Genomic DNA, 113,378 nt, shown 5'->3' on the forward strand with positions numbered 1-113,378 from the left:
ACTCAGCATTGGGCTGGAAAAGCCCTGTCGCATTCGAAAGGAAAGTGGCTTAAACGAGCACTTGGGGCGGCACAAAAACGGGACAGGTCCAAACGCTGTCGCTCCTTAATTGGGTCTTTGCCACTCCGGGCGACCTTACGCCATCGTTCGGCACTGTTACGGACTTCTTTCAGGCCCACTTCCGTAAATGAACCGAGACCCATTTCGCGTCGTCTGCCGTGGATTTGGACCCGCAGAAACCATTGCCCGCCGCCATCAGCGCGTTTGTGCAGCCAAAGCCCGCCACCGTCGTTGTATTTTCCGGGAGGCGCTGTCTTTACCTTGACTGCCGTGAGTTTGTTTAGTGCAGGCATCGATCCACCTTCATGTCCACCCTGTATTCAGGGACACAGTGAAACACTTGGAGCTAAAGGGAAACAGTAAAGTACCCGCAAAGCACTGTCCTTGCGCAATTTTTTCCACGCCGGTGGATATAGGGGGACAAGCAGAAATACAGGGCAACGGTACTTCAAGGCATCTCGACCGCACCAAATCTTTTCGCATCCTGTGAAGCACGGATCAGCTTATGCGAAGCAGGCTTTGCCGTTCTGGTCTGTTCTCTTGCATTGCAAATCCGAGGCCCGTAACTAAGCCAGGTGTCGGGAAGCGCGCCATACCTCTGCAATGATGCGATTTTTCCCTTCGTCCTGAGTTTGCGAGCCAAGGTTGCGGGTAGGTGCGATGAGACTTGTCATATCAACGATGAAAGACGAGGGGCCGTTCATCCTTGAATGGATCGCCTATTACCTTTCGATCGGGTTCACGCATTTCATAGTCAATTCGAATGACTGTTCTGATGGCACCGATGCGATCCTGAAAAGATGCGAGGAACTGGGTTTTCTGGTGCATATCGATAACCCCGGTCCCTGGAAGCATGGGCCGCAGGCGTCGGCCTATGCGAACGCTATGGAACATCCCTGGTACGCTGAGGCCGAGTGGATTCTGGTTTGTGATGTCGACGAATTTCTCGATATCCGTGTTGGGGACGGCACGCTGGACGATATGTTTCGCACCTTTCCACATGCAGACGGATTTGCCGCGATATGGCAGATGTTCGGACACAATGGGATTGTCGAGTTTGAAGACAAGTTTGTGATCGAACAATTCACATCTGCAGCAGAGTTGGGGGTGGTCACACCGCAGAATGTGCGTGCCTTCAAATCGCTTGTCAGAAACAACGGGTCTTATCGGGCAATCAACACACACCGTCCGCGTGGCCCAATCGCCGGCAAGGCCGAAAGCTTTGCATGGATTGATGGTGACGGAGATCCCTTGCCACCTGCAATGCGGCGAAACGGTTGGTCTCATTCCACGACTGGCGCGGCCTTTGGGCAGCAGTTTTTCAGGATGAACCACTATGCCGTTCGGTCCATTGAGAGTTATCTGATGAAGCGGCTGCGGGGGGATGTAAACACAACCGCGTTTCATCCCAAGATGGAGGCGACGGGACAAGCCTATTGGCACATGCATTGCTTCAACAAAGTTGAAGAATTTTCGATCCTTTCCAAATTGGACCGCCTTGTAAAATCGTATGATGAACTACGTGCGGATGGTGTTCTGGGAGTCTTGCACGAAAAAGCTGTTGCTTATCACAAGCGCCGTATCTCGGAGATACGTGAAACAGAGGCCGCGCAGGGATTCATAACTCGGTACAAGAATTTTGCCGGGGGGCGATATATCAAGGCGCTGGATCTGGGCGTGATGGAAGAAGGCGATCTTTCCTTTGATGCCGAGACCTACAAAGACCCCGAAGTTTCTTTCGCGCAAGTTGCGAAATGGACGCGCTTGGGCAAGATGTCCAAACCTGAAAACTCAAAACCCAATAACTACCCTTGGTTTACCCGGCTGGATTCTCTGGGAACGGCCATGGAGTACGAAGAAGCGGCGGCGCAGCATGCATTAATCACTAATGCAAAACAGGTGGACTTGCCGTTCGATCCGAAGGACCCATCTTTCCTGCCGCCAGTGTCTCCGGAGGTTGAACGAACGAAAGAGCAGCGACAGCGGTTCTTGCGGTCAATCAGCGGCAAGAAGAACTGGGTTTTGATCGGGCATGTCGAAACCGAAATTGTAGAAGAAATACTCGCATTGGATGCAGTTGCTCAATTGACGATCATCGGGCCATGGGGGCTGTCGTGGGATACATTCGCCTGCAAGGATACGACGCAAGACAGTAATCTACAGGCCCTGGATCGCACGTTCTATGCATTGCTGGAGTACTTCCGCGAACCGATCATTGCGGGGCGTCTGAGGGTCTACCGGGCGCTGCCGCCTTTGATGCTGAAGCTGTTTCAGGATCAAAGTGTGGGCGTCGTGATCATACGCGGCGTTCGCGCCGAGCGTGTCATGTTGCAATTGCTGAACCGGATCGACAGGGTTCTGGCTCCGGGCGGAAGTATCGCTTTTACATCCTACAGGCGGGGCAAAGGGTCTTATTCCGGAATGTCTTCGGCTATTAACCGTTTTCTTGCGAGTAAAGCGAGTGACTATCGGATTACAAGCCTCGAGCCTCCGTGGCTTGGTATCGACAAGTTGCCACCACTTTCCAAAAACGACACATAGCTTCTGGTTCTTGAAGCAACGACATGTTAGCCATTGCCCAATAAACAAAACGGGTTTCGTGTGAATTCAATACCCGTCTGCAAGTGAGGTCGAGATGTCAAACGAACCCAGAGTGATCGGTGCTGTTCCCGGCAGCCAGAATAAACCGAACGCAGACAAGGCAACCAAGCGCAAGAATACAAAAGACGCGATACGTCGTACGTTCCTGACGCGCCTTCCCAAGGGCGGGGTGGCTGTTGAGATCGGTGTCTGGCAGGGCGAGTTTTCTCCGACAATCCTCAAATTGCTTGAACCCAGTCAGTTGTTTCTGATCGATCCCTGGAAACATATTGGCGAGGAATCGCATACAACGGCGTTTGTCGGTCGGACCGAAGACGAAAAGATGGAAGCCATCTTCCAGAAGGTCGTCGCGTCCTTCGAAAAAGAGATCGAGGAAGGCAAGGTTGGCATCATTCGCGATTTCTCGGTGCCGGCATTAAAGCTCTTTGACGATGAGAGCATTTCATTTGCCTATGTCGATGGGGATCATTCTTACGAAGGAGTAACTGCGGACCTGGAGGCGTTGTTTCCCAAGATCAAAGCGGGTGGGATCATGGCGTTTGATGATTACCACCGTCGCGGTTGGTGGGGCGACGGGGTGATCCGGGCCGTCAACGAGTTTCTGGGCAAACACCCCCGTGAATTGCGTATCCGGGCAATTGCTGGTGCGCAGATCGCTATAGAAAAAATCACTCCGCAAGACGACAGCAAGAAACAGGGCGACTAAGCGTCTGGGGTGAATGGCAGTGACGAACAAGCCTGAAAAAATCCTCATCTCTGCAATGAAAAATGAGGGCCCATATATTCTGGAATGGGTGGCTCATCATAAAGTTTTGGGTTTCGACCAGATCATTGTTTACACCAACGATTGCACGGACGGTACGAACAGAATTCTGCGCCGTCTTGAGGCCCTGGGTCATGTTGAGTTTCACAGAAACCGCGTGGGAACAGGCGGGATTCACAGATCAGCTCTGAGGCAGGCCCGCCGTTTGCCCGTTGTGAAAGAAGCCAAGTGGGTCTATGTCTGCGATGCGGATGAGTTTCTGAATATTCATGTCGGAAACCATAAGGTGGACGACCTGATCGAGGCCACACCGGGTGTGGATGTCATTTCCATTCCATGGAAGATATTCTCGAACAGCGGTCGCCATGTGTTGCGCGACGCGCCAGTGACGCAGCAGTTTTTCGATGGTGAGTTGGAGTATGAGCAGGGCGGGGCGGGGCGCCGGTTCGTCAAATCGCTTTTCCGGCAGGGTGAAGTCTATCTCCGCTATGGTATGCACAACCCGCATCCCAAGTCCGAGTTTGAGGCAGGTGTATTCCGGTCCGTTCCCGGGGGGCACGCGAAAGAGCCCGCACCTTTTGGGAACCATGTTGCACCGCCTTTTGGATTTGAGATTGCACAGATCAATCACTATGCGGTCCGCTCCACACAAGCCTATCTGGCCAAGCGCAGCCGTGGGCGGGCCAACCACTCCTCCCAGACGCTGGGAACGGAATACTGGGACCGCTGGAACCGGGGTGGCGCGACGGATGAGACGATCCTCAGGTACAAGGGCGAAGTTGACGCACTGATGGCGGAGTTTCAGTCCGATGGGCGGCTAGCTCGGCTTCACCGAAAAGCATTCCTGTGGCACAAGGCGTTGATCGAAGACCTTCTCAAACAGCCAGAATACAACGCGCTTTACCAGACGCTTGTTAATAAGCCGGCTGTTGAATTTGTTGCTAAAGACCGCGGATTGCACGCGCGTCTTTCGGCAGACAAGCAACCGTCTTCCAGCGTAAAACAGCCTGAATCCTGAAAAACCCGCCTTCGGAGAAACTGCATATGGCCGCGGAAAATACTCTTCCCACAATCGGAATGCTCTGGTTGGAAGGTCCTCTCAGTTTTCTGGAGCAGATGTGCCTTTTGTCTTTTGTCGCGAACGGACACAGGGTCGTGCTGTTCCACTATGACGAAGTCGAGAATGTACCCGAAGGTATCGAACTGGTTTCGGCGAACGAAGTTCACGAACCGCAGCGGTTCATTATGAACAACCAGTTCAAAACACCGGTTCCGCAATCTGATATTTTCAGGCTGCAGCTGATGCAAAAAACCGATTTTCTCTGGTGCGATACGGATGTGATTTCTTTGAAACCGATCCCGAAAGCGGATCATATTTTCGGCTTCTTCAATCGCAATACGATCTGCAATGCGATCATGCGGTTGCCGTCCGACAGCCCCGCGCTGAAAGCGTATACGGAATACAGTCTTGATCCATTCCCGATCCGTCCTTGGGTAGAAGGTGAGGAACGCGAGAATCTGGAGCGCCAGAAAAAGGCCGGTGAGTTGCCTCATGCCTCGGATCAGGCACACAGTGTTTACGGACCCGGTGTCATGACGTGGTTTCTGCGACATCATGGCGAGATAGAACACGCCAGCCCACCCCCGGTGTTTTACCCGTTGCCGTTTCGGCAAACGGGGCAGGCGAACGACATTCCAGCGCGGGAGTTTCGAAAAAAGTACCTTACGGATCAGACGCAGGCCGTCCATCTTTGGGGCCGTCGGATGCGTTGGTGGATTGCCAAGGGTGTAAAACGTCATTCATTTCTGGATCGAAGGCTGCGCGGTTTGGGGATCAGTCCTGCCAATGCACCTTTGCCACGCAGAGGGCGGGGCGCGCCGCAGAAAATTGAGTTTCCCGACTCGCTTCCGGATTTGCGGATCAGCAAAGAGGAAATCAGTGAGGCCACCAACGGCGTGATGTCCGTAGCTCAGGTCGCAAATTCTGAGCAGTTCTTCAAATTGGCCCAGGTTGAATTGGATAAGATAAAAGACAAAGGGCTTTATGGGGTGAATGACAAACCCCAATCGGGTCATCAGCGAGGTTGGGATCACTATGCCAATGACGCATTGCGGTTGAATGCCATGTCTATGTCATTGTCGAGGTTTGCCAACAATCAGCGCTATTTGCCTGACTTGAGCAACCCCAAGACCGTGACTGAGAAGATGCTGGTCATGAAGCTGTTTGCCGAGATGCCCGAAGTGTCGGCGGCGGATAAGTTGACGGCGGAAAGTTATATCCCAGAACCAGCCAGGAACCTTGTTACACCGGTGAAGCGCTATTGGGTTTCATCGTCGCCTGAGTTGCCGGAAGACCTCGACCTAGAGCCCGGCAGCTATTGGCTCAAATGCAATAACGGGCAGGGGCAAAACCACAGGATCACCTGGCCCATGAACACAGAAGACCGCAACCTGGCCCAGGAGAAGCTTACCAATTGGAGCAATAAACCCATTCCCCACGGCTTCTGGGCGGCAGAATGGTGGTATTCCACGATCGAAACGCGCTATTTCCTTGAAGAGGATCTGGCGGCAGAAGGTCAGGACATCATCGACTGGAAATTCTGGGTTGTCGCCGGAAAGGTCCAGATTGTTCAGGTCGACCGGGACCGCTCTCGGGGGCATGTGCAGATGATCCACGACCGGGATTTCAACTTCATCCCGAAAGAGCTGTATTTCCAGACAAGCGATGACACCGAGCCCAAGCCAGAGGTGTTTGACGATATGGTCGCAATTGCCGAAGCCGTCGGACAACGTGTCGAGTTTGCGCGGGTGGACCTTTATGTAATTGGCGACAAGATTTATCTGGGCGAAATCACGCTCTGCCCGTTTGGCGGAAAACGCAAGATGCGTACGCCCGAACTGGATGTGCAGATGGGTGAGGCCTGGGTCGGCACCCGTCTGTTCCCGAACTGATCCGGTTACTCGACGGCGATTTCCTGACGCAGCTTTCCTGTTGTCTTGTCATAGATCAGGACGCGGTTGTCGTCGGTCACGACCGCATACCAGTTGGATCCAATGGTCAGGGCCTGCGCTCGGGCACCATCGGGTAAGTCGATCTGATCCGGCAGGGTGGGGGTGCGGTCTGATAGGCGGATGACAATCAGGGCGAATGTCACTAGAACCCCGCCAATCATCACCGCGGTCAGCAGCATGACCATCCGCCGCAGTAATCGTAGCTGCGGGGTTTCCTGCGGTTCTTGGGGTTCGGAAGGGACAGTCATGGGCACCCGCCAGATTGAGTTTCAGATCGCGGCCGATCCGCCGCCTCGCCTTGATAAGGCGCTTTCGCGGGATGTGCCAGACGGTGAAAACCTGTCGCGCACGCGGTTGGCGCGCCTGATCGAGGATGGCGCGGTTCGGATCGACGGGACCCGGACTCAGGACCCAAAGGCCAAAGTGTCCGAAGGGGCGCAGGTCGCCATAACTGTAGCCGAGGCGGAAGACAGCCATATCGGTGCTGAAGACATCCCGCTTGAGGTTGTTTTCGAAGACGCAGACGTGATCGTCGTCAACAAGCCAGCAGGCATGGTGGTGCACCCCGCGCCGGGCTCGCCCGGGGGTACGCTGGTCAACGCCTTGCTGCACCATTGCGGTGACGCTTTGTCAGGTGTTGGGGGGGTGAAACGCCCCGGTATCGTTCACCGGATCGATAAGGAAACCAGCGGTCTTCTGGTGGTCGCCAAAACGGACGCCGCGCATCACGGGCTGGCCGAGCAATTCGCAGCACATAGCGTCGAGCGCTATTACCGTGCTGTGTGTTACGGGGTTCCGGATGCAAGTGATCCTCGTCTGCGCGGCGTCAAAGGTGTCAGCTTTGAGCCGGGAAACATCATGCGTGTGACGACCCAGCTTGCGCGGCACAAGACCGACCGTCAAAGGCAGGCGGTGTTGTTTCATGGCGGGCGCCACGCTGTGACACGCGCGCGGGTTGTTGAAACATTTGGTGCGCCTGCTGGTCTGGCTTTGATCGAATGCTGGCTCGAGACCGGGCGAACGCACCAGATCCGCGTTCATATGGCCCATGCCGGGCATGGGCTTGTCGGGGATCCGGTCTATGGTGGAAAGCGGAAACTGGCGACCAAGGCGTTTGCGCCTGCCGCCGCCGAATGCGTGTCCGGCTTTCCCCGGCAGGCGCTTCACGCCGCCGTATTGGGGTTCGAGCACCCGGTGACCGGCGAAAACCTGCGGTTTGAAGCCGAACTGCCGCAAGACATGGAGAACCTGATTGCCGCGCTTCGTGCACCGCTGACATAATAAGCAAAGTCCTGTGAGTAAGAGTTTCTTATCTTTCCTTCATGAAAGATTAATTTCAGACTGTTAGCAGCACCTCTTGAACAGGATGGGTTCTTTACCCATATCCTATGTTAAAGACTTAAACATTTGTCGGAGGGACATCATAATGGCAAATTACGCAAATCTCCCCGCGCCGACGCCCGAGGGCGGCCTGAACCGCTATATGCAGGAGATTCGCAAGTTTCCCCTGCTTGAGCCAGAAGAAGAATACATGCTGGCCAAGCGCTGGGTTGAAGAGCAGGACACAGAAGCCGCGCATAAGATGGTGACATCGCACCTGCGGCTGGCGGCCAAGATTGCCATGGGATATCGCGGCTACGGTCTGCCGCAAGCCGAAGTGATTTCCGAAGCCAATGTGGGCCTGATGCAGGCGGTCAAACGTTTTGACCCTGAAAAGGGTTTCCGTCTGGCCACCTATGCCATGTGGTGGATTCGCGCCTCGATTCAGGAATATATTCTGCGGTCATGGTCGCTGGTGAAACTGGGCACAACTTCGGCGCAGAAAAAACTGTTCTTCAACCTGCGCAAAGCCAAGGCGCGCATCGGTGCACTGGAAGAGGGCGACTTGCGCCCCGAAAACGTCGCGCAAATTGCCAATGATCTAGGCGTGACCGAAGAGGAAGTCATCAGCATGAACCGCCGCATGTCCGGCGGGGACGCGTCTCTGAACGCCACGGTCGGGTCTGAAGGTGAAGGCACGATGCAATGGCAGGACTGGCTTGAGGATGAAGACGCCGACCAGGCCGGAGATTATGAGGCGCGCGATGAGCTGGAAGCGCGTCGCGAGTTGCTTGCTGCGGCGCTGGACGTGTTGAACGACCGTGAAAAGGACATCCTGACCCAGCGCCGGTTGCTGGATCAACCGGTTACGCTGGAGGACCTCAGCGCCCAATACAATGTCAGCCGCGAGCGGATCCGTCAGATCGAAGTTCGCGCGTTCGAGAAGCTGCAAAAGAAAATGCGGGATCTGGCACGTGAAAAAGGGATGCTGGGTGTCAGCTGACCACAATGCCAGCCTGCAATAGCTGCGGGCTGGTATTTCATCTGTGCGAAGAAACCGCCTCTTCGCGCACATGCCCGGCGCGTCCTGACAGATCATTTCCTGCTGAACGCGTATGACCGCTATCCGGACTGTGAAGCCAAAAGAATGGCCGCAGGGCCAAAGCTATGGTACTGCAAGGACGCGTTTCATTTCGATGAAGGTGTGACAGGTCGATCCTGCGGATCTCGCAGGGTCACGAACCCTTTGGGGTTCAAACATCTATGGAGAGCGTTATGCAAAAACCGGTTCAGTTTGGCGTGTTAGGTGCCGCGAAATTCGCGCGTGAATACATGGCACCGGCGATACATGCCGCCAACGGGGCGCGACTGGCTGCACTGGCGACGTCAGATGCGGCAAAGGCTGAACCTTTTTCGTCTTTCTGTCCCGATCTGAACGTGTTCAAAAGCTATGATGCGCTGTTGGCGGACCCTGGTATTGATGCGGTCTACATACCACTGCCCAACCATCTTCATGTGGAATGGAGCCTGAAAGCGTTGGATGCCGGCAAGCATGTGCTGTGCGAAAAGCCGATGACTATGAAGGCGGACGAGTTTGACGCATTGATCCAAAAGCGCGACGAAAGCGGCTTGCTTGCCGCCGAGGCGTATATGATCGTGCATCACCCCCAGTGGCAACTGGCACGTAAACTGATTGCGGATGGTGCAATCGGCAATCTGGTGCACGTAACCGGAGCGTTCAGTTTCGACAATCGGGCAGATACCCAGAATATTCGAAACCGCGCTGAAACGGGCGGCGGCGGATTGCGAGACATCGGTGTTTACGTAATTGGCGGAGCCCGGTTTGCAACGGGGCAGGAACCGGTGGCGATACAGTCAGCCATCCGTTGGCAGGATGATATCGACATCTTCACCGAAATTCGCGCGCAGTTCCCCGGTTTTACCTACTCAAGCTACGTGTCCATTCGGATGCATCCCCATCAGGAAATGGTGTTTCACGGGGAAAATGGCCTGATCCGCCTGACTACACCGTTTAATGCGCGTGTGTTTGGTGAAGCCCGGGTCGAGTTGCATCGTCCGGGGCTTGAGGTGCTGGTCACCCGGTTCCCCGGCGCAGACCATTACAAGCTTCAGGTCGAGGCCTTCTGCCGCTCGGTCAGGGAAGGGGCAGAATATCCCTGTCCGCTGGAATTCTCTCGGGGGACGCAAGAGGTGATTGACCGCGTGTTCGAGGGCGCAGTTTCGCTGTAACTTGCCCTTTGCGCGCAGGCTCGGCTATCCTTTTGCTTACGTTTAGCAGGAGATGACCCATGGCCGGAGGCTGGGCGCGCGACGGCGCAGTGAGCGAACAGATCGAAGCGTCGATTTCGGATGAACTGGCGCGGATGCAGGCGCAAAAGCGGCCTGTTGGTGAAAGCCTGACCCATTGCGCCGAATGCGAAGAGCCGATCCCTGAAAAACGCCGCGTTGCTTTGCCGGGCGTGAAGCTGTGCCTTGAGTGCCAGCAGGAACGCGATGGTGCGTTCAAGGCACGTGGCGGCGTCAATCGGCGGGGGTCGAAGGACAGCCAGTTGAAGTGATCTCAGGTGCGGCTGCTTTGAGCCTATTTTGTCGGATGCTGCGTCGTGCATGAATGTCTGGCTCCAATGCAAGCAGGATGCGTTGCTCTCCGCAAAAAAGTTGCGAACGGTAGTCTCGGGCTTTGTTTACCAATTGTGAATAGAACATTTCCGGCACGTTTTCGGAGATTCCATGCAACACAGTTTCAGCCACTTCTTAAGGCACGGCGGTGACGGCAAGTACGAGATCGCGCAGCGACACGGTCATCTGATTGGCCGCCGCGTAGGATTATCGCTCAAGTCGACATTTCCTAACTACACAGCTCTACGGGCCGATTTCAGCGAACGCCTCGACCAGGTGATCTCCGAAAACACTCGGATGCTTCTGAACGCGCTGACCCCGCCTGACACAGTGCCAATTGTCTCCGAAGCTGAATTGCGGGATGTGTCAGATGCAAAGTCAGAAGCGCTCGACGCCTGGGACGCGCGTCTTGAGAGAATATTCGGCGAATACCAAAACCATCCGCAACGGTTGCGGCCACTGCGCACAGACATGGAAGAACGTCTCGTTCGGGCTTTTGCGGGAGTAATAAATCGGCTTCGGCAGGAAAGCTTGGGGATTCAGCAATACATCTGGCGCTCGCGAGATGATGCCAAGGTGCGCGACAGCCATGCGGCCTATGACGACCGCGTTTTCCGCTGGAACAATCCACCGGAGGGCGGGCATCCCGGCGAGGCACACAATTGCAGGTGCTATGCCGAGCCAGTGCTGCCGGGCGTTCAGAGCAATGTGGTACTCGCTGACTTTGCACCCACGGCAAATGGTGTCCCCGCTCTCGATCTGACGGAGGCGATGCGTGGCTTGCGCGCTCTGACGGGCGTCGGCGCGGCGCTTCTTGCGTCTGATGCGCTGCAAAACTGGACGCAAGCCATGCGTGATAGGCGCGTGGACGATGCTGGCGCGCGACTGGGGGTCGATGTAACAACTGTCGAAGGTCGCCTGGCGGCGACAGCCTATGCCCTCGTGCAGGAAGGGATTAGCACCGGCGAGTATCCGGTCCTGCCCAAGACCCCCGAATTCGCACGAATAGGGGCCGAAGCGGCAGCGCTTTATGAGTTGCTAAATCCCGGCACCATTCTTGATACAGGCGTTGGCGGTGATCCCGCGAAACAGCGCGCTTTGCAGGATTTCATCGCAGCCGCCGGGGCAGCGTTCGCGCGCGGTGAACTGCGGCTTCAGGATGGGGAACTGGCGCAAGGCTGGGTCGAAGTCTTTCCTGAGCTTGCGGAGGATGAACGCCGCTTGGGGCAACTGCCGGGTTTCACTCCGGAACGGGTCGAGCAATGGCTTGAAACCTATCCGATTGAAGAGCTTGGCCTGCCGAACCACACCGGATCGCCAATTCCTGATGATCCGACCGACAACATTGTCTCAACGCCGATCCCGGAAGAGGCGGGGCCGAATATTGTCGAAGCCCGACCTGGGGCCACAACGACACCTAGCGGCAACAGAATTCTGCCCCACGGTGGCAAAGGGGGCGGGCGAGAATATATTGGCCTCAAAGGCCACGATGTTGAGCAAATTGACGAGATCATCGCCAATCCTCGTCCAGATCTGAGCGGTATCGTTGAAGGGCGCGGCAGATACAAAGGGCAGGATATGACCCTGTTGACAGGCCAGGATGGCCATTGGGTGCTTCTTGACCCCGATGGTAACGTCTTCGCTGTAAGCAATCGTAATCTGCCGCTTGGGCACAAAGAGAACCAACCGGACGACATCATCCGTCCTCTGGAGGAGCAATGAATACACGGTTTGAAGACCTGATAGAGCAGGCACAAACAGGGGCAGGCACTGAATGGATTTCCGAAGCCGAGCTTCTGGACTTCAACGAATATCTTGCCACACGCGGCTTTGGCATTTCAAGAATGGAGGTCGCACAGGCAGCCGGTGGGACCGTCAAGCGAAATTTCGGCTACGGCATCTTGCCTGCCCCAATCGGCGACGACCCCGAACACTGGCTCAATCATTTCGATCCCCAACGTTCCGCCGCATATGTTCGCGAAACTGTTCAGTTTGCCAAAGAAGACGGCGCCCTGTTCGACTACAAGGTTTGGGCCGAGCAGCCTTAAATCACCGAGAAGCTTGGTCAAAAAAACATACGTTTCTGCCCTGCCAACCCTGAGCCGCCATTGGTGCGATCGCAGAGAAACGAGGCTTTGTCCGCTTAGCGGGCATTCAGGAGCCCCTTGGGCGTGACATTGCCAGGCATGGCAGGTTATTTCAGCAAGGCAGATGCCGCCACCCTCTGTCGAGGGCGTCTCAGCCCTCCATCGCCTCCAGCTCGTCAATGAAGCCAGAGATCATCGACAGGCCTTTATCCCAGAACTTGGGATCGCTGGCGTCCAGGCCGAACGGGGCCAGCAATTCCTTGTGGTGCATTGAACCACCAGCGCGCAGCATGTCGAAATACTTGTCCTCAAACCCATCCGCGCCGCTTTCGTAAACGGAATAGAGCGCGTTCACCAACCCGTCGCCGAAGGCGTAGGCATAGACGTAGAAGGGCGAGTGGACGAAGTGCGGGATGTAAGCCCAGAAAGTCTCGTACCCGTCCATGAATTCAAATGCGGGGCCAAGGCTTTCGGCCTGAACGCTCATCCACAGGGCGTTGATGTCATCCGGGGTCAGCTCGCCCTCGCGCCGGGCGGTGTGCAGCTTGCATTCAAAGTCGTAGAAGGCAATCTGGCGGACCACCGTGTTGATCATATCTTCGACCTTGCCGGCCAGCAGTACCTTGCGCTGTTCCGGGGTTTCGGCCTGGTCCAGCATCTTGCGGAATGTCAGCATCTCACCAAAGACTGAGGCGGTTTCCGCCAGTGTCAGCGGGGTGGATGACAGCATCTCGCCCTGACCGGCGGCCAGCACCTGATGGACGCCGTGACCCAGTTCATGGGCAAGCGTCATCACATCGCGCGGTTTGCCCAGATAGTTGAGCATCACATAGGGGTGGACATCGGTGACCGTCGGATGGGCGAAGGCCCCCGGCGCTTTGCCCGGTTTCACCGCCGCGTCGATCCATCCTTTTGAGAAGAAAGGCGCCGCGATTTCACCCATCCGGGGGTCAAAGGCATTATACGCGTTCATCACCGTCTTTTGGGCCTCTTCCCAATTCACGATACGCGTGTCTTCCATGGGCAGGGGCGCGTTGCGGTCCCAGACCTGCATGACGTCCAGTCCAAGCCACTTGCGCTTCAGCTCATAATAGCGATGGCTCAGCTTGGGGTAGGCGGCCACGACCGCCTCGCGCAGGGCCTCGACCACCTCGGGCTCGACATCATTCGACAGGTGACGCCCGGTCTGAGCGGTCGGCATCTTGCGCCAGCGGTCGACGATTTCTTTCTCTTTGGCCTGCGTGTTGTGAACGCGGGCAAAGGTTTTGATATTGTCCTGAAAGACCGAAGCCAGTTCACGCGCCGCGGCCTCACGTTTCGCGCGGTCCTGTTCCGTCAGCAGATTCAGGGTGCCTTCGATGTTCAGTTCTTCACCGTCGACATGGAAGGCCAGTCCGGCAATCGTTTCGTCGAACAGACGTTCCCACGCGTCGCCGACAACCCCCAGATCATGAAGGAACTTTTCCAGTTCATCAGACAGCTGATAGGGCTTCATTGCGCGGATGCGACGGAACACAGGTTCGTAGCGGGCGAGATCCGTGTTCGCCGCAAAATGCGCTTTCAGAACAACGTCTTCGATCCGGTTGATCTCGAGCGTGAAGAACACAAGCGGAGTGGTGAAGATCGTGATCTTTTCCTGCATGTCCGACAGGAATTTGGCGCGCTCTGCATCTGTGGTCAGTTGATAATAGCGCAGACCGGCAAAGGACATGATACGCCCGGCGATGGCGTTAATCTTTTCGTTGCGATGCACACAGGTCAGCAGGTCTGCGGCCTCCAGACCGGCCAGCTTGCCTTCGTAATCAGCAGCAAACGCGGCACATTCACCTTCCAGCCAATCCAGATCGCGCGCTAATTCGGGTGCGTCTTCCGAGGTATAGAGATCGCTCAGATCCCATTCCGGAAGATTGCCCAGATTGCCGGAACCACCGGTTGCGTTCGCGTCACGGACAGGGAAGGGAAGGTTGCGCATGGGTCACCTTTAGTAGACTGCTTTTGCAAACATCTAGGGCTGGCGCGCCCGGATCACAAGCGGCCAATCCCAAAGGTGAAAAGGTTTACGAGGAAACCAGCTTGGAAGCGCCATTGGCCTGGTTGGCCAGAAAATGCGCCGCGATCTGGTCCAGAACAGGCCCTCGAACCTCGGGTGCTTCCATCAGCACCTCGTGTTCACCATCCGGAATTTCGATCAGCGTTCCGTTGGGCCAATTGGCCATGCGCGCACGAATTGCCTTGCGGTCCACAATTTGCTCATGGCTGCCCAAAAATGTCAGGCACGGAGTTTTCGGGGCGGGCTGTTCCATCAACCATGCACATTCGTCCAGCGACTCGCGCAGCCACAGGTTTGAAGGGGCACCCAGCGCGAGTTCAGGATGTGCGTTCAACTGATCCTGCATCATCCGGTACATGTCCGGGTCACGGGTCAGCATATTTCCCTCGAAAGGTTGCGACAGAACATAGCTTTTGAGCGTTGTGGTGGGGGGTGTGCGCTCGCCCAGGCCAAGTGCTGTGCCCCAATAGGCTGTCACGCGGCTTAGGGGTTTCATGACCGGAGTGAAGAAAATTCCCCACATAGGGCCCGTGAAGGCACATGCGGCAAAGCAGCCATTCTCGATGACGGCACGCAACCCGATTGCACCGCCCATCGAATGCCCAACCACGTACCACGGTTTCGGCAGGTCCAGCGCGCCTGCAAGTTTCAGGGTGACCTGAACGTCCTGCTGGTAATCGGTGAACTGATCGACATGTCCGACCCGAGCATCGTCCAGCAACCGATCTGCAAGACCCTGACCGCGCCAGTCGACAGCCAGCATGGCGAACCCACGCTCTACGAATTCGCTGGCAGTATTGCCGTATTTTTCAATGTATTCGGTGCGTCCCGGAAACATCATGACAGTGCCATGTGCCTTTCCGTCCGGAAGCCAGTGAGCAACGCGGATGCGTTTTTGATCCGACGTCGTCAACCAGTGGGCCTTTCCACCGGCGGGGCCGCCGGCCACGTCTTCAAACAAAGGGGCCGGCGAGAACTCCATCAGGCCAGTACCGATGCCAGCTTCATGGCAACACCCATGTCGCCATCAATGCTCAGCTTGCCGGACATGAACGCACCTGTCGGGTTCAATTCACCGCTGAGGATCTGTTCGAACGTGTCGGCATCCGCGCTGAGGGTGACATCAGCATCGTCGTCGCTGACCCGCGCACCGTTAGAATCCAGGACAATGGCACCCAGATCGGCGATATCAAACTTGGCCGAGGCATCAAACGCGCCGCCTTCCAGTTTTTCATTCAAAGCGGCGGCTGCCTTTTCAAGAGTCTCGCTCATGTTTTTCCTCATATTGTTAGTGCGCCGTGAATGGACATCCCCGGTCGCAACGCTACACTGACTATTGTTATGAGCATTGCAATCTACAATCTCAAAGGTATCGTCGCGGCACTTTTTGTCCTAGTCACGATTTCCTCCACTTGCCTCGCGCAACAGGCGGATTTGCGCGATGAGGGCGAATTGCTGCAAAAACTTGCCCAATCGACGCCCGAGCAGGCCATTGCTCTGGATCGGCAGTTGCAAGCTCTGTGGGCCCGGTCCGGTTCAGCATCGGCCGATCTGCTACTGGAACGTGGCCGCGAAGCGTTGGATGACGGTGACGTAGGTGCGGCACTGGAACATCTGACCGCCCTGACGGACCATGCGCCCGATTTTGCTGAAGGCTGGCACCTGCGCGCTTCGGCCTTTTTCGGGATCGAACGGTTTGGCATGGCCGCTGCCGATCTGGAACATGCCCTGACCCTGAACCCCAACAATTACGAGGCAATCTATGGTCTGGGCCTGATCTTTGAGATTATCGGACAACCCGACAAAGCCTACGACGCCTATTCACGGGCATTGGCTATACATCCCCACCACGAAGAAGTAACCAATGCGGTGAATCGACTGAAGCCGCAGATCGACGGCGCAGCGCTGTAAGGTCCGGGCAGGGGGCAAAGGTGAGCGGGTCATCCCGAATAGTGGCCGTATTGGGCCCTACGAACACAGGTAAAACCCATTACGCAATCGAACGGATGCTGGGATACCGCACAGGTGTCATCGGTCTGCCGCTGCGTCTGCTTGCGCGTGAGGTCTATGACAAGATCGTCGCCATCCGCGGGCCATCGGTTGTTGCTTTGGTTACCGGCGAAGAGAGGATCGTGCCGCCCCGGACTCAGTATTGGGTCTGCACGGTCGAGGCGATGCCCGAAGGTATGGGTGCGGATTTCGTGGCGATTGATGAAATCCAGCTGTGTGCCGATCCCGAGCGCGGCCATGTCTTTACAGATCGCCTGCTTCGGTCGCGCGGAACAAACGAGACGCTTTTTCTTGGTTCTGACACGATGCGCGGCCCGATTGCGGCGCTGGTGCCCGAGGCGCAGTTTGTCCGACGCGAGCGGATGTCGCAGCTGGTCTATTCCGGTTCGAAGAAACTCAGCCGGATGCCGGCCCGCAGCGCTATTGTCGGGTTTTCGGTTGAGAATGTGTATGCCATCGCGGAGCTTCTGCGCCGTCTGAAAGGTGGCGCGGCGGTGGTCATGGGTGCCCTCAGCCCGCGGACGCGGAATGCTCAGGTGGAGCTTTATCAGAATGGCGAGGTCGATTACCTGGTCGCCACAGATGCCATCGGTATGGGCTTGAACCTGGATGTAAACCACGTTGCATTTTCATCCCTGACCAAATTCGACGGGCGGCGGATGCGCCCGCTGGCCCCGAATGAGCTGGCCCAGATCGCAGGCCGGGCCGGGCGCGGGATGTCGGACGGCACCTTTGGCGTGACCGGAGAGGCACCGCCGCTGGACGAAGGTGTCGCGCAAGCAATCATGGACAGCCGGTTTACGCCGATGAAAAAGCTGAACTGGCGGAATGCCGCTCTCCGGTTCGGTTCGATTGATGCGCTGATCAGCTCGCTTGAGGTCAGCCCGAGTGACGAACACCTGATCAAAGCCCGCCCTGCTGATGACCTGAATGTGTTGAAATCGCTGTCACAACAGGCCGAGATTGCCGCCCGCGCAAGTGACGGTCCATCCATCCGATTGCTGTGGGATGTGTGCAGAATCCCTGATTTTCGCGGCATCAGCCATGCAGAGCACGCCAGCCTGCTGGAAGTGATCTATGGCCACCTGCACGAACGCGGCAGTATTCCCGATGATTTCATGGCCCGGCAGATACGGCGGATTGACCAAACCCATGGGGATATCGATGCGTTATCCAAAAGGTTGGCATATATTCGCACCTGGACATATGTTGCGCAACGAAACGGTTGGGTGCGTGACGAATCACATTGGCGTGACGAAACGCGCACTGTAGAAGACAGGCTGTCTGACGCACTACATGAGCGACTGACTCAAAGATTTGTGGACCGGCGTACATCGGTTTTGTTGCGGCGGCTCAAGCAGAAGGAGGCCCTTTTGGCCGAAGTAAATGACAAGGGTGAAGTGACCGTCGAAGGCGAATTCGTCGGTCGTCTGGAAGGGTTCCGGTTCAGCCCGGACAAAAGCGCGCAAGGAACCGAGGCGAAAGCGCTCAAATCGGCATCCCTGCAAGCACTCGCGCCGCAATTCCATCTGCGTGCCGATCGCTTCTACAATGCGCCCGATACCGAAATTGATTTCACCGATCAGGGTGGCCTGATGTGGGGCGAATATGCCGTTGGCAAATTGGTTGCCGGGGCCGAACCTCTCAAGCCCGTGGTCGAGGTTTTTGTGGATGAGGCCGCCGGTCCGGATGTTGAACAGAAGGTGCGGCGCCGGTTGCAGCACTTCATCGACCGCAAGATCGCTGCGCTGTTCGAGCCATTGCTAAATCTGTCGCGCGATGAGGAACTCAACGGGCTGGCCAAAGGATTTGCCTTCCGCATGGTCGAGGCGCTGGGTGTTCTTCCGCGCGCCGGTGTCGCGCAAGAGGTCAAGGATCTGGATCAGGACGCCCGCGGCGCCTTGCGCAAGCACGGTATCCGGTTTGGCCAGTTCACCATCTTCATGCCGCTCTTGCTGAAGCCCGCACCGACGCGTCTGCGCCTGGTGTTGTGGGCGCTGTATGGCGGTTTGCAGGAATTCCCCGAAGCACCGCCTCCGGGGTTGGTAACAGTGCCGGTCGCCAAGGATGCACCGCAGGGTTACGATACCATGTGCGGCTACCGCGATGCGGGCGACCGATCGATCCGTATCGATATGCTGGAACGTCTGGCGGACATGCTTCGTTCGGAAGATAGCCGTGGCGGGTTCGAAGCCAAGCCGGATATGCTGTCGATCACTGGCATGACGCTTGAACAGTTTGCAGACCTGATGCAGGGGCTCGGCTACAAAGCCGAGCGCGGCGAGCGTGACAAGGTCAAACCGGCCCCGGTAGAGCAGCCTGAGACAGAGGCGGCTGAACAAGCCGTTATCGATGAGACGCCAGCACCTGACACGGCCTCAGAAGAGGTCGCCGCGCCAGCCGAGGCCACCGAAAGCACTGAGGCGGCAGCAGAGGTCGTCGCAGAAGGTCAGGTTGCGGAACCTGCGTCGGATGAACCCGAGGTTGAAGTGTTCTACACCTTCACCTGGGGTCGTCAGCGCCAGCCGAACCGTGGCCCGCGCCGCGAGCCGGGGCAGGGCAAGGGGAAACCACGGGGCAAACCGCAGGACGGCCGTGGCAAACCGCACGGCAAGAAGGGCGGCAAGCCGCAGGGTGCCAAGACCTTCTCGTCACGGCCACCGAAAAAGGAAAAGGCCATTGATCCCGACAACCCGTTCGCCGCAGCGCTTATGGGTCTGAAGGACGGCAATTGACGCAAGATGGCCGAGGCCAAACTGCGAATTGACAAATGGTTGTGGCAGGCGCGGTTCTTCAAGACCCGCAGCCTTGCCGCCAAACAGGTCAGTGGTGGCCATGTCCGGCTGAATGGAAACAGGGTGCTGAAACCGGCGCAGGCCGTGGTCCCCGGTGACGTTCTGACCTTCTCGCAGGGCCGCATTGTCCGCGTTATACGTGTGGAAAAACTGGGGGAACGCCGCGGTCCGGCGCCCGAGGCGCAAACGCTGTACTTTGATATGACCGAAAAGCAGGAAGCGCCTCCTGTAAATCCGGGTTTCGAGGGAAAAGGTCGACCAACCAAGAAAGATCGACGCGCTATTGATCTTTCTCGCCCGGAAGATCACTGATCCTGTCTTGAAGAGCGGGCCAGACTGAATTAGCTAGTCGCTCAAACCGCAAACAGGAATCCGACCATGACCTATGTAGTCACCGAAAACTGTATCGCCTGCAAATACACCGACTGTGTCGAAGTGTGTCCGGTGGACTGTTTCTACGAAGGTGAAAATACGCTGGTCATCCATCCTGACGAATGCATTGACTGCGGAGTGTGCGAGCCCGAGTGCCCCGCCGACGCGATCCGCCCCGATACCGAGCCGGGTATGGAGGAGTGGGTCGAGTTCAATCGCAAGTATTCCGAACAATGGCCGGTGATCGTCACCAAGAAAGACCCGCTGCCAGATGCGGAGGAGCGTGACGGTGAAGAGGGCAAGATGGAGAAGTATTTCTCGGAAGCGCCCGGCGAAGGCGGCTGAGTGATTCGTTCCAAGCAGCCTGTTTTTGACATAAAGGTCGCAGTACAACCTGTTGAATCAAGGTTGAATACAAAAGATTCCCGTAAGGTAAACTTTCGGGCGTCGTAAATTTGTGATATACTATTTCCACATGATGACCGAGATTGGGATGCGCTCCGTAAGTATGCTCACTTTGGAGTTTTGAATTTGTGACAATATCGCCGCCTGACGGGGCTGAGACAGTCCCCGCATGTGGTGCTTTTGTTGTCCGTGTCCCGTCCGCTAGCAAGGAAAAAACTGAATGACAAAGTCGAAAAAGCTCGAGTTCCGCCCGAACGACTATGTTGTCTACCCCGCCCATGGCGTGGGCCAGATTATCTCGATCGAGGAACAGGATGTCGCGGGATTCTCGCTTGAGCTGTTCGTCATCTCATTTGAGAAAGACAAGATGACGCTGCGCGTGCCGACCAACAAGGTGACCGAATCCGGTCTGCGGTCGCTCAGCTCGCCCGATGTGATCAGTCAGGCGATGAAAACGCTGAAAGGCAAGGCCAAGGTGAAACGCGCCATGTGGTCCCGCCGTGCGCAGGAATATGAACAGAAGATCAACTCGGGTGACCTGATCTCGATCGCCGAAGTGGTCCGTGACCTGCACCGCACCGATGATCAGCGCGAGCAGAGCTATTCCGAGCGTCAGCTATATGAAGCTGCCTTGGAACGTCTGACCCGTGAGGTCGCGGCTGTTTCAGGCGCTGGCGAGGTGTCAGCTGCCAAGCAGGTTGACGAGGTTCTGACCTCACGCGCAGCCTGATCGAAGGTACTTTGACAAAACGGGCCGTTCCAAATTTGGGGCGGCCTTTTTCGTGGCTTGGTGATTTGTTCAAGTGGCGCTAATTTCACTGTGTATGCAGCAGATTACCGGACGCACATGAAGCAGACTGTGAAATACCTGTACATCGGACACGACCCTGTTTCGGTCTGGTTTAGGTATGCGCTGATCCTGTTCGATGTTGCGACAATCATTTTCTTTGTCGGGACGGCGCACATCCCGCATGGGCCGGGCTTAACCGTTGCAAGCCAACTGGTCGGTGTGCTGATTTTTCTGGATTTCTCTGCGCGGCTCTGGATCTCAAAAGACCGCTGGAGATTTTTGCGCCAGATTTACACAGTGGCGGATATCGTGGTCATCCTCTCGCTGGTGCTTGATCCGTTTTTGACAGGCAACCTCGCTTTCCTGCGGATTTTACGTGCCCTGCGTCTGATCCATTCATATCACCTGCTCTGGGATCTGCGGCGCGACAGCCGTTTTTTCCGCACGCACGAGGACGCAGTTATTGCGGCGATCAACCTGCTGGTCTTTGTTTTTGCCACCTCGACGGCCGTTTTGGTATTTTTTATCCCCGAAGACGCGCAAACGCCTTACATAGACGCGCTGTATTTTACCATGGCGACGCTCACCACGACCGGGTTTGGCGACATCACTTTGGTCACACCGGGCGGCAAAATGTTTTCCGTCTTCATTATGGTCGTTGGCGTAGCCTTGTTCGTCCGGCTGGCGCAGGCGATTTTCGCGCCACAGAAGGTCCGCCACAAATGCCCCAGCTGCGGGCTGTACCGGCACGACCCCGACGCCGTGCATTGCAAACATTGCGGCGATACGTTGCGAATTGAAACCGGGGGCGCGTCTTAGATCTGGGCGCTGATGGCAAGCAGAAATGTGATTTCCGCCAATTGTTGTGATGCGCCCAGAATGTCTCCGGTTTGACCGCCGATCTTGGTCTTCGCGACGAGCCCCAAAACAGCGACGATCAAAGCCGCGCAGACTATCGCGTTAAGCGCCAGACTTCCGCACAAGCTGTAAGCGACCAGAATCGCGATGCCCACAGCGATACAGGCTGATCCTGCGCCGGGGGTGCCAACTGAATGGCTCAGGCCCGACTTTCTGGCGTTTGGAAGAAGAACCATTAGAGCTGGCATCAGGGCGCGGGAAAATACGCAAGCTGCAACAACCATCCAGATCGGACCAACAGCCAGCATGGTGGAAATCGCGGATATTCGTAAAATCTGCGAGATCATCAAGGCAAGCACGCCGTACGTTCCAATCTGGCTGTCCTTCATGATCTCCAGCCGACGTTCAGCGGTGAAACCGCCCCAAAGCCCGTCGAACGTGTCGGCCAGACCATCCTCGTGCATAGCGCCCGTCAACAGGATCAGTACCGCGACCAGCAACGAGGCTGCGACAAACGGGGGCAGTTGAAACCCCATCGCCAGCCAACCGGTCAGGCATGCCAGCCCGCCAACGACCAGCCCAACCAGTGGAAATGCCCATACCGATTGTGCCTGCCGGGCAAACACGGCTTTGGGCAAACGGGGCAGGGGCAGGCGGGTCAACAGCACCAGGGCCAGCGGAACATCCCACAGGGAAAACGGTTTGGTGTCGTTTTTTTGCACGCCCGTGCCTTTCGGGGTCTTGTTGGTTTCGATCCTTCGGTTAAACACGCAGGACCACTCTGATGCAATGAGGCTTTCATGCTGCCTGAACTGAATGATTTGAACACGTTCCGTGCTGTCCTGGCGGGGGCTCCGGGCCCGGATGCCGCTGCGGTGCAGGGCGCGGCCGAACGAAATGGACAATTGACCAAACCCCCTGGTGCGCTTGGTCGGCTTGAGGATCTTGCGGTCTGGTATGCAGGATGGCGAGGGGACGCCCGTCCACAAATCAGCGCGCCTCAGGTCATTGTGTTTGCCGGAAATCACGGTGTTACCGCGCAGGGTGTTTCGGCCTTTCCGCCGGAAGTAACCGTGCAGATGGTGATGAATTTCGAACATGGCGGGGCGGCGATAAATCAGTTGGCAAGGGCGGCAGGCGCGAAGATGGATGTTCACGCGCTGGATCTGGACAAGCCGACCGCGGATTTCACCCAAGCCCCAGCCATGACAGAGGATGAATTGCTGGCCGCGTTGCGCACTGGCTGGCTGGCCGTTGATCCGCAATCCGATCTTTTGGTGGTCGGCGAAATGGGGATTGGCAACACCACCCCGGCTGCGGCTATTGCCTGCGCGCTGTTTGGTGGCGACGCGTCCGATTGGACAGGGCGCGGAACCGGTGTGGATGACGCCGGTCTGGTCAACAAAACCCGTGTCGTGGCCGAGGGCGTCGCGAAACACACGTCGAATGATGGTCTGGACATCCTGCGCTGTCTTGGCGGGCGCGAGATTGCTGCGATGGCGGGTGCAATTGCTGCCGCGCGGGTGTTGCGCATCCCGGTGATCCTGGACGGGTTCATCTGTTCGGCCGCCGCAGCCTGCTTATGGAAGCTGTCCGATGGCGCGCTGGATCATGCCGTGGCAGGCCACCAAAGCGCCGAAGCGGCCCATGGTGCCGTGCTGGCAAAATTGGGTAAAGAGCCGTTGCTGAGCCTTGGCCTGCGGTTGGGCGAAGGGTCCGGCGGGGCCTTGGCGATCAACATTCTGAAAAGTGCCGTCGCCTGTCATTCCGGCATGGCTACCTTTGCCGAAGCTGGGGTTTCTGACGGCTGAACTCGCACCTGACCCGGGCAAAGGCTTGGGTCAGGCCGATTTCTTGGCGTGCTCTTCAGCCAGTTCCAGCAGCGCGGTTTCCAGATCCTTTTCCAGCGCCTGCGAACGCTCGATGTATTTCCTGTTTTCGGCGATTGGCATTCCGGGGACCCAAAGCTCGGCCAGATCGCGCACTGCCTTCCTGTCATGGTTGTAAAACGTCTGCTCGGCCTGGGCTGCTTCGTATTCACTCAGTCCGATATTCTCCAGAACATAGCGACCTGCGCGCAGCGAACTGTCGAACATTTCCCGCACGATGTCATTGGCACCCGCCTGATACAACTCGTACACATGGGTCCGGTCGCGGGCGCGTGCGATGATGTGAAGGTCAGGACGCTGCCGTCTGGCATAGCTGACAAGCCGCGTGACTTGCTTGTGATCGTCCATAACGGCGACAAGAACGGATGCTTTGTCCAATCCCGCCGCGCGCAGCAGTTCCGGCCGAGTGGGATCGCCCAGAAAGCCTTTGACGCCAAATCGGCGCATCAGCTGAATGGTTTCAATATTGTGGTCCAGAACGACTGTCTTGAAACCGCTGGCCCGCACCAGCCGGTTGACGATCTGACCAAAGCGACCAATGCCGGCGATGATGACCGGGCCCTTTTCGTCAATCACGTCAGGTTCAGGGCTGGCCGCGGAATCGCCAATCTTCCGCGACAACGCATCGTAGACGATGAAAAGAAGAGGCGTGATTAACATCGTCAGAGCAACGATCATTAGCAGTTTCTGCGACAGGTCGGGCGGAATGACATTCTGTTTCGTCGAAAATGCCAGCAGGACAAAACCGAACTCACCAGCCTGCGCCAACCCAAGGGTGAACAACCAGTGATCACGCCCCCGCAGTTTGAAAGCCTTGCCCACCAGATAAAGGATGATCCCCTTGGCAAGTATCACAAGCAGCGCCAGTCCAATCAGGTCCAGCGGGTCGTTGAAGAAATATCCAAAGTCTATTCCGGCCCCGACCGTGATGAAAAACAGCCCCAGAAACAACCCTTTGAACGGTTCAAGGTCACTTTCCATTTCATGTCTAAATTCAGAACTGGCCAAAACAACACCTGCCAGGAACGCGCCCAAGGCAGGTGACAGGCCGACCAGTGTCATCAGAAACGAAATGCCCACGACGATCATCAGCGCCAGTGCGGTGTACATCTCGCGCAGACGGGTTGCGTGGATGAAGCGAAACAACGGTCTTGTCAGGTAGACACCGGCCAGAATGACAAACACCACCGCGCCGATTGTGACAAGGGTAACGGCCCAGCCCGGCAGCCCTTCGACCAGCGACAAACTGTGATCGCCTGCGCCATGTGATCCTCCAGCCCCCCGGTCAATCGATCCATCTGCTTGGAAACGCGGCATGGCGGGCAGCGCCAGCAGTGGCAACAAAGCCAGAATTGGGATCACCGCGATGTCCTGCGTCAACAGAACCGAAAATGTCGCGCGGCCGCCGTTTGTCTGCATCAGGCCTTTTTCTGACAGGGTTTGAAGAACGATCGCAGTCGAGGAAAGCGAAAGGGTCAACCCCACCGCTAGGGCAACCGACCATGGATGGTTGGCGTACATAGCCACGGCAGCAATCGCGACTGTCGACAGCAACACCTGCAAACCGCCCAGACCCAATAGCTTGTCGCGCATATCCCATAAGGCGCGTGGCTCCAATTCCAGACCAATGAGAAACAGCATCATCACCACGCCAAATTCGGCCACATGCTGAAGATTTTCGGTTTCCGCTCCGACTAACCCCAGTACGGGTCCGATTATGATCCCGGCTGCAAGATAGCCCAGCACAGATCCCAACCCCAGTCTGGCAGACAGGGGAACGGCAATGACTGCCGCTGCCAGATAGATCGAAGCCTGGTATAGAAAGTCGTCCATGTGTGTCCTCGGAACCTTTTCAGGTGGGAAGGGGGGCGTCGCGTTTAAGTTGATCCATTACAATCTGGCTCTGTACTCGTGCAACGGCAGGATGCGGCAGGATCACCTGATGTAGCAAGCTGTTGAGGGCGGACAGGTCGTCACAGTAGATGTGCAGCAGATAGTCTGCCTCACCCGTCATCGTCCATGCGCTGGTAATCTCGGAGCGGGTGTCGACCATGCGGGCAAAGCTTGCGGATTGCTCGGGGCCATGGGTGCCCAGATGCACCTGAACGAACCCCTGCACCTGCAGGCCCAGTTTCAGCGGGTCCAGCCGGGCAGCGTACCCGGTGATGTACCCTTCGACTTCAAGCCGCTGTCGGCGGCGTCCCGCTTGGCTGGGCGACAGGTTCAGCATTTCACCCAGTTGATGGGCCGTCAGATGCGCGTCTTTTTGCAGCGCGGAAAGCAGTCGCTTGTCGGTTGCATCCAGCATGTGCGGAAAAATCCTGGTTTTATTAACTTATATGCGCGTTTTGCGCGTCATCTTGCAGTTTATACGAAAACAATGCGCAGAAACAGCGTCAGAAAAGTCGTATTTTTGAATCAGCAAAGAAATTCCTGTTTTCGTAGGAGACGCGCCATGGGTCCTTTCCCGCACAATGCCCCGAAATCCGTGATCAGCGAAGAAAACCCTGCCGGTACAGATGGGTTTGAATTCGTCGAATTCGCCCATCCAGAACCGCAGGAGTTGCGTGACCTGTTCGCAAAGATGGGGTTTGATCTGGTGGCCCGCCACAAGGAAGATCCTGCCGTCGAGCTATGGCAGCAAGGGGATGTGACGTATATCCTGAATGCTGACCCGGACAGTTTTGCGGCTAAGTTCGTGGCCGAACATGGGCCCTGTGCGCCGTCGATGGGCTGGCGGGTCGTGGACGCGCAAAAAGCGTACGAACATGCCGTGTCAAAAGGTGCGGAACCTTACGACCACGCTGACAAAACCATGAATGTGCCTGCGATCAAGGGTATTGGCGGGTCGCTGATCTATTTCATTGATCAGTACTACGACACATCGCCCTATAATCAGGAATTCAACTGGATCAAGGAATCCAAACCTCGGGGCGAGGGGTTCTTCTATCTCGATCACCTGACGCACAATGTCTACAAGGGCAACATGGACAAGTGGTTCAAGTTCTATGGCGACCTGTTCAACTTCTGTGAAATTCGTTTCTTTGACATTCAGGGAAAATTCACCGGCCTTTACAGCCGTGCGCTGACATCACCCTGCGGGCGCATCCGTATTCCGATCAACGAGGACCGCGGCGAGACCGGGCAGATCGTGTCTTACCTGAAGAAATACAAAGGTGAAGGCATTCAGCATATCGCGGTTGGTAGCGATGACATCTATGCCTCGACCGATGCCATTGCTGAAAACGGCCTGAAGTTCATGCCGGGTCCGAATGAAGCTTATTACGAGATGTCCAGGACCCGCGTGGTCGGTCATGAAGAGCCGCTGGACCGGATGATGAAACACGGCATCCTGATTGACGGTGAAGGTGTCGTTGACGGGGGCGAGACGCGCATCCTATTGCAGATCTTCTCGAAAACGGTGATTGGCCCGATCTTCTTCGAGTTCATTCAGCGCAAGGGTGATGATGGTTTCGGCGAAGGGAACTTCCAGGCGCTGTTTGAATCCATCGAGCGCGAACAGATCGAAAGCGGCGAGATTTCCGCGGCTTGATCCAAATGAACCAATAAGTCGGGGGCGGTTCTGCTGCCTCTGACGTGCCTGTCTACAGGTGATCGGTCACGGCTTTGAGCGCCTATGTCAGCTGCGCGGCATCGCCAGGGTCACGTTGCGACCTTTCTTTTGATAACGCAGTTCACTGTCACTGATAGCAATGACCTTGCCGCCGTCAATACTGTCCCCAACTTTCAGTTTTTTGTAGCGCCCGCTGGGAAGCCGGACCAAGGCGCGACGGTTTGCGGGTGTGCCGTAAACGCCGATCAGATTTAAGCGACGCAAGTTGATCGCGTTATCGAGCGTGGCCTGCCGGGCAACAGACGCAGTTGTGGGAATCTTGGGGGCGACAGATTTCGCCTGAAACGATCCGGATTCGTCAGAGCTCTGGTCCAGCGCGGCCGTTGATCCAAGATTGGAGTTACCAGAAGCGGGTGCCTTTGCAGTGTCCAGACCCGCCGGGCGCACCCTGGGGCGCGGGACACGGACAACGGCCAACGCGGTTGGCGTCTCGTCGACTTCCGTGCGCGCTTGCAGACTGTCTGGGCGTGCTTTTGGTCGCTTGGCCGAAAGCTCTGCCAGCGACCGCCCCCCCAACTGCCCGCGTTCGAAGCTCTCGACCAGATCTGCGGGGCGAGGTTTGGGGCGAAGACCGGCCAGTCTTTCGTCGACCTCGTCAAGTACGGGTTCATCCTCGAAACGCACTGGCGTTGCTGGCGGAACCTTTGACGGTCGGCCTTGATAAACGACAATCCCATCCGGGTTCAGCGTTCCTTCCGGTGTAGGTGCCACAAGCCCGCGATCATCCAGATTGAACCGCGCTCCTGCTATGCCATGTTGCACGTCCCGAACGAAGGGTTCGTCGGTATCGAAACTGGAAGCCGGGGGCAGGGCAACCGCATCGCTGGACAGGTCGGATTTGTCGATCGATGTCAGATACAACTCGTCCGGCTCCGGGGCTTCCGGCACGTCCAAAGCGGCCGGGGGCGTTACATTCACACCGGAGGCGGCGCTGATATCCTCGTCTGCCTCGGGGTCCTGAGCGATGGGGTCAACCAGAGTAGGGGCCACCTTGAGCGCCTCAAGGATTGCCGCGTCGGTAGGGGTGAGCTCTGGTTGTTCTACGGCTTCGGCCTCGGCCTCGGCAGGTTCTGGCGTGGGGGGCACATCCCTGTCCAGTGGAGCCTCAGGCGGCAAATTTTCAGGGGGGGTGATTGCCGCAACTTCGGGCACTATCGGTGGCAGGGCGCCGATATCCGGCTCGGAAACACCTATCTCGGTTGGAGTTGGGCTCAGTGCGACCTGATCTGTTTCTCCACCGCTGTCCAAGGCCAGCCAAACGCCGAAAACGCCGCCAAGAAGAACCGCCGCGGCAAATGCCGGGATCGCAATGCGCGGTGCCTGCGCTTTCGTATTCGCAAACTTATTGTCAGGTGTTTCGGGGGTCAGAAACACGTTTGGTGCGGCTGTGCCTGCAATGGGATGCGCTGGTTTCCCGGCGGATTTTGCCGGTTCGGGCTGGTCTGTGTTTTTTGCCGACAGCGGGGGCTCTGTTGGTCGGGTTTCCGATGCGCCCGAACGCTCTGCGAACAATGCTTCTCGGGGGAATGCGTCTGCGTCTTCTTCGGCGCAAAATAAAACCGGCACGAAACCATGGTCCGAGGCAAAGGCCCGAGCCTCGCTCAGCGTTTCTTGCGCAACAGCCGCAACATAGGTGGTGCCGCCTTCGGTTTGATAGTCGTAGCTAAGTTCGGACAAAACGTAAGGCGTTGCGTCAGCAAGTGCGCTCTCAATGCGTTCCACTGTGTCTTGGGGGGGTAAGTCATCGGTTGCAACCTGAAGGTATCGAACCTGTTCGGAAGGCAAAACAAGCTTGCAGCTCAGGTCGTTTTCCAGCGCAAAGGCGTTTTCCCGCAAAACCTGCATCTGACCGGACAGGTCCGGCGAATCCAAAGGAATCGAGCCGACAACGAACCATTCGTCATCCGAGTGATGATACAATGATATTCCGGTCGCAGAAAAAGACAGCGCAAAGGCAGGTTTCATAATCCGCAGGAACCATAATTATCAACGTCGATGCAAACACCTTGGCGTTCGCAGACCGACATTAAAGCAGGAACTTGCCGAGGGAAAGAAAAAGGCAAACTCTCCTCTTGTATGGCAATGCATCGCCGACCCATCTTTAATGCAAGCAAATCGGAGTGATAACATTGAAGACATTCGCTTTTCTGGCCGCGATGATGGCCGCAACGACCGCTGGACTTGCCCATGCGGAAGAACGTCGCATCACCGTTGACGCAACCGGAACCATCGAGGTTGCTCCCGATATGGCGACGATCACATTGGGTGTAACAAATGAAAATGCCGAGGCTTCGGCAGCGATGCAGGCCACCTCGGACGCAGTTGAGAAGGTTCTTGCGCGCCTGACCGGGATGGGGATTGAAGACCGCGATATTCAGACCCGCGATCTGTCGCTTTCCCCTGTTTGGTCCGGGCGGCACGGGCAGAATGGGGAAACACCGGAAATTTCGGGGTTCGCAGCCTCGAACCGCGTGTTTGTGCGTGTGCGTGATCTGTCCAAGCTTGGAAGCATCATGGATGCGGTCATTCAGGATGGCGCCAACGATTTTGGTGGATTGAGCTTTGGGGTGCAGGATACCAAACCAATCGAAGCCCAAGCGCGCGCGCAAGCTGTCGGCGAAGCTATGGCCAAGGCCGAGCAGCTGGCACAGGCGGCGGGTGTAACCCTTGGCGCGGTGCAAACGATTTCGGAACAAACGGGGGGCGTGCGCCCGATGCCCGAGATGCGCATGATGAGCATGGCTGACGCAGGGGGTGTTCCTGTCGCAGGTGGTGAGGTTTCGGTGTCTGTCAGCGTCTCGATGGTGTTCGAGATCTCGGAATGAGTTCAACCTGTCGCGCGGGCCGTCAGCGGTTTTCGTTGCTGGCCCGAAGCGTCGAAATTGTCGGGTGACAACCAGGCCTCGAAAGCATCACGGATGCGTGGCCATTCGGTATCTATGATTGAATACCAGGCAGTGTCGCGGTTGCGCCCTTTGTAGTGGGTTGCTTGGCGAAACACGCCTTCGAAGGTAAACCCAAGCCGCTCTGCCGCACTGCGCGACGGACCATTCAGCGCGTCGCATTTCCATTCGTAACGCCGGTAACCCAGTTCATCGAACACGCGCCGCATCATCAGATACATGACTTCGGTTGATTGCGGCTTGCGCTGAAGCAGGGGTGAAAAGTGGATATGCCCGACCTCAATCGCTCCGGCGGCGGGTGCTATCCTGAGGTATGAAGCCATGCCCAATGGTATGTCATCACCGTCCAGAACAGTATGGAACATCGGGTCCGCATCCATGCAGTTGGCGCGCGCCCAGTCTTCGAACTCAGACTCGCCAGCAAACGGGCCGTAAGGCAGGTACGTCCAGTTGCGGCCATCCGTGTCCTTTGCAAACGCCCGGAACAGTCCGGGCGCATGCCTGTTCACATCAAGGGGCACGACAGAACAATACCGGCCCACCATCGGCGTATTGGGTGGCGTCGGGCGTGGAAAGTCACCCGAAACCGGTAAACCGATAGGCTGGCCAAGGTTGTTTGTGTCGTGCTGGGTCATGGTCAGGCGGTTGCTTTGGCCAGGGCTTGATCAAGGTCGGCAATCAGATCGTTCACGTCCTCGATCCCGATGGACACGCGCACCACGCCCGGACCTGCGCCTGCGGCTTCCTGCTGTTCCGGGGTCAACTGACGGTGCGTGGTGGATGCCGAGTGAATGATCAGCGAGCGCGCGTCGCCCAGATTGGCTACGTGGCTGAAGATTTCCAGCGCATTGACCAGCTTGATACAGGCGTCATAGCCGCCCTTCACTGCAAAGGTGAACAATGCGCCTGCACCACGTGGATACTGAGCCTTCACCCGATCCTGATAGGGTGAAGAGGGCAACCCGGCATAGGTGACGTAGTCCACGCGATCATCCGCTTCCAGCCAGGCCGCGATTTTTTGCGCGTTTTCAACATGACGCTCCATCCGCAGCGATAGGGTTTCGATCCCCATCAGCGTGTAGTGGGCTGCTTGCGGGTTCATGGTCATGCCCAGATCACGCAGACCGATGGCGATGCCATGGAAGGTGAAGGCCAGCGGGCCAAAGGTCTCGTGGAACTTCAGTCCATGATAGGCCGGTTCGGGTTGGCTGAGCGAGGGGAACTTGTCATTTGCCGACCAGTCGAACTTGCCCGAATCCACGATGCAACCGCCGGTGACCGTACCGTTGCCGGTCAGGTACTTGGTGGTTGAATGCACGACCAGGGTCGCGCCGTGATCGATCGGGCGGCACAGGTAGGGCGTGGCCGAGGTGTTGTCGACGATCAGCGGAATGCCCGCTGCATCAGCCGCGTCCGCCAGCGCGCGGATATCCGTCACATAGCCGCCGGGATTGGCGATGGACTCGCAGAAAATCGCACGGGTATTCTCATCGATTGCGCCCTTCACCGCGTCCAGATCATCGGTGTCGACAAACTTGGCGGACCAGCCAAAACGTTTGATCGTCTGGCTGAACTGCGTGACCGTGCCGCCATACAGACGGGTCGAGGCGACCACGTTGCAACCCGGACCCATCAGCGGGAACAGCGCCATGATCTGGGCCGCGTGCCCGGACGAGCAGCAAACAGCACCAACGCCACCTTCAAGTGTCGCCACGCGTTCCTGAAGAACGGCCACAGTTGGATTGGTCAGGCGGGAATAGATAAAGCCTACCTCTTGCAGGTTGAACAGGGCCGCTGCGTGATCTGCATCGCGAAACACATAGGCTGTGGTTTGATAAATGGGTGTCTGGCGCGCTCCGGTCGCCGGGTCGGGGCGGGCGCCCGCGTGAATTTGCAACGTGTCGAAACCGTAGGTGGGGCCGTCAGACATCTTGAAATCTCCTGTTGGAATTTGTCTTGCGAAATCTGTAGGCCATTGCCCGCCTGCGCACAACGATCCTGTCAGCGCAGCCAGAGGCCCTTGCTTTTGATCGTGTTGCGGATGGCCTGTTCGCGTCGTGGCAGATGATCCCGGTCAAACAGGGCGCGGACTTTTGCGCCTTTCCCCTGCAGAACCATCTTTTTCAGTGGCTCATATTGCTTGAGAACCTTCTTGACCTTGTTTGGAGCGACGACGGTTTCCAAGACCTCAATCACATGGTTGCTTTCACGGGCGTACAGCAAGGGAAACAGGCGATAGTGGCAACTGACGGACCCGTCCAGCAAACCGGGGGGCAAAACATCACGACCACCGCCGAACGAGTGAATGACAAGGGGCAGGGCGGCCTGGTCCAGCCAGGGGTCAAGGCTTTGGCCCGTCAACTCCGGAATGTTTTCGTCGCGGATTGTTCTGGCGTAGTCCAGAAAACGCTCACCAAACTTCCGCGGGCATTTGTAGAAGTAATAGCCTGCATTGAAATACAGGTACCGCCGCCAGTGGTCATGGGGTTGATCGGTGTCCAGCGAGCTTTCGAAATCCAACCCGAACCGGGCGTAAAGCGCGCGCCAGATACCGTCAAAGCCGGGGCCATACAGCGTTGGTTTGGGCCATGTCCCTTCAACCTTCAGTGATGCGCTGGGGCGGTCGAAGTCAAAAGGTACAGATGTGATCTCGCCAGTGATCAGCGTGTCGGTGTCAAAGAACACAAAGGGCTCATCTTCCGGCAGAGCCATCAGCGCTTCGATCTTGTTGCCGTAGGGATAGCTTTCACCGAATACATGCGAGTCGAAGGGCAGAATTTCGGCATCCAGTTGTTTCAGGGCTTTCAGAACTTCTTCGTCCTGAATGCGTGGGTCCTGTTTCCAGCGTGGCCCCGGATTGGGCGTGGCGACAAACAGTTTGCCCTCGAATTGCGGTGAAGAATGGCGCAGTGAAGCCGCAAACAACAGGGCTTCGTATTGCAGGCGGTTGTTTTGACCGACGACCGCGATGTTGAATTTCTGTGACGTTGCCTGCATCTATGCCCGTTTCCCGACAGGTGTTTGACCGTGCACCTTGAAGTTCGGATTACAGCAAGCGGCCCAAGGCGTCAAAAGCGGATAATTTGAAATTTCATCACGCGATCCCATTTCTTTCAGGGGTCGCTTCAGAAAGGGATACACATGCGGATCAATGCGGATTTCACCAAACGGGTCGCAGTACACTTTGACGAAAGTGAATGGGTCGCTTCTCCCGCAGCAGGGGTCGAGCGCAAAATGCTGGACCGGATTGGTGATGAGGTGGCCCGCGCAACAACCATTGTCCGCTTTGCGCCCGGCAGCACCTTTTCCGCCCATACCCATGACGGCGGCGAGGAATATCTGGTGCTGGACGGTGTATTTCAGGACGAGACCGGAGATTTTCCCGTCGGCAGCTATGTGCGCAATCCACCGACGTCCTCGCACACTCCGTCTGCAGCGGAAGGCGCGACCATTCTGGTCAAGCTGCACCAGTTTGACCCGCAAGACCGTACCGAGGTGCGCCGCTCGATAAATGGCGATTCTGACGTACAACTGTTCAAAGATGATCATGAGGACGTTTTTGTGCGGACATGGGCGGCGGGGGACGTGGTCGAACTGGACGCGCGCGACGGACTGGAAGTGTTTGTCATAAGCGGCAGTTTCTCTGAATCGGGGGAGGAATTTTCGACATGGGACTGGTTGCGCTTGCCGCCCGGAACGCACTCGCGGGCCGTTGCAGGGCCTGACGGCGCCCGGGTTTGGACCAAGTCCCACCATCTTGGCGAAATGGTCTGAAAGCTTTTCGGCCCTGAAATTAACCAAAATGCCAATGAATCCGGGTTCTACGGCCCGGATTTTCAATTTTTTGACCATTTGGCAAATTTTACCAATTGATAAAAAATTTATTTGTGGCAAGCTGAGGTCATAACAAACATATCTACAGGGAGTAGAGTGATGGCACAGGGCCAGATGGCACCCGGCATCGTCGCCGGGCGGCTTTCAAGCGATCAGCTGACCTCGAATTTCACCGATCTGCATCCGCCATTGGCCCCGCATGAGGCCGCAGTTGCAGCAGACCGTTGTTATTTCTGCTATGACGCACCTTGCGTGACAGCGTGTCCGACAGACATCGATATTCCGCTATTCATCCGTCAGATTCAGGCCGGACAGCCGCAGGCAGCCGGGCGAACGATTTTTCAGCAGAACATTTTGGGTGGAATGTGCGCCCGTGTCTGTCCGACGGAAACACTGTGCGAAGAGGCCTGTGTTCGTGAGGCGGCCGAAGGTAAGCCGGTCGAGATCGGACGGCTACAGCGCTTTGCGACGGATGATCTTATGTCTGCGGGCGCGCATCCGTTTGAACGTGCGGCATTAACTGGGAAGACGGTTGCTGTCGTGGGGGCAGGGCCTGCTGGTCTGGCCTGCGCGCATCGCCTTGCCATGCTGGGCCATGACGTGGTGATCCACGAAGGCAAACCCAAACCGGGCGGTCTGAATGAATACGGGATTGCCGCCTATAAATCGACCAACAACTTTGCGCAGGCCGAGATCGACTGGCTGCTGAAAATCGGTGGTATCTCGATTGAAACCGGGTCGGTTCTGGGTGAAAGCATCTCACTGGATGGTCTGGTCGAAAACTACGACGCGGTGTTCCTGTCCATCGGACTTGCCGGGGTCAATGCCCTGCGCGCGGATGGTGTTGACAAGGACGGGGTGTGGGATGCCGTCGATTTCATCTCGGACGTCCGGCAAGCTGGTGATCTTGCACAGCTTCCTGTCGGGCGGAACGTCGTCGTTATTGGCGGAGGCATGACTGCCGTGGATGCGGCGGTAAAGTCCAAATTGTTAGGTGCCGAGAATGTCACCATTGCCTATCGCCGGGGCCGCGACGCCATGGGTGCCAGCCGGTACGAACAGGATCTGGCAGCCTCGCACGGGGTTCAGATTCTGACCAACGTGCAGCCGGTGGCAGTACACGGCAATGGAGCCGCCACCGAGATTGAGCTGGAGTATACCTCAAGCCAGAACGGCCAACTCACCGGAACCGGTGAGACGGTCCGGCTGCGGGCGGACCAGGTTCTCAAAGCCATCGGTCAGACGCTGGAAGGTGCGCCGGAAGGGCTGAAGCTGGACGGCAACAAGATCGCTGTCAGCGGTGCGGGACGCACTTCTGTGGCCGGAGTCTGGGCAGGCGGAGATTGCGCGGCGGGGGGCGAGGACCTGACCGTAACGGCTGTTGCCGAAGGCCGGGATGCAGCGATGGACATCCACGCGACGCTGGTTTCGTGATAGGATGGGGTATTCACCCCATTCCTTTCGCTGCTGAGGTATTCCTATGTCCCAGATCGAACAAGCCGTAGCGCAACATTACACCACCGGAGCACTGACCGACCGCGTCCGCGCGGCGCTTGAGGCCAGCGGTATCGATCCGGATGCGGCCACGGTCGCAGACCTGAAAGCAGGGGACGAGTTCCACACGGGTGGCGTTCTGGCGACCAACAACCTGTTTGCGCAGTTGTCGCCGACCCATGCGACCCGTGTTCTGGATGTCGGATGCGGTATCGGCGGGACCTCTCGCTATGTCGTGGATCGCTATGACTCGACAGTAACAGGCGTCGATCTGACACCGGAATTCGTTGAAACCGCCAAGGTGCTCAGCGATATGGTCGGGCATTCCTCGAAAACCAGCTTTCATGTGGGCAGCGCATTGGACATGCCGGTGCCGGATGCTGGGTTCGACCTGGCCGTCATGATGCATGTGGGCATGAACATAAAGGACAAGGCCGGGCTGTTCGCCGAAGTGTCGCGGGCGCTGGCCAAGGGCGGTACTTTTGCCCTGTTCGATGTGATGGCCGGAGACGTGGACGAGCCGCTGGCTTTCCCTCTGCCGTGGTCCACTGTTGCCGAAACCTCGTTCGTGGATGCGCCGGATGTTTACAAGTCTGCGGCAAGCGCCGCGGGTTTTGAACTGGTGAAAGAAACGGATCGCACCGAATTCGCGATACAGTTCTTCGAGGACGTCTTTGCAAAGATTGCCGAATCCGGCCCGGCACCGATGGGCATTCATCTGATGATGGGCGAGACGGCACCCGAAAAGTTCCAGAACTATGTCAAAAACCTCAAGGCCGGGCGCATACGTCCGACCGAAATGATATTCAAAAAATCCGGCTGAGCCGGGAAGGGAGAAGCCATGGCCGATCTGACGACTAACTTTCTGGGCATTTCCAGCCCCAACCCTTACTGGCTGGCCTCTGCGCCGCCGACGGACAAGGAATACAATGTTCGTCGTGCGTTTGAGGCCGGTTGGGGCGGTGTTGTGTGGAAGACACTGGGGTCCGAGGGACCGCCGGTCGTAAATGTGAACGGCCCGCGGTATGGCGCGATCTACGGTGCCGACCGCCGTTTGCTGGGACTGAACAATATCGAACTGATCACCGACCGCCCGCTTGAGGTGAACCTCGAGGAAATGGCGCGGGTCAAGTCCGACTATCCGGATCGCGCCCTGATCGCTTCGATCATGGTGCCCTGCGAAGAAGAGGCCTGGAAAGCCATTCTGCCGCGCGTGGCTGAAACCGGCGCGGACGGAATCGAACTGAACTTCGGTTGCCCGCACGGGATGAGCGAGCGCGGTATGGGGTCCGCCGTAGGGCAGGTTCCGGAATATATCGAGATGGTCACGCGGTGGTGCAAGCAATACTATGACCGTCCGGTCATCGTGAAACTGACACCGAATATCACCGATATCCGGAAACCTGCGGCGGCGGCCAGAAATGGTGGCGCGGATGCGGTGTCGCTTATCAACACGATCAATTCGATCACCAGCGTAAATCTGGACACGTTCAGCCCGGAACCCTCGATTGATGGCAAGGGCAGCCACGGAGGATATTGCGGCCCTGCCGTGAAACCGATCGCCCTGTCGATGGTGTCCGAAATCGCTCGGGCCGAGGCGACGCATGGCATGCCAATCTCGGGCATCGGGGGTGTCACCACATGGCGTGATGCGGCCGAGTTTATCTCGCTGGGATGTGGCACGGTGCAGGTCTGTACCGCTGCGATGACCTATGGGTTCAAGATCATTGATGAATTGACGGCAGGTCTGTCGGAATGGATGGATGAAAAGGGGTATACCAGCATTGATGAGGTGATCGGGCGCGCGGTGCCCAATGTCACCGATTGGCAATACCTGAACCTGAACTACATCGCCAAAGCCAAGATCGATCAGGACCAGTGCATCAAGTGCGGCCGATGCTATGCCGCCTGTGAAGATACCAGCCATCAGGCGATTTCAATGTCGGATGACCGTGTGTTCGAGGTGATGGATGACGAATGCGTCGCCTGTAACCTCTGCGTTGATGTCTGCCCGGTCGAGGGCTGTATTTCGATGGTGCCGATGGCGGCGGGTGAAATCGATCCGCGCACCGGGAAAGAGGTTCAGCCGACCTATGCGAACTGGACCACGCACCCGAACAATCCGATGGCCAAAGCAGCGGAATGATCGAGACAGGGAATATCCCTGAGGGGCCGCTGACGCGGCCCCTGCATTCATGGCGTCAGAAGCTTTCGGTACAGCGTATCGACAAAGGGTTCTGCACCCTCAAACGGGTTTTCGTCACCCAGAATAGCCCGCACCTGAACGTCGAAATCGGCATAATGCTGCGTCAGCGCCCAGATCGAAAACATCAGATGATAAGGGTGCAACCGCGCGATTTTGCCCTGATCCATCCAATTGGTGAGAATGGTGACCTTTTCGTCAACCAGTTGTTTGAGATCATTGGACAAAGCGTCGTGAATGCGGGGGGCACCTTGCACAAGCTCATTGGCAAAAAGGCGGCTTTCCCGTGGTAGCTCCTGACTCATTTGCAGTTTCCGGCGAATATAGGCCAGCATTTCCTCCATCGGATCACCGGTCTCATCCAGATCGTGCAGGGGCGCCAGCCAGGTTTCCAACAGGCCCGAAAGCAATTCGGTGTGGATCGCTTCTTTCGACGCGAAATAGTAGAGGAGATTGGGTTTGCTCAACCCCGCCTCGGCAGCAATCTGATCGACGGTTGCCCCACGAAACCCGTGTGCGGAAAACACATTCAGGGCAGCCTCGAGAATCGCGGCTCGGTTCTTCTTCTGGATACGAGTCGGTGCGCGGTCTTTCGGCATGATTTCAGTGTGTCTCTTTTTTCGTCGGATAGGCACGGATTACACTGAAATTTCAGGCTTTGCCGCGCAATTTCTTGACTGATACCGAACCCGTGATAGCGTGAGTTTGACCAGTTGGTCAAATCAAGACACCAAGAGCGAGCAAAATCGCAAGCAAACAGGGAATAAGACAATGGCAGCTCCGGCGCAGAATCTCAGGATCAATGGCGACAGGTTGTGGGACAGCCTGATGGAGATGGCCAAGATCGGTCCCGGTGTTGCGGGGGGGAATAACCGGCAAACTCTGACTGACGAGGATGCCGAAGGCCGCGCCTTGTTCCAGAAATGGTGTGAAGAGGCTGGATGCACCATGGGGCTGGACCAGATGGGCAACATGTTTGCGCATCGTGAGGGCACCGACCCGGACGCTTTGCCGGTCTATGTGGGTTCGCACCTGGATACGCAGCCGACCGGCGGAAAATATGACGGCGTTCTGGGCGTTCTGGGCGGGCTAGAGATTATCCGCACGCTCAATGATCTCGGGATCAAGACAAGACATCCCATCGTGGCGACCAACTGGACCAACGAGGAAGGGACGCGATATGCGCCCGCCATGCTGTCGTCTGGTGTCTTTGCAGGAATGCACACGCAGGATTGGGCTTATAACCGTGAAGATGCCGAGGGTAAGAAATTCGGGGATGAACTGAACCGGATCGGTTGGCGCGGCGAAGAAGAAGTCGGCGCGCGCAAGATGCATGCTTTCTTTGAGTTGCATATCGAACAAGGCCCGATCCTTGAAGCCGAAGGAAAGGATATTGGCGTCGTCACCCACGGGCAGGGTCTGAGCTGGACACAGGTCACGGTGACCGGCAAGGATGCCCATACCGGTTCAACCCCGATGCCGATGCGCAAGAATGCCGGGCTTGCGATGGCGCGCATTCTTGAGAAAGTGGACGAAATCGCCTGGTCTCATGCACCGCATGCGGTTGGTGCCGCGGGGCATATCGACGTATTCCCGAATTCTCGCAACGTAATCCCCGGAAAAGTCGTTTTCACAGTCGATTTCCGCTCGCCCGAGCTGGAGGTGATCACCGACATGGAAAATCGCCTGCGGGTGGCGGCGGAAGATATTGTCGAAGAAATGGGCCTGCAGATCGAATTCGAGAAAGTCGGCGGTTTCGATCCGGTGAAGTTCGACGACGATTGCGTGTCTGCCGTGCGCGATGCGGCTGAAAGGCTGGGCTATTCGCATACCAACATCATCTCGGGCGCGGGGCATGATGCCTGCTGGATCAACCGTGTGGCCCCGACCGCCATGGTCATGTGCCCCTGTGTCGACGGGCTGAGCCATAATGAGGCTGAAGAGATCAGCAAGGATTGGGCGGCAGCCGGGGCAGATGTCCTGCTGCATGCCGTGGTCGAGACTGCCGAAATCGTGGAATAGGGGGCGCTGCCCCCGTCGCCCAAGGGCGACTCCCCCGGGATATTTTTGGCCAGATGAAGCAAGCGGCGCAGACCGCATCAGGGAGTTCAAAATGAGTACTGTTATAAAAAACGGAACCGTTGTCACCGCGGATTTGTCATACAAGGCGGATGTATTGGTCGAAGGCGGCGTCATCACCGGGATCGGGATGGGTCTGAAAGGGGATAGCGAGCTGGACGCGACCGGCTGTTATGTGATGCCCGGTGGGATTGATCCGCATACCCATCTGGAAATGCCGTTCATGGGCACCTATTCCAGCGATGATTTCGAAAGCGGTACGCGGGCGGCCCTGGCGGGGGGCACGACTATGGTTGTTGACTTCGCACTGCCCAATCCGGGTGAAAGCCTGTTGGATGCCCTGAAGCGTTGGGACAACAAATCGACACGGGCGAATTGCGACTACTCGTTCCACATGGCGGTGACATGGTGGGGGGAACAGGTATTTGACGACCTCAAGACCGTGATCGAGACGCGCGGCATCAACACGTTCAAGCATTTCATGGCCTATAAAGGCGCGTTGATGGTGAATGACGATGAGCTTTATGCTTCGTTCAGGCGTTTGGCCGAACTGGGCGGCATCGCAATGGTGCATGCCGAGAACGGAGACGTCGTTGCCGAACTGAGTGCCAAGCTTCTGGCCGAGGGGAACTCTGGCCCGGAAGCGCACGCTTATTCCCGACCGCCGCAAGTAGAGGGTGAGGCCACAAACCGGGCCATTATGATCGCAGATATGGCGGGCGTGCCGCTGTATGTTGTTCATACATCCTGCGAAGAGTCTCATGAGGCCATTCGCCGAGCCCGAATGCAGGGCAAGAGGGTGTGGGGAGAGCCGCTGATTCAGCATCTGACCCTCGATGAAAGCGAATATTTTAATCAGGATTGGGACCACGCCGCGCGGCGGGTCATGAGCCCCCCGTTCCGCAATAAGCAGCACCAGGACAGCCTGTGGAATGGCCTGCAATCAGGATCGCTGAGTGTTGTGGCAACCGACCATTGCGCCTTTACGACCGAACAGAAACGCTTTGGAGTTGGGGATTTTACCAAGATCCCGAACGGGACCGGTGGTCTGGAAGATCGGATGCCGATGCTGTGGACGCATGGTGTGAATACCGGACGCCTGACGCCCAATGAATTTGTTGCGGTGACTTCAACAAACATCGCCAAGATACTGAATTGCTATCCGAAAAAAGGCGCGATCCTTGTTGGAGCGGATGCAGATATCGTCGTGTGGGATCCTGAAAAAACGAAAACGATCAGAGCCAGTACGCAGCAATCTTCGATTGACTATAACGTGTTTGAGGGCAAAGAGGTCAAAGGCCTGCCGCGCTTTACGCTGACCCGCGGACAGGTTGCGGTACATGATGGTGAAATCCGCACGCAGGAAGGCCATGGCGAGTTCGTTGCGCGCGAGGCAAATACGACCGTCAACAAGGCTTTGAGCGCGTGGAAAGAACTAACCGCCCCTCGGCCAGTTGAGCGGACAGGTATCCCGGCGACGGGGGTTTGATCCGTTGGGCCGCTGTCTGGGCGGCCCCGGCACCACTCTTTTCAAGGCAGTAGAATGACCACTGAAAGCACGACCCAGCACGTCATCGAAGCAAGGCAGCTTGACCTCACCTTTCAAACCAATGACGGGCCTGTTCACGCGTTGAAAGACGTGAACCTGACGATCGACAAGGGTGAATTTGTTAGTTTCATTGGCCCCTCGGGCTGTGGGAAAACCACTTTCCTGCGCTGTATTGCGGCCTTGGAGACACCGACCGGCGGGTCGCTGACTGTCAACGGAATGACAGCGGACGAAGCACGGCGGAACAGGGCCTATGGGTATGTCTTTCAGGCAGCGGGCCTTTATCCCTGGCGCACCATAGCAAAGAACATCAAGTTGCCGCTTGAGATCATGGGCTATTCCGCATCCGAGCAGGAGGAAAGGGTGAGAAAGGTCCTGGAACTGGTTGATCTTGAAGGATTTGGCGGAAAGTTTCCATGGCAGTTATCCGGTGGGATGCAGCAGCGCGCCAGCATCGCGCGGGCCTTGGCCTTTGATGCTGATATCTTGTTGATGGATGAGCCGTTCGGCGCATTGGATGAGATTGTGCGCGACCACCTGAACGAGCAGCTTTTGGCGCTTTGGGCAAGAACCAAAAAGACCATCGGATTCGTGACGCATTCGATTCCCGAAGCCGTATATCTGAGTACTAAAATTGTCGTGATGAGCCCGCGGCCGGGGCGGATTACGGATGTGATCGACAGCCCGCTGCCAAAGGAACGGCCGTTGGACATTCGTGACACTCCGGAATTCATCGAAGTGGCCCATCGTGTTCGCGACGGGTTGCGGGCGGGGCATTCTTATGACGACTGATCCGGTGGCAGAAACCATCAGACGGGCTGTGGTAAGTGACGTGCCGGCTTGTGCCCGCGTGATTTACAACTGGGCCTCGCAGACGGAATGGATGCCTGATGAATTGCCGGTGGAGGAATTGGCGACCCTGATCCATGAAGCGTTCGACAGTCGCGAGATCTGGGTCGCGGGTGATCCGGTTGATTGCTACATGTCCTTAGATCCGGCGCAGTGTAAAATCGGTGCGTTGTATTGCAGCCGGACGGGGCAGGGAATTGGCAAGCGTTTCGTTGCCAAGGCGAAGCAGGGTCGGACCCATCTTTGGCTGACAACACACAAACCCAATCAGGCCGCGCAGAGGTTTTACCGCCGTGAAGGGTTCGAGGTAACTGCCGAAGAACCACCCGTACCGCCGGATACAGTGCCCGTCTATCGAATGGAGTGGCACGCATGAAGCAGATCATAGCCGTTTTCACCGTCGTCGCCGTGATCGTTCTGTTCTGGTATGTCGCTTGCGTTCCGATGAACATCAAAGGGGTTTTGACCGAGCTTGAACGTGGCGGTGCCGAGGTTCAGCCACCCACCGCAAGTGCGCGCCGGGATCTGGGAGAGTTCGGTCTGGTTCTGAATAATTCGTTCGCGATTCCAGCAACTTGGGAGCAAGGCAAGCCCCGTTTGCCATCACCTCATCAGGTGGCGATTGAACTGTGGGATACAACTGTTCTGAAGAAAATCAACTCGAAAAGATCGCTGATCTTTCATGGGTGGGTGACACTCAGCGCTACGATGCTGGGCTTTGTCATCGGGACCGGGCTGGGTGTCCTGTTGGCCGTTGGGATCGTGCATAGCCGCGTGATGGATTTGTCGGTCATGCCATGGGCTATCGTTAGCCAGACGATCCCGATTATCGCTTTGGCTCCGATGATTATCGTGGTTCTTTACTCGGTCGGGGTTCAGGGGATCATTCCCAAGGCGATCATATCAGCGTATCTGAGCTTTTTCCCGGTTGTCGTCGGCATGGTCAAAGGATTGCGCAGCCCTGACGCGATGCAACTTGACCTGTTGCGGACTTATAATGCCAGCCAATCGCAGGGGTTCTGGAAACTGCGCCTGCCCGCGTCGATGCCATACCTGTTCACCTCGTTGAAGATCGGTATTGCGGCGTCGTTGGTCGGCGCAATCGTGGGTGAGCTGCCGACAGGCGCTGTCGCAGGATTGGGTGCTCGGTTGCTGGCAGGCAGTTACTATGGTCAAACCGTGCAGATATGGTCAGCGCTGTTTGCTGCGGCCATTCTGGCTGCCTGCCTGGTCGGTTTGTTGGGATTGATTGAACGGTCGGTTCTGAAGCGGATGGGGATGGCGCAATGATGTTGGTTGTCTTTGCTTTGCTGCTGTGGGCTTTCGGCTGGTGGTTGAACAGCCGATTGGCCAGTGGCCCGCAAGCCGACAGCCAGATGGTACGCTTTCTGGCACCGGTGATTTTTGGTCTGACCATTGTTGGAGCCTGGGAGCTGGTGGTCCGTGGGCTTGAAGTGCCGCTGGTCATTCTGCCGGCACCGTCTGCCATAGCGGTGCGATTTGCAGGTAGCCTTGACATTCTTTGGGCCGACTTTGTTCAGACGATCCTGAAAGGAGCGCTCAGCGGATATGTCATCGGCTGTGGATCGGCCTTCCTTATGGCGATTGCCGTCGATCGGTGGGATTTCCTGCGTTTGGGGTTATTGCCAGTCGGGAATTTCGTCGCGGCTTTGCCCATCGTGGGGACGGCACCCATTCTGGTCATGTGGTTCGGGTTTGATTGGCATTCCAAAGCGGCGGTGGTCGTTGTGATGGTGTTCTTTCCGATGCTGGTCAACACCGTGGCCGGACTGCGCGAGGCCACCGCGATGCAGCGTGACTTGATGGAAACCTATGCAGCAAGCTATTGGCAGAGCTTTCTGAAGCTGCGGCTGCCTGCGGCGATGCCTTTCATTTTCAACGGGTTGAAGATTTCAACAACTTTGGCTTTGATTGGCGCCATCGTGGCTGAATTCTTCGGATCGCCGACACTGGGCATGGGATTTCGGATATCCACCAGCGTCGGTCAATTGTCGTTGGATATGGTCTGGGCCGAAATCGTTGTTGCCGCTATCGCGGGTACGGCTTTTTATGGCCTGGTGGCGGGAATCGAAAAAGTGGTGACGTTCTGGCACCCCTCACAACGCGGATAAGACGAAGAAAATCAACAGACCCTGAAAATCGGGGCGCAACAAGCAACTAGGAGAAATGAAGATGAATAAGCTATTCAGCGGGGCGGTTGCCGCCTTTGGTCTGGCAGCCAGTACGGCGCTGGCGGCGGATGAAGTGACACTGCAACTGAAATGGGTCACGCAAGCACAATTCGCGGGCTACTACGTTGCCAAGGATAAGGGCTTTTACGAGGAAGAAGGGCTGGACGTTACCATTCTGCCCGGCGGGCCTGACATCGCTCCGACACAGGTGATTGCGGGCGGCGGTGCTGATGTGACCGTTGAATGGATGCCTGCCGCTCTGGCCGCACGTGAAAAAGGGTTGCCGTTGGTGAACATCGCCCAGCCGTTCAAAAGCTCGGGCATGATGCTGACCTGTTGGAAAGATGCCGGTATTTCGTCGCCTGAGGACCTGAAGAATCGCACGCTGGGTGTCTGGTTCTTTGGCAATGAATTTCCGTTCATGAGCTGGATGAGCCAGTTGGGCATCAGCACTGATGGGAAAGGCGACAACGGTGTGGAAGTTCTGAAACAGGGCTTCAACGTCGATCCGCTGCTGCAACGTCAGGCGGATTGTATCAGCACCATGACCTACAATGAATACTGGCAGGTCATCGATGCCGGTGTCAGCCCGGATGAACTGGTGACCTTCAAATACGAAGACCAGGGTGTCGCGACGCTGGAAGATGGTCTTTACGTTCTGGAAGAAAATCTCAGCGATACGGCCTTCACCGACAAGATGCAGCGGTTTGTTCGCGCCTCGATGAAAGGTTGGAAATACGCCGAGGAGAACCCCGACGAAGCGGCAGATATCGTGCTGGAGAACGATGCAACGGGTGCGCAGACGGAAGAACATCAGAAACGCATGATGGGTGAGATCGCCAAGTTGACCGCAGGTTCGAACGGCGCGCTGGACCCGGCGGATTTCGATCGCACCGTTGGTACCCTGCTGGCCGGAGGTTCTGACCCGGTGATCACCAAGACACCCGAAGGGGCCTGGACGCACCAGATTACGGACGCTGCTCTTAACTGACGCCAACCGTTTTTCTGAGTGATAAAGAACGCGGTCCCAATCGGGGCCGCGTTTCGCATTCGTGGTGTCGGAATTGTGTCTGTACTTGGCACCGATATGAAGTAGTATTTCCATGTAGTCTAACGTGTTTTGTACGAATTGTAGGTATTTGGGAAGGAAATGCAGGAATTTTCATCAGAATTCAGCGCTGCGATTGCCTTGATCCTTGGGGGAGATTCTGAGCTGTGGGCAATTGTGCTGTTGTCTCTGAAAGTGTCCGTGTTTGCGGTTCTGGTTTCTGCTCTGATTGGAATGCCCGTGGGGGCTGCATTGGCCGTCGCACGGTTCCCCGGCCGCCGGATGCTGATCGTCCTGATGAATGCACTGATGGGGTTTCCGCCGGTTGTCGTAGGCCTGCTGGTCTATCTGATGCTGTCCCGTTCGGGTCCTTTGGGAGTGCTTGAGCTTTTGTACACTCCGACCGCCATGATCATTGCGCAGGTCGTTTTGGTCACCCCCATTGTCGCGGCTCTGACGCGACAGGTTGTTGAAATGTTGGCTGAGGAATATTCAGAACAGCTGCGGTCCTTGGGCGTGTCACGGCTGGCCTCGGTTCCGGTTTTGTTGTGGGATGCGCGACTGGCACTTGTCACGGCCCTGCTTGCCGGTTTCGGACGCGCCATCGCCGAGGTGGGCGCGGTTATCATCGTTGGCGGAAACATCAATCATGTGACCCGCGTGATGACCACAACCATTGCGCTTGAAACGTCGAAGGGAAATCTGTCGCTGGCACTGGCGTTGGGGGCGATCCTGATCGGGATTGCAATTGCCGTAAACGCGATGGTCAGCGCGGTCAGTTTGCGGGCCGAACAGGAGGGGTTGCGCCATGCGTGACGTGATCTGTGACATGTCGAACTGTCTGACGGTTGAAAACGTGCAAATTCGCAGCAACGGCAAGGTTTTGCTGGATGTTCCTTCATTGGTTCTGGATGGTCCGGGGCCGACGTTGCTTCTTGGCCCTAACGGTGCGGGCAAAAGCCTGTTGCTGCGGTGCTTGCATGGCCTGATTTCGCCGGATCGCGGGCGGGTGGTGCAGGATGGAAACCCTCTGGGCGCTGCGCAGAAAGCGCGCCAAGCCATGGTATTTCAGAGACCGGTTCTGTTGCGACGCTCTGTTGCTGCAAACCTGGGCTTTGTCCTCAAGCGTCAGGGCATGGGGCGAGCGGCGAGAAAGGCACGTATCATCGAGTTGCTGGCCGAAGGCGGGCTGGAGGGGAAGGCCTGGCAATCTGCCCGGTCGCTTTCGGGGGGCGAGGCCCAGAGGCTGGCCATTTTGCGTGCCTTGGCGCTGGAGCCCGAAACACTGTTTCTGGACGAACCGACCAGCGCCCTTGATCCCGGCGCAACACAGATGATCGAACGTATGGTTCTGCGCGCCTCGGCGCGGGGTGTACGGATCGTGATGGTGACACATGATATTGGGCAGGCCCGTCGTTTGGCCTCGGATGTGGTCATGATGCAGGGCGGTCATGTGGTTGAACACGGCCCCGCAAAACAGGTTTTGGATACCCCCGAAAGTGAAGCATCGCGTCGCTATCTCGCGGGTGGATTGGTTACCTAAAAGATAAAACGGAGAAAATGATGTTCCGCGCAATACTTCGGGCGGCAGTGATGGCCCTTGGTCTGTCGGCAAATGCGGCCTTGGCAGAGACACCGTTCATTGTCGTGCAGTCTACGACATCCACCCAGAACTCGGGGCTGTTGGACTATATACTGCCGTGGTTCGAGGCCGAGTCGGGCATTGACGTGCGGGTTGTGGCCGTAGGAACCGGTCAGGCAATCCGCAATGCGGTCAATGGTGACGGGGACGTCCTGCTGGTTCACGCCAAATCCGCCGAAGAGAAATTCGTCGCTGATGGATATGGCGTGGAGCGGAAGGACCTGATGTATAACGATTTTGTATTGGTGGGCCCCAAGGCAGATCCCGCCGGAATTCGCGGTGGTGCCGACATTCTGAGCGCTCTTACAGCGATTGCAAAGGCTGAAGCCCCGTTTGCGTCGCGCGGTGATGACAGCGGAACGCACAAGGCCGAGCTGCGGCATTGGTCGGCTGCGGGGCTGGACCCAACCGGCGCGTCCGGCAGTTGGTATCGGGAAACCGGTTCAGGTATGGGTGCGACTCTGAACGTGGCCAGCGGCATGGATGCGTATACTCTGACAGATCGGGCGACCTGGCTGTCCTTTGGTAACAGAGGCAATCTTGAGATCCTGGTCGAAGGCGACCCGCGTCTGTTCAACCAATATGGTGTGATCCTCGTGAATCCTGAAAAGCATCCGCATGTACGGGCGGCCGCTGGTCAGCGTTTCATCGACTGGTTGACCGGGCCCGACGGGCAGCAGGCGATCGCCTCTTTCCGGCTGGACGGTCAGCAGGTGTTTTTCCCCAATGCGCATTAAGCTGGCCTGCGGCCAGCCCCTGCGGGGCGAGTATTTTTGAAAAGATGAAGGCGCGGGTGGATTTTCACCCGCTGGCCCCATTGTGGTGGATCGTGCCAAGACCAGACAGGTCATAGCCGCCGAACTCGCGCGCCCGCTGGGCGAACTGACCCGAGCGCAACAGGGTTAGCAGTTTCTGTATCGGCGGATCGAAAAAGGCCCGACGCCAGATGGCAAGATCCAGCCGCTCGGAATGAGTGGGGACAAAACCCAAGTTGTAGAGACCGGCTAGGGCGCCAAGCCCAAAACCGGCCTCGGCCTTCCGGTCATGTAGGGCGATCGCAAGCTCTTCTTCTGTACGTGCGCAGCCGGGTCGAATGTCCAGATCATCCCGGCGCAGGCCGTGGGCGTCCAGTTGGGCGTCAAACAGGCGCTGGCTTGCCGCACTGTCCTGACGCAGTATGACGGTGCGTGACTTGAGGTCGTCAAAAGAATTGATGTCGGATATGCCCGGGGCAAGAAGCAATCCACGCTCACGTCGGGCGACTTCGTATAGGATCACCGGGGCTTCGCCCAAAGTGTCTTGCAGGGATTCCTTGTTGAATCCGCCATTTTCGTGGATGTGTAACACAGCGCCCTGCGCGCTGCGTTCACTGAGCCTGATCAGGCCATCAAAAGAACCGTCGTAATAGGTGGCCAGCCCCGACCCACTTTCACGCAGCGCCCAGTCCAGCAAGGGATCGTGGCTGCCTGCTATGATCGGGGGCAGGGGCGGTTCTGCGACCTGAGGGCCGGATCGCGACGCGTTGAGCCAGGCAATGATCTCGGCCCGCGGAAATAACAGCTTGCCCATGGCGCGCACACACGGCACCTCGCCTGACGAGGCAAGGTCATAAGCCTTCCGCTCGCCAATGCGCAGCAGATCGGCCAGTTCACGGGTGGTCAGATATTGCGCCATTCAGTCGAGGCGCACGGCGATGCCGGACGTAGTGTCAGCGGTGCTGAACCCGATCTGTTCCAGCACAAACGGGGCTGCGCCTGCAATAACGACCATCGTGGCGACGGCGGCAAGAAAGGCTTTCATGGGCTCCTCCGGTTCAGTTCCGGTCAGTTGTTGCGCGACGCAGAAAAGCGATAAGATCCTGGCGATCCTGTGCTTTGGCAATTCGCTGCATCGGCATTTTCGACCCCGGAATGTAGTGGTCTGGCCCCTCGTCGAAAAGGGCATTTATTGTCTCGTCATTCCAAATGATATCAGAGCCTTGCAATGTATCCGAGTACAAATATCCACGAACCGTGCCGGCCTGACGTCCAAATACACCGTGCAGGGTGGGGCCTGCACGTCGTTCGTTATCGGAAGACAAGCTGTGACAGATTGAGCATTTGCGCGCAAACTGGCGTTCTCCGTTGTCCATCTCATCAGGATTTTTCAGGAAACTTGGTTCTGCCGAGGCCATCTGGTGTTGGTCGGACAGAGCGTCCACAGGCCAGCTGTACATCGCCTCGTCAAGTCCGCCCGCATGGATGTTTTTACCGTCTTTGGAAAATGCCAAAGCCCAGACCGGACCGCGCAACGTGGCGCGAAAATCCTGTGCAATGCGCCAATCGACGGTGTCGATGACCATAATATACCCTTCGCCATCGCCTACGGCCAAAAGTTTCCGATCCGGGCTGAGCGCAAGGGCAAGGATCGGGCGGCGGTCCAGAGTGAAATCGCGCTCTTCCCCGGTGGCAAGGTCAAGGATACGCGTGACGCCGTCAACCGCGCCATAGGCGATCCAGTTGTCCTGCGCATTCAGGGCCAGTTCATTGATGCCGAACCCGTGCTCGACCAGACGCCTTGTTTCCTGCCCGCTGGATACATCCCATAGCCGCAAAGCGCCGTCGACGCCCGCCGAAAAAAGCTGCGTGCCGTCAGGTGAGAATGCGACCGCGTTTACGCCACTGCCGGTCGGTCCAAGCCGCGCGGGTTCTGTGCCATCGACAGGCCACAGGCCGATTGTTCCATCCCAGCTGGCCGTGGCAATAAGGGTTTCTGACGCGGCAAGGCCAACAATCTTCCCTTTGTGTCGGCCAATGATTTCACCGCTTGGCCATTTGCGCAGGGTGAAATCGTCTCCGGCAGAAAAGAAAGCGGAGCCGTTGAACGCGACTGCGTTCACGGCGGCCTCGTGCCCTTCGAACCAATTTGGCGTTTGCCCGGTCCAAAGGCCCACAGAGTTGTCGAAACTGGCCGTTGCGATGCGACCGTCAGGTGCGGTGGCGATGCCCATGATGGGGCCGCCATGCCCTTTCAGCGTGAAGAATTCTGCCACGGCGGGCAGGGGAACCAGCACCAGCGCCAGAACCAGCCCACGCATCTATTCAGCGGGTGAGGCGGCTGCTGTGTCAGCCTCTTTTTTCTTCACCTCTTCCAGCCAGAGCGAGTGATGCTCGCGCGCCCATTGTTCCTCGACCTCTCCGGTTCCCATGGCGTCAAACGCACCCTCCATCCCGACCGAGCCGAGATAGATGTGCGCAACGATGATCGCGATGAACACATAGGCAATCATGACATGCCAGACTTGGGCGAATTGCATCTCTTCCTGCGGTGACATCTGCACCGGCAAGGTCAGACCCAGCGCCTGCGGAATGCCCGTGGCGTTTGCGACCGAGAAGGTTTTGGCGAACAGGGGCATCTCGAACGGGAACAGCAGTGACAAGCCGGACAGGCTGATCGACACGCCTAACAGAATACAGGCCCAGAAAATGATCTTTTGCCCCGCATTGAATTTCCGGGCGGGCGGGTGGTTGCCCTTGGTGAACAGCCCCCCTCCGGCGGCGAGCCATTTCAGGTCGGTCCGGTTGGGAATGTTATGAGCAATCCAGTTCACCGTGACGATGATCAGACCCAGCATAAAGGCCCAGGCCAGATTGTTATGCAGCCACTTACAGCCCAGTGCGATGGTAGCGAAACCTTCCTTGCCGAAGATCGGAATCAGGAAGTCGCGGCCATAGAGCGTGAGCAAACCAGTAATGCCGAGGATCAGGAACGATCCTGCAAACAGCCAATGACCGAAACGTTCAATCCCGTTGAAGCGGGTAACCGTGCGGCCCGTTTTCTCTCCATCGATGCGGATTTTCCCACGGATCAGGAAGAACAGCAGAATGATGCCCAGCATCCCGGCGATGATATAGGTGCCATATTCGCGCAGCGGCCCGGTGCGGAAGTTCAGCCACCACATGCCGCCATCCTGTATCAGCACACTTGCCGCCGGGCCATTTGACGATACGGTCACATTGGCCGAGCCATAGCGCAACGCACGGTACACATCACTATCCGACGCGACTCCACGGGTGCCAAGCTGACCCATCAGGCCCTCGACATTGCTCTGGCCGGTATTGCCGGAGCGATATCCGTTATCCACCTGCTCACCACGTTGTCGGGCGAGAATGTCTTCGAGGGTCGTCGCTCCGCCGGTTCCCGCCCTTTCAGGCGTGGCGTTGCTGTCATCGGTCGTTTGGGCGGCTGCCGAAAGGGTCAGCCCAAGGGTAAACAGAAAAGCGATGAGAAAGCGGAGCATCTGAACCTCGGTCAAATTCCAAGATCGGACAACCCGCGCTGAGCGGGTTGTCCATTGCTTTGTGCAGACAGCGGCTTAGCCGTCTTTCTGGTCGTAGGCAGTACCCCAACCCCAGGCGCCCGAGCCGAAACCGCGCGCCACGACGCGTTCACGGTAAACAGCCGACACCACGTCGCCGTCACCGGCAAGCAGGGCCTTGGTGGAGCACATCTCGGCGCAGATGGGCAGTTTGCCCTCGGCGATCCGGTTGCGACCGTATTTGGCGAACTCTGCGGTCGAGTGGTTTTCTTCGGGACCACCGGCGCAGAAGGTGCATTTGTCCATCTTGCCGCGTGAACCGAAATTGCCTGCCTGCGGGTATTGCGGCGCGCCAAACGGGCACGCGTAAAAGCAATAACCGCAACCGATGCACAGGTCCTTGGAGTGCAGGACAACACCTTCTTCGTTCTGATAGAAGCAGTCGACCGGGCACACCGCCATGCAGGGCGCATCCGAACAATGCATACAGGCCACCGAGATCGAGCGTTCGCCCGGGTTGCCGTCATTGATCGTCACCACCCTGCGGCGGTTGATACCCCAGGGTACCTCATGCTCGTTCTTGCACGCGGTTACGCAGGCGTTGCATTCGATGCAGCGTTCAGCGTCGCAGAGAAACTTTGCTCTAGCCATTAATCGTCCTCCTTACGCTGCCGAGATCTTGCAGAGAGTACACTTGGTCTCCTGCATCTGGGTCACTGAATCATAGCCATAAGTCTGGGCGGTGTTGGAACTTTCGCCCAGAACATAGGGGTCAGCACCGGCGGGGTATTTGTGCCGCAAGTCCTCGCCCTGGAAATGGCCGCCAAAGTGGAAAGGCATGAAGGCGACACCGGCACCAACCCGATTGGTCAGCATTGCCATCACCTTGACCTTACCGCCTTCCGGACCTTCTACCCAGACCTGTTGCCCGTCCCGAATGCCAAGGTTGTTGGCATCGCGCGGGTTGATCTCGACGAACATGTCCTGCTGAAGTTCAGCAAGCCATGGGTTAGATCGGCTTTCATCGCCGCCGCCTTCATATTCGACCAGACGACCTGACGTCAGGATTATCGGGTAATCCTTTGAAAAGTCGTTCTTTTGGATCGAAGCATAAAGGGTGGGCAGGCGATAGGCGTGCCGGTCCTCGTAGGTTGGATAGTCCACCACCAGATCACGCCGGTTCGTATAAAGCGGCTCGCGATGCAGTGGGATCGGATCCGGGAAGGTCCAGACGACCGCGCGGGCCTTGGCGTTCCCGAAGGGCGCACAGCCATGCTTGATCGCCACCCGCTGGATACCGCCCGAAAGGTCGGTTTTCCAGTTGGTCTCGGGGCCTGCAACGGCATCGATTGCAGCGCGTTCTTCAGCCGTCAGGTCGCCGTCCCAGCCAAGGTCCATCAGCATCTGCATCGTGAATTCAGGGTATCCGTCCTGAATTTCTGATCCAACGCTATAGACCCCTTCGGCCAGCAGGTTGTCGCCATCGCGTTCCACTCCGAACCTGGCGCGGAAGGTCAGGCCGCCTTCGGCCACCGGTTTGGACATGTCATAGAGGTTCGGGGTCCCCGTATGACCCATCTCAGCGGTTCCCCAGCACGGCCAGGGCAGACCATAATATTCGCCGTCGTTTGGTCCACCAATGGCTTGCAGCGTGGTTCGGTCGAACGTGTGCTGATTGGCCATATGGCTTTTCAAACGCTCTGGCGACTGCCCGGTATATCCGATGGTCCAGAGGCCCGAGTTGAATTCACGCGTGATGCTTTCAACATTCGGGGTCTCGGGGTCTTCCATCTCGATATTGCGGAACAGGCGATCCGCCCAGCCGAACTTGTTGGCGAACTTGGCCATGATGACCTCGTCCGGCAGGCTTTCGAACAGCGGATCAACGACCTTGTCACGCCACTGCAACGAGCGGTTTGACGCGGTGACCGAGCCACGGGTTTCGAACTGCGTACAGGCGGGCAAAAGGTAGACGCCGTCGGTGCGGTCATGCAGAACGGCCGAGACAGTGGGATACGGGTCAATCACGACCAGCATGTCCAGCTTTTCCATTGCCGTTTTCATTTCCGGACCCCGCGTTTGCGAGTTCGGCGCGTGACCCCACAGAACCATGGCACGGACATTGTTGTCCTGATCCATGTTCGCAGGGTCTTCCAGAACACCGTCGATCCAGCGGGATACCGGGATACCGCTTTCATTCATCAGCGGTTTGTCCTTGCCGTCTTTGCCCTTGATCGTGGCGAACTGGCCCTTCAGCCAATCCAGGTCTTCACCCCAGACGCGGCTCCAGTGGCCCCATGCGCCCGCAGACAGGCCGTAATAGCCGGGCAGGGTGTGGGACAAAACACCAAGGTCTGTCGCGCCCTGCACGTTGTCGTGGCCGCGGAAGATATTGGTACCGCCACCCGAGGTACCCATGTTGCCCAGCGCAAGCTGAAGCACGCAATAGGCGCGGGTGTTGTTGTTGCCGTTGGTGTGCTGTGTGCCGCCCATGCACCAGATGACCGTGCCGGGGCGGTTGTTGGCCATGGTTCGGGCAACACGTTTCAGTTGCGAGCCAGGCACGCCGGTGACGCGTTCTGTTTCTTCAGGCGTCCATTTGGCCACCTCATCCTGAATCTGGTCCATGCCCCAGACACGGGTGCGGATGAATTCTTTATCCTCCCAACCGTTGTCGAAGATGTGCCACAGGATGCCCCAGATCAGCGCAACGTCTGTGCCTGGGCGGAAACGGACATATTCATCCGCATGGGCCGCCGTGCGCGTAAATCGCGGGTCGCAGACGATCAGTGGGGCGTTGTTCTGCTCTTTTGCGCGCAGAACGTGCAGTAGAGAGACAGGGTGCGCCTCAGCCGGGTTGCCGCCAATGATGAAGATGGCGCGCGAGTTGTGGATGTCGTTATACGAATTGGTCATGGCGCCGTAGCCCCATGTATTCGCAACACCCGCAACGGTGGTCGAGTGGCAGATACGGGCCTGATGGTCCACGTTGTTCGTGCCCCAGTAGGCAGCGAACTTGCGGAACAGATAAGCCTGTTCGTTATTGTGTTTTGCTGAGCCCAGCCAGTACACGCTGTCGGGCCCGGATTCCTCGCGGATGCTCATCATGCCGTCGCCGATCTCGTTGATCGCCTCTTCCCAGCTGATGCGCTTCCACTCGCCGCCTTCCTTTTTCATCGGATATTTCAGGCGGCGCTCGCCATGGGCGTGCTCGCGAACCGAAGCCCCCTTGGCACAGTGTGCACCCAGATTGAACGGGCTGTCCCAACCGGGTTCCTGCCCGACCCAGACACCGTTCTGTACTTCGGCAACGACGGTACAGCCGACCGAGCAGTGGGTGCATACGGATTTGATGTTTTCGACGGCCTGATTGGCCGCTGTCTGGGCACTGGCTGGCGTCACGGTTCCACCTGTGGCGCTGATCGCGGCAAGGCCGCCGATCGTCAGGCCCGAGCCACGCAGGAATGCGCGGCGATCGACGGTTTTCTCGCCGACCTGGGACAGGATACTTGTCCGCTGGGGGCGTCTCGCAACCCCGTTGGTCTTTTTCCTAAGCATGTCTTTCCTCCCTTGCGCGCCGTGTCAGCCACGGCTGGCTTGGTACTGCTGAAACCGACGTCAGGGCCAATCGCAACCGTCTGCCGGGTGTGAAAGCGTCCGGTCCTAGAACCGGGTGCTCTCGATGTAGGCGCGTGTATGCGCAGTATCCTGAATGCGGGTTTCGTCGGTCGGTAGCGCCGCGGCTTCGGCCTTCCCGGTCAGGCTGGCGGCGGCAACGGCAGCAGGCGCTGCGGTACCGGCCAGTTTGAGGAAGTCACGGCGCGTGGCGCCTTCTTCCTTGGTCTTGCTCATGGGAACCTCCTTTCCCAATTGCGGTTTGGTGCCCATGGGACACCGGCGATGTGCGGATTACCCCGCCGTCATCCGGAACGCTTCGCGCTCGATCTCCATAAACACCCGCCCGGCAGTGCCGACGGATGCATAAAGGACCGAGTTCTCGGCTGCTTCCAAATCCGAATAGAAATGCGTGGCCCAGGGGCCGATGTGCTTGCTCCAGAATGCCTTTTGGTCATCCAGGGAAGCCGGGCCGCCAAAACGCCCGACGATCATTCCGGCCATCATCTCCATCAATGAGGCGATGTTATCTTCGGGCTCGAACACGTTTTGGGCACGTGTGATCCCGCGAACCGCCATGTCATTGCGCAGCTGAGCCAAGGGTTTCTCGTTCAAAAAGCCCGTCAGGTAGAAGCTGGCATATGGCAGCAACTCACCCCGGCCCAATCCGATGAACAACGCATTGAATTCCCGTTCGGCAGCGGCTGGCTTGGTGACCTTAGCAACCCGTGCCATGGATTGAACGGCCTTGCCGAGATCCGTGTCATCTCCGACCAGACCAGCCATTTGGTCCAGCAACATCTGATCCGGAGGACCTGCCAGTAACAGACCCAGAAAGTTATAGAAATCCGCGCGCAGTCGATCCTCGGCTGAAACATCCAGAGTGTGCGCGTCACTTGCGGTCATTCGGTCATCCTTCAAATTCAAATGTCATTCGACGTGGCGACGGGGGACGCTCGAGTTCTTCCGGCTCTTCTACCTGAGCAACTGAAACCGGCTGTGGCACGGGATCAGGGTCAACCGGCACGACCTCAGGTTCAGAGAGCGTATCAGCCTCGATTTCGTTTTCTTCCGTTTCTTGCGCGTCGGCGGCCAGTGCCTCGACATGCGCCAGCATGCCTTTTCCAACCTGATAGGCGGTTTGGATGTTTTCGATCACGCAGGCGGCATCGGTGTAGTCCTCGCCGTAATCAACCAGCCCGTCGACATTTGCCAGAACAGGGTTCAGCCGCCACAACCGCCGCAGGGCGCGGCGCCGAAGGCGATCAGGCACTGCCTTGGACATAAAGCCCGAAACATCATCGCAGGGTCCGAGGGTATCGGGATCGGGAAGGTTGAATTCGGCCAAAATCTCAACGTCACTCTTTTCTTCAAGTTCAGCGTGATGGGCTGCGATCACTTGTTCTTCAAGGGCCAGCGCCTCGGCTTCAGCTTCGGCCTGAACGGCAGCCTTTCGGCGCGACCAGAAATCACGCCGCTCTGTCATTGCAGCACCCGTCTCGGGGCGCGGAAAACATCCGATGCCTGCCGGATACGCGCGTCGCCCTTACCATCCTCCACCAAATCGGTTCGCTTTCTGTCGCGACGGCGCTTGACGAACACTTCGTGCTGGTGATGTTTCAGGGTGAAATCCCGTACCCAGGCGATCAACCCTTCGGTCATTGGGATTTTCTCGACAATCTCTTCGCCGGTGTCCGCGTAATCCTGCCCCTGGAACGGAGAAGCGGTGATCAGAACTGCATTCAGGGGCGTGTCGCCCTTCAGCTCATTCCGCAGTACAAGATAGATCGAGGGTTGCCCGTCCGACAGGTTGACCAGGTAGGCTTCAGTCTCGTCCGCCCAGAGGGTCAGGGGAAGGGTGGCAGCGTGGTATTCGACCGCCTCGCCTTCGCGGCGCAGTTCCTGCCAATCGGCTGGCCCTGCACCGGGCAACACGGCGACCGCGCGCCAGTTCCAGCGGGCCCAACGTGTGACCCCGGGTGTTTTGCGCACAATGACGCCAACCGGCATGTCGATCTGGCTTGCGGCCTTGGCCACTGGATCCTCCCCGAAAGGCTCTCCCCTGCCTTTCCATGTCCACTATGGTACACAAAATAGCCACGTGCCAAGCCTGCGCTTTAATACTTTGGTCGTATTCCCGGTAGCGTCTTCGTGATCAAAGCCTGAGAAGGCTTTTGTTTTATGGGATTTTGCCGCGAAACTCTGCCGGGCGCGCTGTGCACTTCGCAGGGTTGAAGTTGCTTCATCGGGAATGCAGCCTAAAGTGCAAAGGCGGGAATGCAGCCTAAAGTGCAAAGGATCGGGACTGCTTCCCGAGGGAGGGGACATGGGCACGAAACTTTTGCTCTGCGATTGCGCGGGAACTCAGGCGCTGGATCCGGACAGGATCGAAAGCGCCTGCGGGATTACCTGTTCAAAGGTGCATACCGCGCTTTGCACAAAAGAACTGCAATCTGCTGCATCCTTGATGCAAGAGGGCGATACCGTCATCGCCTGTCTGCAGGAACAAGAGGTGTTCCGGTCGCTTGCCGAAGATATGAATGTCGAAATTCCCGGCTTTGTCGACCTGCGGGATCGCGCCGGTTGGTCCGATCAGGGCGCGGATGCGACGGCCAAAATGGCTGCCTTAGCTGCCGAAGCGTTCCTGCCGCAACCGGTGACGCCCAGCGTTGATGTTATCAGCGAAGGCACGTGTTTTATCATTGGTCCTGGTACCGTTGCCTTTGGACTGGCGGAAAGGTTGGCCCGAACACTGGCGGTAACCGTTCTGGTCACGGATCAGGCTGAGCCAGACTCTCGGGCCTTCGATGTCATTCGGGGACAATTGCGGTCTGTTTCGGGTGCTCTGGGTGGGTTTTCCTTGCGTCTGGACAATGTGCAGCAAGTGGTTCCCGCAGGCAGAGGTGCTTTCAATTGGACGGAACCAAGAGATGGGGCGCAATCGGCCTGCGATATCATTGTTGACCTGACGGGGGGCACGCCCTTTGTGCAGGCTCCGGCCAAGCGCGAAGGGTATTTGCGGGCTGATCCCAAGGATGCGGTTTCTGTAGAACGTCTGGCTTTTGACGCCGCCCAACTGGTCGGAACATTCGAAAAACCTCTGTACGTGCGACTGGAGGAAACACTTTGCGCCCATTCGCGGGCGGAACAGGTCGGATGCTCAAACTGTCTGGATATCTGCCCAACCGGTGCAATCACACCCTCGGGCGAGCATGTGGCGATTGATCCGATGGTCTGCGCCGGGTGTGGCGAATGCGCGGCGGTCTGCCCGTCATCGGCGATAACCTATGAAGATCCACCTGTTTCGGCCTTGCTGTCACGGATGCATATTCTGGCACGCACGTACCGAAGGGCAGGCGGTATCGCACCCCGGTTGCTTGTGCACGACGCCTACGGGGCCGAAATGATAAGGCTTACAGCAAGGTTCGGCCGGGGATTGCCTGCGGATGTTATCCCGCTGGAATTGAAAGTGATATCCGGGTTCGGCCATTCGGAAATGCTGGCCGCGCTGGCACATGGATTTGCGCGTGTGGATGTGTTGCTGGCCCCGAAGACCGAACGGGATGCGCTGGATCGCGAAATTGAACTGGCACGTGCCATAACCAGTTCGGATGCGATCGGGCTGATCGAGGAGGTGGACCCTGATGCGATGGCAGACTTGCTGTATGCGCAAAATGTCCCCGAACCGTTGGCAAATCCGGTCTTGCCACTTGGCAACCGCCGACAAATCGCGCGGCTGGCAGCACAGGCCCTGAACCCGCAGGCCAAAGCCCCGCTGCCATTGCCTGAAGGTGCGCCTTACGGTGCCGTTGCTGTGAATACAGACAGTTGCACGCTCTGTCTTAGTTGCGTGTCGCTGTGCCCGTCCGGAGCTTTGATGGATAACCCTGACAAGCCCCAGTTGAACTTTCAGCAGGATGCGTGCCTGCAATGCGGAATGTGCAAGACGATCTGCCCCGAAGACGCGATCACCTTGGTGCCGCAACTGGATCTGAGCGACGCTGCCCTGTCTCAGCAGGTCCTGAACGAGGAGGAACCGTTTGCCTGCATCGAATGCGGGGCTCTGTTCGGGGTGAAATCAACCGTTGAACGGATCATGGAAAAGCTTTCGGGCACGCACCCGATGTTTGCCACATCGGATCAGGCACGGATGATCCAGATGTGCGACAATTGCCGGGTGAATGCTCATTTCCAGCAGCAGGACAATCCGTTCCAGTCAAAACCCAAGCCTCGGGTCGTTACCACCGAGGATTACTATTCGGATAGAAAGGATCACTGAAGCTTTAGCGGCGCGCCCAGATCAGCGGCGTCTATGCGCGAAACAAACGCCAGGATGGCTTCAAGATCGTCCAACGTCATCTTGACCGGGTGAATTGGGGATGGGCGCTCGGGATCAAAGGGCGGTGTCAACCCGTCGATCTGCGTGAATGCGGGGTGGGGATTGAGGGCAAAGAACGCTTCGAACCGTTCCGACCAATCCGGCATCGCGCGCAGGACGGCGAAAGAGGGGGTCGAGCCAAGCCCGTTCATCCGATTGCGGGGGCCAATCACATGACATCGACCACAATGGGTCATCGACAGTTCTTCGCCCAACACGGTGTTGCCGTCCAAGGTATCGTCCGACTGGGTGACCTTGGGATCAAAGCTGGCGCTGAACGGTTCACCAACCACAGGAGGAAAGCTTTCGACAGTGCGCTTGCCGATCTCTGATTGCAGCCAGTCGCGAAACCGGATTTGACGATCATCGCCTTCGATCCGCAGGTGATAAACCACGCCACCACGGGCAAAGACAGGATCGCCGGGTGGTTCGGTTACCAGCACCATGGCACCGGCATCATCTGCGACAACGCGTATCCCGGTCTTGAGAGAGAAGCGAGGAAGGATATGTTGCAACAGACCGGAGTCGTTAACCTCTGCCGGGGCCGCAAGGCCAATCGCCTCCTGCGACAAGGAGGGGGTGGCGGTGAGCGTCAGGCTCAGGCACAACAAGACAAGGCGCATGGTTTAGCCTAACTATGAAGGCTGTTACGCGTCAAATGAACAGAAAGAGACGGAGACACATGCAATGAGCGGCGACCAATACATGTCGACACGCACGCCCCTGTCGGCGGGGCATACCAAGGAGAGAACAGCGTGAGTGTTCGTGACGCGGTTCTGGCGAACCTGAAAAAGATCACCGATCCGGTTTCAGGTCAGGACATTGTCAGTGCGGGCATCGTGCGTGCGCTGAATGTCGAGGGCGATACGGTTCGCTTTGTCCTTGAGATCGACCCGAAGCATGCCGAAAAGATGGAACCTGTGCGCGCAACAGCTGAAAAGGCCGCACAGATGGTTGAGGGCGTCGTAAATGTTTCGGCCCTGATGACTGCGCATTCCGATAAGGCGCCGCCGGACCTGAAGCCGAAACCCAAGCCCTCGCAAACTGGACCGCAGGCCGTTCCCGGTGTCGACCGGATCATTGCGGTTGCTTCTGGCAAAGGGGGTGTGGGCAAATCCACCGTGTCGGCCAATCTGGCCTGTGCGCTGGCCGCAGAAGGGCGGCGCGTGGGTTTGCTGGACGCGGATGTTTACGGGCCGTCGCAGCCTCGGATGTTGGGTGTCTCGGGCCGTCCGGCCAGCCCCGATGGCAAGACCATCCTGCCTCTGCGCAACCACGGCGTCACCATGATGTCGATGGGGTTGATGACCAATGAAGGGCAGGCCGTTGTCTGGCGCGGGCCGATGCTGATGGGGGCGCTGCAACAGATGATGAGCCAGGTGCAATGGGGTGCCCTGGACGTGCTGATCGTCGACCTGCCGCCCGGTACCGGCGACGTGCAACTGACGCTGAGCCAGAAATTCAAGGTGGACGGCGCTATTGTCGTCTCGACGCCGCAGGACGTGGCGCTGATTGATGCCCGCAAGGGAATCGACATGTTCAATCAGCTCAAGACGCCTATCGTTGGGATGATCGAAAACATGTCCACGCATATCTGTTCGAACTGTGGGCATGAAGAACACGTCTTTGGTCATGGTGGTGTCAAGTCCGAGGCCGAGGCGATGGGCGTGCCGCTGCTGGGTGAAATCCCGTTGCATCTGGACATTCGTATCGCCGCAGACGGGGGTGCGCCTATTGTGGTCAGCAAACCAGACAGCCCTCAGGCCGAGGCTTTCCGCAAGATCGCCCGCGACATGATCGCCAAAGGCACCGCATGAGCCAACCGGTCTTTCCCCCTTTGTTGACGGGTCACCCGGTTCAGGGTGGGGAAGACCCGTTTGAACGCGCCCAGGCTATGGCGGCTTTGGGCTGCGATGCGGGGGCGGTTGTTTATAACATTCAGGCCGATTACCTGCGTGTCGCGATCGTTTTCGCGCCCGAGGTGCCGCTTCGGGACGCGATGGCGATGCTGCCGCTTTGTGCCGTTGGGTTTCAGAATGCGCTGGGCGCTCTGGCCCCACCCGAAGTGGCGGTGCATCTGGGGTGGGATGGTCTGATTTGTGTGAATGGTGCGAAATGCGGTGTGTTCCGCGTTTCGGCCTCCGGGGAAAACGCGGAAGAAGAACCGGATTGGCTGATTGTCGGCTGGGAGCTCGCATTGATGCAAACCAGCACCGCGCCCGGCGAAACGCCGGATGTCACAGCCCTTTATGATGAAGGTTGTGCCGAGGTTTCGGCCACGCAACTGGTCGAAAGCTGGTCACGCCATATGCTGACCTGGCTCAACCGCTGGCAGGAGGATGGCAACGCGCCCCTGCATGCCGAATGGATGGGCCTGCTGCGTGGCGTAGGTGAGCCACTGGTTGATGGCGGTGTATTCCTTGGCACGGATGAGAGGTTTGGAATGCTGATCCGCGACGGGGTCAACACCCGCCTGCGCCCGCTGACGGAACTATTGGAGAACGGACGATGAAACTGGCCCGCGCGATCCATTTCGATGAAAGCGACATGAACGTGTTCCATTCTCCGGCACGTACGGGCGAATGGTGCGTTTCGGGCGGGTTCGAGTTTTCGAACTGGAGCGGCGCGGATCTGGAAGGTAAGGCGCGTCAGGCTTTTGCGAATGGCTGGCTGGGGTTGGAAACCTTTGGCCGGGTGACATTTGTGGCGGTAACCCAGATCGAAGCGGCTGAAAGGGATCAGATCACCCGCAATCTGGCAGAACATTTCGTGCAGTATTACGGAGCGCCCTCGGTCGAAGCGGCATTGAGCGTGGCACAGAACGAAATCGATCACATGTCAGAGCTGTGTGAAGACCATGCGGCCAACACGCTGCTGACCGTCGCCAGAGAATTGTCTGAGACAGGAGTGCACGAAGCCTTTCGTGTGATCACTCCGCAAGACGCACAGCTAGAGGTTCTGGCGGTGCATGGGTCGCTGGACGACTAGAAAGGGTCGACAAACCCGCCGAACTGACCGCGCTTGAAGATCAGACCCTTGCCGGTGCGGTACATGACCTGATCCACATGACCCACAATGATCAGATGATCTCCAGCCTCGTGCCGGGCATGCAACCGGCAGTCAAACCGTGCCAGACAATTGGCCAGCTGCGGGCGATCAGCCTCGTCCGTCGTCCACTCGGCATGGGTGAAATCCACACCGTCGCGGGCAAATCTTAGCGCCTGATCCTGTTGATCCTGAGCCATGACGTGGATCGAGTAATGGGTGCAGGTGCTGAAAGTGTCGAAGCGGTTTGACTCTCTGGCCAGGCACCACAACACCAGCGGCGGATTCAGGGACACTGACGCGAACGAGTTTACGGTGATTGCACGTGGGCCGTCTTCGGTTTGCGCAGTGATCACGGTGACGCCTGTTCCGAAACATCCCAGCGCCTCACGAAAGGCGTGGCTTTGATCCGGGGTCGGTGTGAAAATCTTTTCCGTCATATCGCGCGCGTGTTCCTTGGCCGCGCATCAGGTGCCATGCGTGGCCCGGATTGTCCACGAAAAGCTGAACGGCGTTTGCAAATTTCGGTGTTAATTCAGGTCTTCCAGAAGACGTCCGTGTTTGCGGGTCTGGACGATAACTTCGCCAAAGGTGTTCAGCCCGCGCGCCTGCAGAATGGGCAGCATCTTGACCAGCGCCTCGGCCGTTGCCACCGCGTCGCCCAATGCCGTATGGCGCAGCGCCTCGGGGATAGTGATGTCCAGCCGTTCGCACACTGCGTCCAGTGTATGTGTATCGCTTGCGCCGAACAAAACAGCCGACAGCAGCACAGTGTCGAGTATCGGATGATCCCATTCGACTTCCATACGCTTGGCATGGCGGCGCAGGAACGCCATGTCGAACGGGGCGTTATGGGCTACGATCACCGCATCGCGTGAGAATTGGTGAAACACACGCCCGGCTTTGACGATATCCGGCGCGCCCTGAACCATGCGATCACTGATCTTGTGCACGCGGGTCGAGGCAGCAGGGATCGGAATGCCCGGATCAACAAGCATGTCCAGATGCTCGCCCGCAACGATCTTGCCTTTCACAACGCGGACCGCGCCGATTTGAACGATCTCATCCTTGTGCGGCAGCAAACCGGTTGTTTCCGTGTCAAAGACCACAAAACACAAATCCACCAAAGAGCGGTTTTCGAACGCACCGTCACCCGGCGTGTCCAGCAACTCGAAATCATAGACCAGTGGGCGTGCCTCATCTGGCGACATACGGGCAACGCTGTCTTCGAACACCAGCATGTAACCGGGTGCGTCCCCCAGTGGCTTCATTCGGGCCGAATAGGTTTGTCGGCCGTCCACGCTGGTCAGGGTGCAGAAAACATCCTTACCTGATTTGCACAACTTTCCATACGCGTCCGTCAGCCCCGTCGATTCGATGTATTCGAAGAGCGAGGCGTTCAGGCGGGGATGCGCGATCTGGGCCAGCACCTCGGCTGCCTGACCATCATACAAAACGATCTGGTGTTTCGGACTGGCCAGCAACATGGCGACCGGGATTTCGGTCAGAAGGGCAGTAAGGCGCTGTTTTTCCGCCGCCAGATGAGCGGTTTCGGCGGCCACCGCCTCGGCTGTGTGCATGGCATTTGCGGCAAGTTGCTCGGCCAGGCCAGCCGCTGCTGGGGCCAGATCGCCCAGGTATCGCGCGGCTTGCATGTCCAGATCGGTGCTGACACCGGCATGAGCGCGGGCCCGCAGTTGTGCTGAAAGCCGTTCGATCGGTTTGGCGACATTGTCGTCAAACAACAGCCAGATACCGGCGATCAAAGCCAGTAATCCAAACCCGATCAGAACCTCGGCAAAGATGAAGTCATCAAACAGGTCAGGTTGCGCTGCCCGGGCATAGGTGATCCACAGGGCGGCGGAACTGATTGATATCCCGCCGAGCGCGAGCAGACAGAAAAACAGAAATATCCTGAACCTCAGGCTTAACCCTGTGAGCATGGTCAAACCCCGCAGGTGGCGTCGATGATGGGGTCGGCAGGCCCGGCAGATATCCAGTCTGCATTCAGCAGACGTCCGTCATCGGAAAACTCAGCACCGTCCGCAAGATTGGCGCGACGATTCTCGGCACAGTTTACGGCTACGGGCAGTTTTGAAACCGGGGCCCAGCGGCCGAAGAAGTAAAGATCGACAAGCCGCTGGTCGGGCACGTTTTCGTTTGTGCGCACCGACACGGTATCGATGGCGGCAAAGCGGTCGACGAAGGGCATGGCGTAGGTCCACGGGCGGTAGAGGGCGCGGCTTTCAACCTCTTGCACGATTGCCATCTCCTTGGGAAGCTGTTCGCGCGTACGCTCATACCAGGAATACTCGCTGGAGATGGTCACAGCGATCATCCCCAAACCCGCCGCGACCGGAGTAACCCATTTCGGCAACCGCCCTCCGGTCAGCTTGTTCAGCACAAGAACGATACCCGCAAAAGCGAAGCCCGCAAAAACAGTGCCGATCAATTCCAGAAACATCGTGTCACTCCGTTCTTCAGATGCATGTCAGCCCAGTAGTCCCTTGCCGTGGCCGACCGCCGATTGCATCGTTTTTACCACAACAAAGGCATCACGAAGATGACTTCGCTCAAAGTCCGAAAGATCGGAAGGTGGCAAATAATTGTCTGGTTTCTTGCCCGATTTAACCAGCTGGACCTGGTGTTCAAGCCGGGTTTCAGCGATCAGATCATAGGCGTCCAGTAAATCGCGTGCGCCCGACGCGCTGAGAACGCCATTGGCCTCAGCCGCTTTAAGGCGGGCTCGGGTATTGGCCTCGGGCAGTACGCCTTGCAAGGCGTAGATCCGCGCCAGATCCACGACCGGAACAACACCATTGTGTTTCAGGTCCAGCGTATTGCGATGTTCGCCCGACCGGATGGTCGCAAAACCACGCAGCAAACCCAGCGGCGGCGTGTGTTTCAACGAGTTCGAGATCATATGCGCAACGAAGATCGAATTGGCCCGAGCTGCGGCCAATGTGTCGGCCTGCAGGTCGGCGAACAGGTCGAACGCGCCGCCAATCGGGCGCAAGTCAAACATGACTGATGCCAGCATCTGCGCTTCGGGGTTTGGTTTGGCGATCCATCCCTTGAAATAGTCGCGCCAGACACGCACCGGCTGACACCAGCGCGGATTGGTCGCCATCATGTCGCCGGGACAATAGAAATAACCACAGGTATCCAGCCCGTCCGACACGAACCTGGCCAGCTTTGTAAAGTATTCCATATCCGCATCGGTCACTCTGTCATCCAGCATCAGGCAGTTGTCCTGATCCGACACGCCTGTCTGCTCTTGCCGCCCTTGCGAGCCGCAGGCCAGCCACAGATACGGCACCGGGGGCGGGCCCAGTTTCTGTTCAGCAAGGGCCAGAAGGCGCCGGGTAACCGTGTCGGCAATGTCGGTGATCAGGCGCGTGACTATTTCGTGCCGGTTCCCGCCTGCAACCAGTTGCACCAGCAGCTGTGGGATTTCCGCCGTTACTCGCGCCATATCTTCGGCGGTATTTGCCTGTGCGATGCGTCGCACCAGTTCGGCCGAGTTCACGGCCTGGTAATGTGTCAGGTCGGTTTGTGTGACGATACCGACCAGTCGACCGCCCTCGGAAATCGGGACGTGGCCGATGCCGCGTTCCATCATGATGTGCAACACGTCTGAACCAATGTCGCCGGGTGACAGGGTGACGGGGTTCGCGGTCATGATCTCGGAAATTGGCGTGGAAGGAGGCAGGCCGTCCGCAACGTATTTGCCCGAGATATCCCGCAGCGTCGCGATGCCCTGCAACGTGTCGCCGTCTGTGATGCACAGCGACGAGATGTGTTTATCGCGCATGATCTGCGCCGCTTTCTGAACTGGCGTATCCGCGGGGCAGGTGGCCGGGTTATGTGCCATCAGAATATCAATGGAACTGGTCGCAAGGCTTTGCGGGCCACTTCTGTCGCCGCGTGTGCGGTTGAAGAACCTGGCGACCACATCGTGACCGTCGATCAACTCGCGCACCAGATCCGGTGGCAAAACAATCAGGACCGACGGAGTGTGCGCACGCGCCTTGGTGGCTGCCTTACCGTCTTTCAGCAGTCCGCGCTCTCCAAAAGAATTGCGCAAACCCAGTTGAGAGACAACGGCACCATTCTCATCGGTGATTTCAACCTGTCCTTCATAGATCACGAACACACCGGGAAGCGCATGACCCAGTTCATAGACCGAGGTGTCTTCCTCGACTTCCCAGACCTCGATCTGTTTTACGATCTGATCCAGGGCATCAGCCGGTAACGCGTCATAGGGATGAACGGATTTCAGAAACCGGGCGATTTCATCGTGGGACAGGGGCATCTGATGTCTCCGATGTTTTGGTGAAAAAATCCCGCCCAGTGGTATGCCGGGCGGGAGTAGTGGATCGAAAGATGCGGTCGAAGGCAAGTGCCAACGACCGCATCATGCTCACTTGTTCTGAGCTGCACCCGCACCACGGGGAATGCGAACGCTTTCGACCAGTTCCTTGATCTCCTGCGGAGTTTCCTTGGTCATGCCAGCCACAACATAGGCGACAGCGAAGTTGACCATGGCACCGACAGCGCCGAACGAGGTCGACTGGATCGGACCCAGCAACGGATCGGCATCGGTGAACGAGTTGGTGTCGGGAATGAACAGCCATCCCTTGTGCAGGAAGATGTAGACCAGTGTAACGACCAGACCTGCCAGCATACCTGCAACAGCACCGGTGTTGTTGATGCGGGTCGAGAAGATCCCCATCATCAGTGCCGGGAAGATCGAGGCTGCCGCCAGACCAAAGGCCAGAGCAACAGTCTGTGCCGCAAAGCCCGGAGGATTCAGACCCAGCCAGGTCGCTACAGCAATCGCCACAGCCATCGCAATCCGTGCCGACAGAAGCTCGCCTTTTTCCGAGATCTGCGGGTTGATTGCGCCCTTGATCAGGTCGTGAGACACGGCTGACGAAATCGCCAGCAGCAGGCCGGCAGCAGTCGACAGAGCAGCCGCAAGACCACCAGCAGCGACCAGACCGATCACCCAACCGGGCAGGTTGGCAATCTCGGGGTTGGCCAGAACCAGGATGTCGCGGTTGAACTTGGTCAGCTCATTTCCGACCCAGCCTTTTTGTTCCGCAATCGCCTGCATCGATTCAGACTTGTCATTGTAGTACTGAATCTTGCCGTCGCCGTTCTTGTCTTCCCAATCCAGCAGACCGGTTTTCTGCCATGTGGCCATCCAGTCGTACCGAGCATCATTGTCGATCTGTTCGACTGTAACGGCACCACCTTCGATGCCACCATTGGGCCACATCATGTCGGTGATGTTCAGACGGGCCATTGCGCCAACAGCCGGAGCGGTCAGATACAGCAGCGCGATGAAGACCAATGCCCAACCAGCCGACCAGCGTGCATCAGCAACTTTGGGAACGGTGAAGAAGCGCATGATAACGTGCGGCAGACCGGCGGTACCGATCATCAGCGACAGGGTGAACAGCACCATGTTCAGCGTGTTCGAGTGATGGGCCGTGTATTCGTTGAAGCCCAGCTCTGTCACGATGCCGTCCAGCTTGGTCAGCAGCGGTACACCGCTTGCAGTGTCGCCAAACAGACCCAGCGCCGGAATCGGAGTGCCGGTCAGCTGAAGCGAGATAAAGATGGCAGGGATGGTGTAGGCGGTGATCAGCACGCAGTACTGAGCGACCTGTGTATAGGTCACGCCCTTCATCCCTCCGAACACCGCGTAGGCAAACACAACGCCTGCACCGATCAACAGCCCGGTGGTGTTCGACACTTCCAAGAAGCGGCCAAAGGCAACCCCAACACCGGTCATCTGACCGATAACGTAGGTCACCGATGCAACAATCAGACAGATCACCGCAACGATGCGTGCTGTCTGGCTGTAAAAGCGGTCGCCGATGAACTCCGATACGGTGAACTTGCCGAACTTCCGCAGGTAAGGCGCAAGCAGCAGGGCCAACAGCACGTAGCCACCCGTCCACCCCATCAGGAAGGTCGAGTTGTCATAGCCGGTAAAGGCAATCAGGCCCGCCATCGAGATGAACGAGGCCGCAGACATCCAGTCTGCCGCTGTCGCCATACCGTTGGTGACCGGGTGTACGCCGCGACCGGCGGCGTAGAACTCTGATGTGGAACCCGCGCGGGCCCAGATCGCGATGCCGATGTACAGCGCAAAGGATGCGCCGACAAACAGCAGGTTGATGGTAAACTGATCCATTATCCCCGCTCTCCCTTACTCTTCATCCACGCCGTGTTCGGCGTCCAGCTTGTTCATGCGCCAGGCGTAGTTGAAGATCAGCACCAGAAAGACCAGGATCGATCCTTGCTGAGCGAACCAAAAGCCCAGATCAGTACCACCGACGGCGATGCCCGACAGCAGCGGACGCAGCAGGATGCCGAATCCAAATGACACCAGCGCCCAGATCACGAGGCTGATGTAGATGAGGCGCAGGTTGGCCTGCCAATAGCCCTTATCGGCTTCGGCTGCCTGCGCGGAGTTTGTAGATTGATCCGCCATTGCGGGTTCCTCCTTCGCTTCCTCGTTTGGCGGCCCGGTGCCCAACTCCTCCAGTGCGTCGGTCCGCTTCTCGACAATGCCCAACACCGTGTGGTGTCAGGCAAAACTCCACCAGTCCGCCAAAGCGGTCTTTTGAAGTATTCTTTTTAGGATCAAAGCCTTGCGGCTTATCTCCTCCCCTTAACTCATCACGTCGCTGACGATCCCTTCGAGATCGCCCGCGATATCCTCGATCCTGCCCATGGCATTGATGCGTTTCAGAACACCGTGACCGTCGTAATAGGTGATCAGCGGCGCGGTCTGCGCATGATAAGCTGCCAGACGCGAAGCCACGGTTTCAGCGTTGTCATCCGCGCGGCGCTTGAATTCGGTGCTGCCGCACTTGTCGCACTTACCGTCTTCGGCAGGCTTCTTAAACTGGTCGTGGTACCCTTCACCGCAGCCCGCGCAGGTGTAGCGGCCCGAGATGCGGATCACCATTTCGGCATCTTCCACTTCCAGGCTGATTGCTGCGTTGATCTTTTGGTCATTGGACGCAAGCAAACCATCAAGCGCCTCGGCCTGAACCGTTGTGCGTGGGAACCCATCCAGAATGACACCCTTGGCGCAATCTGGTTGCGCCATACGGTCGCGCAGGATCGCAATGACGATCTCGTCACTGACCAGATCACCGGCTTCCATCACGGCTTTGGCGGCTTTGCCTGCGTCGGTGCCTGCGGCAACGGCTTCGCGCAGCAGGTCACCCGTGCTGAGTTGAACAAGTCCGAATTTCTCTTCCAGCATCCGGGCCTGCGTGCCCTTCCCGGCGCCCGGAGGGCCGAGAAGGATAAGTACTGCGGGTGTGGTGATCGTAGCAGCGTCCATCACATCCTCACTTGCCCGCGCGGTTTTCGATCAGGTCTTCGACCACCGACGGGTCGGCCAGTGTCGAAGTGTCACCCAGCGAACCGAAATCGTTTTCGGCAATCTTGCGCAGGATGCGACGCATGATCTTGCCCGAGCGTGTTTTGGGCAGGCCCGGGGCCCACTGGATCACATCGGGGCTGGCGATCGGTCCGATCTCGGTCCGGACCCAGGTGCGCAACTCCTTGCGGAGCTCTTCGCTTGGTTCACGGTCATTCATCAAAGTGACATAGCAATAGATGCCTTGCCCCTTGATTTCATGAGGATATCCGACAACAGCGGCTTCTGCGACGGCGGCGTGTGCTACCAGTGCGCTTTCCACCTCGGCCGTTCCCATGCGGTGGCCGGACACGTTGATCACATCGTCCACGCGCCCGGTAATCCAGTAGTCGCCATCCTCATCGCGACGGCAACCATCACCAGTGAAGTAGTAGCCTTTGTAATCCGAGAAATAGGTCTTTTCGAACCGCTCATGATCGCCCCAGACGGTGCGCATCTGGCCCGGCCAGCTGTCTTTGATGCAGAGCACACCCTCGACACCATTGCCTTCGATCTCGACGCCGGACTGCGGGTCCAACACCACCGGTTCGATGCCAAAGAACGGCTTCATTGCCGATCCGGGCTTCATTGCATGGGCACCGGGCAGGGGGGTCATCAGGTGACCGCCGGTTTCCGTTTGCCACCATGTATCCACGATGGGACATTTGCCCTTGCCGACGACATCGTTGTACCAGTTCCAGGCTTCGGGGTTGATCGGCTCACCCACGGTTCCCAAAGTGCGCAGATCGCTGAGGTCGCATTTCTCGACAAACTCTTTGCCCTGACCCATCAGGGCGCGGATCGCTGTAGGCGCGGTGTAGAATTGGTTCACCTTGTGCTTTTCGCAGACCTGCCAGAAACGCGAGGCGTCCGGGAAGGTTGGTACACCTTCAAACATCAGCGTGGTCGCACCGTTGGCCAGCGGGCCATAGACGATATAGCTGTGGCCGGTGACCCAGCCCACATCCGCAGTACACCAATACACGTCGCCTTCGTGATAATCGAAGGTGATCTCGTGCGTCATTGCGGCGTAAACCAGATAACCGCCGGTTGTGTGAACAACGCCTTTTGGCTGACCTGTCGAGCCGGAGGTGTATAGGATGAACAACGGATCTTCGGCGCTCATTTCGGCAGGCGCGCAGTAGTCGTCCGCCTCAAGGGCCATTTCGTTGTAGTCAAAGTCACGACCGTCGATCCAGGTGGTCTGGCCACCGGTCCGTTTGACGACAAGGCACTTGACCGTATCCTTGCAGTGCAGCAGCGCCGCGTCGGCATTGGATTTCAGCGGCGTTTTCCGACCACCGCGCGGAGCCTCGTCCGCTGTGATCACAACCTTGGCGTCACAGCCATTGATCCGGGCAGCCAGTGCGTCCGGCGAGAAGCCCGCAAAAACAATAGAGTGAATTGCGCCGATCCGCGCACAGGCCAGCATGGCATAAGCAGCCTCGGGGATCATCGGCAGATAAATGACGACGCGGTCTCCTTTGCGCACACCCAAAGATTCTAGGATGTTTGCCATGCGGCAGGTGCGGCGGTGCAGTTCCGCGTAAGAGATATGCTGAGCCGGGTCATTTGGATCGTCCGGTTCCCAGATGATTGCCGTTTGATCACCGCGGGTTTTCAGGTGGCGATCCAGACAGTTGGCCGAGACATTCAAGGTGCCATCAGCATACCAGTTTATTTTAACCGAACCGAAATCGTAGTTAACGTCTTTGACCTGGGTGAAGGGTTTGATCCAGTCAACGCGCTTGCCTTGCTCACCCCAGAATGCGTCGGGGTCACTGATCGAAGCGGCATACATGTCGGCATATTTTTCGGCATCAACATGCGCACGGGCGACGGTTTCTGCGGATGGCGGATAGGTCTTGGCATCTGCCTGGGCAGCGGTGGTCATTTTTGAGGCTCCTCCCTCTGGACTGGATTGCGTTGGGACATTTTTTGCCACTTGGTCCGGCAATGTCGATCCCGTTCCTCCCCGAGTTCGAATATTACCGAGTTCTGAAAATAAATAAATAAATTGCCGGAATCCCTGAATTTATTTGTAAAGAAATTTCTAACTACGACCATATCTAGTAAAGAAATCGCACTATTTCCGTAAAAATCTATTTAAAATATATGGATAGGTGTAACACATGTCCTACTTGCAGTTCCTAACACAAGCAGGTGTCAGTCCACGAATGTCGGGTTTTTCTACATGCGCAATCCAAGCGGGAACTGCTTCTGATACCAGCGGAAAACCAAGGCAGGGTTGGCACAGTAGAATGTTGGCGCTAGCTTGATCCTCAAGCGCCTCGGGAGGAGGCGCATCAATGGGAGATCAAATGATGAAAAAGATGTTGAGCGGCGCCGCTGTCGCCGCCCTGAGCTTTGCCTTTGTCGGTGAAGCTTTTGCTACTGAGTGGAACGCATCGGTCTGGGGTAAGCGTCGTGCCTTCACTGAACATGTTGAAAAACTGGCCGAACTTGTTAGCGAAAAAACCGGTGGTGAATTCACCATCAATGTCAGCTATGGCGGGTTGTCCAAGCCGCGCGAAAATCTGGACGGCATTGAAATTGGCGCCTTCGAGATGGCTCAGTTCTGTGCAGGTTACCACCGCGACAAAAACCGCGCGATCACCGTTCTGGAGCTGCCTTTTCTCGGCGTGAACAACCTGCAGGAGGAGGTGGCGGTCAGTCATGCGGTTTATGACCACCCCGCAGTCAAGGATGAGATGGCCCAATGGAACGCCCGCATCATCATGACCTCACCGATGCCGCAGTATAATCTGGTCGGCACTGGCGAGCCGCGCGATGAACTGGCCGATTTTGACGGAATGCGGGTCCGTGCCACTGGTGGTTTGGGGCAAGCCTTCGAGGCGGTCGGAGGTGTTCCGACATCAGTTCCCGCAACCGAGGCGTTCAATGCCATGGAATCCGGTGTCGTCGACACAGTGGCCTTTGCCCAGCACGCACACCTGTCTTTCGGGACAATCAACGAAGCCGACTGGTGGACGGCAAACCTGAACCCGGGAACGGTAAATTGCCCGGTCGTGGTCAACATTGACGCCTATGAGGCCCTGCCAGCCGCGCATCGCGAGGCGCTGGATAGCTCGATTGATGAGGCGATTGACCACTACCTGACTAATTACGACGGATTGCTCGAGCAATGGGACAGTGTTCTGCAAGAAAAGGGTGTCCAGAAAGTCATGATTGATGATGCCGTGATTGCAGAATTCCGCACCAAAGCAGCCGACCCGATCCGTGAAAAGTGGATCGCGGAAATGACGGAACAGGGGCTGCCAGCGCAGGATCTTTTTGATCTCGTGCAGATGACGCTGACGCAACAGCGCGGCGGCAACTGATCCTGAACCCGGGTGCCTGCCAGGCACCCGGTACACCAATATTGGGGAAAACTGGAATGGCAGGACAGGCCACAGTGCTGGTGGACGGAAGTCGTCTGAGCCAGCTGGATCAGCAGTTGTTGAAACTGGAGCGTTTTCTCGCGCTCATCAGTGGTTTGGCAGTATTTGGCCTGATGGTCCTGGCCGTTATCTCGGTCAGTGGGCGCAATGCCCTGAATGCCCCATTGCCAGGATATGTTGACTGGATCGAACAGGCGATGCCATTGATCGCATTTCTTGGCATTTCTTATGTTCAACGCGACGGTGGCCACATCCGCATGGACATCGTTCTGTCGCGCCTTCACGGCAGAGGGTTGTGGTTGTTCGAACTGGTCTCGGTGGTTTTGATCCTGCTTCTGATGCTTGCGCTAGTTTGGGGCAGCTGGTCTCACTTCGACCGATCCTTTGATTTGGGCGCACCATTTTGGAGCCGGGACAGTTCCATTGATATCGGAATTCCGTTGTGGCCCGCGAAACTACTGGCCCCCATCGCGTTTTCCGTTCTGTGCCTGCGGCTTGCCTTGCAGGTCTGGGGATATGGCCGCGCACTATGGCTGGGATTGGAAGCTCCGGTCGCCGTTCCGTTGATACAGGACGCGGCAGCACAAGCAGCGGCTGAGGCCGAACAGTTCGAAGGGCAGGACTGATTTATGGACACGATTGAAATTGGCCTCTGGGTCACGGGCGGGCTTCTGATCTTTGTCGTGGTCGGCATGCGCGTGGCCTTTGCTGCGGGCTTGGCCGGGCTAATTGGACTTGTTTGGATTTTTTGGGCCAAGTTTGGGTATGATCCGGCGCGGTTCGGTAAAGCGCTGACTGTTGCGGTCAAAACCGCCGGGCAAGTGCCGCATTCCAAAGTTGCCTCTCATACTCTTAGCCTGATCCCGACCTTTATCCTGATCGGGTATCTGGCTTATTACGCAGGTCTCACGCGGGCGTTGTTTGAAGCTGCCAAACGCTGGGTCGCCTGGGTTCCCGGGGGGTTGGCGGTTTCAACCGTATTCGCCACCGCCGGTTTCGCCGCGGTTTCGGGTGCCTCGGTTGCCACCTCTGCCGTCTTCGCCCGCATCGCGATCCCGGAAATGCTGAAGGTCGGCTACAACAAACGCTTTGCTGCTGGTGTGGTGGCCGCCGGAGGAACGCTGGCATCACTGATTCCACCATCGGCCATTCTGGTGATCTACGCGATCATCGTCGAGCAGGACGTTGGGAAGCTGCTGTTGGCGGGGTTCATTCCGGGTGCGTTTTCCGCGATCATCTATGCCGTGCTGATTGTCGGGATCGCCGTGATTTTCAAATCCGTCGGTCCCCCGGTCACAGGCTTTACATGGAAACAGCGTTTTTCGGCCCTTCCCGGAGCCATCCCTATTGTCGCCGTCATCCTGATCATCATCTGCTTTGTCTATAACCCGTTTGGTGAAAAAGCGTGGGGCACGCCGACGGAAGGCGGCGCAATCGGCGCTTTCATTGTCTTCTGCTTCGCCCTGTTTCACGGGATGCGTTGGAGCGAGTTCAAATCCGCGCTGCTGGAGACGGCCAAGCTTACCGCAATGATCTTTTCGATCATCTGGGGCGTTCTGATCTATGTGCGGTTTCTAGGGTTCGCAGATCTTCCCGGCGCCTTTTCAGACTGGATAACCAGCCTTGAAATGTCACCCATGATGATCCTGATCTGCATTCTGCTGGCTTACGCGGTGCTTGGCATGTTCATGGATGCGATAGGAATGCTTCTTTTGACCTTGCCTGTTGTTTATCCGGCGGTCATGGCGCTGAACGGTGGTGAAACGGTCAGTGCTGCAGACAGTGCGTTTGGCATGTCCGGGCCGATGTGCGCGATTTGGTTTGGAATTCTGGTCGTCAAGATGGCCGAGTTTTGCCTGATTACGCCGCCAATTGGGTTGAACTGCTTTGTCGTCGCCGGGGTGCGCCCGGATTTGAGTGTTCAGGATGTCTTCCGGGGTGTGACACCCTTCTTCGTGGCCGACGCCCTGACCATAGCAATGCTTGTGGCATTTCCTGGTATTGTACTCTACCTGCCATCGCTTGCGGGGTAGGTAGGATGCGAGGCTCTGCCTCGCGCTCCGGGATATTTAGAGCCAGATGAAGAACGGATCCCCTGCTTCATCTGGCCAACAAATATCCCGGGGGAGGCGCCCGGGCACGGGTGGCGGGGGCAGAGCCCCCATGGGCGCGCCTAACCGGCCCGCATCAGCATTCCGAACAGGTCGCGCGGATCGTCCGGGTCGGCCAACATGTCCAGAGGCTCAAAGAATGCAGTGCCTTTGATCGCCTGCTTGACATAGCGTAGGGCTGAGAAATCTTCGATCGCGAAGCCAACACTGTCGAACAGGGTGATTTGGCGGTCGTCTGTGCGCCCTTTGGCAGCTCCGGTCATAACCTGCCACATCTCGGCCACGGGATGATCAGCATCCAGCGCTTGAATTTCGCCCTCGATCCGGGTTTGCTCGGGGTATTCGACGAAGATGTCCGAGCGCAGCAGGATATCGCGATGCAATTCTGTCTTGCCGGGACAATCACCACCGATGGCGTTGATGTGGACGCCGGGACCGACCATGTTGTCGGTGAGGATGGTGGCGTATTTCTTGTCGGCCGTGCAAGTGGTGATGATCTGAGCACCTTCAATAGCGTCTTCCGGCGTCTTGCATGGGACGACCGTCAGGCCGTTGCCTTGCAGGTTTGTGGCGCATTTCGCTGTTGCACCGGGATCGGTATCGTAAAGCCGGACAGTGTCGATCCCGCACATTGCCTTGAAAGCGAGGCATTGGAATTCGGACTGCGCCCCATTGCCGATCATGGCCATGGTCGTGGCATTCTTTGGGGCAAGATAGCGCCCGACCAGAGCGGACGTCGCCGCCGTGCGCAATGCAGTCAGCAGCGTCATTTCGGTCAGCAGAGTGGGATACCCGGTGTAAACATCCGCCAGCAATCCGAATGCGGTCACAGTTTGCAGACCCTCGGAGGTGTTTTTGGGATGTCCGTTCACGTATTTGAACCCATATGCCTCCCCATCCGAGGTGGGCATCAGTTCAATCACTCCGTGGGGTGAATGCGCCGGAATGCGCGGGGTCTTGTCAAAGCTTTCCCACCGTTTGAAATCGGATTCGATCTGATCGGCGATCTGTACGATCATCTGTTCGACACCTATGTGGTGAATCAGCCGCATCATGTTGTCGACGGACACGAAAGGCACGAGCGCCTTTTCAGAAGGTTGGGTCATCAGAAACTCCGGGTGGGGCGGTCAAAGATGCGACGGCCCATAAGTGAGGCGGCCAGATCGACCATCAGTTTTGCGGTGCGGCCACGTTCATCCAGGAACGGGTTCAGTTCGACAAGATCCAGAGAACTGACCAGTCCGCTTTCATGTAGCAGTTCCATGACCAGATGAGCCTCGCGTTCGGTCGCACCGCCGGGAACAGTGGTGCCGACGGCAGGGGCAATGGCCGGATCCAGGAAATCAACATCCAACGAGACGTGGAGAAGAGCGTTTTCGGCTTTCACGCGATCCAGGAACGCCAGCAACGGCGCCTTGATCCCATGTTCGTCAATGCTGCGCATGTCGGCCAGCATGGCGCGGTCCTGTTCCAGCGCCAAACGTTCCGCCGGGTCGACAGAGCGCAGGCCAATCATGCCGACTCGGTCCGTTGGCACGACAGCGGGTAAGGGCGGAAGCGCCTCGAATCCCGACCTTCCTGTGAAATAGGCGACAGGTGTGCCATGCAGGTTGCCGCTGTCTGTACTGTCGGGGGTGTGAAAATCACTATGCGCATCCAGCCACAGAACGAATAGCGGGCGGTCGACCTTAGCAGCATAGGCGGCCATCCCGGTCACGGTTCCCATGGACAATGCGTGATCGCCGCCCATGAAGATTGGAATGCCCTGTTTAGCTGCTGTCAGTGCGGTCTTGCTCAGCGCTTGCGTCCATCCGACGCATTCGGGCAGCGCGAACAGGTGCGGATGCTCGGGCAGGTCCGTTTTTTCAGGTTGCACGTCGCCCCAATCGCAAACGGAGTGACCAAGATCGGCCAAGGCCTGATCCAGCCCGGCCACGCGATATGCGTCAGGACCCATTCGGCAACCCTGACGCCGTTTCCCGGCGTCCATCGGCGCGCCGACTAAAATGATGTTTTTGCGTTCCATGTGGTCCATTTAGGCCGTCACTGTGTCTTGCGTGAAGAGCACAAAATGCTCAAAATGGATCAGGAAGCTCCTTAATGAGAAGGTAATATGGACGAATTGGATAGTCGTCTGCTGGGCGCCTTGCAACGTGACGCGCGCGCCAGCCTGTCAGAGCTGTCAGAAACACTTGGTGTGACCCGCACTACGGTGCGCAGCCGTTTGCAACGGCTCAAGCAATCCGGAGAGATCGTTGGTTTTACCGTGTTGACGCGTCGGGATCTGGCGCAAAGCCCGGTACGTGGGCTGATGATGCTGGAAATCGAGGGGCGTGGCACCGAGCGCGTGATGTCCCGGATCGGAGCCATGCGGCAGGTCACGGCGGTCCATTCGACCAACGGCAGTTGGGATTTGATTGCCGAAATCAGTACTGAAACTCTGGCCGAACTGGACGAGGTTCTGTTTCATATTCGCAGGATCGACGGCGTTACACGTTCGGAAACGAACCTGCTGCTGTCAACACGCAAGGGGCGGCTCTAGTGCTTTGAGATGAATGCGACTTGTGCCAGAGTTTGTGAGTAGACAGGGTGCGACTTACCCTTAGGTAGGCCGCTTGCTGACTAAGGGTTCAGTATTTCCGGAAGGCTTGCGGCATGACCACATCTGAAAATGGTGACGAACCTTTGGCCGGACAGTGGGCCGAACGACTTGCTGGTCTGCTGGAAAAACCCTGGCTGCGCATCGCGATACCGGTCGTTATTACCGGGATTGCCCTTTCGGTTTTGCACGATCTGTCGGCCCATGTGAAATGGTCGGATGTCCAGACCGATATTTCGGCGACATCATGGAAATTGATGGTTTTTGCGATGTGCTGGACAGCGTTCAGCTTTTTGTCGCTGTCGCTCTATGATGTGTTCGCGGTACAGAGCGTGGCAGATGGCAAGGTGCCGTTACCTGTGGCGGGGATGGCCGGAGCCAGCGGATACGCGGTGTCGAACTGCCTTGGGTTTTCCTACATCACGGGAACCGCGATCCGGTATCGGATATACGCGTCGCTTGGCTTGGACCTTGGCCGGGTGGCTGGCGTAATCGCGACCTCGTGGGTGGCGTTCTGGATGGGTCTGATCCTGATTTTGGGCTTATTGCTGACCCTGCACCCGGATGGAATATCCAAGGTGATGCCCGTCAGCGAAACGGTCGAAACCACCATAGGGTTGTGCTTGCTGGCTGCATTTGTTGCGATGTTCATTTGGCTGTCCAGCGGTGGCCGGCGGTTGGCTGTTGCGGGCGTCGGTTTCGATTTGCCCGGAGGTAAACTGGCGGGCCTGCTGACGTTGGCTGCCATTGGGGACCTGTTTGGCGCATCCATGGTGCTTTACGTACTGATGCCGGATGATCTGGGTGTCGGGTACCCGTATTTCTTCACGATCTATATCGCCGCCATTGCCGTTGGAATCCTGAGCCATGCGCCGGGTGGGATTGGCGTGTTTGAGGCGACATTGATTGCCGGTCTGGGGGCGTCAGGCCGTTCGGATGTGATTGCTGCGTTGCTGCTTTATCGGGTGGTTTACACTTTTCTGCCATTTGCAGTCACCAGCCTTTCCATTGCCGTTGCATCTGCCTTGACCCAAAGACACATGATCGGCGGTGCCGCCATCTGGGTCTATCGCGTGATCCGTCCCATGGTTCCGATGGTCGCGGCCGGGGTTGCCGCGGTGGCCGGGGTAATCTTGCTGGTGTCGGGCGCGCTGCCAGCGGGGGCGCAAAAGCTCAGCACACTGAAAGATATGCTGCCGCTTTCGTTTGTCGAGGCTTCGCATCTTGCAGGCAGTGTCGTTGGGGTGTTGCTATTGCTGGTGTCGCGCGGGTTGTTCCGCAAGCTCTACCGGGCATGGGTCGTTGCGATGGTGTTGATGGGGGTGGGGTTCTTTGCGTCGCTTGCAAAGGGGCTCGACATCCACGAGGCGTTTTCGATGCTGGGAACGATTGGGCTGCTGGCTATGTTTCGTGGCGCGTTCTACCGGGTCAGTGGTGCGTCGATATTTCGGCTGAACATCCCATGGCTGATCAGTGTCGTGGTTCTGTTGGCGGTGATATTCTGGATCGGGCTGTTTGCATATTCGCATGTCGAATACCAAAACGATCTGTGGTGGCAGTTTGCCTGGAACGGTGACGCCTCGCGCTTTCTGCGGTCCAGCCTTGTTGTAGCCGTGATCGTGGGCATTGTTGCCGTGAACTCTCTGTTCGGGCGTGAGATTCCGACACCACAGCGGGTTGAAATCCCAGAGGTTGTCGAGCGGCTGGTGATGGAGAGTGAGGATACGGAGTCGCAAATCTCGCTCACCGGTGACAAGCAATTCCTGATCTCACCGGATGAGACCGCATTCTTAGCGTATGCAGACACGGGCAATGCGCTGATTTCAAAAGGAGAACCGGTTGGTGACGAGAGGGCCGGGCAGCAACTGATTTGGCAGCTTCGGGAAATGGCGGATCGCGAAGGTAAACTCTGTGCGTTCTACAGTGTCTCGACCAAATATCTGCCGACTTTTCTGGATCTTGGACTGTCGATCCTGAAGATTGGCGAGGTTGCGCGGGTGTCATTGCACGACTTCTCGCTGGACGGAAAGTCGCGCAAGCGATTCCGGCAGGCCAAGAACCGTGCTGAACGCGAAGGATATGTGTTCGAGATCATTCCGAAGGAAGAACTGAGGCCTCTGTTGTCAGATTTGCGTGGGATTTCAGACCGCTGGCTTGCGCAAAAGGCCGGTGCAGAAAAAGGCTTTGCACTGGGGGGATTTGATGATCAATACCTGTCCTATTTCGATCATGCGATCCTGCGTGATGGCAACACCGGCAAGATCATGGCCTTTGCCAATCTGTTCCAAGGAGGGAACAAGTCCGAGCTGTCACTGGACCTCATGCGTTATGAACCCGATAGCCCAAGTTTCGTCATGGACGCTCTTTTCGCCGACATGATGGATTGGGGTGCGCAGCAGGGGTTTCACTGGTTTTCACTGGGTGCCGCACCGTTTTCAGGGATCGAAAACCGTCAGCTTGCTTCGCTTTGGAACCGCATCGGTGGGTTCGTTTACGAACATGGCGAACAGTTCTACCATTTTGAGGGTCTCCGTGCGTTCAAGCAGAAGTTCGATCCGGAATGGAGCCCGAACTATCTGGCCAGCCCCGGCGGGCTGGCCGCGTCCCGCATCCTCTATGAGGTTAATATCCTGATCTCGGGCGGGTTGCGCGGGTTAACCAAGTAGCACCTAATTCAGGCTTGCGCGGGTTGGGGTTTTCTGCAGCAGATCGCCCCAATCCGTGCGATAGGCCATCTCGGCCAGGACAGTTTCAGGTAGGAACTCCTGATTTTGACGGATTTGCCATCCGCCGCCCAGACCCTTGTAAACCGCCACCAGGTTGCTGGATACCTGCTGCCGCGCCTCGATCAGATTGGCCTGCGACCGCAATAGTGCGGTCTGGGTGTTCAGCACGCGCGAATAATCGGCAATGCCATCTGTATATTGGCTGACGGCGATTTCGGCAGCTTTGCGTGAGGCTTCGACACTTTGCTGATAGAACCCGACCTGCTTACGTGCCTGCGCATAAGCGACCATGGCACTTTCAACTTCGGAATAAGCGGTCAGCACAGTGTTCTGATAATTCGCAATCAGCGCCTGGTAAGCGGCGTCCTGCGCGCGAACATTGTTCTTGATGCGGCCATAGTTCAGCACATTCCAGACCACACCGGCACTGGCCAGTCCGGTTGTGCTGCCACCGCTGAACAGATCGCGCCCACCGGATGCCTGCAGACCGATTGCGCCTGACAGGATGAATTGGGGATACAGGTCCGCCATCGCGATGCCCACTTGTGCCGATTGCGTGGCTGCCGCCAGTTCAGCCGCGCGTACATCCGGGCGGCGGCGCAGCAATTCAGCGGGAACGCCCACTGCCACATTTGCCCGGGCCGATGGAATGCGGCCGGTATTGCCCAGCAGACCGGTCATGCGTGAAGGTGTCGTGCCCAACAACACCGCAAGCGCGTTCTTGGTCTGTTGCAGGTCGCTTTCCAGTTCGGGTACCAGCGCCTTAGTGTTGTTCAACAGGGCGGTGGATTCCTGCACGTCCAGTTCCGTGGTGACGCCGTTGTTGAACCGCAGCTGAGTCAGGTCTGCCGAGTCCTGCTGCAATTTGATGTTCTCGCGCGCAATTGCCAGCGTCTCTTGCAGCGCCCGGATATTGACGTAAAGCGCGGCGACGTCCCCGGTCAGCGTAACCAACGCGTCGTCGTAGTTTGCCACTTGCAGGGCCAGGTTGGATCGCGCCGCCTGAACACCGCGCCGCTGGGCGCCCCAGACGTCCAACTCCCACTGGGCATCGAAGCCGACTTGCGAGGTCGAGAACTCGGTATCCAGCGGGATGACGCGATTGACATCCGAAATTGGCCCCAGATTGTCGCTGATCTGGCGCCGTTCAAGCGAGCCGCCAATGGCCTGCGACTGCGGGTAAAGCTCGCCAAAGGCGATACCCAGTTGCGCGCGCGCCTGCAAAACCCGCGCACCAGCGACCTGAAGTGTCAGGTTCTGGGCGTAGGCCTCGGCAATCAGTTTGTTAAGGGTCGGATCATTGAATGTCTGCCACCATTTCACGACAGGCGCACTGCGCGAGGTCAGCCCGCTTTGACCAGTGCTGGGGTTGTTGACCTCAATCCATTGTTTTACGACAGGTGAATTGGGGCGCACAAAATCCGGTCCAACGGGTGTGCAAGCCGCGAGAGTGGCGGCGCAAATGGCGGTTCCCAACAACCTGCGGAGTGTCATGGCGCGCATCCTCAGATATCCAGGGGTCGGATGAAGTTGGCGAAGGAATAAAGGCGGATGTTGATGCGCCTCAGAAACTCAAAACTTTTGCCCTGGCCTGTATAGATTGCCACAGCGGCATGGCCGCCCGCTGGGAAGATGTGGTCTTCCGGCACATCGACGGTGATCTGAACCGCAATCCGACCGGGCAGTTTGGGCAGCTCGAAACCGGGCAGGCGGCCCGACGGGATGAGTTGCCCTTGACGGGTGGCCCACCAGATCGCTTCGACCTTGCCCGTCAGGATTTCACCGGGATAAAGATCAAGCGCGACTTCGACCTCTTGTCCCGGTTCGACAAATTTCAGGTTCTGCTGGCGGAATGTGGCAAGGATATAAGGGCTTTCATCAGTCACGAAGCTGGCAATCGCACCCAACCGGACGTCACCGACTACCAATCCGGGGCGGGCCTGCTGTGAGACGATCATGCCATTTTCAGGCGCATAGATTGTTGTGTTTTCCAGAAAATACTCGGCTTCGGCCAATTGCGCCTGCGCCTGAAGGATGCCCGTGTTCACGCCGTCAATCTGCGATTCCAGCGCCAGTTGAGCCTTGGTCAGGTTGGCCCCAGCCTGTTTGACGGCGGCCTGATCTTCCGTCACCTGTTCGTTCCATCGATCCAGATCGTCCTGACGGGCGCCTCCGGCCGGAACAAGATTCTCATACCGCGCCTGTTGGGTTTGCGCATAGGCCAATTGCGCATTGGCCCGTTCGACAGCTTCGGTCGACGCAATGACATCCTGTTCAAGGATTTTGGCATTCTGCTGTGCCGCCACCAACTGGGCCTGCGCATTATCGACCGCCAGCGAAAACACCGTATCATCGAACCGATACAGCGGATCGCCCTTTGCGACCGGTGTATTCGGTTCAACAAGAACCTCGGACAGAATCGTCGGCTGTGTCAGCTTGGGGATGATCTGTATGGTCGAACGTACCACGTGGCTGTCTGCTGAAAACGGCTGAAAGAAGCGCAATGCCACAAGGAAGATCAACAGCAGGTGTGCACCCACCCAGAACGAAACAATGCCCCAGGCAATGTTGAACTTCAGCCATTCCAGCTTGAAAAAAATGAGCCAGACGAAAATGATGTAGAACAGCGTGATGCCGAGGGCGACGAACATAGGAATTAGGGTCCTTCGGTCTTAACTGGGTTGTGTGTCATCTGTGTCCAGACGATCCTGGTATTCGGGTTTGACCCTACCGCCCAGGCGTTTGATTTCATCGCGGATGGCATCTTTTTCCTCGTCCGGGCCGCGGCGAATATCGACCGTGACGCCATCGTGGAAAGCCCACATGAAGGCGTGAACCCAAGGCACGACAGCCAAAAACCCCATCCATCCCATGATCTTTACGGCTTCGGCATGGGGATGATTACGTTTGATCGCGATCCGCCCCGGAAGGCCCATAATGAACAGGAACAGCGCCATAACTGCTGCAAGCAGCAGGATCAGCGCGACCAATGTCAGATAGTCATAATAGCCCAGCGGCTGGCCCAATAGTCCCATTTGTGTGCCTCCATCAGGGGAAGGTTAGGGTATCCTCAATCATTCGTTTTCAGTTCGTCAATCAACTTGTAATCCGTGGGCGGGTCATCACAAACGCCCGGTCCGCATTCCAGCAGAGTTGAACCGGCGTTCAGTACGGCAAGTGCCAGCATGACAAAGAAGGCGGTTTTGGCCAGCTTGTTTCCCCCAAAATGTACCTCGCTGGCCGCGCCCGAGTCATATTGGCGATCAAACAGCAGCATGAACGACGTACCCAGCAGGACAAGGAAAAAGGCGATGCCCGCCCAAGTGTAATAATGCAGCCCCAGAACGGGCGATCCGTAATGGCCGGTTCCAGGCACAATGTGCAACAGGATTTGCCGGATCGAAACACTGCCGCCATACAAAGCGGCAATGAGCATGATGGCATAGTGCTGCGGTCGCGCGCCATAAAGCAGGTTCAGGCCCAGCCCGACGCCGACGGCTACAAAGCCGACACGCTGCAACAGGCAAAGCGGACAGGGCAGTTCGTAAAGGACAAGTTGATAGAAGAACGCCAGCGCCAGAACGAGACTGACGGCCAGCATTCCGATCGCGTTTAGTGTACGTGACAGTTCGGGTGTCATGATGAGGCCCTCAAAGCTGAATTGTCAGCTGACTGGTGGCGTGGAATTTCAACCAGTAGATACTCAGGGCAATCGTAAGGAAGAACAGCGCATTGCCTGCCTTTGTCATGTTGAAATAGTTGAGCCCCATCGTGGCAGTAAGTAATGCAAATAAAAGCGCAATCATGGCCCGGTGCTCCCCTCCCGTGCACATATCTTTATGCAAACGATAGTGTCAGGCCGGGTGGCATCTGGCAAGCGGCGCGGTAAATTGGAGACTATTCTTAATGTCCGCTAGCTACACAGGACGATGTCCGTTTGCCATTCCTGACTGCGCAGGTGCAGATCGCCTGGTAACGGCGCATCCGTGTAAATTGCGTCGATTTCTGCCAAAGAAGTGATGCGCGCCGGAGCCGAGCGGTAAAACTTTGAATGGTCGGCAACCAGAAATGTGCGGCGTGCCTGCGCAATGATGGTCTGGCTGACTTGTACCTCCTGAAAGTCGAAGTCCAGAAGATCTCCGTCAGTGTCCAAAGCTGAACAGCCGATTACGGCAAGGTCAAATTTAAATTGCCGAATGGTCGATACGGTCAGATTTCCGATCAACCCGCCGTCGGTGCGCCGCAGAACGCCACCGGCCATGACGACCTCACAATCCGGGTTCTCAATCAGAATGTTTGCGACATTCATGTTGTTGGTCACAACCATCAGATTCTTGTGGTTCAGCAATTGCCGCGCCACGGCCTCGGTCGAGGTTCCGATGTTCATGAAGATCGATGCGCCGTCGGGGATATCGATGGCGCAAGCCTGTGCAATACGGGTCTTGGCGTCGGCGTTCAGGGCACGGCGGTCTTCATATCCGATGTTTGACACGCCCGAGCGCAGCACCGCGCCGCCATGCACCCGATCCAGTTTACCTGCCTCGGCCAACTCGGTCAGGTCGCGCCGGATCGTCTGGACCGTGACACCAAATCTTTCGGCCAACCCGTCAACGGTGACGCGGCCTTCGACCCCGGCAATGTCCAGAATGTCAGATTGGCGGAAAGATAGGGACATGGGTGTTTCCAGACTTGAAGTGTTTCTTTCGTTTTTGTTCTTTTTGGCCGGTTTTGCAAGAATGGTATTACGAAATTTTAGGCTAGTGCTGAAAAGCGAAAAAAATCGAACATAAACATTGACCATACGAAGGATGTTCTGGCAAATGCCTATCATCCATCCTGACAAGGAATCATTGGCATGCAGTCAGCGGACGTTCAGACAACGGACCTTTTTATCATCGGTGGTGGGATCAATGGTTGCGGCATCGCTCGGGATGCTGCTGGTCGCGGGCTGTCAGTTACATTGGCAGAGATGAATGATCTGGCCTCGGCCACGTCATCAGCCTCGACGAAATTGTTTCATGGCGGGTTACGCTATCTGGAGTATTTCGAAATCCGTCTGGTCCGTGAGGCCCTGATCGAGCGTGAAACCCTGTTGCGCGCGATGCCGCATATCAGCTGGCCGATGCGCTTTGTGCTGCCCTACCACAAGGACATGCGGTTTGACTCGGAAACGCCGACCTCCCGGCTGCTCAGTACGGTCATGCCGTGGATGCGGGGGCGGCGTCCGGCTTGGCTGATCCGGTTGGGTTTGTTCATGTATGACAATCTGGGTGGTCGCAAAATTCTGCCGGGCACCACGTCGCTGAACTTGCGATCGGCACCGGAAGGCGTCCCGCTACAGGACAAGTTCGAAACGGCATACGAATATTCTGATTGCTGGATCGAAGATTCACGGTTGGTGGTTCTGAATGCCCGCGACGCCGAGGCGCGCGGTGCGCAGATCATGGTGCGAACCGAGGTGATTTCGGCCGAGCGGGTGGACGACCTTTGGCAGGTATCGATTCGTGATCGCAGCAGCGGCGAAACCCGTCTTGTTCGGGCCAGAATGCTGATCAATGCGGGTGGCCCTTGGGTCGGGGACATCATCCAGACCAAGATCCGTGTGAACTCACGCGAGGGTGTTCGGCTTGTTCGGGGCAGCCATATTGTGACACCCCGGCTCTATGACCACGACAAGTGTTATTTCTTTCAGGGCGAAGACGGCCGCATCATTTTCGCCATTCCGTATGAACAGGACTTTACCTTGATCGGCACAACGGATCAGGATCACCCGGACCCTGACACGAAACCCGTCTGTACCGAGGTCGAACAGGAGTATCTGTGCGCCTTCGCATCGAAGTATTTCAGGCGCGCTGTGACCCGCGAAGATGTTGTGTGGACCTATTCTGGTGTGCGGCCGCTTTATGACGACGGTGCCAGCAGTGCCACCGCAGCAACGCGAGATTACACGCTGAAAGTCGATGCGCAGGGTGGGGCGCCTGTTTTGAACGTGTTTGGCGGCAAGATCACCACCTATCGCAGGCTCGCGGAAAGTGCTCTGGAGAAGGTTGGTGAATTCTTTCCAAATATGCCGGGCCCCTGGACCGCTGGTGTGGCGCTGCCGGGCGGTGACTTTCCGGTTGACGCAGTTGAAGCCCTGACTGATCAGCTTCAAGCCGCGTATCCGTTTCTGGGTGCCGCCTGGGCTGCACGCCTGATCAGGGCCTATGGAACCGAAGCAACAGATGTCCTTGGGGATGCGCAACAGCTGTCTGATCTGGGCGAGGATTTTGGCGCAACCCTGACCGCGCGGGAAGTCGCGTGGCTGATCGACAAGGAATATGCACGGACCGCCGAAGATGTCGTCTGGCGGCGCAACAAGCTGGGCCTGCGACTGAATGCCGAGCAGATCGCGCGGATCGACGGCTGGATGGCTGAACGGCTGGCCCCCGGCTCGACCTGATCCATCTTTCTATCCTCTTGGCGGGTGATGAGTGTTGTGCTAGCCGTTGGATACGGTCGGCAGACACCGAGGCGTCGCTGCTCTTACCCAGAGTGCTAAACCTGCCAGTGTATGTGAAACTATCGCAACCATCAGGGCGTTGTTTCGTCAAGTCAACGACCAACGATCGCGCAAAACGCCCGATATGGATTTGTGATGAGCAAAACTCCTGTACCCTTGCACGCCGATGATCTGACCGGATTCGTGCGTATCCTGTCCCAACAACTTGGCGACTCCAGCCCGTCGCACCTGAACCTGATGAACATGGTCGCTCGTGCCGCCGGGTTTCAGAACGTGCAACATATGCGCGCCACCAGTGCCGCTGCCCGGCGGATCGAGACCCGCCTGAAACAGCCGGCTGCTGACATGCGCACGGTTGAGCGCACACTGCACCTGTTCGACGGGCAGGGCAGACTTCGGCAATGGCCGTCAAAACGATCGGTGCAGACTTTGTCCTTGTGGGGGCTCTGGTCTGCGGTACCGGCAGCCGCGGTGCTGCAAGAGGGTGAGGTCAACACGTGCCTCAATGCCGAACATTGTTTTGATGACCCTGCAACCCTGCGCCGGACCATGATTTCATGTGGGCTGCTGACACGGAACCGGGATGGATCGGATTATCGCCGGGTCGAGCAGGCACCGACACCAGAGGCAAAGGTGGTGATCCGCGAACTCTCTGAACGTCGGCGGGGAAGACCAGACTGACGCCAGAAAAAAGCCCCGCTGATGGGCGGGGCTTTGATCGGATCAGGCCGCTTCTTCTGAAGGGCCGGGATCGTTTTTGCTGCCTTTCAGCCACTCACGCATGCTTTGCATCAGGGCGTAGAGGACAGGCACCACGATCACGCCAACCAGCGTCGCGGCCAACATGCCACCGAACACGGCGACACCGATGGCTTTCTGGCTGGCCGCACCTGCACCATTGGCGGCCAGCAGCGGTACGACGCCCAGCAGGAAAGACAGGGCAGTCATCATAACAGCGCGGAACCGCTGATGAGCGGCCTCGACGGCAGCTTCCTTGATCGAAAGACCCTTGGCGCGCTGTTCCATTGCAAACTCGACGATCAGAATGCCGTTCTTCGAAGCCAGACCCACCAGCATGATCATACCGATCTGTGTATAAAGGTTAATATCACTGCCAACGATGGCAACCGCGGCCACCGCCCCGAACAGGGCCACGACCACTGACAGCAGGATCGAGACCGGCATAGTCCAGCTTTCATACTGTCCCACAAGGAACAGGTAACCGAATAGGATGGCCAGCCCCAGAATAATGATCACCAGGCTGCCTGACGCCAACTGTTGTTGTGCCGTCCCCGTCCATTCGAACGAGTATCCCGGCGGCAGGGCTGAAGCAGAGACCTCTGTCATCGCGGTGATCGCATCGCCGCTGGAAAGGCCCGGTGCAGGCACCGCCGTAACCGTTGCCGACCGGAACAGGTTATGCCGTTTCAGCAGAACCGGCCCCAACACGTTTTCTACGTCGATCAGGGTGCCCAGTGGCACCATGTCGCCCTTCTGAGAGCGCACATAGAGGCTGGCAATGTCATCGACATTGTCGCGATAGCTGCCTTCCGCCTGGATCATTACGCGATAGACGCGACCAAACAGGTTGAAGTCGTTGACATAATACGACCCCAGCTGGGCCTGCATGGTCTGGAAAATCTCAGCCACCGAGACGTCCAGTGTTTTGGCTTTCTCGCGGTCCAGATCCACGAACAGCTGCGGAACGTTGGCGCGGAATGTCGTATAGGCCTGCCCGATCTCGGGGCGCTGGTTGGCCGAATAGACAAACGACCCCACAGCCGAAGCCAGATCCTGCGGCGAGCCGCCTCCGGTTTGCTGCACCTCCATCTCAACCCCGGCAGACATGCCAAGACCCTGAATTGGTGGCGGGTTGAAGGCAACGGTCGAGGCTGCGGTTTCGTTATTCGCGATGGCCAGCACCTTGGCCAGAATGGCCTTGGCGCTCAGGTCCTCCTCCTGCCGTTCGGCCCAGTTGTCGAGGTTCACGAAGATCGCAGCGCCGTTGGTGATTGTGCCGTTCAGCAATGAAAAGCCATTGATCAGAACGGTGCTGGACACACCCGGGATCTCGCGTATCTGGTCATCGAGGCGCTTTGTCACGGCCTCGGTCCGTTCCAGCGTCGCGGCGTCAGGCAGTTGCACGTCAACAAAGAGATAACCATTGTCTTCCAGCGGGATAAACCCGGCTGAGGTGTTCGACATGATTGCCCCTGTTCCCATGCCGAGACCAACCACGATGGCCAGCGCGATAGCTGGAAAGACAAGCAGTTTGCGCACAATAGCGACATAGCCGTTGCGAACGCCACCAATGAAGTTTTCGAACAGCGCAAGTAGCCCTTTGGGCGGCCCTGAGCGGGCCTTAAGGACCAGCCCGCACAGGGCAGGTGACAGTGTCAGCGCGTTGATGGACGAGATCACAACAGCGGTCGAGATCGTGACAGCGAACTGAGAGTACAACCGCCCTGAGATGCCCGGCATGAATGTCACCGGCACGAAAACCGCCAACAGAACCAGCGTGGTCGCGATGACCGGGCCTGTGATCTGCCCCATTGCCTTACGGGTGGCTTCTGCCGGGGGCAGCCCCTCATCAGCGATGATGCGCTCGACGTTTTCAACAACGACGATGGCGTCATCGACCACAATACCGATAGCCAGCACCAGTGCGAACAGCGAGATCGTGTTCAACGACATGCCGAAGGCCAGCAAGAAAGCAAACGTGCCAATCAGTGAGACCGGGATGGCAACCGCCGGAATGATCGTGGCGCGCCAACTGCCGAGGAACACAAAAACGACCGAGATCACAAGTGTGAAGGTCAGGATCAGTGTGGAAACAACGTCATTCAACGAGGCTTCGACAAAGTCGGTCGTGTTGAAGGGGACATCATATTCGACATCCGACGGGAATGCGCGGGACAGCCGCTCCAGTTCCGCCTGCACGCGCTCTGAAACGGCGAGGGCGTTTGCGCCGGGGGCCTGATAGATGCCGATCACGGTGGCCGGCACGGACTGAAAATAACCGGACGCCGAGTAGAACTGTGCGCCAAGCTCAACCCGGGCGATGTCCCTTACGCGGACAATTGCGCCGGCATCTCCGGTACGGATCACGATGTCGCCAAATTCTTCGGCTGACGTCAGTCGACCTTTGGATTTGATCGTGTATTGAAAGGTCTGCCCTTCGGGCACAGGCGGTGCACCGATCGAGCCTGCAGACACTTCGATATTCTGTTCGCGGATCGCGTTGATCACATCACCTGGTGTGATGGACAGGGCGGCCATCTTGTCAGGGTCCATCCAGACCCGCATGGCGTATTCAAGGTTGGTCAGAACATCAGCCTTACCCACGCCTTGCACACGCGCCAACGCATCGCGCAGGTTGATCGAGGCATAGTTGGAAAGAAACACGCTGTCATAGGTGCCATTGGGCGAGGTCAGCGTGACCAGCATCAGCATATTGGTCGACGATTTTTGTGTGACAACGCCCGAAGATGTCACTTCGGCGGGCAGCGACGACATGGCCTGCGCCACCCGGTTTTGAACGTTGACCGATGCGATGTCGGGATCGGTGCCGACCTCAAAGGTCACATCCAGCGAATAGGACCCGTTGTCAGACGATCTGGACGTCATGTAGATCATGTCGTCCACGCCGTTGACCTGCGCCTCGATCGGAGCGGCAACGGTGTTTTCCACTGTTTCCGCATTTGCGCCGGTGTATTTGGTGGATACGTTGACCACGGGCGGAGTAATGTCGGGGAACTGCGCGACCGGCAGCACCAGATAGCCGATGCCACCCATGATGGTCAGCACAAGCGAAATGACTAACGCCAGCTTCGGCCGGCTGATGAACAGGGCTGAGAACATCGATTACTCTCCCGGCTGTTCAGAGGCGACGACCGCGTCAACAGCCACGCCGGGGCGGACCCGTTGCAGGCCCTCGACAATCACGCTTTCGCCTTCACGCAAACCTTCGGTAACGATGATGGCGGTACCTTCCGTGTTGCCTGTGGTGATGTATCGCTGCTCCACCATCTGTTTGTCGTTTACTACAAGCACAAAGTCACCGCGCTGGTCGCGTTGCAGCGCAGCTTGCGGCACCAGAACTTGCAGGGTTGGTTGCAGCGCTTCGATCTGCACATTCACGAATGCACCGTCCAGGATCAAACGGTCGGCATTTTCGAACTGGGCGCGCATTGTGATCGCGCCGGTCAACGGGTCGATACGATTGTCAACAAATACGATCCTGCCCGTTTCATCCAGCTTGGTTCCATTTGGCAGCGTGATATGCACATTGGGGCTTTGCGGGCTGTCCGCAAGAGAAGCGGAATTTGCGCCAACGGTCTGAAGAACCGAAGTAAAGAGTTTTTCGTTGAGCGAGAAATTCACATAGATTGGCGTCTCGCTAACAATGTTCACCAGCGGCGGGTTGGTCGGGCCGACCACATCACCGACACTGGTGGTGATGCTGCCTATACGTCCATCAAAAGGCGCGTGGATCTGTGTATAGCTGAGGTCCAGTTCGGCCTGCTGGATCGCTGCATTTGCGGCCTTGACCTGAGCCTCGGCGACCAGTTCGTTGGCCCGCGCGATGTCGCGTTCGGATTCAGGTGTCGCGTCGCGCTTGTAAAGCTCTTCCTTACGCGCCAGGTCCACCTTGGCCAACTCAAGATTTGCCTCGGCCCGGTTCAGATCGGCTTTTCGGGCCTCCAATGTCGCCTCGTAAAGGTCCGGTTCGATGGTGAACAACAGGTCTCCTTCCTTGACCGTAGCCCCATCCTCGACATTCCGGCTGTTGAGAAAACCATTCACGCGGGCCACGATATCGACCTTATTGATCGCCTGAGCGCGCCCTATGAAGGAAGCCTCGTCGGTGATTTCTTCGGTGTAGGCGGCCGCAATCGTAACTTTCGGTGCTGCTCCTTCGTCCTGTGCAGTTGCAGGTTGGGCCAGTCCCAGGGAAATCAGCAATAGTGCGGTGGCAATTGGATTGCGGGCCTGAGTTGGAAAAGGGAAAACTTGGGACATGGCGAAAGCCTCGTGCATTTCAGAAACAATTGGTGTCCATCCCGGCGGTCACAATCGCGCGAGTCGACAAAACTTGTTTGCAGGATGGCTTGTTTGCCACGATTTCTCAAGCGCGATGAATCCCGCTGTGGTTTGCGATGACGCCAAAAATTTCAGCAACTAAGCTGGTTTAGGTGTCGGCCTGTTCCGAGGTGCTAAACGAAAACAGGGGCCGACGGCCCCCATTTGATTTGACGAATGTCAGGGTGGTCAGCCGCGTTTGCCGGCGAATTTTGCCTGCCATTCTTCGCGCTGTTCGTCTGTGACCTTGGCAAACAGAACGTCTGGCACGGTAAAGTCGTGACCCGCGGGTAGCGCGTTCAACGCTGCGGCCACGTCCTCGGGCCAGCTGGTATCAAGCGTGTTCATGGCGCTTAGCATCTTGGCCGAGGTATCAGGGATGAACGGCGCGCTGAGCACGGCATAGAACCGGATCAGGTTCAGGCCCAGACGCACCTGCGCAGCGGCCCCTTCGGGGTCTTCCTTGAAGGTTGACCACGGTGCCGCTGCTTGCAGGTATTCGTTGCCAGCCACCCAGATGGCACGCAGTTCCTGAGCCGACTTGCGGACGTCCATTGCTTCCATATGCGCCTCATAAGCGCGGACGCGTTTGGTAAGTTCATTAATCAGAGCGTTCTCACGCTCGCCAAACTCACCGCCTTCGGGCACCACCTCACCAAATTTCGAGCGGCAGAACTTGGTGATGCGGCTGACGAAGTTGCCCAGAACATCGGCCAGATCCTTGTTCACGGATTGTTGGAAGTTCTCCCACGTGAACTCGCTGTCGCTGCTTTCTGGCGCATGGCTCAGCAGCCACCACCGCCAGTAGTCGGCTGGCAGAATCTCGAGCGCCTGATCCATAAAGACGCCACGCCCCTGCGAGGTCGAGAACTGGCCGCCGTCGTAATTCAGGTAGTTGAAGGATTTCAGGTGGTCGACCATTTTCCACGGCTCGCCCGACCCCAGAATAGTGGCGGGGAAAGAAAGCGTGTGAAATGGCACGTTGTCCTTGCCCATGAACTGGACATATCGCACATCGTCCGCACCCTTATCGGTGCGCCACCAGCGTTCCCACTCGGAATCGGGTTTCCCGGTCGAATCCGCCCATTCCTTGGCACAGGCGATGTATTCAATCGGCGCATCGAACCAGACATAGAAGACCTTTCCTTCCATACCGGGCCAGTCCTGATCGCCTTTCTTGACCGGAACGCCCCAGTCCAGATCGCGGGTGATCCCCCGGTCTTGCAGCCCGTCGCCATCATGCAGCCATTTCTTGGCAATGGATGTGGTCAGGATCGGCCAGTCAGTTTTGCTGTCGATCCAGGCATCCAGCTGATCCTTCATTCCCGACTGGCGCAGATAGAGGTGCTTGGTCTCACGCACTTCCAGATCGGTCGAGCCCGAAATGGCCGAGCGCGGTTCAATCAGGTCGGTCGGATCCAACTGCTTGGTGCAGTTTTCACACTGGTCGCCACGTGCGTTCTCATACCCGCAATTGGGGCAGGTGCCCTCGATATAGCGGTCGGGAAGAAAGCGACCATCCGCGTTGGAATAGATTTGCTTTTCCGTGACCTCACGGATCAACCCGGCCGCATCCAGTTTTCCGGCGAAATGTTGGGTCAGCTTTTTGTTCTGATCGCTGGATGAGCGGCCAAAGTGGTCAAAGCTCATCCCAAAACGCTTGGCGATGTCGGCCTGAATTTCGTACATGTCCGCGCAATACTCGGCCACCGGCTTTCCAGCTTTGGCAGCGGCCAGTTCGGCCGGGGTGCCGTGTTCGTCGGTGGCACACAGGAACATGACCTCGTTCCCCCGGCCACGCTGGTAGCGTGCATACAAGTCGGCAGGCAGTTGCGAGCCGATCAGATTGCCGAGATGCTTGATCCCATTGATGTAAGGGATCGCCGAGGTGATGAGAATCCGAGCCATATTCCGTTTCCGCATATCTAACTGCGCGTTCGTCTAACCTAAGTCACCGCTCAGCAAAAGCCCGGTTTCGTAGGTGACTGGAATAACTCTGATTTGTAACGCGCGCCTGATAGGGCGACCCAGCCGCCGATGGCCGTTGTAAACCGGTCAGATTGTGGTCAGCCAATACGCAGACTCTGCGCAATGCAGGGCTGCGGGTCCGCTTTTCATTCCTCGCGGGCGCGTTTCAGCAACCTTCCGACCGTAAAGGATGTACGCGGTGCGTAGACGTAATTGGTTCTCTCCGCGGGTGTTGGACGCGACCGCATCCGGGCCAGGCCGAAACCGATCAGGAATACGTGGCCGACCGCAACAAATGCAAACAGCGCGCTGGGGCCGAAATCCTGGATCAGTGTTGACGTGATATAGGGTGACGCAATAGCCCCCAGCGCGTACCAGAACATCAAGGCGGCAGACAACTCGACCCTTTGTTCGGTTGTCGCAAAATCGTTGGCATGTGCGGATGACACCGAAAAGATTGGGAATGTCGTGAACCCAAAAAGCGCCGCTGCAAGCATGACACCGACGGTTCCCGTGTCGCTTGCCGCCATTGTGACCCCGCAGCTTAGTACCGCCGCGACCGAAAGCCAGATCAAGACCCAGCGCCGGTCGTATTTGTCCGCGAGCCATCCCATCGGATACTGCGCCAGCGCCCCGCCCAGAACGAAAGAGGCGAGGAAGAAGGCGATTTGATCCACTCCCAACCCGACTTCCTGACCGTAGACGGGCCCGACCATTCGGAAAGATGCTGAACTGAGTGCCGAAACAATGACGCCCGCGACGGCCAACGGCGAACTGTGCCATGCCAGTTTCGGGCGCAGGCGGGGGGCGTCGGGCGTCTTCGGCTGACTTGCGCGTGTCAGTGTCAGCGGCAGCAATGAGGCGCAGCAAAGGATCGCCAAGAGGTTATAGGAAACATACGAGGCGGGTGGCAGGACGGCGATGATCAACTGAGCACTCAGCGAGGCACCCATATCGACGATGCGATAGGTGCCCATGGCTCGTCCACGTGTCTCATTGGTCACTTTTGCATTCAGCCACGCTTCGATGACAGTGTAACTACCTGCCACACATGTGCCCGAGGCGATGCGCAACGCCGCCCATACATAAGGATTGTCTGTCAGGGTGTGCCCGATCAACCCCATCGCGCCCAGCGCTGTGCATACGGCAAATGCGCGGGAATGCCCGACACTGCCCATCAGTCGCGGCGCCCACCAGCAACCTATGAAAAAGCCAAGGAAATGCGCTGAACCCAGCATACCGATCTGTTCGGTCGAAAAGCTTAAGGTGATCCCGGAAATGGCATCAAGTGGCCCGACGCCGCCCGTTGAAAGCTGAAGCAGAATGACCGAAAGAAACAGGGCGGCAAATGAAATGATCGTGCGCATGGTTTTCTCAGATAGGCGGCGTCACCGGACAATGCGCGCAACTATTCGACTTTATCCAGTCGTTTTTTGCTTTTTGTCGATTAGGTTGCACGAATGATCTCGGCACGTATGTCCAGTCCGACGTTTTGTCCTACCAGATCGGGATAACCCGAGGCACCGAAATCGTGCCGGTTCAATGTCCCGGTCAAACCTATGGACAGGCGGTTGAGGTCGTTCGCGGCTGTTCCGGGCTGGCGGTATAGGTTGGCATCCAAAGTTATGGGGTGCGTCACATCTCGGATACTCAGTTCCCCCGTGACACGAGCACCATTCGATATGCGCCCATCGGCCCCCAATTGAATGTCAGTCGATACGAATTGAATTGTCGGGTAGGTTTCGGCGCCCAAAACACCGGGGCCGAGCATCGGCATGCGGGCAAAGGGCAAGCGTGTTCTGGCCTTGTTGACATCCAGCACCACCGTGACCCGGCTGTTTTGCAGGCGGTGCATGTCAATCTGTACGTTCGCCTGCCGGATCGGCATTGATCCGGTCTGAGGGATACCTGACAGATCAAAGGTAAAACCAACCACGGTGGCTTTCGTTGACAAAATGTATGGCTGCAACGCGGCTTGCACCGCACGGGCCAAAGGCAGAGCCACCATCCCTGCAAGCACCAAGCGGCGGGTCAGGTGTGTCACGCCATGACCGTGTCCCGTCTGGGGCGGGATCTTTTGATCAACATCAGAACGATGGCAATGTTCAAACCGTTCCAAAGAATTCCGTTGACGAAGGCCAGGTGGTAACTTCCGGTGACATCGTAAATCCAGCCTGACATCCAGCCGCCAAGCGCCATGCCAAGGATGGTCATCATCAAGACGAATCCGACCCGCGCCCCGGCGTCCTGCGGCGGCATGTATTCACGGACAACCAAAGCGTAGCTGGGCACGATGCCACCCTGCGCCAGACCGAACAGCAAGCTGATCACATAAAGTGAGACCATCCCGTCATATGGCAGGAACAGGAACAGGGCGATGCACTGCAAGACTGAGCCGATCAAGAGCGTCATGACGCCGCCCAGACGGTCGGCCAACAGGCCCGAGAGAATACGGCTGGCGACGCCACCTAGCAGCATCAGCGATAGCATTTCGGCCCCCACTGCGGGGCCGTATCCCAGCCCGACGCAATACGACACGATATGGACCTGTGGCATGGACATCGCTACGCAGCATCCAATACCAGCCAGGCCAAGGATGTACTGTAACACGCGTGGTGAAACGCCGACAGTGCGCGCGTTGATCTGGGCTGTGGCCGCGGCTGTGCTGTGTGCTTCGACCGGGACCTGACGACGCAACAGCAAGGACAGGGGGATGACAATCAGCAGCGTCAATAGCGCCAATGTCAGGTAGACCTGTTGCCAGCCATCCCGTAACAGAATGCCGGACAGCAGGGTGGGCCAGATTGCGCCAGAGATATAGTTTCCGCTGGCCACCAATGCGACGGCGAACCCACGCCGCTTCATGAACCAGTGCGAGATATCGGCGATCAAGGGGCCAAACCCGATCGATGTTCCCAGCCCGACCAGCAGATGCGCCGCAGATAGTAGTGTTATATTCGGGGCCAGCGTTGCCAATAGATAGCTGAAGGCGCTTAATACAGCGGCGCCGATCAGGGCGCGTGTCACGCCCAGCCGGTCCACCAGTTGTCCTAGCCACATATTGCCCAGCGCAAATCCGATCATCGTAAGCGTATATGGCATCGAGGCTTCGGCGCGACTGGCGCCGAATTCTGCTTCGACAGTAGGCATGACCACGATGACCGCCCACATCCCTACATTCGCCACAGTTGCGATGGCGAGCGTGATCAGAAGGCGAATCCAGGAATAGCGGCTGTCATGGATCGGATGGCTCATGCGGCGACGCTAGGGTGCGATCCGGAGTTTGGCGAGTCACATCTTGCGTGATCCTTGCGGCTTCACGTCAGAATGTCCTCTGTTTCAATGCGTTTCAGGTGCAGACCGGTGCGGGCAGCAGTCTGAGTGGCCTGCCAGCTGACCGGGGGCAGGGCGCGGGCGCGGCGGCGGGTCAGGGTCCAGTGTCTGGTATCTCCCTGATGGGCGGCGGCCATGTGCCAGCGTGTCTCAACCCCTTGTGCGCCGCCATCACCGGGCGTCAGCAGCAAGCCAAGCGGGGCTTGGCCCATCGTACCGCCTTGTTCTGCGGCCAGATGCATCCGCCGCACCGGCGTCAGCCCCGGCGCGCCGGGCAGGTCGCCTATGATCAGCGGGATGGCCCCGCTGCGCAGCGCCTCTTCAATACACCATAGAAGATCTTCGGCACGGGTGGGGTGAACGAACAGAAAACGTGCCGGATCAGCAAAGGCCATAATTCCGTCGGGGTTCAGTTGGGCGGGCTCCCACGCGGGGGAAATCCACAGCACGGGGCCCTGTGTCTGACCGGCCAGCCAGATGGCAAAGCTGCGCCGGGCGGGGCCGCAAGCCTCGTGCACGCGACCCGGTTGCAGGGTGATCTGGGAATGGAGATTTACCCCCGGTACCTGACGCGCAGGTTTGTGGCCAAGAAGCTGAGCAGACATGCCCACAAGTTATCATGTTCCACTTTTGTTCTCAAGAGGTGAGAGGCATTAACGGGACAGGATCAGCTTGCCATCCGCAAACTGGATGCTTGAAAAACGGTGCAGGTACTCCATCCCCAAAAGAGACTTATCCAGTTCGCCCTCGTTGACCCAGGCCGAAACATTCTGATCCGTAATGGGTCCTACCGTCAGGGTCTCAAGCCGCACCGGCGCAGTACGCACCTCACCGTTTGCAGTCAAGGCGCGCCCGAAATAGTTCAGCTGATCGGGATCAATGCCTGCCCGTTTGGCATCCCGCGCGTTCAACACGATCTGGCTGGCACCGGTGTCGACAAGAAAGGTGATCAGCTCACCATTCACCAGAACCGGAAGGTAATAATGGCCATCATAAGCGCGGGGAACCTCAACCGAGTTACCGGTGACACTCATCTGCGGCGCGGGAGCGACCGAGGAACGAATATCCTCCCACAGACCGACCAGTGCAATGACCCCGACAAAAATGAACACCCATGCCATGACCTGCTGAAACGTCTTGCCAAGCGACTGCCGATTATGCGTGACAAACCACATCAGCAGCGCCGCCCCCAGCAGGGCCAGATAGATCAGGCGTCCAATATCGAAACTGTCCATGCGGTTCCCGGAAATCCCCTTAACCTTGTTAATATGGGGGCTTAAGATGCGAATCCAAAGGCCTTGAGGCCATCAAGAATAAACTGAACAGATAATGCAGCCAGCAGCATCCCAAGAAGCCGGGTCAACACGTTCAGCCCGGTTTTCCCCAAAAGCCGTGCCACGGCCCCGGATGTAAGATACATCACAAAAACCATTGCCAGAACGACCAGCATAACGCCGATGACAACCGCCAGACCCTGAATGCCGGGATGTTGACCGGCCAGCAGGATCATGGTGGCAATCGCACCGGGTCCTGCAATCAGTGGGATGCCCAGCGGAAACACCGACGGGTCCGGATGTTCTTCTTCTTCGGCACTGTTTTCACGACGTTTGGTCCGGCGTTCAAACAGCATGTCGAGCGCGGTCAGAAACAGAAGAACACCTCCCGCAACGCGAAACGCCTCCATCGAGATGCCGACAAAACCCAGCAACGCTTCGCCAAAGGCCGCGAACATGGCCAGAATGCCGCCTGCCGTCAGGCATGCGCGTATCGCGACAGAGCGGCGCGTGTGCCAATCCATGTTCTGGGTCAGGGCCACAAAAATCGGCGTTTGCGCCGGTGGATCAAGAACCACGAAAAGCGTTGTGAACGCAGTGATCAGAAATGCGGTGTCAATCACTCTTTGCTACTCTGTTGCAGATGTTTCAAAATTTTTAGGGCGTCTTCGGCCCGTCCGGAGGGAACATAAACATGATCGTGGTGATAGCCCGCAACCATGTTCGCCGGAATTCCGGCCTGTGCCAACACCTCTGAGACCGCAGCGGTCAGACCCACGCCTTCGAGCGAGGAGTGCACTTGAAGCGTGATACAACGCATAGCAACCGCCTCTTTTGGTGCGCAATGGAACGGAACGATTAAAGACAGACCTTCGGCCTCGACATAACTGGCGCGTGTCCCGTCGGGCCAGTCCATATCTTCGGGCCAGACCACAAATGCGAATTCGTCGGGTTGAATTTCGGGGTGCATTCCCGCGATCATCGCTTTGGTTTCAACAACGGGATCGCTCATACCGTTTCTGCCTGTTCCAGTCGCTCGGCAGCGGCGATCCAAAGCGCTTCTGCTTTTTGCATGGCCTCGACCACCTCGGCGAATTTGCGGTTCCAGGTTTCCAGATCGTTGATCTTGTCGTCCTCGTATAAAGCCGGGTCGGCCAGTTTTGCCGCGAGCTTGTCGTGCATCTCTGTCAGTTTCTCGACCCGGTCCTCGCATTTGCGCAGGTCCGCCCGCAGTGCCAGCATGGTATCGCGCGAGGTACGTTTGGGCTTCTCTGTTTGCGGCTTTTCTTTCACCGGCTTGTCACGCGCCAGCAAAAGGGCCCGGTAGGATTCAAGGTCACCGTCATAAGATTTGACCGTACCGTCCGAGACCAGCCACAACCGATCGGCAACAAGCGACAGAAGGTGCATGTCGTGGCTGACCAGCACGACAGCGCCGGAATAGGCGGTCAGTGCTTCGACCAGCGCCTCACGGCTTTCGATATCCAGATGGTTCGTCGGTTCATCGAGGATCAGCATATGCGGTGCGTCGATGGTGGCCAGCAGCAGCGACAGGCGTGCTTTTTGCCCACCCGACAGGCGGCCAACCTCGGTTTCCGCCTGAGCTGCGTTCAGGCCGAACCCCGCCAAACGCGAGCGCCACTTGCCAGGCGCCTCGTCCGGGCGCAGGCGGCGCAGGTGGTCCAGTGGCGTTTCGTTCACATAAAGCTCGTCCACCTGATGCTGAGCGAAATACCCGATGCGCAGCTTGTTGCTGCGGGCCATCTTACCCGCCATGAGGGGCAGGCGGTCTGACAACAGTTTGGACAGGGTAGATTTGCCCTGACCGTTCTTACCCAGCAGCGCGATGCGGTCATCCTGATCAATGCGCAGATTCAGGCGGCGCAGTACTTCGATCTCGCCATAGCCGGTGACACCACCTTCGATCTGGATGATGGGCGGCGACAGTTCCTCGGGTTCGGGGAAGGAAAACGCACGCAGCGCGGCCTCTTGCGGGGTTGAGACCAACTGGATGCGTTCGATCATTTTCAGGCGCGATTGGGCCTGAACGGCCTTGGATGCCTTATAGCGAAACCGATCCACGAAGCTCTGCAAATGAGCGATGCGGGCCTTTGCCTTTGCATTCTCGGATTCCGCCTGCGCTAGACGTTCCGCCCGCCGTTCCGCGAACTTGTCGTAAGGCACAGCGTAATAGGTGAGTTTGCGATCCTCCAGATGCAGGATCGACCCTACGGCACGGTTCAACAGGCCCCGGTCATGGCTGATGATAATGACCGTGTGGGGATATTTCGCCAGATAGCTTTCCAGCCACAGCGCGCCTTCGAGGTCCAGATAGTTGGTCGGTTCGTCCAACAGCAACAAATCCGGTTGCGAGAACAAAACCGCCGCCAAGGCCACGCGCATCCGCCAACCGCCCGAGAAATCCGAGCAGGGGCGCAACTGGTCTGCGTCGTCAAACCCCAACCCCTTGAGGATCGAGGCCGCGCGGGCCTCGGCCGACCAGGCGTCGATATCGGCCAGCCGCGTCTGGATTTCGGCAATTCGCGTGGGATCCGTTGCGTTGCCAGCCTCGGCCATCAGGGCGTTGCGCTCGGTATCAGCGGCCAGAACAGTGTCGATCAGCGAAACATTGGACGAGGGGACCTCTTGCGCGACCCCGCCAATGCGGGCGCGCTTGGGGACCGAAATATTGCCCGATTCCAGCGCCAGTTCCCCGCGGATCAGGCGAAAAAGCGTGGTCTTTCCCGTGCCATTTCGGCCCACAAGGCCAACCTTGTGACCGCCTGGTATGGTTGCGCTGGCGCCATCAAACAATGGGCGGCCTTCAACGGCATAGGTGATGTCTTCGATCCGTAACATGGAGCGCTCTTAGCAGAGGTGTGATGCCGCCGCCAGCGGCTTGGCATTTTCAAGCGTCAAGCAATGTGTTAGCGCTGTCTCGTTTGCTTTTTGAAACGGTTTTCCACATGCGCGCGGCCCGGACGCCTCCATCCCTGATCACGTTGATCTTTGCTACGGCGCTGTCTGTACTGACGCTCAACATGTTTCTGCCGTCGCTGGCACATATGAGTGAAGATTTCGCTGTGGATTACGGTCTGATGAACCTGTCGGTCGCGGGGTATCTGGCGGTTTCGGCAGTATTACAACTGATTATGGGCCCTTTATCGGATCGCTTTGGTCGCAGACCTATCCTTTTGATTTGTATATCAATATTTGTCCTTGCGTCGATCGGATGCACATTGGCTGAATCGATCTGGGTTTTTCTTGGCTTCCGTCTGCTTCAGGCTGCTGTTGTCGCGGGCTCGGTCCTGTCCAGCGCGTCGATCAGAGACCGTTACGCACCGAATGAGGCGGCAAGCAAACTCGGTTACGTCGCGATGGCCATGGCTTTGGCCCCGATGCTTGGGCCGATGTTGGGTGGGGCGCTGGATATGCTTTTCGGTTGGCGCTCGGGGTTTGTCCTGTACTCGTTGCTTGGGGCAGGGTTGCTGGTGCTGCTTTGGTTCGACATGGGCGAGACCAACACCAACCGCTCGTCCACATTTGGTGCCCAACTGCGCGAGTATCCCCATCTGTTCCGTGCCCGCAGGTTCTGGGGCTATGCCTTATGCGCAGCGTTTTCGATTGGAGGGTTCTACAGCTTTATCACCGGTGCGCCGCTGGTTGCTGCAGCGTGGTTCGACCTGAGCCCTGCAATGCTGGGGCTGGGGATTGGCATCATCACCGGCGGGTTCATGGTTGGCAATTTTGTCACCGGTCAGATTGCGGCCCGGACGCGCCTGACGACAATGATCTTGTCAGGGCGGATCGTGGCCTCGACCGGGCCGTTTTGTGGATTGTTGCTGTTCCTCGCTGATCTGGGATCGGTCTGGGTCTTCTTCGGCTCGGCAATCTGTGTCGGCTTTGGCAACGGTTTGACCAATGCCAATGCCGCGGCTGGCGTCATGTCAGTACGCCCCGGACTGGCAGGAAGCGCGGCAGGGCTGTCGGGGGCAATGATCGTGGCTTTGGGCGCTGTTCTGACCTCAATGACCGGCGCGTTCGTTAGCCCCGAAAATGGGCCGTATCTGGTACTGGGCATGATGTGGGCGTGTAGCTTTGCTGGCTTACTGGCGGTGCTTTACGTCCGTCGACTGGACCGCGTCGACCCTTTGCCGGACACAATCTGAATTGCAAAGCCACGGGCAAGGCATCATTACACTTTTCATGGGCCAAAGTCCGTGATACCCGGCGCGCGATGGATTTCGGCGCGGGTCCCGCGTCACATTATAAGGAGAGGCCGACATGGCACTGGAACGCACATTCTCGATCATCAAACCCGATGCAACCCGCCGCAACCTGACCGGCAAGATCAACGCCAAGTTCGAAGAAGCTGGCCTGCGCATTGTGGCGCAAAAGCGCATTCACATGACCAAAGCTCAGGCTGGCAAGTTCTATGACGTTCATGCCGAACGTCCGTTCTATGACGAACTGTGCGAATTCATGTCGTCGGCTCCGGTTGTTGTTCAGGTTCTGGAAGGCGAAGGTGCCATTGCAAAGAACCGTGAAGTCATGGGCGCAACCAACCCTGCAGACGCAGCACCCGGCACCATTCGCGCCGAATTCGCGGAATCGGTCGGTGAAAACTCGGTCCACGGTTCGGACGCTCCGGAAACCGCAGCGGTTGAAATCTCATATTTCTTCTCGGGCATTGAGCTGGTCGGCTAAGCCACAGCCATTGCCGACAGATTGGGGCCGCATCCTTGGTTGGGTGCGGCCTTAATCGTTCAGACCTGCTTTAGGTCCTTTGGTGCAACACGAACCCCGATGGCGTCCAGATCTGCAATCATCTGGTTTTCCGGAGCCGCCCCGTTACCGGCTTTGATTGTGTCGAACCTTTCGCGCAGGGCTTTTTTCTCGTCACCCTTGCAGTCGTTCCACGGCCGGCCCTGCAATCCCATCACCAGAACGTAATATCCGATGAAATGCGCCCTGGTGCCGGCGCGCAACAGGCGAGCATAGGCTTCGTCCGGCCCCAGTTCACGCAGCGCCTCAGCCGAATGAATACCAGCGCGGGCGCAGGCCTGTTCAAAGGCGGGGCCAAGGTTTCGGATTGAAGATACTGGTTCGCTCATAGCGGTGTCTTACTTCGGCGCCCGGGGCCTGTCACCCCGTGAATACACTCGGTCGCAGTCATAATGCCTTGATGTCCTTTCGGGTTCCGCCGAGACTGAACAAGAAAACCCAGAATGGCGTTGGGGCAGCCCACTAAACAAAGGGGCGGGCGCGCAAATGACCGTTGAGAAACCTGTAAAGGGGTTTCTGAATTTGAACTGGAAAGGCCTATCATGACCAGATCGTCAGGCGATCAGTTCATTTTCCCAGCGAAGATTGACGAAACGGCTCTGGCACATGCCATTGCCGGGTTTTCCCGAAAAGCTTCACCCGATAGCTCCGTCGCAGCTTTCGCATTGCTCGATTGTCACGATCAGTCATTGCGCGCCTCCGGTCGTGCTTTAATCCATACTGGCGGGATGTTGCACCTGCTGCGGAAGGATCACGGCCCTTTGTCTCAGCAATACTCGGGGCATCTGCGGTTTGCGCGGGACTTGCCAGAAGGGCCGGTTCAGAAGGCGCTGAGCGACTTTCCTGAACTGCGGGCGCTGACGCAGATCGGTGTTGGGGAGATCAAGGCAAAGACCATTACCGTGCTTGATGATCAGCAAAAGATTCAAGTCAGGGGAACTTTAACGTACATGTCAACGCAATCAGGGCAGGCGACCATTGTACGAATTCAGCAGTTGCGTGGGTACAAGAAGGCTTATCAGTTGGTCTGCTCTGCTCTCGCCAGCATTACGGGCGGTGTTCATGATATTGAAACGCTCTATTCCAGCCTGGTTCCAGACATGGTTCCCTATCAGGCCAAGCCTGAATTGAAGATTGGTCAAGCAGAACCTTCCATCGAAGTCGCTGCAAAAATCATTCAAACATATCTGCGAGTTGCGCGGCAAAACGAAGAGGGCGTGATCGCTGATATCGACACTGAGTTTTTGCACGATTACCGGGTATCGTTGCGCAAGATCAGGTCAGTGATCAGCCTGTTCAAGGGTGTGTTGTCCGAGGCCCAGACGGCCGAGCTGAAGCGGGTCTTTTCCGACCTCATGACCCGTACCGGACCTCTGCGTGATTTGGATGTCTACCTTCTGGAAAAAGACAAGTATTTCAATCTTATCCCGCCGAACCTTCACTCAGGACTGTCCGAGATGTTTGATCAGTTTCAAACGGATCGTACACAAGAGCAACTGCGCCTGTCACGCTGGTTGCGCAGCGCCGACTACACGACGTCCATGACCGACCTGACCGCAATGTTCGCAGGTTCAGATCACTTGGACCTTGGGCCAAACGCGCATCTCGGTGCGTATGACTATGCCTGCGCGCTGATCTGGAAGCGCTATCGCAAGGTGTGCAAACTGGCGCGCGGCATAAGCGACGATAAACCAGACAGGACGGTGCATGACCTTCGTATCGAATGCAAAAAACTAAGATATCTGATGGAATTGTTTGCCCCATTATTCGATTGGAATGGTTTGAAAATGATCCTTAAGCCATTGAAAAAACTTCAGGATAGTCTTGGTTTGTTCAACGACTATTCTGTTCAGCAAGATGCGTTGATGACCTTTGTTGCGTCTCGCGCCGATACGCAAGGCCGCGTGGACGCGCAGATCGGTTTGTCCGTGGGCGGCCTAATCGCTGTGCTTGATCAACACCAAAAGACGGAAAGAAAGCGCGTTGTCGCAAGTTTCCATCAGTTTGACGGGCAAGAAATCCGGCACATGTTCCGCAGTCTGTTTCACCACAAAAAGGAGTAAGGAATGAAAATCATTGCCTTTTACTGCAATAAGGGCGGTGTTGGACAAACCGAGACTTCCGTGAACCTTGCCTATGTCTGTGTGCAAACCGGTCGGCAGGTTTTGCTGTGCAATCGCGATTCTGGGGGTGCGTCTGGGGTCTGTTTTCGAGCCGCCGATGAGATCGTTGTTCCCGTCAGTCGCACAACCTTGACCGAGCGGTTATTTGGTCAACCGGTTAGCATTTTCGACAAACACAATATGCATCAGATAAGCTGCGGGCGTTCTTTTCAATGGCGCAGCATCGGGCCTTTGCCAATACTTACGCAGATCGCGGCGCGGCTGGTACGGCATATCGGGTGCTGTTTGATAAGCTGGAAGATTGAGTGGGGGCGCTCCGATGAGCACAGAAATAGAGCGCAAGTTTCTGGTGGCAAATTTACCGGACTTGAGCCGTGCAGAAAAAGCAGTGGTGCGTCAGGGGTACCTCACCGCGCCGGAGGACTCGACCGAATTGCGTCTGCGGCAAAAGAACGATGTGTTTTTCCTGACCTTAAAAGGAGGCGGTGATCTTGTACGTGTTGAGCGTGAGACAGAGATAACCCGGGACCAGTTTGAAACCTTCTGGCCGGAAACTCGAGGACGCCGGGTCGAGAAGGTACGTTACACGGATCAAATGCCGGACGGCCACCAGTTCGAGCTGGATGTTTTCTCAGGCGGCCTGGAACCCCTGTGTTTGGTTGAAGTTGAATTCCATACCAGTGAAGCCGCAAATGCCTATGTCCCACCGGATTGGTTCGGTGCGGATGTCACCGAGGATAAACGTTATAAAAACATGATATTGGCGGTAAACGGACTGCCGGGTTAACTCTGAATTGCCAGATTGATCGTGGTTTCCAAACCTGGGTTGCAGTTTCGGGCTGCGAATGTCCCGCCATGCATATGAGAAATCGCGGCAACCAGCGCGAGCCCCAATCCCGCATTGCGTTCCGTGCGCGCCGGATCAAGCGTGACGAACGGAAGCTGAAGGCGATCCAACTCTCCGGGCGGAACACCCGGACCACGGTCCCGAACCTGCAATTGGGCAAATCCGTCCTCGGTACCGATTGAGATCGTGATTGTGGTATTTGCCGGTGCGTAGCGCATAGCGTTTTCCAGCAGATTGGAAAGAGCCTGCGAGAGGAGGGGCCGGTGCCCCTGAATTGCGGGGGCAGAGCCTATAACCTCAAGACGGATGTCCTGATCCGCGGCCACCGGATCGTAAAGCTCTACGACATCGCCAACCAGTTGCTGCAAATCAATGTCTTCGAATTGTTCGCGACCCAGACCAGCCTCGGCCCGCGAAATTTCGGTAAGCTGTCCCAAGACCCGCAAAACATGGTCGATTTCTCCCGTTGCCCGCGCAATGTCGATTTCGCGGTCCAGATCGCTTTTGCCGGGCTCGGAAAGGGATTCGACCCGTTGACGAAGACGGGACAAAGGAGAGCGCAAATCATGTGCGATAGAGTTTGAGGTGGTGCGCAGATTACTGACCAGCTCTTCGGTCCTGTCGAGCATGTTGTTCAGCGTTCCAGAGACCTGATCAAATTCATCTCCGGTTCCGCGCAGGGGCATCCTTTTGGAAAGATCGCCGGAAACGATGTTTTCGGCTGTGCTTGCAATGTCCGACAGGCGTGAAAACACCAGGCGTGTGAATAGCCAGCCGGTGATCACGCTCAGAACAAATGCTATCCCTAGCGCCAGTGCCAGAGATCGGAACAACACTCGGTCGAATTGTTGACGGGCCGCCGCATCCCGTCCCACCAAAAGGCGTTCGCCACCGGGCAGGCGGATCGATGCCGCCGAGATAGGCACCAGTTGGTCATTGTCAGCCCTGCGCAACTCAAGGTCGACCCAACCGCTTCCGGCGGTCACATTGACCGGCCAGGTTTTCAGGTTACCCACAAGCTTGACGCCTTGCCGATCCGCCAGAAGATACAGCGCGTCTCGGTCGGGTGCGCTTGGAAGACGGCGTTCGATCGCTGTGATCAGCCCGATCAGCCCGCGCCGTTCATATTCATCTGCAAGCCCGGTCAGTTCGGCGGACACGACTGATCGGGTCTCGGATTCGATGCTTCTGTTGGCCGTCACATAGACCAATGCCAGCACGGACGCGGTCAGGAACGTGCTTAGCACCATGCTGGTGGCGACAAGTCTTGTTCGTGAATTATTAAGGGAAAGCCGAAGGTTATCCATCGGACATCATGTAACCTGCTCCGCGAACAGTTTCAATCAAAGGTGTGTCTCCGCCTTCATCCAACTGGCGGCGCAGCTTTGAGATGTGAACATCCACAACGTTGGTGTTCGGGTCGAAATGATAATCCCAGACGCCCTCAAGCAGCATGGTACGCGACACGACACGGTTCTTGCGGCGCAGAAAGAATTCAAGGATCTGGAATTCACGGGGCGTGAGCGTGATCTCATGGCCGTCCCGCGTAACCTTGCGGGTCAGAAGATCCATTTCAAGATCCTTGCAGGTCAGAGTCGGCGTTTCCTCGGATTCCTGCGGACGTCGCAACAGGGCTTCGATCCGTGCATGAAGTTCCTGAAACGAGAAGGGCTTGACCAGATAATCGTCGGCGCCTGATCGCAATCCTTTGACGCGCTCGTCCACTGCACTCATGGCCGTCAACATCAAGACCGGTGTTTTCAGCCCTGCTGCACGCAGGGATTTGATCAGGGACAGCCCGTCCAGACCGGGAAGCATCCTGTCCAGCACAATGGCGTCAAACCCGCCATCCGTTGCGTGGTACAATCCCTCGCGGCCATCAGCAGCCGTTTCGACAACATAGCCTTCTTCGCCAAACCCTTTGGCAATGAAATCCCTGGTGTCAGCGTCATCTTCGACGATCAACAGACGGCGGCTCATGATCTGGCTCCTTTTCCCTTGGGATTTAAACACATTATCCAAACAAAGCCCATGGAATGCAGAATATCTTGCCGGGTGCTGGGCACGCACCCGGCAAGCCCGACGGACAGCGGACAACTCAGGTCCGCCGGGTGAGGCGCGCGCCGGATCTCCCCATCAAGCGACGCGCGCATAGTGTTGGTCAGACCAATTCGACGGCAACGAAGATCTGGCTGCCGGCCCGATTGATCAATACCAGTGCCGGGTCCGTCTTTTCGCTGTCCAGTGCCGCCTTCAGCGCTTCGGGTGTGAACGTGTCTTGGTTGCCCAGTTTGACGATCACGTCACCACGTTGCAGACCCGCCCGAGCCGCAGGGCTGTCCGGTTGCAGGTCTGTGACGACCACACCTTCGACGGCTTTAGCGATACCTGCCTCGGCCCGCACCGTTTCGGTCAGGGGGGCCACGGTGACACCAAGCGACGTGCCTGCCGCCTCGGATTCGACAGGGGTGTCGGACTGGGCCGCCGCTACCTGATGCTGGCCAACGGTCAAAGTGACCGTTTCCTGTTTGCCATCGCGCAGAATGGTCAAATTACTGGCGGTGCCGACCTTGGTTGTGCCCACCAGAATGGGCAGGTCACCACTGGAGTCTACGGCTTCGCCGTTGAAGGACAGGATAACATCGCCTTGTTCCAGAACTCCGTCTGCGGGGCTGTCGGCGACAACATCTGCCACCAGTGCACCCGAGGAGGCATCAATTCCCAGCGCCGCAGCAAGCTGCGGGCTGATATTCTGGATCGAAACACCCAGCCAACCACGGCTGACCTGCCCATCATCCTGCAGATCGGCTGCAATATGTTCAACGATGTTCGAGGTTACGGCAAATCCCAGCCCGACAGATCCGCCACTGGGGGAATATATGGCCGAGTTTACACCAATCACTTCGCCGGCCATGTTGAAAAGCGGGCCACCAGAGTTGCCCTTGTTGATGGCGGCGTCCGTTTGAATGAACTCGGCATAAGGCCCGTCCGAGATATTGCGACCTTTCGCCGATACAATGCCGGTAGTGACTGTCGAGCTCAAACCAAACGGGTTGCCGATCGCAACGACATCTTCGCCAACGCGGATTGCGTCGCTGTCACCCAGTTCGACAGCTTGCAGGCCCGGGCCTGCATCAATCTTCAACACCGCGATGTCGGTCAGCGGGTCGGTGCCAACCACCTCGGCCTCAAATGTCCGGTCATCACTTAGGCGAACGGTTACAGTCGCTGCATTGTCCACCACATGGTGATTGGTGACGATATAACCGGCTTCATCCAGTACAAACCCTGACCCGAGCCCTTGTGCCGGCCCGCGTTGAGGCATGTTGAACCCTTCAGGCCCACCAAAGCGCTTGAAGAATTCCCCAAACGGATGACCGTCGAAATCAAAATTCTGCCCCTGTGCGGGGCTTGAGGCGGCCTTTTGTTCGGCAATGATGGTTACAACCGAAGGGGAAACGGATTCGACAAGATCGGCAAGCGCCTCATCCGCCATCGAAGGTAAAGCGGTTGTGGCCAGCATGGCTGCGCCCAATGCGCTGACCCCCATCCAGTTGGATGTGCGGGGAAGTAAAAGCGAAGATTTTCGGATGCTCATTTCTGTCTCCTGGTTTGATCACGCAATTTCCGTTGCGCGTTGAGACATGAGATGCACTGGCAGGATTGGGGTTTCCTGACTGATCAATTAATAAATCTTAATTTTGCCACAAAGCGGGTGTTTTGTGGCGAAGGACGTTGATCAGGATTCGCTGATTTAACCGGGTAGGTCGAAGGCGAATCGGAGGATTGTTGCCAAAACAGACGTCAAACTTTCAAAAAAGTTGAATTTTCATTGTTTTGTTGACAATGCTTTCACTGAACAGTGGGGAAAAATGCTGCTCTTCCAATGGTTGTGGGCGAGTCCGGGAGTCATCGGACTTGACGCTGTAACTTTGCTGACAGGCAGCTGAATGGGTGCATAAGTTTGCGCTTAATCCCGAATCGTTGATATGCGCACCGGACTTGGATCGCCTATAGGTTGAGCAAGCCCTGGGGCTATGTTGCCTAAAAGCCAAATCGAGGTGCGCGAAATTAACCTATTCTTCCAATTTTACGTTGTTTCTAAGGATCGGATAAGTGAGGATGAAATTGCCCAAGTGAGGGGAAGCCAAAAGCGCTAGGGGGCGCTGGCGGCTAACTCAGTTACCGGAAGTTTTAGCGGCGTGTTAACGAGGGGGTCTTGTTTAGGTTTAGCTGCTAGGGAACCAGAGTGTCTTTAAGACCTATTGGTCAAACTTTTGGAATTGTGGAAAGTGGTAGTCTTGTATTGGGCACCGGCCCGGTCGATATCGACCGGGCCGTGTTTATTCAAGAAGTGCGCTTCTTACACCAAGCATCCCAATCTTCCGGCGTATCCAAATCCAAAACCGCGTTTTGACCGGGAAGTGGTTGCAGGAATACGCCACCCTGTTGTGACCGAACCACCGTCTGCGCGCCGTGATCGCCGTGCAATACCAAGAGCTGACTGAAAAGCGTCCGATCGAAGATCACCGGGTGCCCGGGCTTTCCATCTGCGGTTGTTCCGCGCCAGATTACATTGTCGGGATGTAATTGACGTGCATTCAAGATCGTTCTCAGATCAGCCTGGGTCAGGTCAGGTAAGTCGGCCAGCAAAACCATGACTGCGGGTGCGTCTACAGGAAGGTATTCTATGGCGGTGCGCAAACTGGCGTTCATTCCCTCTGCCGCGTCCGGAACCGGAACGGTCTGAACATCCAGTCCCGCAAGTGCGTCATATCTTGGGTGTGGACGCGGTGGCAGGGCGACAAGGACAGGCGCCACACCACGCGCAAGGGTCGCCGTACGGGTCAGCAGTGGAATGCCGTCGATTTGCTGCAAAAGCTTGTCCAACCCGCCCATACGACTGGATTGACCGGCGGCAAGCAGGATGATTGGGATTTCGGTCATTGTGCCTCACTGCCGTCAGTCATGTGTGCTGTCATCCCCTCATGCGTGTGCCATCTGAGTCAAACAAAGGTGTCGAGATAACCTTCGCTTTGCGCATCTGCCCCAGAATCTCGATTTCAACCTCCAGACCATCTTCTATGCGCCCGGACGGAAGAAAGCCCATGGCGACGGATTTTTGCGCAAAATGAGAGTAGCCGCCCGAGGTACAGAACCCGACAACCGAACCATCCAGCCAGATCGGTTCATAGGCGTTGACGTCTGCATCGTATGTTTCAACTTCGAAGGCTGCCAGCTGGCGGGTGGTTCCGTTGGCCCGTTCTGCTTCCGCTGTATCGCGGCCGATGAAACGGGTGCTTTTGTTGAAAGCAATGAACCGGTCCAACCCCGTTTCTGCGGCGGTGTAATCTGGCGAATATTCCCGCATCCATGAGCCAAAGAACTTGTCTAGCCGCAGGCTCATCATTGCGCGCATTCCGAACGGAACAATGCCGTGGGGTTGTCCGGCCTCCCACAGCGTCCACCAAAGCTGACGCTGCGCTAAGGGGTCGCAATAGATTTCGTAACCAAGATCACCCGTATAGCTGACACGCTGAACGATACAGTCGGTCATGCCGACAGTCATCCGGCGCACGTTCAGGAAGTTGAAATCGGCCAAGTCGTCTCGGGTGCAGGCTGCCAGAACCTGCGTTGCCTTCGGGCCGGCAATCTGGAAGCCGTTCAACCGGTCGCTGACGTTTTCAATCCTCACGCCGTCCTGAGCGTTTTGCTGGAACCACCGCATGTGGAAGGCCTGACTGCCATAAGACGCCGTAAGCTGGAAGTCGGTGTCAGTCAGGCAGGAAACGGTGAAATCACCGATTAGCTTGCCCTTGTGCGACAGCATCGGGGTCAAAGACAGCCGACCGGGTTTCGGAATGCGGCCAGCCATGATCCGGTCCAGCCAGTTCCGAGCATCGGGTCCGGTGATGCGGTATTTGCCGAAATTGTGGACTTCGTTGATACCCACAGCTTCACGCACCGCCCGCACTTCGCGCCTTGTCGCCGTGAACGCGTTCGAGCGGCGGAAGGATGGCGTTTCAAACCCCGGCTCATCTTCCTGCGCAAAATAGTTTGGGACCTCAAGGCCGTATTGCTGCCCCCAGACCGCGCCCAGCTCGCTGAAGATGTCATACATTGGTGTTGTGCGGTTGGCGCGCGCGGCAGGCAGTTCTTCGTTCGGATAGGCGACGCTGAAGCGTTTCTGATAATTCTCGATGACTTTGGGGCGGGTGTAACCTGGGCTGATCCAGTCTCCGAAGCGGGCAACATCCATGGCAAACACATCGCGCTCGGGCTCGCCTTCGATCATCCACTGCGCCAGCGTCAGGCCAACGCCGCCACCCTGACTGAACCCGGCCATGACACCGCAGGCCGACCAGTAGTTGCGCATTCCGGGTACAGGGCCGACCAGCGGGTTGCCATCAGGGGCAAAGGTAAACGGCCCATGGATCACCGATTTTATCCCAGCCTCAGCCAGCACAGGAAAGCGGCGATACGCGAATTCGATACTGTCGGTGATCTTTTCATAGTCATCGGGCAGCAACTCGTGCCCGAAATCCCAAGGGGTGCCGTCTACTGCCCAGGGCTTGCAGGGCTGTTCGTAGAACCCGATGCACAGGCCACGCCCTTCCTGCCTTAAATAGCTTTCACCTGCCGGATCCATGACGTGCGGATGCTCGCCACCCGCATCGATAATTGCTTCGATCTGTGGGATCGCGTCGGTGACAAGATATTGATGCTCCATCGGGTGCAGGGGAAAATAGACACCGGCCATGGC

The 113,378-nt window shown here is 57.4% G+C and carries 105 protein-coding genes and 1 pseudogene (1 of these 106 running past the window's edge); 49 read left to right on the forward strand and 57 right to left on the reverse strand.

Going from position 1 to position 113,378, the window contains the following annotated elements; genetic code table 11:
* Window positions 1–2: 2 nt before the first annotated feature.
* Window positions 3–353, reverse strand: coding sequence for an Arm DNA-binding domain-containing protein (locus ACR0M9_RS00005; protein ID WP_480772578.1), 351 nt, complete (start codon window positions 351–353; stop codon window positions 3–5).
* A gap of 367 nt (window positions 354–720) precedes the next feature.
* Here ACR0M9_RS00005 and ACR0M9_RS00010 point away from each other — a divergent pair, with 367 nt between their 5' ends.
* From ACR0M9_RS00010 to ACR0M9_RS00025, 4 genes are all read left to right on the forward strand, one after another.
* Complete coding sequence (locus tag ACR0M9_RS00010; protein ID WP_480772579.1) at window positions 721–2,601, forward strand: glycosyltransferase family 2 protein; 1,881 nt, start codon at window positions 721–723, stop codon at window positions 2,599–2,601.
* Window positions 2,602–2,695: 94 nt separating this feature from the next.
* Entirely contained in the window at window positions 2,696–3,367 is a 672-nt protein-coding gene (locus ACR0M9_RS00015; protein ID WP_209595900.1) for a class I SAM-dependent methyltransferase, read from the forward strand.
* Window positions 3,368–3,422: 55 nt separating this feature from the next.
* Window positions 3,423–4,442, forward strand: coding sequence for a glycosyltransferase family 2 protein (locus tag ACR0M9_RS00020; protein WP_480537608.1), 1,020 nt, complete (start codon window positions 3,423–3,425; stop codon window positions 4,440–4,442).
* 26 nt (window positions 4,443–4,468) lie between these two features.
* Window positions 4,469–6,376, forward strand: a complete 1,908-nt coding sequence (locus ACR0M9_RS00025) for an ATP-grasp fold amidoligase family protein (RefSeq protein ID WP_480772580.1) — start codon at window positions 4,469–4,471, stop codon at window positions 6,374–6,376.
* A gap of 5 nt (window positions 6,377–6,381) precedes the next feature.
* Here ACR0M9_RS00025 and ACR0M9_RS00030 read toward each other — a convergent pair whose 3' ends face one another.
* Entirely contained in the window at window positions 6,382–6,684 is a 303-nt protein-coding gene (locus ACR0M9_RS00030; RefSeq protein WP_209504220.1) for a DUF6476 family protein, read from the reverse strand.
* Between ACR0M9_RS00030 and ACR0M9_RS00035 the strand changes: the two genes are divergently transcribed.
* The 6 genes from ACR0M9_RS00035 to ACR0M9_RS00060 all read left to right on the forward strand — a co-directional run bounded on the left by ACR0M9_RS00035 (window position 6,683) and on the right by ACR0M9_RS00060 (window position 12,444).
* Window positions 6,683–7,717, forward strand: a complete 1,035-nt coding sequence (locus ACR0M9_RS00035; protein ID WP_480772581.1) for an RluA family pseudouridine synthase — start codon at window positions 6,683–6,685, stop codon at window positions 7,715–7,717. The two genes, ACR0M9_RS00030 and ACR0M9_RS00035, sit on opposite strands and share 2 nt — an antisense overlap.
* 145 nt (window positions 7,718–7,862) lie before the next feature.
* Window positions 7,863–8,759 carry an RNA polymerase sigma factor RpoH gene (gene rpoH, locus ACR0M9_RS00040; RefSeq protein ID WP_267366971.1) on the forward strand — a complete coding sequence of 299 codons (897 nt, stop codon included), beginning with the start codon at window positions 7,863–7,865 and terminating at the stop codon, window positions 8,757–8,759.
* 272 nt (window positions 8,760–9,031) lie between these two features.
* A complete protein-coding gene (locus ACR0M9_RS00045; RefSeq protein ID WP_480557237.1) occupies window positions 9,032–10,006 on the forward strand; it encodes a Gfo/Idh/MocA family protein in 975 nt (324 codons plus the stop codon).
* 59 nt (window positions 10,007–10,065) lie between these two features.
* Window positions 10,066–10,335 carry a DksA/TraR family C4-type zinc finger protein gene (locus ACR0M9_RS00050; protein WP_480583687.1) on the forward strand — a complete coding sequence of 90 codons (270 nt, stop codon included), beginning with the start codon at window positions 10,066–10,068 and terminating at the stop codon, window positions 10,333–10,335.
* A 172-nt stretch (window positions 10,336–10,507) separates the two neighbouring features.
* Window positions 10,508–12,118 (forward strand): phage minor head protein, encoded by a 1,611-nt coding sequence (locus ACR0M9_RS00055; protein ID WP_480772582.1) that lies wholly within the window; start codon window positions 10,508–10,510, stop codon window positions 12,116–12,118.
* Complete coding sequence (locus ACR0M9_RS00060) at window positions 12,115–12,444, forward strand: hypothetical protein (protein WP_480508082.1); 330 nt, start codon at window positions 12,115–12,117, stop codon at window positions 12,442–12,444. The genes ACR0M9_RS00055 and ACR0M9_RS00060 overlap by 4 nt, the downstream gene beginning before the upstream one ends.
* A gap of 190 nt (window positions 12,445–12,634) precedes the next feature.
* On the opposite strand, the gene ACR0M9_RS00065 is transcribed toward ACR0M9_RS00060, so the two are convergent.
* The 3 genes from ACR0M9_RS00065 to ACR0M9_RS00075 form a co-directional block, all read right to left on the reverse strand.
* A complete protein-coding gene (locus ACR0M9_RS00065) occupies window positions 12,635–14,455 on the reverse strand; it encodes a M3 family oligoendopeptidase (RefSeq protein ID WP_480772583.1) in 1,821 nt (606 codons plus the stop codon).
* A gap of 85 nt (window positions 14,456–14,540) precedes the next feature.
* A complete protein-coding gene (locus ACR0M9_RS00070; RefSeq protein WP_267364481.1) occupies window positions 14,541–15,515 on the reverse strand; it encodes an alpha/beta hydrolase in 975 nt (324 codons plus the stop codon).
* On the reverse strand, window positions 15,515–15,805 hold the full coding sequence (locus ACR0M9_RS00075; RefSeq protein WP_209504212.1) for an SCP2 sterol-binding domain-containing protein: 291 nt from the start codon (window positions 15,803–15,805) through the stop codon (window positions 15,515–15,517). The genes ACR0M9_RS00070 and ACR0M9_RS00075 overlap by 1 nt, the downstream gene beginning before the upstream one ends.
* A gap of 69 nt (window positions 15,806–15,874) precedes the next feature.
* On the opposite strand from ACR0M9_RS00075, the gene ACR0M9_RS00080 reads away from it, so the two are divergent.
* The 6 genes from ACR0M9_RS00080 to ACR0M9_RS00105 all read left to right on the forward strand — a co-directional run bounded on the left by ACR0M9_RS00080 (window position 15,875) and on the right by ACR0M9_RS00105 (window position 21,724).
* The gene (locus tag ACR0M9_RS00080; RefSeq protein WP_480537624.1) at window positions 15,875–16,444 is read left to right on the forward strand and encodes a tetratricopeptide repeat protein; all 570 of its coding nucleotides are present in this window, start codon (window positions 15,875–15,877) and stop codon (window positions 16,442–16,444) included.
* Window positions 16,445–16,464: 20 nt separating this feature from the next.
* Window positions 16,465–19,278: a helicase-related protein gene (locus ACR0M9_RS00085; protein WP_480481372.1), complete on the forward strand. Its 2,814-nt coding sequence runs from the start codon at window positions 16,465–16,467 to the stop codon at window positions 19,276–19,278.
* A gap of 6 nt (window positions 19,279–19,284) precedes the next feature.
* Window positions 19,285–19,650, forward strand: coding sequence for an RNA-binding S4 domain-containing protein (locus ACR0M9_RS00090; RefSeq protein ID WP_480481370.1), 366 nt, complete (start codon window positions 19,285–19,287; stop codon window positions 19,648–19,650).
* Between the two features lie 66 nt (window positions 19,651–19,716).
* Window positions 19,717–20,055 carry a ferredoxin FdxA gene (gene fdxA / locus ACR0M9_RS00095; protein ID WP_170616129.1) on the forward strand — a complete coding sequence of 113 codons (339 nt, stop codon included), beginning with the start codon at window positions 19,717–19,719 and terminating at the stop codon, window positions 20,053–20,055.
* Between the two features lie 280 nt (window positions 20,056–20,335).
* The gene (locus tag ACR0M9_RS00100) at window positions 20,336–20,845 is read left to right on the forward strand and encodes a CarD family transcriptional regulator (RefSeq protein WP_209504207.1); all 510 of its coding nucleotides are present in this window, start codon (window positions 20,336–20,338) and stop codon (window positions 20,843–20,845) included.
* A gap of 117 nt (window positions 20,846–20,962) precedes the next feature.
* Entirely contained in the window at window positions 20,963–21,724 is a 762-nt protein-coding gene (locus ACR0M9_RS00105; RefSeq protein ID WP_480481368.1) for a potassium channel family protein, read from the forward strand.
* On the opposite strand, the gene cobS is transcribed toward ACR0M9_RS00105, so the two are convergent.
* Window positions 21,721–22,485 carry an adenosylcobinamide-GDP ribazoletransferase gene (cobS, locus tag ACR0M9_RS00110; RefSeq protein WP_480772584.1) on the reverse strand — a complete coding sequence of 255 codons (765 nt, stop codon included), beginning with the start codon at window positions 22,483–22,485 and terminating at the stop codon, window positions 21,721–21,723. The genes ACR0M9_RS00105 and cobS overlap by 4 nt on opposite strands.
* 78 nt (window positions 22,486–22,563) lie before the next feature.
* Here cobS and cobT point away from each other — a divergent pair, with 78 nt between their 5' ends.
* Window positions 22,564–23,574 (forward strand): nicotinate-nucleotide--dimethylbenzimidazole phosphoribosyltransferase, encoded by a 1,011-nt coding sequence (gene cobT, locus ACR0M9_RS00115; RefSeq protein WP_480481364.1) that lies wholly within the window; start codon window positions 22,564–22,566, stop codon window positions 23,572–23,574.
* A 30-nt stretch (window positions 23,575–23,604) separates the two neighbouring features.
* Here cobT and ACR0M9_RS00120 read toward each other — a convergent pair whose 3' ends face one another.
* The gene (locus ACR0M9_RS00120) at window positions 23,605–25,485 is read right to left on the reverse strand and encodes a monovalent cation:proton antiporter-2 (CPA2) family protein (protein WP_480772585.1); all 1,881 of its coding nucleotides are present in this window, start codon (window positions 25,483–25,485) and stop codon (window positions 23,605–23,607) included.
* A gap of 19 nt (window positions 25,486–25,504) precedes the next feature.
* On the reverse strand, window positions 25,505–25,960 hold the full coding sequence (locus ACR0M9_RS00125; protein ID WP_480565199.1) for an Lrp/AsnC family transcriptional regulator: 456 nt from the start codon (window positions 25,958–25,960) through the stop codon (window positions 25,505–25,507).
* A 147-nt stretch (window positions 25,961–26,107) separates the two neighbouring features.
* On the opposite strand from ACR0M9_RS00125, the gene hppD reads away from it, so the two are divergent.
* Window positions 26,108–27,205 carry a 4-hydroxyphenylpyruvate dioxygenase gene (gene hppD / locus ACR0M9_RS00130; protein ID WP_480565196.1) on the forward strand — a complete coding sequence of 366 codons (1,098 nt, stop codon included), beginning with the start codon at window positions 26,108–26,110 and terminating at the stop codon, window positions 27,203–27,205.
* 87 nt (window positions 27,206–27,292) lie between these two features.
* Here hppD and ACR0M9_RS00135 read toward each other — a convergent pair whose 3' ends face one another.
* Window positions 27,293–29,251, reverse strand: a complete 1,959-nt coding sequence (locus ACR0M9_RS00135; protein ID WP_480772586.1) for a hypothetical protein — start codon at window positions 29,249–29,251, stop codon at window positions 27,293–27,295.
* A gap of 155 nt (window positions 29,252–29,406) precedes the next feature.
* Between ACR0M9_RS00135 and ACR0M9_RS00140 the strand changes: the two genes are divergently transcribed.
* A complete protein-coding gene (locus ACR0M9_RS00140; RefSeq protein ID WP_480772587.1) occupies window positions 29,407–30,111 on the forward strand; it encodes an SIMPL domain-containing protein in 705 nt (234 codons plus the stop codon).
* 2 nt (window positions 30,112–30,113) lie between these two features.
* On the opposite strand, the gene ACR0M9_RS00145 is transcribed toward ACR0M9_RS00140, so the two are convergent.
* The 3 genes from ACR0M9_RS00145 to ACR0M9_RS00155 all read right to left on the reverse strand — a co-directional run bounded on the left by ACR0M9_RS00145 (window position 30,114) and on the right by ACR0M9_RS00155 (window position 33,186).
* Window positions 30,114–30,824 (reverse strand): GNAT family N-acetyltransferase, encoded by a 711-nt coding sequence (locus ACR0M9_RS00145; protein ID WP_480505537.1) that lies wholly within the window; start codon window positions 30,822–30,824, stop codon window positions 30,114–30,116.
* Between the two features lie 2 nt (window positions 30,825–30,826).
* Window positions 30,827–32,119, reverse strand: coding sequence for an O-acetylhomoserine aminocarboxypropyltransferase/cysteine synthase family protein (locus ACR0M9_RS00150; protein WP_480583751.1), 1,293 nt, complete (start codon window positions 32,117–32,119; stop codon window positions 30,827–30,829).
* A 71-nt stretch (window positions 32,120–32,190) separates the two neighbouring features.
* Complete coding sequence (locus ACR0M9_RS00155; RefSeq protein ID WP_480772588.1) at window positions 32,191–33,186, reverse strand: hypothetical protein; 996 nt, start codon at window positions 33,184–33,186, stop codon at window positions 32,191–32,193.
* A gap of 144 nt (window positions 33,187–33,330) precedes the next feature.
* Between ACR0M9_RS00155 and ACR0M9_RS00160 the strand changes: the two genes are divergently transcribed.
* The 4 genes from ACR0M9_RS00160 to preA all read left to right on the forward strand — a co-directional run bounded on the left by ACR0M9_RS00160 (window position 33,331) and on the right by preA (window position 37,663).
* Window positions 33,331–33,963, forward strand: coding sequence for a cupin domain-containing protein (locus ACR0M9_RS00160; RefSeq protein ID WP_480772589.1), 633 nt, complete (start codon window positions 33,331–33,333; stop codon window positions 33,961–33,963).
* A gap of 159 nt (window positions 33,964–34,122) precedes the next feature.
* Window positions 34,123–35,457 (forward strand): NAD(P)-dependent oxidoreductase, encoded by a 1,335-nt coding sequence (locus ACR0M9_RS00165; RefSeq protein WP_480772590.1) that lies wholly within the window; start codon window positions 34,123–34,125, stop codon window positions 35,455–35,457.
* A gap of 46 nt (window positions 35,458–35,503) precedes the next feature.
* Window positions 35,504–36,340 carry a class I SAM-dependent methyltransferase gene (locus tag ACR0M9_RS00170; RefSeq protein ID WP_480485926.1) on the forward strand — a complete coding sequence of 279 codons (837 nt, stop codon included), beginning with the start codon at window positions 35,504–35,506 and terminating at the stop codon, window positions 36,338–36,340.
* Window positions 36,341–36,358: 18 nt separating this feature from the next.
* Window positions 36,359–37,663 (forward strand): NAD-dependent dihydropyrimidine dehydrogenase subunit PreA, encoded by a 1,305-nt coding sequence (preA, locus tag ACR0M9_RS00175; RefSeq protein ID WP_480565171.1) that lies wholly within the window; start codon window positions 36,359–36,361, stop codon window positions 37,661–37,663.
* Window positions 37,664–37,710: 47 nt separating this feature from the next.
* On the opposite strand, the gene ACR0M9_RS00180 is transcribed toward preA, so the two are convergent.
* Complete coding sequence (locus tag ACR0M9_RS00180; protein ID WP_209504191.1) at window positions 37,711–38,319, reverse strand: TetR family transcriptional regulator C-terminal domain-containing protein; 609 nt, start codon at window positions 38,317–38,319, stop codon at window positions 37,711–37,713.
* A 172-nt stretch (window positions 38,320–38,491) separates the two neighbouring features.
* Here ACR0M9_RS00180 and ACR0M9_RS00185 point away from each other — a divergent pair, with 172 nt between their 5' ends.
* The 10 genes from ACR0M9_RS00185 (at window position 38,492) to ACR0M9_RS00230 (ending at window position 47,816) form a co-directional block, all read left to right on the forward strand.
* Window positions 38,492–39,742, forward strand: coding sequence for a Zn-dependent hydrolase (locus ACR0M9_RS00185; protein ID WP_267364141.1), 1,251 nt, complete (start codon window positions 38,492–38,494; stop codon window positions 39,740–39,742).
* 91 nt (window positions 39,743–39,833) lie between these two features.
* The gene (hydA, locus tag ACR0M9_RS00190) at window positions 39,834–41,288 is read left to right on the forward strand and encodes a dihydropyrimidinase (RefSeq protein ID WP_480553269.1); all 1,455 of its coding nucleotides are present in this window, start codon (window positions 39,834–39,836) and stop codon (window positions 41,286–41,288) included.
* Between the two features lie 54 nt (window positions 41,289–41,342).
* Window positions 41,343–42,140: an ABC transporter ATP-binding protein gene (locus ACR0M9_RS00195; protein ID WP_480772591.1), complete on the forward strand. Its 798-nt coding sequence runs from the start codon at window positions 41,343–41,345 to the stop codon at window positions 42,138–42,140.
* Window positions 42,130–42,573, forward strand: a complete 444-nt coding sequence (locus ACR0M9_RS00200; RefSeq protein ID WP_480772592.1) for an N-acetyltransferase family protein — start codon at window positions 42,130–42,132, stop codon at window positions 42,571–42,573. The genes ACR0M9_RS00195 and ACR0M9_RS00200 overlap by 11 nt, the downstream gene beginning before the upstream one ends.
* On the forward strand, window positions 42,570–43,487 hold the full coding sequence (locus ACR0M9_RS00205; RefSeq protein ID WP_480565157.1) for an ABC transporter permease: 918 nt from the start codon (window positions 42,570–42,572) through the stop codon (window positions 43,485–43,487). Before ACR0M9_RS00200 ends, ACR0M9_RS00205 begins: the two co-directional genes overlap by 4 nt.
* Complete coding sequence (locus tag ACR0M9_RS00210) at window positions 43,484–44,329, forward strand: ABC transporter permease (RefSeq protein WP_267364134.1); 846 nt, start codon at window positions 43,484–43,486, stop codon at window positions 44,327–44,329. Before ACR0M9_RS00205 ends, ACR0M9_RS00210 begins: the two co-directional genes overlap by 4 nt.
* A 61-nt stretch (window positions 44,330–44,390) precedes the next feature.
* A complete protein-coding gene (locus tag ACR0M9_RS00215; RefSeq protein WP_480772593.1) occupies window positions 44,391–45,380 on the forward strand; it encodes an ABC transporter substrate-binding protein in 990 nt (329 codons plus the stop codon).
* A gap of 159 nt (window positions 45,381–45,539) precedes the next feature.
* The gene (locus tag ACR0M9_RS00220) at window positions 45,540–46,253 is read left to right on the forward strand and encodes an ABC transporter permease (protein ID WP_480485912.1); all 714 of its coding nucleotides are present in this window, start codon (window positions 45,540–45,542) and stop codon (window positions 46,251–46,253) included.
* On the forward strand, window positions 46,246–46,980 hold the full coding sequence (locus ACR0M9_RS00225; protein ID WP_480505515.1) for an ATP-binding cassette domain-containing protein: 735 nt from the start codon (window positions 46,246–46,248) through the stop codon (window positions 46,978–46,980). Before ACR0M9_RS00220 ends, ACR0M9_RS00225 begins: the two co-directional genes overlap by 8 nt.
* A gap of 20 nt (window positions 46,981–47,000) precedes the next feature.
* Window positions 47,001–47,816 carry an ABC transporter substrate-binding protein gene (locus tag ACR0M9_RS00230; RefSeq protein ID WP_480565147.1) on the forward strand — a complete coding sequence of 272 codons (816 nt, stop codon included), beginning with the start codon at window positions 47,001–47,003 and terminating at the stop codon, window positions 47,814–47,816.
* Between the two features lie 64 nt (window positions 47,817–47,880).
* Here ACR0M9_RS00230 and ACR0M9_RS00235 read toward each other — a convergent pair whose 3' ends face one another.
* The 10 genes from ACR0M9_RS00235 to ACR0M9_RS00280 form a co-directional block, all read right to left on the reverse strand.
* Window positions 47,881–48,753 carry a helix-turn-helix transcriptional regulator gene (locus ACR0M9_RS00235; protein ID WP_267365570.1) on the reverse strand — a complete coding sequence of 291 codons (873 nt, stop codon included), beginning with the start codon at window positions 48,751–48,753 and terminating at the stop codon, window positions 47,881–47,883.
* Window positions 48,754–48,879 (reverse strand): hypothetical protein, encoded by a 126-nt coding sequence (locus tag ACR0M9_RS00240; protein WP_267365569.1) that lies wholly within the window; start codon window positions 48,877–48,879, stop codon window positions 48,754–48,756.
* Window positions 48,880–48,892: 13 nt separating this feature from the next.
* Window positions 48,893–50,155, reverse strand: coding sequence for a c-type cytochrome (locus tag ACR0M9_RS00245; protein ID WP_480772594.1), 1,263 nt, complete (start codon window positions 50,153–50,155; stop codon window positions 48,893–48,895).
* Window positions 50,156–51,358, reverse strand: coding sequence for a formate dehydrogenase subunit gamma (locus tag ACR0M9_RS00250; RefSeq protein WP_480772595.1), 1,203 nt, complete (start codon window positions 51,356–51,358; stop codon window positions 50,156–50,158).
* 75 nt (window positions 51,359–51,433) lie between these two features.
* A complete protein-coding gene (gene fdh3B / locus ACR0M9_RS00255; RefSeq protein ID WP_209504177.1) occupies window positions 51,434–52,027 on the reverse strand; it encodes a formate dehydrogenase FDH3 subunit beta in 594 nt (197 codons plus the stop codon).
* A gap of 12 nt (window positions 52,028–52,039) precedes the next feature.
* Window positions 52,040–54,934: a formate dehydrogenase subunit alpha gene (locus ACR0M9_RS00260; RefSeq protein WP_480772596.1), complete on the reverse strand. Its 2,895-nt coding sequence runs from the start codon at window positions 54,932–54,934 to the stop codon at window positions 52,040–52,042.
* A 105-nt stretch (window positions 54,935–55,039) separates the two neighbouring features.
* Complete coding sequence (locus ACR0M9_RS00265) at window positions 55,040–55,228, reverse strand: ubiquinol-cytochrome c reductase iron-sulfur subunit N-terminal domain-containing protein (protein ID WP_209504175.1); 189 nt, start codon at window positions 55,226–55,228, stop codon at window positions 55,040–55,042.
* A gap of 57 nt (window positions 55,229–55,285) precedes the next feature.
* A complete protein-coding gene (locus ACR0M9_RS00270) occupies window positions 55,286–55,897 on the reverse strand; it encodes a TorD/DmsD family molecular chaperone (protein WP_209595960.1) in 612 nt (203 codons plus the stop codon).
* A 4-nt stretch (window positions 55,898–55,901) separates the two neighbouring features.
* Window positions 55,902–56,477: a DUF3306 domain-containing protein gene (locus ACR0M9_RS00275; protein ID WP_480545649.1), complete on the reverse strand. Its 576-nt coding sequence runs from the start codon at window positions 56,475–56,477 to the stop codon at window positions 55,902–55,904.
* Window positions 56,474–57,028 carry a DUF3305 domain-containing protein gene (locus ACR0M9_RS00280; protein ID WP_267365561.1) on the reverse strand — a complete coding sequence of 185 codons (555 nt, stop codon included), beginning with the start codon at window positions 57,026–57,028 and terminating at the stop codon, window positions 56,474–56,476. Before ACR0M9_RS00280 ends, ACR0M9_RS00275 begins: the two co-directional genes overlap by 4 nt.
* Window positions 57,029–57,317: 289 nt before the next feature.
* On the opposite strand from ACR0M9_RS00280, the gene ACR0M9_RS00285 reads away from it, so the two are divergent.
* Window positions 57,318–59,270: a 4Fe-4S binding protein gene (locus tag ACR0M9_RS00285; RefSeq protein ID WP_480772597.1), complete on the forward strand. Its 1,953-nt coding sequence runs from the start codon at window positions 57,318–57,320 to the stop codon at window positions 59,268–59,270.
* On the opposite strand, the gene ACR0M9_RS00290 is transcribed toward ACR0M9_RS00285, so the two are convergent.
* Window positions 59,264–59,992 carry a hypothetical protein gene (locus ACR0M9_RS00290; protein ID WP_480485895.1) on the reverse strand — a complete coding sequence of 243 codons (729 nt, stop codon included), beginning with the start codon at window positions 59,990–59,992 and terminating at the stop codon, window positions 59,264–59,266. The genes ACR0M9_RS00285 and ACR0M9_RS00290 overlap by 7 nt on opposite strands.
* 132 nt (window positions 59,993–60,124) lie before the next feature.
* Between ACR0M9_RS00290 and ACR0M9_RS00295 the strand changes: the two genes are divergently transcribed.
* From ACR0M9_RS00295 to ACR0M9_RS00305, 3 genes are read left to right on the forward strand one after another with little or no spacing between them, the layout of a single operon-like run.
* Window positions 60,125–61,186, forward strand: a complete 1,062-nt coding sequence (locus ACR0M9_RS00295; protein ID WP_480485893.1) for an Mrp/NBP35 family ATP-binding protein — start codon at window positions 60,125–60,127, stop codon at window positions 61,184–61,186.
* Complete coding sequence (locus ACR0M9_RS00300; RefSeq protein WP_480485891.1) at window positions 61,183–61,881, forward strand: biotin/lipoate--protein ligase family protein; 699 nt, start codon at window positions 61,183–61,185, stop codon at window positions 61,879–61,881. The genes ACR0M9_RS00295 and ACR0M9_RS00300 overlap by 4 nt, the downstream gene beginning before the upstream one ends.
* A complete protein-coding gene (locus tag ACR0M9_RS00305) occupies window positions 61,878–62,357 on the forward strand; it encodes a DUF6505 family protein (protein WP_480485889.1) in 480 nt (159 codons plus the stop codon). The genes ACR0M9_RS00300 and ACR0M9_RS00305 overlap by 4 nt, the downstream gene beginning before the upstream one ends.
* Here ACR0M9_RS00305 and ACR0M9_RS00310 read toward each other — a convergent pair.
* The 8 genes from ACR0M9_RS00310 to acs form a co-directional block, all read right to left on the reverse strand.
* The gene (locus ACR0M9_RS00310) at window positions 62,354–62,854 is read right to left on the reverse strand and encodes a flavin reductase family protein (protein WP_480485887.1); all 501 of its coding nucleotides are present in this window, start codon (window positions 62,852–62,854) and stop codon (window positions 62,354–62,356) included. The two genes, ACR0M9_RS00305 and ACR0M9_RS00310, sit on opposite strands and share 4 nt — an antisense overlap.
* 90 nt (window positions 62,855–62,944) lie before the next feature.
* Window positions 62,945–64,357, reverse strand: coding sequence for a 3'-5' exonuclease (locus tag ACR0M9_RS00315; RefSeq protein WP_480772598.1), 1,413 nt, complete (start codon window positions 64,355–64,357; stop codon window positions 62,945–62,947).
* A 2-nt stretch (window positions 64,358–64,359) separates the two neighbouring features.
* Window positions 64,360–64,878, reverse strand: a complete 519-nt coding sequence (locus tag ACR0M9_RS00320) for a hypothetical protein (protein ID WP_480485883.1) — start codon at window positions 64,876–64,878, stop codon at window positions 64,360–64,362.
* A 27-nt stretch (window positions 64,879–64,905) separates the two neighbouring features.
* Window positions 64,906–66,729: a DUF294 nucleotidyltransferase-like domain-containing protein gene (locus ACR0M9_RS00325; RefSeq protein WP_480772599.1), complete on the reverse strand. Its 1,824-nt coding sequence runs from the start codon at window positions 66,727–66,729 to the stop codon at window positions 64,906–64,908.
* Window positions 66,730–66,837: 108 nt separating this feature from the next.
* Window positions 66,838–68,622, reverse strand: coding sequence for a sodium:solute symporter family protein (locus tag ACR0M9_RS00330; protein ID WP_480481301.1), 1,785 nt, complete (start codon window positions 68,620–68,622; stop codon window positions 66,838–66,840).
* A 15-nt stretch (window positions 68,623–68,637) separates the two neighbouring features.
* Window positions 68,638–68,922, reverse strand: coding sequence for a DUF4212 domain-containing protein (locus ACR0M9_RS00335; protein ID WP_209504901.1), 285 nt, complete (start codon window positions 68,920–68,922; stop codon window positions 68,638–68,640).
* Window positions 68,923–69,102: 180 nt separating this feature from the next.
* Window positions 69,103–69,786 carry an adenylate kinase gene (locus ACR0M9_RS00340; RefSeq protein ID WP_267364040.1) on the reverse strand — a complete coding sequence of 228 codons (684 nt, stop codon included), beginning with the start codon at window positions 69,784–69,786 and terminating at the stop codon, window positions 69,103–69,105.
* A gap of 7 nt (window positions 69,787–69,793) precedes the next feature.
* A complete protein-coding gene (acs, locus tag ACR0M9_RS00345) occupies window positions 69,794–71,758 on the reverse strand; it encodes an acetate--CoA ligase (RefSeq protein WP_480772600.1) in 1,965 nt (654 codons plus the stop codon).
* 430 nt (window positions 71,759–72,188) lie between these two features.
* Here acs and ACR0M9_RS00350 point away from each other — a divergent pair, with 430 nt between their 5' ends.
* The 3 genes from ACR0M9_RS00350 to ACR0M9_RS00360 are packed head-to-tail and all read left to right on the forward strand — an operon-like array spanning window position 72,189 to window position 75,298.
* Window positions 72,189–73,205, forward strand: coding sequence for a C4-dicarboxylate TRAP transporter substrate-binding protein (locus tag ACR0M9_RS00350; protein WP_480565280.1), 1,017 nt, complete (start codon window positions 72,189–72,191; stop codon window positions 73,203–73,205).
* A 56-nt stretch (window positions 73,206–73,261) separates the two neighbouring features.
* Window positions 73,262–73,891: a TRAP transporter small permease gene (locus ACR0M9_RS00355; protein ID WP_480505486.1), complete on the forward strand. Its 630-nt coding sequence runs from the start codon at window positions 73,262–73,264 to the stop codon at window positions 73,889–73,891.
* Window positions 73,892–73,894: 3 nt separating this feature from the next.
* On the forward strand, window positions 73,895–75,298 hold the full coding sequence (locus tag ACR0M9_RS00360; RefSeq protein ID WP_480583830.1) for a TRAP transporter large permease: 1,404 nt from the start codon (window positions 73,895–73,897) through the stop codon (window positions 75,296–75,298).
* Window positions 75,299–75,438: 140 nt separating this feature from the next.
* Here ACR0M9_RS00360 and ACR0M9_RS00365 read toward each other — a convergent pair whose 3' ends face one another.
* Both ACR0M9_RS00365 and rocF read right to left on the reverse strand, forming a co-directional pair.
* Window positions 75,439–76,482: an ornithine cyclodeaminase gene (locus ACR0M9_RS00365; protein ID WP_480772601.1), complete on the reverse strand. Its 1,044-nt coding sequence runs from the start codon at window positions 76,480–76,482 to the stop codon at window positions 75,439–75,441.
* Window positions 76,482–77,402 carry an arginase gene (gene rocF, locus ACR0M9_RS00370; RefSeq protein WP_267364051.1) on the reverse strand — a complete coding sequence of 307 codons (921 nt, stop codon included), beginning with the start codon at window positions 77,400–77,402 and terminating at the stop codon, window positions 76,482–76,484. Before rocF ends, ACR0M9_RS00365 begins: the two co-directional genes overlap by 1 nt.
* An 87-nt stretch (window positions 77,403–77,489) precedes the next feature.
* Here rocF and ACR0M9_RS00375 point away from each other — a divergent pair, with 87 nt between their 5' ends.
* Both ACR0M9_RS00375 and mprF read left to right on the forward strand, forming a co-directional pair.
* On the forward strand, window positions 77,490–77,918 hold the full coding sequence (locus ACR0M9_RS00375) for an Lrp/AsnC family transcriptional regulator (RefSeq protein ID WP_480472343.1): 429 nt from the start codon (window positions 77,490–77,492) through the stop codon (window positions 77,916–77,918).
* A gap of 113 nt (window positions 77,919–78,031) precedes the next feature.
* On the forward strand, window positions 78,032–80,641 hold the full coding sequence (gene mprF / locus ACR0M9_RS00380) for a bifunctional lysylphosphatidylglycerol flippase/synthetase MprF (RefSeq protein ID WP_480772602.1): 2,610 nt from the start codon (window positions 78,032–78,034) through the stop codon (window positions 80,639–80,641).
* Between the two features lie 3 nt (window positions 80,642–80,644).
* Here the strand turns inward: mprF and ACR0M9_RS00385 are convergent, their stop codons facing one another.
* The 6 genes from ACR0M9_RS00385 to ACR0M9_RS00410 all read right to left on the reverse strand — a co-directional run bounded on the left by ACR0M9_RS00385 (window position 80,645) and on the right by ACR0M9_RS00410 (window position 85,376).
* Window positions 80,645–82,195: an efflux transporter outer membrane subunit gene (locus ACR0M9_RS00385; RefSeq protein WP_480772603.1), complete on the reverse strand. Its 1,551-nt coding sequence runs from the start codon at window positions 82,193–82,195 to the stop codon at window positions 80,645–80,647.
* A gap of 11 nt (window positions 82,196–82,206) precedes the next feature.
* Complete coding sequence (locus ACR0M9_RS00390) at window positions 82,207–83,352, reverse strand: HlyD family secretion protein (protein ID WP_267366155.1); 1,146 nt, start codon at window positions 83,350–83,352, stop codon at window positions 82,207–82,209.
* A 21-nt stretch (window positions 83,353–83,373) separates the two neighbouring features.
* On the reverse strand, window positions 83,374–83,736 hold the full coding sequence (locus ACR0M9_RS00395) for a DUF3302 domain-containing protein (protein WP_267366156.1): 363 nt from the start codon (window positions 83,734–83,736) through the stop codon (window positions 83,374–83,376).
* Between the two features lie 35 nt (window positions 83,737–83,771).
* The gene (locus tag ACR0M9_RS00400) at window positions 83,772–84,341 is read right to left on the reverse strand and encodes a disulfide bond formation protein B (protein WP_480772604.1); all 570 of its coding nucleotides are present in this window, start codon (window positions 84,339–84,341) and stop codon (window positions 83,772–83,774) included.
* Window positions 84,342–84,351: 10 nt separating this feature from the next.
* Entirely contained in the window at window positions 84,352–84,507 is a 156-nt protein-coding gene (locus ACR0M9_RS00405; protein WP_209595994.1) for a DUF5993 family protein, read from the reverse strand.
* Window positions 84,508–84,614: 107 nt separating this feature from the next.
* Complete coding sequence (locus ACR0M9_RS00410) at window positions 84,615–85,376, reverse strand: DeoR/GlpR family DNA-binding transcription regulator (RefSeq protein ID WP_480772605.1); 762 nt, start codon at window positions 85,374–85,376, stop codon at window positions 84,615–84,617.
* A 180-nt stretch (window positions 85,377–85,556) separates the two neighbouring features.
* On the opposite strand from ACR0M9_RS00410, the gene glpD reads away from it, so the two are divergent.
* The gene (gene glpD / locus ACR0M9_RS00415) at window positions 85,557–87,143 is read left to right on the forward strand and encodes a glycerol-3-phosphate dehydrogenase (protein WP_480772606.1); all 1,587 of its coding nucleotides are present in this window, start codon (window positions 85,557–85,559) and stop codon (window positions 87,141–87,143) included.
* 195 nt (window positions 87,144–87,338) lie between these two features.
* Window positions 87,339–87,884, forward strand: coding sequence for a DUF2087 domain-containing protein (locus ACR0M9_RS00420; protein ID WP_480565097.1), 546 nt, complete (start codon window positions 87,339–87,341; stop codon window positions 87,882–87,884).
* Window positions 87,885–87,926: 42 nt separating this feature from the next.
* On the opposite strand, the gene ACR0M9_RS00425 is transcribed toward ACR0M9_RS00420, so the two are convergent.
* From ACR0M9_RS00425 to ACR0M9_RS00475, 11 genes are all read right to left on the reverse strand, one after another.
* On the reverse strand, window positions 87,927–91,064 hold the full coding sequence (locus ACR0M9_RS00425; protein ID WP_480772607.1) for an efflux RND transporter permease subunit: 3,138 nt from the start codon (window positions 91,062–91,064) through the stop codon (window positions 87,927–87,929).
* A 3-nt stretch (window positions 91,065–91,067) separates the two neighbouring features.
* Window positions 91,068–92,225 (reverse strand): efflux RND transporter periplasmic adaptor subunit, encoded by a 1,158-nt coding sequence (locus ACR0M9_RS00430; protein ID WP_480505461.1) that lies wholly within the window; start codon window positions 92,223–92,225, stop codon window positions 91,068–91,070.
* A gap of 249 nt (window positions 92,226–92,474) precedes the next feature.
* Window positions 92,475–94,193 carry a methionine--tRNA ligase gene (gene metG / locus ACR0M9_RS00435; RefSeq protein WP_480772608.1) on the reverse strand — a complete coding sequence of 573 codons (1,719 nt, stop codon included), beginning with the start codon at window positions 94,191–94,193 and terminating at the stop codon, window positions 92,475–92,477.
* Between the two features lie 206 nt (window positions 94,194–94,399).
* Window positions 94,400–95,620, reverse strand: a complete 1,221-nt coding sequence (locus tag ACR0M9_RS00440) for an MFS transporter (RefSeq protein ID WP_480485858.1) — start codon at window positions 95,618–95,620, stop codon at window positions 94,400–94,402.
* Window positions 95,621–95,700: 80 nt separating this feature from the next.
* Window positions 95,701–96,297 (reverse strand): YceI family protein, encoded by a 597-nt coding sequence (locus ACR0M9_RS00445; RefSeq protein ID WP_480772609.1) that lies wholly within the window; start codon window positions 96,295–96,297, stop codon window positions 95,701–95,703.
* A complete protein-coding gene (locus ACR0M9_RS00450; protein WP_480565088.1) occupies window positions 96,294–97,508 on the reverse strand; it encodes an MFS transporter in 1,215 nt (404 codons plus the stop codon). The genes ACR0M9_RS00445 and ACR0M9_RS00450 overlap by 4 nt, the downstream gene beginning before the upstream one ends.
* Window positions 97,509–97,570: 62 nt before the next feature.
* On the reverse strand, window positions 97,571–98,191 hold the full coding sequence (locus ACR0M9_RS00455; RefSeq protein ID WP_480772610.1) for an ImuA family protein: 621 nt from the start codon (window positions 98,189–98,191) through the stop codon (window positions 97,571–97,573).
* A 48-nt stretch (window positions 98,192–98,239) separates the two neighbouring features.
* Window positions 98,240–98,821 carry a retropepsin-like aspartic protease family protein gene (locus tag ACR0M9_RS00460; protein ID WP_480772611.1) on the reverse strand — a complete coding sequence of 194 codons (582 nt, stop codon included), beginning with the start codon at window positions 98,819–98,821 and terminating at the stop codon, window positions 98,240–98,242.
* A 41-nt stretch (window positions 98,822–98,862) separates the two neighbouring features.
* The gene (locus ACR0M9_RS00465) at window positions 98,863–99,483 is read right to left on the reverse strand and encodes a MarC family protein (protein WP_480481263.1); all 621 of its coding nucleotides are present in this window, start codon (window positions 99,481–99,483) and stop codon (window positions 98,863–98,865) included.
* A complete protein-coding gene (locus tag ACR0M9_RS00470) occupies window positions 99,480–99,872 on the reverse strand; it encodes an ACT domain-containing protein (protein ID WP_480505449.1) in 393 nt (130 codons plus the stop codon). The genes ACR0M9_RS00465 and ACR0M9_RS00470 overlap by 4 nt, the downstream gene beginning before the upstream one ends.
* Window positions 99,869–101,719 carry an ABC-F family ATP-binding cassette domain-containing protein gene (locus tag ACR0M9_RS00475; protein ID WP_480772612.1) on the reverse strand — a complete coding sequence of 617 codons (1,851 nt, stop codon included), beginning with the start codon at window positions 101,717–101,719 and terminating at the stop codon, window positions 99,869–99,871. Before ACR0M9_RS00475 ends, ACR0M9_RS00470 begins: the two co-directional genes overlap by 4 nt.
* 107 nt (window positions 101,720–101,826) lie before the next feature.
* On the opposite strand from ACR0M9_RS00475, the gene ACR0M9_RS00480 reads away from it, so the two are divergent.
* On the forward strand, window positions 101,827–103,029 hold the full coding sequence (locus tag ACR0M9_RS00480) for a multidrug effflux MFS transporter (RefSeq protein ID WP_480772613.1): 1,203 nt from the start codon (window positions 101,827–101,829) through the stop codon (window positions 103,027–103,029).
* Between the two features lie 115 nt (window positions 103,030–103,144).
* The gene (ndk, locus tag ACR0M9_RS00485; RefSeq protein ID WP_480481255.1) at window positions 103,145–103,567 is read left to right on the forward strand and encodes a nucleoside-diphosphate kinase; all 423 of its coding nucleotides are present in this window, start codon (window positions 103,145–103,147) and stop codon (window positions 103,565–103,567) included.
* Window positions 103,568–103,626: 59 nt separating this feature from the next.
* On the opposite strand, the gene ACR0M9_RS00490 is transcribed toward ndk, so the two are convergent.
* Entirely contained in the window at window positions 103,627–103,974 is a 348-nt protein-coding gene (locus ACR0M9_RS00490) for a TfoX/Sxy family protein (RefSeq protein ID WP_480481253.1), read from the reverse strand.
* Between the two features lie 573 nt (window positions 103,975–104,547).
* On the opposite strand from ACR0M9_RS00490, the gene ACR0M9_RS00495 reads away from it, so the two are divergent.
* The 3 genes and pseudogenes from ACR0M9_RS00495 to ACR0M9_RS00505 all read left to right on the forward strand — a co-directional run bounded on the left by ACR0M9_RS00495 (window position 104,548) and on the right by ACR0M9_RS00505 (window position 106,555).
* Window positions 104,548–105,708, forward strand: coding sequence for a CHAD domain-containing protein (locus tag ACR0M9_RS00495; RefSeq protein WP_480545634.1), 1,161 nt, complete (start codon window positions 104,548–104,550; stop codon window positions 105,706–105,708).
* A gap of 3 nt (window positions 105,709–105,711) precedes the next feature.
* A pseudogene (locus ACR0M9_RS00500) lies at window positions 105,712–105,846 on the forward strand (AAA family ATPase); the annotation flags it as partial.
* 241 nt (window positions 105,847–106,087) lie between these two features.
* Entirely contained in the window at window positions 106,088–106,555 is a 468-nt protein-coding gene (locus tag ACR0M9_RS00505) for a CYTH domain-containing protein (protein ID WP_480481247.1), read from the forward strand.
* Here the strand turns inward: ACR0M9_RS00505 and ACR0M9_RS00510 are convergent.
* The 5 genes from ACR0M9_RS00510 to ACR0M9_RS00530 form a co-directional block, all read right to left on the reverse strand.
* A complete protein-coding gene (locus ACR0M9_RS00510; RefSeq protein WP_480481245.1) occupies window positions 106,552–107,922 on the reverse strand; it encodes a sensor histidine kinase in 1,371 nt (456 codons plus the stop codon). The genes ACR0M9_RS00505 and ACR0M9_RS00510 overlap by 4 nt on opposite strands.
* Window positions 107,915–108,595, reverse strand: a complete 681-nt coding sequence (locus ACR0M9_RS00515) for a response regulator transcription factor (RefSeq protein WP_267366336.1) — start codon at window positions 108,593–108,595, stop codon at window positions 107,915–107,917. The genes ACR0M9_RS00510 and ACR0M9_RS00515 overlap by 8 nt, the downstream gene beginning before the upstream one ends.
* Window positions 108,596–108,776: 181 nt before the next feature.
* Window positions 108,777–110,213 (reverse strand): DegQ family serine endoprotease, encoded by a 1,437-nt coding sequence (locus ACR0M9_RS00520; RefSeq protein WP_480772614.1) that lies wholly within the window; start codon window positions 110,211–110,213, stop codon window positions 108,777–108,779.
* A 749-nt stretch (window positions 110,214–110,962) separates the two neighbouring features.
* Complete coding sequence (locus tag ACR0M9_RS00525; RefSeq protein ID WP_480565052.1) at window positions 110,963–111,562, reverse strand: nucleotidyltransferase family protein; 600 nt, start codon at window positions 111,560–111,562, stop codon at window positions 110,963–110,965.
* Window positions 111,563–111,593: 31 nt separating this feature from the next.
* Window positions 111,594–113,378: the 3' portion of a GcvT family protein gene (locus ACR0M9_RS00530; protein WP_480772615.1), read on the reverse strand. The gene runs 633 nt beyond the window's last position; only the last 1,785 of its 2,418 coding nucleotides appear in the window; its start codon lies off the right edge, out of view; its stop codon occupies window positions 111,594–111,596.

This window comes from Ruegeria sp. CH2 (genome assembly GCF_056537065.1).

What these genes read in the sequence shown, in the direction of transcription:
- ACR0M9_RS00355 (WP_480505486.1), top strand. Translation starts at nt 73,262, where the DNA reads ATGGCAGGACAGGCCACAGTGCTGGTGGACGGAAGTCGTCTGAGCCAG.
- ACR0M9_RS00385 (WP_480772603.1), bottom strand. Translation starts at nt 82,195, where the DNA reads ATGACACTCCGCAGGTTGTTGGGAACCGCCATTTGCGCCGCCACTCTC.
- ACR0M9_RS00065 (WP_480772583.1), bottom strand. Translation starts at nt 14,455, where the DNA reads ATGCGCAACCTTCCCTTCCCTGTCCGTGACGCGAACGCAACCGGTGGT.
- ACR0M9_RS00425 (WP_480772607.1), bottom strand. Translation starts at nt 91,064, where the DNA reads ATGTTCTCAGCCCTGTTCATCAGCCGGCCGAAGCTGGCGTTAGTCATT.
- fdxA (WP_170616129.1), top strand. Translation starts at nt 19,717, where the DNA reads ATGACCTATGTAGTCACCGAAAACTGTATCGCCTGCAAATACACCGAC.
- ACR0M9_RS00300 (WP_480485891.1), top strand. Translation starts at nt 61,183, where the DNA reads ATGAGCCAACCGGTCTTTCCCCCTTTGTTGACGGGTCACCCGGTTCAG.
- ACR0M9_RS00410 (WP_480772605.1), bottom strand. Translation starts at nt 85,376, where the DNA reads ATGTCCCTATCTTTCCGCCAATCTGACATTCTGGACATTGCCGGGGTC.
- ACR0M9_RS00050 (WP_480583687.1), top strand. Translation starts at nt 10,066, where the DNA reads ATGGCCGGAGGCTGGGCGCGCGACGGCGCAGTGAGCGAACAGATCGAA.
- ACR0M9_RS00260 (WP_480772596.1), bottom strand. Translation starts at nt 54,934, where the DNA reads ATGCTTAGGAAAAAGACCAACGGGGTTGCGAGACGCCCCCAGCGGACA.
- ACR0M9_RS00320 (WP_480485883.1), bottom strand. Translation starts at nt 64,878, where the DNA reads ATGTTTCTGGAATTGATCGGCACTGTTTTTGCGGGCTTCGCTTTTGCG.
- ACR0M9_RS00470 (WP_480505449.1), bottom strand. Translation starts at nt 99,872, where the DNA reads ATGAGCGATCCCGTTGTTGAAACCAAAGCGATGATCGCGGGAATGCAC.
- ACR0M9_RS00225 (WP_480505515.1), top strand. Translation starts at nt 46,246, where the DNA reads ATGCGTGACGTGATCTGTGACATGTCGAACTGTCTGACGGTTGAAAAC.
- glpD (WP_480772606.1), top strand. Translation starts at nt 85,557, where the DNA reads ATGCAGTCAGCGGACGTTCAGACAACGGACCTTTTTATCATCGGTGGT.
- ACR0M9_RS00330 (WP_480481301.1), bottom strand. Translation starts at nt 68,622, where the DNA reads ATGGATCAGTTTACCATCAACCTGCTGTTTGTCGGCGCATCCTTTGCG.
- ACR0M9_RS00275 (WP_480545649.1), bottom strand. Translation starts at nt 56,477, where the DNA reads ATGACAGAGCGGCGTGATTTCTGGTCGCGCCGAAAGGCTGCCGTTCAG.
- mprF (WP_480772602.1), top strand. Translation starts at nt 78,032, where the DNA reads ATGACCACATCTGAAAATGGTGACGAACCTTTGGCCGGACAGTGGGCC.
- ACR0M9_RS00200 (WP_480772592.1), top strand. Translation starts at nt 42,130, where the DNA reads ATGACGACTGATCCGGTGGCAGAAACCATCAGACGGGCTGTGGTAAGT.
- ACR0M9_RS00420 (WP_480565097.1), top strand. Translation starts at nt 87,339, where the DNA reads ATGAGCAAAACTCCTGTACCCTTGCACGCCGATGATCTGACCGGATTC.
- ACR0M9_RS00365 (WP_480772601.1), bottom strand. Translation starts at nt 76,482, where the DNA reads ATGACCCAACCTTCTGAAAAGGCGCTCGTGCCTTTCGTGTCCGTCGAC.
- ACR0M9_RS00075 (WP_209504212.1), bottom strand. Translation starts at nt 15,805, where the DNA reads ATGAGCGAGACTCTTGAAAAGGCAGCCGCCGCTTTGAATGAAAAACTG.
- ACR0M9_RS00510 (WP_480481245.1), bottom strand. Translation starts at nt 107,922, where the DNA reads ATGGATAACCTTCGGCTTTCCCTTAATAATTCACGAACAAGACTTGTC.
- ACR0M9_RS00460 (WP_480772611.1), bottom strand. Translation starts at nt 98,821, where the DNA reads ATGGACAGTTTCGATATTGGACGCCTGATCTATCTGGCCCTGCTGGGG.
- ACR0M9_RS00305 (WP_480485889.1), top strand. Translation starts at nt 61,878, where the DNA reads ATGAAACTGGCCCGCGCGATCCATTTCGATGAAAGCGACATGAACGTG.
- ACR0M9_RS00230 (WP_480565147.1), top strand. Translation starts at nt 47,001, where the DNA reads ATGTTCCGCGCAATACTTCGGGCGGCAGTGATGGCCCTTGGTCTGTCG.
- ACR0M9_RS00235 (WP_267365570.1), bottom strand. Translation starts at nt 48,753, where the DNA reads ATGGCGCAATATCTGACCACCCGTGAACTGGCCGATCTGCTGCGCATT.
- ACR0M9_RS00250 (WP_480772595.1), bottom strand. Translation starts at nt 51,358, where the DNA reads ATGCTCCGCTTTCTCATCGCTTTTCTGTTTACCCTTGGGCTGACCCTT.
- ACR0M9_RS00440 (WP_480485858.1), bottom strand. Translation starts at nt 95,620, where the DNA reads ATGCGCACGATCATTTCATTTGCCGCCCTGTTTCTTTCGGTCATTCTG.
- ACR0M9_RS00270 (WP_209595960.1), bottom strand. Translation starts at nt 55,897, where the DNA reads ATGACCGCAAGTGACGCGCACACTCTGGATGTTTCAGCCGAGGATCGA.
- ACR0M9_RS00220 (WP_480485912.1), top strand. Translation starts at nt 45,540, where the DNA reads ATGCAGGAATTTTCATCAGAATTCAGCGCTGCGATTGCCTTGATCCTT.
- ACR0M9_RS00055 (WP_480772582.1), top strand. Translation starts at nt 10,508, where the DNA reads ATGCAACACAGTTTCAGCCACTTCTTAAGGCACGGCGGTGACGGCAAG.
- ACR0M9_RS00090 (WP_480481370.1), top strand. Translation starts at nt 19,285, where the DNA reads ATGGCCGAGGCCAAACTGCGAATTGACAAATGGTTGTGGCAGGCGCGG.
- ACR0M9_RS00325 (WP_480772599.1), bottom strand. Translation starts at nt 66,729, where the DNA reads ATGCCCCTGTCCCACGATGAAATCGCCCGGTTTCTGAAATCCGTTCAT.
- ACR0M9_RS00430 (WP_480505461.1), bottom strand. Translation starts at nt 92,225, where the DNA reads ATGTCCCAAGTTTTCCCTTTTCCAACTCAGGCCCGCAATCCAATTGCC.
- rocF (WP_267364051.1), bottom strand. Translation starts at nt 77,402, where the DNA reads ATGGAACGCAAAAACATCATTTTAGTCGGCGCGCCGATGGACGCCGGG.
- ACR0M9_RS00035 (WP_480772581.1), top strand. Translation starts at nt 6,683, where the DNA reads ATGGGCACCCGCCAGATTGAGTTTCAGATCGCGGCCGATCCGCCGCCT.
- ACR0M9_RS00150 (WP_480583751.1), bottom strand. Translation starts at nt 32,119, where the DNA reads ATGTCTGACGGCCCCACCTACGGTTTCGACACGTTGCAAATTCACGCG.
- ACR0M9_RS00265 (WP_209504175.1), bottom strand. Translation starts at nt 55,228, where the DNA reads ATGAGCAAGACCAAGGAAGAAGGCGCCACGCGCCGTGACTTCCTCAAA.
- ACR0M9_RS00100 (WP_209504207.1), top strand. Translation starts at nt 20,336, where the DNA reads ATGACAAAGTCGAAAAAGCTCGAGTTCCGCCCGAACGACTATGTTGTC.
- ACR0M9_RS00520 (WP_480772614.1), bottom strand. Translation starts at nt 110,213, where the DNA reads ATGAGCATCCGAAAATCTTCGCTTTTACTTCCCCGCACATCCAACTGG.
- ndk (WP_480481255.1), top strand. Translation starts at nt 103,145, where the DNA reads ATGGCACTGGAACGCACATTCTCGATCATCAAACCCGATGCAACCCGC.
- preA (WP_480565171.1), top strand. Translation starts at nt 36,359, where the DNA reads ATGGCCGATCTGACGACTAACTTTCTGGGCATTTCCAGCCCCAACCCT.
- ACR0M9_RS00315 (WP_480772598.1), bottom strand. Translation starts at nt 64,357, where the DNA reads ATGCTCACAGGGTTAAGCCTGAGGTTCAGGATATTTCTGTTTTTCTGT.
- ACR0M9_RS00060 (WP_480508082.1), top strand. Translation starts at nt 12,115, where the DNA reads ATGAATACACGGTTTGAAGACCTGATAGAGCAGGCACAAACAGGGGCA.
- ACR0M9_RS00285 (WP_480772597.1), top strand. Translation starts at nt 57,318, where the DNA reads ATGGGCACGAAACTTTTGCTCTGCGATTGCGCGGGAACTCAGGCGCTG.
- metG (WP_480772608.1), bottom strand. Translation starts at nt 94,193, where the DNA reads ATGGCTCGGATTCTCATCACCTCGGCGATCCCTTACATCAATGGGATC.
- acs (WP_480772600.1), bottom strand. Translation starts at nt 71,758, where the DNA reads ATGACCACCGCTGCCCAGGCAGATGCCAAGACCTATCCGCCATCCGCA.
- ACR0M9_RS00120 (WP_480772585.1), bottom strand. Translation starts at nt 25,485, where the DNA reads ATGGACGACTTTCTATACCAGGCTTCGATCTATCTGGCAGCGGCAGTC.
- ACR0M9_RS00070 (WP_267364481.1), bottom strand. Translation starts at nt 15,515, where the DNA reads ATGGAGTTCTCGCCGGCCCCTTTGTTTGAAGACGTGGCCGGCGGCCCC.
- ACR0M9_RS00475 (WP_480772612.1), bottom strand. Translation starts at nt 101,719, where the DNA reads ATGTTACGGATCGAAGACATCACCTATGCCGTTGAAGGCCGCCCATTG.
- rpoH (WP_267366971.1), top strand. Translation starts at nt 7,863, where the DNA reads ATGGCAAATTACGCAAATCTCCCCGCGCCGACGCCCGAGGGCGGCCTG.
- ACR0M9_RS00205 (WP_480565157.1), top strand. Translation starts at nt 42,570, where the DNA reads ATGAAGCAGATCATAGCCGTTTTCACCGTCGTCGCCGTGATCGTTCTG.
- ACR0M9_RS00350 (WP_480565280.1), top strand. Translation starts at nt 72,189, where the DNA reads ATGAAAAAGATGTTGAGCGGCGCCGCTGTCGCCGCCCTGAGCTTTGCC.
- ACR0M9_RS00360 (WP_480583830.1), top strand. Translation starts at nt 73,895, where the DNA reads ATGGACACGATTGAAATTGGCCTCTGGGTCACGGGCGGGCTTCTGATC.
- ACR0M9_RS00245 (WP_480772594.1), bottom strand. Translation starts at nt 50,155, where the DNA reads ATGCGTGGGCTGGTTCTGGCGCTGGTGCTGGTTCCCCTGCCCGCCGTG.
- ACR0M9_RS00195 (WP_480772591.1), top strand. Translation starts at nt 41,343, where the DNA reads ATGACCACTGAAAGCACGACCCAGCACGTCATCGAAGCAAGGCAGCTT.
- ACR0M9_RS00030 (WP_209504220.1), bottom strand. Translation starts at nt 6,684, where the DNA reads ATGACTGTCCCTTCCGAACCCCAAGAACCGCAGGAAACCCCGCAGCTA.
- ACR0M9_RS00135 (WP_480772586.1), bottom strand. Translation starts at nt 29,251, where the DNA reads ATGAAACCTGCCTTTGCGCTGTCTTTTTCTGCGACCGGAATATCATTG.
- ACR0M9_RS00020 (WP_480537608.1), top strand. Translation starts at nt 3,423, where the DNA reads ATGAAAAATGAGGGCCCATATATTCTGGAATGGGTGGCTCATCATAAA.
- ACR0M9_RS00375 (WP_480472343.1), top strand. Translation starts at nt 77,490, where the DNA reads ATGGACGAATTGGATAGTCGTCTGCTGGGCGCCTTGCAACGTGACGCG.
- ACR0M9_RS00450 (WP_480565088.1), bottom strand. Translation starts at nt 97,508, where the DNA reads ATGAGCCATCCGATCCATGACAGCCGCTATTCCTGGATTCGCCTTCTG.
- ACR0M9_RS00145 (WP_480505537.1), bottom strand. Translation starts at nt 30,824, where the DNA reads ATGACCCAGCACGACACAAACAACCTTGGCCAGCCTATCGGTTTACCG.
- ACR0M9_RS00405 (WP_209595994.1), bottom strand. Translation starts at nt 84,507, where the DNA reads ATGATTGCGCTTTTATTTGCATTACTTACTGCCACGATGGGGCTCAAC.
- ACR0M9_RS00025 (WP_480772580.1), top strand. Translation starts at nt 4,469, where the DNA reads ATGGCCGCGGAAAATACTCTTCCCACAATCGGAATGCTCTGGTTGGAA.
- ACR0M9_RS00455 (WP_480772610.1), bottom strand. Translation starts at nt 98,191, where the DNA reads ATGTCTGCTCAGCTTCTTGGCCACAAACCTGCGCGTCAGGTACCGGGG.
- ACR0M9_RS00290 (WP_480485895.1), bottom strand. Translation starts at nt 59,992, where the DNA reads ATGCGCCTTGTCTTGTTGTGCCTGAGCCTGACGCTCACCGCCACCCCC.
- cobT (WP_480481364.1), top strand. Translation starts at nt 22,564, where the DNA reads ATGCTGCCTGAACTGAATGATTTGAACACGTTCCGTGCTGTCCTGGCG.
- ACR0M9_RS00480 (WP_480772613.1), top strand. Translation starts at nt 101,827, where the DNA reads ATGCGCGCGGCCCGGACGCCTCCATCCCTGATCACGTTGATCTTTGCT.
- ACR0M9_RS00015 (WP_209595900.1), top strand. Translation starts at nt 2,696, where the DNA reads ATGTCAAACGAACCCAGAGTGATCGGTGCTGTTCCCGGCAGCCAGAAT.
- ACR0M9_RS00010 (WP_480772579.1), top strand. Translation starts at nt 721, where the DNA reads ATGAGACTTGTCATATCAACGATGAAAGACGAGGGGCCGTTCATCCTT.
- ACR0M9_RS00045 (WP_480557237.1), top strand. Translation starts at nt 9,032, where the DNA reads ATGCAAAAACCGGTTCAGTTTGGCGTGTTAGGTGCCGCGAAATTCGCG.
- hppD (WP_480565196.1), top strand. Translation starts at nt 26,108, where the DNA reads ATGGGTCCTTTCCCGCACAATGCCCCGAAATCCGTGATCAGCGAAGAA.
- ACR0M9_RS00340 (WP_267364040.1), bottom strand. Translation starts at nt 69,786, where the DNA reads ATGGACGCTGCTACGATCACCACACCCGCAGTACTTATCCTTCTCGGC.
- ACR0M9_RS00215 (WP_480772593.1), top strand. Translation starts at nt 44,391, where the DNA reads ATGAATAAGCTATTCAGCGGGGCGGTTGCCGCCTTTGGTCTGGCAGCC.
- hydA (WP_480553269.1), top strand. Translation starts at nt 39,834, where the DNA reads ATGAGTACTGTTATAAAAAACGGAACCGTTGTCACCGCGGATTTGTCA.
- ACR0M9_RS00390 (WP_267366155.1), bottom strand. Translation starts at nt 83,352, where the DNA reads ATGTTCGTCGCCCTCGGCATCACGCTGTTCTACATCATTTTCGTCTGG.
- ACR0M9_RS00185 (WP_267364141.1), top strand. Translation starts at nt 38,492, where the DNA reads ATGGCAGCTCCGGCGCAGAATCTCAGGATCAATGGCGACAGGTTGTGG.
- ACR0M9_RS00490 (WP_480481253.1), bottom strand. Translation starts at nt 103,974, where the DNA reads ATGAGCGAACCAGTATCTTCAATCCGAAACCTTGGCCCCGCCTTTGAA.
- ACR0M9_RS00395 (WP_267366156.1), bottom strand. Translation starts at nt 83,736, where the DNA reads ATGGGACTATTGGGCCAGCCGCTGGGCTATTATGACTATCTGACATTG.
- ACR0M9_RS00160 (WP_480772589.1), top strand. Translation starts at nt 33,331, where the DNA reads ATGCGGATCAATGCGGATTTCACCAAACGGGTCGCAGTACACTTTGAC.
- ACR0M9_RS00515 (WP_267366336.1), bottom strand. Translation starts at nt 108,595, where the DNA reads ATGAGCCGCCGTCTGTTGATCGTCGAAGATGACGCTGACACCAGGGAT.
- ACR0M9_RS00125 (WP_480565199.1), bottom strand. Translation starts at nt 25,960, where the DNA reads ATGCTGGATGCAACCGACAAGCGACTGCTTTCCGCGCTGCAAAAAGAC.
- ACR0M9_RS00080 (WP_480537624.1), top strand. Translation starts at nt 15,875, where the DNA reads ATGAGCATTGCAATCTACAATCTCAAAGGTATCGTCGCGGCACTTTTT.
- ACR0M9_RS00170 (WP_480485926.1), top strand. Translation starts at nt 35,504, where the DNA reads ATGTCCCAGATCGAACAAGCCGTAGCGCAACATTACACCACCGGAGCA.
- ACR0M9_RS00335 (WP_209504901.1), bottom strand. Translation starts at nt 68,922, where the DNA reads ATGGCGGATCAATCTACAAACTCCGCGCAGGCAGCCGAAGCCGATAAG.
- ACR0M9_RS00165 (WP_480772590.1), top strand. Translation starts at nt 34,123, where the DNA reads ATGGCACAGGGCCAGATGGCACCCGGCATCGTCGCCGGGCGGCTTTCA.
- ACR0M9_RS00210 (WP_267364134.1), top strand. Translation starts at nt 43,484, where the DNA reads ATGATGTTGGTTGTCTTTGCTTTGCTGCTGTGGGCTTTCGGCTGGTGG.
- ACR0M9_RS00505 (WP_480481247.1), top strand. Translation starts at nt 106,088, where the DNA reads ATGAGCACAGAAATAGAGCGCAAGTTTCTGGTGGCAAATTTACCGGAC.
- fdh3B (WP_209504177.1), bottom strand. Translation starts at nt 52,027, where the DNA reads ATGGCTAGAGCAAAGTTTCTCTGCGACGCTGAACGCTGCATCGAATGC.
- ACR0M9_RS00525 (WP_480565052.1), bottom strand. Translation starts at nt 111,562, where the DNA reads ATGACCGAAATCCCAATCATCCTGCTTGCCGCCGGTCAATCCAGTCGT.
- ACR0M9_RS00005 (WP_480772578.1), bottom strand. Translation starts at nt 353, where the DNA reads ATGCCTGCACTAAACAAACTCACGGCAGTCAAGGTAAAGACAGCGCCT.
- ACR0M9_RS00105 (WP_480481368.1), top strand. Translation starts at nt 20,963, where the DNA reads ATGAAGCAGACTGTGAAATACCTGTACATCGGACACGACCCTGTTTCG.
- ACR0M9_RS00310 (WP_480485887.1), bottom strand. Translation starts at nt 62,854, where the DNA reads ATGACGGAAAAGATTTTCACACCGACCCCGGATCAAAGCCACGCCTTT.
- ACR0M9_RS00240 (WP_267365569.1), bottom strand. Translation starts at nt 48,879, where the DNA reads ATGAAAGCCTTTCTTGCCGCCGTCGCCACGATGGTCGTTATTGCAGGC.
- ACR0M9_RS00400 (WP_480772604.1), bottom strand. Translation starts at nt 84,341, where the DNA reads ATGACACCCGAACTGTCACGTACACTAAACGCGATCGGAATGCTGGCC.
- ACR0M9_RS00155 (WP_480772588.1), bottom strand. Translation starts at nt 33,186, where the DNA reads ATGCAGGCAACGTCACAGAAATTCAACATCGCGGTCGTCGGTCAAAAC.
- ACR0M9_RS00180 (WP_209504191.1), bottom strand. Translation starts at nt 38,319, where the DNA reads ATGCCGAAAGACCGCGCACCGACTCGTATCCAGAAGAAGAACCGAGCC.